General features: G+C 60.0%; 101 protein-coding genes and 3 pseudogenes (2 of these 104 only partly in view). 52 read left to right on the top strand and 52 right to left on the bottom strand.

The features are described 5' to 3' along the window. The 5 genes from BLP23_RS25650 to BLP23_RS25630 form a co-directional block, all read right to left on the bottom strand. On the bottom strand, positions 1-950 hold the 5' portion of the coding sequence (locus BLP23_RS25650; protein WP_092587544.1) for an ABC transporter ATP-binding protein. Its footprint begins 43 nt before the window's first position; 950 of the gene's 993 nt are visible here — the first part of the coding sequence; it begins with the start codon at positions 948-950; the stop codon falls past the left edge of the window. Beyond that, entirely contained in the window at positions 950-1,954 is a 1,005-nt protein-coding gene (locus BLP23_RS25645; RefSeq protein ID WP_092587543.1) for an ABC transporter ATP-binding protein, read from the bottom strand. The genes BLP23_RS25650 and BLP23_RS25645 overlap by 1 nt, the downstream gene beginning before the upstream one ends. Further along, positions 1,954-2,913 carry an ABC transporter permease gene (locus BLP23_RS25640; RefSeq protein WP_092587542.1) on the bottom strand — a complete coding sequence of 320 codons (960 nt, stop codon included), beginning with the start codon at positions 2,911-2,913 and terminating at the stop codon, positions 1,954-1,956. The genes BLP23_RS25645 and BLP23_RS25640 overlap by 1 nt, the downstream gene beginning before the upstream one ends. Before the next feature lie 2 nt (positions 2,914-2,915). Beyond that, positions 2,916-3,872: an ABC transporter permease gene (locus BLP23_RS25635; protein WP_092587541.1), complete on the bottom strand. Its 957-nt coding sequence runs from the start codon at positions 3,870-3,872 to the stop codon at positions 2,916-2,918. Positions 3,873-4,006: 134 nt separating this feature from the next. After that, positions 4,007-5,653, bottom strand: coding sequence for an ABC transporter substrate-binding protein (locus tag BLP23_RS25630; RefSeq protein ID WP_092587540.1), 1,647 nt, complete (start codon positions 5,651-5,653; stop codon positions 4,007-4,009). A gap of 276 nt (positions 5,654-5,929) precedes the next feature. Between BLP23_RS25630 and BLP23_RS25625 the strand changes: the two genes are divergently transcribed. From BLP23_RS25625 to pdxA, 4 genes and pseudogenes are all read left to right on the top strand, one after another. Continuing rightward, the gene (locus BLP23_RS25625; protein WP_092587539.1) at positions 5,930-6,835 is read left to right on the top strand and encodes a dihydrodipicolinate synthase family protein; all 906 of its coding nucleotides are present in this window, start codon (positions 5,930-5,932) and stop codon (positions 6,833-6,835) included. A gap of 10 nt (positions 6,836-6,845) precedes the next feature. Continuing rightward, positions 6,846-8,032, top strand: a pseudogene (locus BLP23_RS25620) (sialidase family protein). A 276-nt stretch (positions 8,033-8,308) separates the two neighbouring features. Beyond that, on the top strand, positions 8,309-9,442 hold the full coding sequence (locus tag BLP23_RS25615) for an iron-containing alcohol dehydrogenase (RefSeq protein ID WP_092587538.1): 1,134 nt from the start codon (positions 8,309-8,311) through the stop codon (positions 9,440-9,442). A gap of 28 nt (positions 9,443-9,470) precedes the next feature. Next, positions 9,471-10,457 (top strand): 4-hydroxythreonine-4-phosphate dehydrogenase PdxA, encoded by a 987-nt coding sequence (gene pdxA, locus BLP23_RS25610; protein WP_092587537.1) that lies wholly within the window; start codon positions 9,471-9,473, stop codon positions 10,455-10,457. A gap of 6 nt (positions 10,458-10,463) precedes the next feature. Here the strand turns inward: pdxA and BLP23_RS25605 are convergent, their stop codons facing one another. From BLP23_RS25605 to BLP23_RS25595, 3 genes are read right to left on the bottom strand one after another with little or no spacing between them, the layout of a single operon-like run. Then, positions 10,464-11,627, bottom strand: coding sequence for a Gfo/Idh/MocA family protein (locus BLP23_RS25605; protein ID WP_092587536.1), 1,164 nt, complete (start codon positions 11,625-11,627; stop codon positions 10,464-10,466). 16 nt (positions 11,628-11,643) lie between these two features. Continuing rightward, complete coding sequence (locus tag BLP23_RS25600) at positions 11,644-12,567, bottom strand: sugar phosphate isomerase/epimerase family protein (RefSeq protein ID WP_092587535.1); 924 nt, start codon at positions 12,565-12,567, stop codon at positions 11,644-11,646. A 43-nt stretch (positions 12,568-12,610) separates the two neighbouring features. Further along, positions 12,611-13,525, bottom strand: a complete 915-nt coding sequence (locus BLP23_RS25595; RefSeq protein WP_092587534.1) for a sugar phosphate isomerase/epimerase family protein — start codon at positions 13,523-13,525, stop codon at positions 12,611-12,613. A 203-nt stretch (positions 13,526-13,728) separates the two neighbouring features. Between BLP23_RS25595 and BLP23_RS25590 the strand changes: the two genes are divergently transcribed. Beyond that, positions 13,729-14,733: a LacI family DNA-binding transcriptional regulator gene (locus BLP23_RS25590; RefSeq protein ID WP_092587533.1), complete on the top strand. Its 1,005-nt coding sequence runs from the start codon at positions 13,729-13,731 to the stop codon at positions 14,731-14,733. A 75-nt stretch (positions 14,734-14,808) separates the two neighbouring features. Here BLP23_RS25590 and BLP23_RS25585 read toward each other — a convergent pair whose 3' ends face one another. Then, positions 14,809-15,690 (bottom strand): GNAT family N-acetyltransferase, encoded by an 882-nt coding sequence (locus BLP23_RS25585; protein ID WP_092587532.1) that lies wholly within the window; start codon positions 15,688-15,690, stop codon positions 14,809-14,811. 285 nt (positions 15,691-15,975) lie between these two features. Here BLP23_RS25585 and argE point away from each other — a divergent pair, with 285 nt between their 5' ends. The 6 genes and pseudogenes from argE (at position 15,976) to BLP23_RS25555 (ending at position 22,480) form a co-directional block, all read left to right on the top strand. Continuing rightward, positions 15,976-17,100: an acetylornithine deacetylase gene (argE, locus tag BLP23_RS25580; RefSeq protein ID WP_092587578.1), complete on the top strand. Its 1,125-nt coding sequence runs from the start codon at positions 15,976-15,978 to the stop codon at positions 17,098-17,100. Further along, a pseudogene (locus BLP23_RS25575) lies at positions 17,078-17,959 on the top strand (2-hydroxyacid dehydrogenase); the annotation flags it as partial. The gene argE and the pseudogene BLP23_RS25575, both read left to right, overlap by 23 nt. A gap of 22 nt (positions 17,960-17,981) precedes the next feature. Further along, on the top strand, positions 17,982-18,335 hold the full coding sequence (locus BLP23_RS25570) for a cupin domain-containing protein (protein WP_092587530.1): 354 nt from the start codon (positions 17,982-17,984) through the stop codon (positions 18,333-18,335). 159 nt (positions 18,336-18,494) lie between these two features. Then, positions 18,495-19,958 (top strand): aldehyde dehydrogenase family protein, encoded by a 1,464-nt coding sequence (locus BLP23_RS25565; protein WP_092587529.1) that lies wholly within the window; start codon positions 18,495-18,497, stop codon positions 19,956-19,958. Between the two features lie 9 nt (positions 19,959-19,967). Further along, the gene (locus BLP23_RS25560; RefSeq protein ID WP_092587528.1) at positions 19,968-21,011 is read left to right on the top strand and encodes a tartrate dehydrogenase; all 1,044 of its coding nucleotides are present in this window, start codon (positions 19,968-19,970) and stop codon (positions 21,009-21,011) included. A gap of 11 nt (positions 21,012-21,022) precedes the next feature. Then, positions 21,023-22,480, top strand: coding sequence for an NAD-dependent succinate-semialdehyde dehydrogenase (locus BLP23_RS25555; RefSeq protein ID WP_092587527.1), 1,458 nt, complete (start codon positions 21,023-21,025; stop codon positions 22,478-22,480). A gap of 259 nt (positions 22,481-22,739) precedes the next feature. Here the strand turns inward: BLP23_RS25555 and BLP23_RS25550 are convergent, their stop codons facing one another. After that, positions 22,740-24,014, bottom strand: a complete 1,275-nt coding sequence (locus tag BLP23_RS25550) for an NAD(P)/FAD-dependent oxidoreductase (RefSeq protein WP_092587577.1) — start codon at positions 24,012-24,014, stop codon at positions 22,740-22,742. A 13-nt stretch (positions 24,015-24,027) separates the two neighbouring features. Continuing rightward, positions 24,028-24,696 carry a haloacid dehalogenase type II gene (locus tag BLP23_RS25545; protein WP_092587526.1) on the bottom strand — a complete coding sequence of 223 codons (669 nt, stop codon included), beginning with the start codon at positions 24,694-24,696 and terminating at the stop codon, positions 24,028-24,030. A gap of 308 nt (positions 24,697-25,004) precedes the next feature. On the opposite strand from BLP23_RS25545, the gene BLP23_RS25540 reads away from it, so the two are divergent. From BLP23_RS25540 to BLP23_RS25510, 7 genes are all read left to right on the top strand, one after another. Beyond that, on the top strand, positions 25,005-25,844 hold the full coding sequence (locus BLP23_RS25540) for a GNAT family N-acetyltransferase (protein WP_092587525.1): 840 nt from the start codon (positions 25,005-25,007) through the stop codon (positions 25,842-25,844). A 13-nt stretch (positions 25,845-25,857) separates the two neighbouring features. Continuing rightward, positions 25,858-27,234, top strand: coding sequence for an aspartate aminotransferase family protein (locus BLP23_RS25535; protein WP_092587524.1), 1,377 nt, complete (start codon positions 25,858-25,860; stop codon positions 27,232-27,234). A 268-nt stretch (positions 27,235-27,502) separates the two neighbouring features. Continuing rightward, positions 27,503-28,216: an HAD-IA family hydrolase gene (locus BLP23_RS25530; protein WP_092587523.1), complete on the top strand. Its 714-nt coding sequence runs from the start codon at positions 27,503-27,505 to the stop codon at positions 28,214-28,216. Between the two features lie 75 nt (positions 28,217-28,291). Then, a complete protein-coding gene (locus tag BLP23_RS25525) occupies positions 28,292-29,902 on the top strand; it encodes an ABC transporter substrate-binding protein (RefSeq protein ID WP_092587522.1) in 1,611 nt (536 codons plus the stop codon). An 84-nt stretch (positions 29,903-29,986) separates the two neighbouring features. After that, on the top strand, positions 29,987-30,937 hold the full coding sequence (locus tag BLP23_RS25520; RefSeq protein WP_092587521.1) for an ABC transporter permease: 951 nt from the start codon (positions 29,987-29,989) through the stop codon (positions 30,935-30,937). Beyond that, complete coding sequence (locus BLP23_RS25515; RefSeq protein WP_092587520.1) at positions 30,934-31,797, top strand: ABC transporter permease; 864 nt, start codon at positions 30,934-30,936, stop codon at positions 31,795-31,797. Before BLP23_RS25520 ends, BLP23_RS25515 begins: the two co-directional genes overlap by 4 nt. Next, positions 31,797-33,455, top strand: coding sequence for an ABC transporter ATP-binding protein (locus BLP23_RS25510; RefSeq protein ID WP_092587519.1), 1,659 nt, complete (start codon positions 31,797-31,799; stop codon positions 33,453-33,455). Before BLP23_RS25515 ends, BLP23_RS25510 begins: the two co-directional genes overlap by 1 nt. A 12-nt stretch (positions 33,456-33,467) precedes the next feature. Here BLP23_RS25510 and BLP23_RS25505 read toward each other — a convergent pair whose 3' ends face one another. After that, positions 33,468-33,944 (bottom strand): Lrp/AsnC family transcriptional regulator, encoded by a 477-nt coding sequence (locus BLP23_RS25505; protein WP_092587518.1) that lies wholly within the window; start codon positions 33,942-33,944, stop codon positions 33,468-33,470. A 235-nt stretch (positions 33,945-34,179) separates the two neighbouring features. Here BLP23_RS25505 and BLP23_RS25500 point away from each other — a divergent pair, with 235 nt between their 5' ends. The 13 genes from BLP23_RS25500 to cysG all read left to right on the top strand — a co-directional run bounded on the left by BLP23_RS25500 (position 34,180) and on the right by cysG (position 51,440). Beyond that, positions 34,180-35,505, top strand: coding sequence for an NAD(P)/FAD-dependent oxidoreductase (locus BLP23_RS25500; RefSeq protein WP_092587517.1), 1,326 nt, complete (start codon positions 34,180-34,182; stop codon positions 35,503-35,505). Between the two features lie 89 nt (positions 35,506-35,594). Then, on the top strand, positions 35,595-36,182 hold the full coding sequence (locus BLP23_RS25495; RefSeq protein ID WP_092587516.1) for an ANTAR domain-containing response regulator: 588 nt from the start codon (positions 35,595-35,597) through the stop codon (positions 36,180-36,182). A gap of 49 nt (positions 36,183-36,231) precedes the next feature. Continuing rightward, positions 36,232-37,506 carry a CmpA/NrtA family ABC transporter substrate-binding protein gene (locus BLP23_RS25490; RefSeq protein ID WP_092587576.1) on the top strand — a complete coding sequence of 425 codons (1,275 nt, stop codon included), beginning with the start codon at positions 36,232-36,234 and terminating at the stop codon, positions 37,504-37,506. 359 nt (positions 37,507-37,865) lie between these two features. Further along, positions 37,866-39,164, top strand: coding sequence for a CmpA/NrtA family ABC transporter substrate-binding protein (locus BLP23_RS25485; protein ID WP_092587515.1), 1,299 nt, complete (start codon positions 37,866-37,868; stop codon positions 39,162-39,164). Positions 39,165-39,223: 59 nt separating this feature from the next. Continuing rightward, positions 39,224-40,114 (top strand): nitrate ABC transporter permease, encoded by an 891-nt coding sequence (gene ntrB, locus BLP23_RS25480; RefSeq protein WP_092587514.1) that lies wholly within the window; start codon positions 39,224-39,226, stop codon positions 40,112-40,114. 11 nt (positions 40,115-40,125) lie between these two features. Next, entirely contained in the window at positions 40,126-40,923 is a 798-nt protein-coding gene (locus BLP23_RS25475; RefSeq protein ID WP_092587513.1) for an ABC transporter ATP-binding protein, read from the top strand. Between the two features lie 180 nt (positions 40,924-41,103). After that, the gene (locus tag BLP23_RS25470) at positions 41,104-41,736 is read left to right on the top strand and encodes an ANTAR domain-containing response regulator (protein ID WP_208603201.1); all 633 of its coding nucleotides are present in this window, start codon (positions 41,104-41,106) and stop codon (positions 41,734-41,736) included. Next, positions 41,733-42,947 (top strand): CmpA/NrtA family ABC transporter substrate-binding protein, encoded by a 1,215-nt coding sequence (locus BLP23_RS25465; protein ID WP_092587512.1) that lies wholly within the window; start codon positions 41,733-41,735, stop codon positions 42,945-42,947. Before BLP23_RS25470 ends, BLP23_RS25465 begins: the two co-directional genes overlap by 4 nt. A gap of 317 nt (positions 42,948-43,264) precedes the next feature. Beyond that, positions 43,265-44,536 (top strand): MFS transporter, encoded by a 1,272-nt coding sequence (locus tag BLP23_RS25460; protein WP_092587511.1) that lies wholly within the window; start codon positions 43,265-43,267, stop codon positions 44,534-44,536. Between the two features lie 17 nt (positions 44,537-44,553). Then, the gene (gene nirB / locus BLP23_RS25455) at positions 44,554-47,004 is read left to right on the top strand and encodes a nitrite reductase large subunit NirB (RefSeq protein WP_092587510.1); all 2,451 of its coding nucleotides are present in this window, start codon (positions 44,554-44,556) and stop codon (positions 47,002-47,004) included. A gap of 10 nt (positions 47,005-47,014) precedes the next feature. Next, positions 47,015-47,344, top strand: coding sequence for a nitrite reductase small subunit NirD (gene nirD / locus BLP23_RS25450; protein WP_022716194.1), 330 nt, complete (start codon positions 47,015-47,017; stop codon positions 47,342-47,344). Then, on the top strand, positions 47,345-50,002 hold the full coding sequence (locus BLP23_RS25445) for a nitrate reductase (RefSeq protein ID WP_092587509.1): 2,658 nt from the start codon (positions 47,345-47,347) through the stop codon (positions 50,000-50,002). It abuts the gene before it with no gap. Continuing rightward, positions 49,974-51,440, top strand: a complete 1,467-nt coding sequence (gene cysG, locus BLP23_RS25440) for a siroheme synthase CysG (RefSeq protein WP_092587508.1) — start codon at positions 49,974-49,976, stop codon at positions 51,438-51,440. Before BLP23_RS25445 ends, cysG begins: the two co-directional genes overlap by 29 nt. Positions 51,441-51,654: 214 nt before the next feature. Here the strand turns inward: cysG and BLP23_RS25435 are convergent, their stop codons facing one another. Further along, entirely contained in the window at positions 51,655-52,698 is a 1,044-nt protein-coding gene (locus tag BLP23_RS25435; RefSeq protein WP_092587507.1) for a LacI family DNA-binding transcriptional regulator, read from the bottom strand. 140 nt (positions 52,699-52,838) lie between these two features. Between BLP23_RS25435 and BLP23_RS25430 the strand changes: the two genes are divergently transcribed. The 5 genes from BLP23_RS25430 (at position 52,839) to BLP23_RS25410 (ending at position 59,241) form a co-directional block, all read left to right on the top strand. After that, a complete protein-coding gene (locus BLP23_RS25430; protein WP_092587506.1) occupies positions 52,839-55,160 on the top strand; it encodes an alpha-L-rhamnosidase in 2,322 nt (773 codons plus the stop codon). A 43-nt stretch (positions 55,161-55,203) separates the two neighbouring features. Beyond that, positions 55,204-56,484, top strand: a complete 1,281-nt coding sequence (locus tag BLP23_RS25425) for an ABC transporter substrate-binding protein (protein ID WP_092587505.1) — start codon at positions 55,204-55,206, stop codon at positions 56,482-56,484. 64 nt (positions 56,485-56,548) lie between these two features. Continuing rightward, positions 56,549-57,427, top strand: coding sequence for a carbohydrate ABC transporter permease (locus BLP23_RS25420; protein WP_092587504.1), 879 nt, complete (start codon positions 56,549-56,551; stop codon positions 57,425-57,427). Then, positions 57,424-58,251, top strand: a complete 828-nt coding sequence (locus BLP23_RS25415) for a carbohydrate ABC transporter permease (protein WP_092587503.1) — start codon at positions 57,424-57,426, stop codon at positions 58,249-58,251. The genes BLP23_RS25420 and BLP23_RS25415 overlap by 4 nt, the downstream gene beginning before the upstream one ends. A gap of 6 nt (positions 58,252-58,257) precedes the next feature. After that, positions 58,258-59,241: an ABC transporter ATP-binding protein gene (locus BLP23_RS25410; protein WP_092587502.1), complete on the top strand. Its 984-nt coding sequence runs from the start codon at positions 58,258-58,260 to the stop codon at positions 59,239-59,241. 19 nt (positions 59,242-59,260) lie between these two features. Here the strand turns inward: BLP23_RS25410 and BLP23_RS25405 are convergent, their stop codons facing one another. From BLP23_RS25405 to BLP23_RS25385, 5 genes are read right to left on the bottom strand one after another with little or no spacing between them, the layout of a single operon-like run. Beyond that, on the bottom strand, positions 59,261-59,998 hold the full coding sequence (locus BLP23_RS25405; RefSeq protein ID WP_092587501.1) for an ABC transporter ATP-binding protein: 738 nt from the start codon (positions 59,996-59,998) through the stop codon (positions 59,261-59,263). Further along, entirely contained in the window at positions 59,995-60,840 is an 846-nt protein-coding gene (locus BLP23_RS25400; RefSeq protein WP_092587500.1) for an ABC transporter ATP-binding protein, read from the bottom strand. Before BLP23_RS25400 ends, BLP23_RS25405 begins: the two co-directional genes overlap by 4 nt. Next, positions 60,827-61,729 carry an ABC transporter permease gene (locus BLP23_RS25395; protein ID WP_092587499.1) on the bottom strand — a complete coding sequence of 301 codons (903 nt, stop codon included), beginning with the start codon at positions 61,727-61,729 and terminating at the stop codon, positions 60,827-60,829. The genes BLP23_RS25400 and BLP23_RS25395 overlap by 14 nt, the downstream gene beginning before the upstream one ends. Next, positions 61,726-62,754, bottom strand: a complete 1,029-nt coding sequence (locus tag BLP23_RS25390; protein ID WP_092587498.1) for an ABC transporter permease — start codon at positions 62,752-62,754, stop codon at positions 61,726-61,728. Before BLP23_RS25390 ends, BLP23_RS25395 begins: the two co-directional genes overlap by 4 nt. Before the next feature lie 19 nt (positions 62,755-62,773). Beyond that, positions 62,774-64,369, bottom strand: coding sequence for an ABC transporter substrate-binding protein (locus BLP23_RS25385; RefSeq protein ID WP_092587497.1), 1,596 nt, complete (start codon positions 64,367-64,369; stop codon positions 62,774-62,776). 139 nt (positions 64,370-64,508) lie between these two features. Here BLP23_RS25385 and BLP23_RS25380 point away from each other — a divergent pair, with 139 nt between their 5' ends. The 3 genes from BLP23_RS25380 to kdgD all read left to right on the top strand — a co-directional run bounded on the left by BLP23_RS25380 (position 64,509) and on the right by kdgD (position 67,231). Continuing rightward, positions 64,509-65,210: a FadR/GntR family transcriptional regulator gene (locus tag BLP23_RS25380; protein ID WP_040116614.1), complete on the top strand. Its 702-nt coding sequence runs from the start codon at positions 64,509-64,511 to the stop codon at positions 65,208-65,210. A 69-nt stretch (positions 65,211-65,279) separates the two neighbouring features. Next, positions 65,280-66,260, top strand: a complete 981-nt coding sequence (locus BLP23_RS25375) for a mannonate dehydratase (protein WP_092587496.1) — start codon at positions 65,280-65,282, stop codon at positions 66,258-66,260. Positions 66,261-66,307: 47 nt separating this feature from the next. Continuing rightward, positions 66,308-67,231 (top strand): 5-dehydro-4-deoxyglucarate dehydratase, encoded by a 924-nt coding sequence (gene kdgD, locus BLP23_RS25370; protein WP_092587495.1) that lies wholly within the window; start codon positions 66,308-66,310, stop codon positions 67,229-67,231. A gap of 357 nt (positions 67,232-67,588) precedes the next feature. Here the strand turns inward: kdgD and BLP23_RS25365 are convergent, their stop codons facing one another. After that, positions 67,589-68,923, bottom strand: a complete 1,335-nt coding sequence (locus BLP23_RS25365) for a dicarboxylate/amino acid:cation symporter (RefSeq protein ID WP_208603200.1) — start codon at positions 68,921-68,923, stop codon at positions 67,589-67,591. A 248-nt stretch (positions 68,924-69,171) separates the two neighbouring features. Between BLP23_RS25365 and BLP23_RS25360 the strand changes: the two genes are divergently transcribed. The 6 genes from BLP23_RS25360 (at position 69,172) to BLP23_RS25335 (ending at position 77,512) form a co-directional block, all read left to right on the top strand. Next, positions 69,172-71,034: a sensor histidine kinase gene (locus BLP23_RS25360; protein ID WP_092587493.1), complete on the top strand. Its 1,863-nt coding sequence runs from the start codon at positions 69,172-69,174 to the stop codon at positions 71,032-71,034. Further along, positions 71,031-72,398, top strand: a complete 1,368-nt coding sequence (locus BLP23_RS25355; protein ID WP_092587492.1) for a sigma-54-dependent transcriptional regulator — start codon at positions 71,031-71,033, stop codon at positions 72,396-72,398. Before BLP23_RS25360 ends, BLP23_RS25355 begins: the two co-directional genes overlap by 4 nt. 396 nt (positions 72,399-72,794) lie before the next feature. Further along, on the top strand, positions 72,795-73,919 hold the full coding sequence (locus tag BLP23_RS25350) for a sugar ABC transporter substrate-binding protein (RefSeq protein ID WP_092587491.1): 1,125 nt from the start codon (positions 72,795-72,797) through the stop codon (positions 73,917-73,919). 79 nt (positions 73,920-73,998) lie between these two features. After that, complete coding sequence (locus BLP23_RS25345; RefSeq protein WP_092587490.1) at positions 73,999-75,552, top strand: sugar ABC transporter ATP-binding protein; 1,554 nt, start codon at positions 73,999-74,001, stop codon at positions 75,550-75,552. Then, a complete protein-coding gene (locus BLP23_RS25340; RefSeq protein WP_092587489.1) occupies positions 75,549-76,529 on the top strand; it encodes an ABC transporter permease in 981 nt (326 codons plus the stop codon). The genes BLP23_RS25345 and BLP23_RS25340 overlap by 4 nt, the downstream gene beginning before the upstream one ends. Then, entirely contained in the window at positions 76,526-77,512 is a 987-nt protein-coding gene (locus BLP23_RS25335; protein ID WP_092587488.1) for an ABC transporter permease, read from the top strand. The genes BLP23_RS25340 and BLP23_RS25335 overlap by 4 nt, the downstream gene beginning before the upstream one ends. Positions 77,513-77,526: 14 nt before the next feature. Here BLP23_RS25335 and BLP23_RS25330 read toward each other — a convergent pair whose 3' ends face one another. From BLP23_RS25330 to BLP23_RS25300, 7 genes are all read right to left on the bottom strand, one after another. Then, positions 77,527-78,516 (bottom strand): beta-ketoacyl-ACP synthase III, encoded by a 990-nt coding sequence (locus BLP23_RS25330; RefSeq protein ID WP_092587487.1) that lies wholly within the window; start codon positions 78,514-78,516, stop codon positions 77,527-77,529. Beyond that, positions 78,513-79,778 carry an adenosylmethionine--8-amino-7-oxononanoate transaminase gene (locus BLP23_RS25325; RefSeq protein ID WP_092587486.1) on the bottom strand — a complete coding sequence of 422 codons (1,266 nt, stop codon included), beginning with the start codon at positions 79,776-79,778 and terminating at the stop codon, positions 78,513-78,515. The genes BLP23_RS25330 and BLP23_RS25325 overlap by 4 nt, the downstream gene beginning before the upstream one ends. Then, positions 79,775-80,413, bottom strand: coding sequence for a dethiobiotin synthase (gene bioD / locus BLP23_RS25320; protein ID WP_092587485.1), 639 nt, complete (start codon positions 80,411-80,413; stop codon positions 79,775-79,777). Before bioD ends, BLP23_RS25325 begins: the two co-directional genes overlap by 4 nt. Further along, complete coding sequence (locus BLP23_RS25315; RefSeq protein ID WP_092587484.1) at positions 80,410-81,558, bottom strand: 8-amino-7-oxononanoate synthase; 1,149 nt, start codon at positions 81,556-81,558, stop codon at positions 80,410-80,412. Before BLP23_RS25315 ends, bioD begins: the two co-directional genes overlap by 4 nt. Next, complete coding sequence (gene bioB, locus BLP23_RS25310) at positions 81,555-82,547, bottom strand: biotin synthase BioB (protein WP_233426814.1); 993 nt, start codon at positions 82,545-82,547, stop codon at positions 81,555-81,557. Before bioB ends, BLP23_RS25315 begins: the two co-directional genes overlap by 4 nt. Before the next feature lie 160 nt (positions 82,548-82,707). After that, the gene (locus BLP23_RS25305; protein ID WP_092587482.1) at positions 82,708-83,376 is read right to left on the bottom strand and encodes a GntR family transcriptional regulator; all 669 of its coding nucleotides are present in this window, start codon (positions 83,374-83,376) and stop codon (positions 82,708-82,710) included. Positions 83,377-83,436: 60 nt separating this feature from the next. Continuing rightward, positions 83,437-85,158, bottom strand: coding sequence for an ABC transporter ATP-binding protein (locus BLP23_RS25300; RefSeq protein WP_092587574.1), 1,722 nt, complete (start codon positions 85,156-85,158; stop codon positions 83,437-83,439). A gap of 184 nt (positions 85,159-85,342) precedes the next feature. On the opposite strand from BLP23_RS25300, the gene BLP23_RS25295 reads away from it, so the two are divergent. Then, the gene (locus tag BLP23_RS25295) at positions 85,343-85,672 is read left to right on the top strand and encodes a hypothetical protein (protein ID WP_092587481.1); all 330 of its coding nucleotides are present in this window, start codon (positions 85,343-85,345) and stop codon (positions 85,670-85,672) included. Between the two features lie 55 nt (positions 85,673-85,727). On the opposite strand, the gene BLP23_RS25290 is transcribed toward BLP23_RS25295, so the two are convergent. From BLP23_RS25290 to BLP23_RS25250, 8 genes are all read right to left on the bottom strand, one after another. Further along, positions 85,728-87,362, bottom strand: a complete 1,635-nt coding sequence (locus BLP23_RS25290; protein ID WP_092587480.1) for an FGGY-family carbohydrate kinase — start codon at positions 87,360-87,362, stop codon at positions 85,728-85,730. Positions 87,363-87,364: 2 nt separating this feature from the next. Beyond that, entirely contained in the window at positions 87,365-88,093 is a 729-nt protein-coding gene (locus BLP23_RS25285) for an SDR family oxidoreductase (RefSeq protein WP_092587479.1), read from the bottom strand. Between the two features lie 25 nt (positions 88,094-88,118). Next, positions 88,119-89,369 (bottom strand): sugar ABC transporter permease, encoded by a 1,251-nt coding sequence (locus BLP23_RS25280; protein WP_092587478.1) that lies wholly within the window; start codon positions 89,367-89,369, stop codon positions 88,119-88,121. Further along, the gene (locus tag BLP23_RS25275) at positions 89,366-90,187 is read right to left on the bottom strand and encodes an ATP-binding cassette domain-containing protein (RefSeq protein WP_092587573.1); all 822 of its coding nucleotides are present in this window, start codon (positions 90,185-90,187) and stop codon (positions 89,366-89,368) included. The genes BLP23_RS25280 and BLP23_RS25275 overlap by 4 nt, the downstream gene beginning before the upstream one ends. Positions 90,188-90,267: 80 nt before the next feature. Then, positions 90,268-91,353 (bottom strand): ABC transporter substrate-binding protein, encoded by a 1,086-nt coding sequence (locus tag BLP23_RS25270; RefSeq protein ID WP_092587477.1) that lies wholly within the window; start codon positions 91,351-91,353, stop codon positions 90,268-90,270. A gap of 209 nt (positions 91,354-91,562) precedes the next feature. Then, entirely contained in the window at positions 91,563-92,447 is an 885-nt protein-coding gene (locus BLP23_RS25265; protein ID WP_092587572.1) for an AraC family transcriptional regulator, read from the bottom strand. 334 nt (positions 92,448-92,781) lie between these two features. Then, a complete protein-coding gene (locus BLP23_RS33345; RefSeq protein ID WP_139187111.1) occupies positions 92,782-93,234 on the bottom strand; it encodes a DUF6088 family protein in 453 nt (150 codons plus the stop codon). A 389-nt stretch (positions 93,235-93,623) separates the two neighbouring features. Beyond that, complete coding sequence (locus tag BLP23_RS25250) at positions 93,624-94,328, bottom strand: DUF899 family protein (RefSeq protein WP_092587571.1); 705 nt, start codon at positions 94,326-94,328, stop codon at positions 93,624-93,626. Between the two features lie 36 nt (positions 94,329-94,364). Between BLP23_RS25250 and BLP23_RS33340 the strand changes: the two genes are divergently transcribed. Continuing rightward, positions 94,365-94,550 (top strand): hypothetical protein, encoded by a 186-nt coding sequence (locus BLP23_RS33340; RefSeq protein WP_139187110.1) that lies wholly within the window; start codon positions 94,365-94,367, stop codon positions 94,548-94,550. A 25-nt stretch (positions 94,551-94,575) separates the two neighbouring features. Here BLP23_RS33340 and panB read toward each other — a convergent pair whose 3' ends face one another. The 5 genes and pseudogenes from panB to otnK all read right to left on the bottom strand — a co-directional run bounded on the left by panB (position 94,576) and on the right by otnK (position 99,272). Beyond that, the gene (panB, locus tag BLP23_RS25245; protein ID WP_092587474.1) at positions 94,576-95,406 is read right to left on the bottom strand and encodes a 3-methyl-2-oxobutanoate hydroxymethyltransferase; all 831 of its coding nucleotides are present in this window, start codon (positions 95,404-95,406) and stop codon (positions 94,576-94,578) included. Then, complete coding sequence (gene panC / locus BLP23_RS25240; RefSeq protein WP_092587473.1) at positions 95,406-96,281, bottom strand: pantoate--beta-alanine ligase; 876 nt, start codon at positions 96,279-96,281, stop codon at positions 95,406-95,408. Before panC ends, panB begins: the two co-directional genes overlap by 1 nt. Before the next feature lie 131 nt (positions 96,282-96,412). Beyond that, positions 96,413-97,330, bottom strand: a pseudogene (locus BLP23_RS25235) (NAD(P)-dependent oxidoreductase); the annotation flags it as partial. 24 nt (positions 97,331-97,354) lie between these two features. Then, positions 97,355-97,996, bottom strand: a complete 642-nt coding sequence (otnC, locus tag BLP23_RS25230; protein ID WP_092587471.1) for a 3-oxo-tetronate 4-phosphate decarboxylase — start codon at positions 97,994-97,996, stop codon at positions 97,355-97,357. Next, on the bottom strand, positions 97,983-99,272 hold the full coding sequence (otnK, locus tag BLP23_RS25225) for a 3-oxo-tetronate kinase (protein WP_208603199.1): 1,290 nt from the start codon (positions 99,270-99,272) through the stop codon (positions 97,983-97,985). The genes otnC and otnK overlap by 14 nt, the downstream gene beginning before the upstream one ends. Before the next feature lie 189 nt (positions 99,273-99,461). Here otnK and ltnD point away from each other — a divergent pair, with 189 nt between their 5' ends. The 3 genes from ltnD (at position 99,462) to BLP23_RS25210 (ending at position 102,295) form a co-directional block, all read left to right on the top strand. After that, positions 99,462-100,382, top strand: a complete 921-nt coding sequence (gene ltnD, locus BLP23_RS25220; protein WP_092587469.1) for an L-threonate dehydrogenase — start codon at positions 99,462-99,464, stop codon at positions 100,380-100,382. Continuing rightward, complete coding sequence (gene otnI / locus BLP23_RS25215; protein ID WP_092587468.1) at positions 100,382-101,158, top strand: 2-oxo-tetronate isomerase; 777 nt, start codon at positions 100,382-100,384, stop codon at positions 101,156-101,158. Before ltnD ends, otnI begins: the two co-directional genes overlap by 1 nt. 111 nt (positions 101,159-101,269) lie before the next feature. Further along, positions 101,270-102,295, top strand: a complete 1,026-nt coding sequence (locus BLP23_RS25210; RefSeq protein WP_092587467.1) for a LacI family DNA-binding transcriptional regulator — start codon at positions 101,270-101,272, stop codon at positions 102,293-102,295. Positions 102,296-102,317: 22 nt separating this feature from the next. Here the strand turns inward: BLP23_RS25210 and BLP23_RS25205 are convergent, their stop codons facing one another. The 9 genes from BLP23_RS25205 to BLP23_RS25165 all read right to left on the bottom strand — a co-directional run bounded on the left by BLP23_RS25205 (position 102,318) and on the right by BLP23_RS25165 (position 110,811). Next, a complete protein-coding gene (locus tag BLP23_RS25205; RefSeq protein WP_092587466.1) occupies positions 102,318-103,064 on the bottom strand; it encodes an SDR family NAD(P)-dependent oxidoreductase in 747 nt (248 codons plus the stop codon). A gap of 37 nt (positions 103,065-103,101) precedes the next feature. Next, positions 103,102-103,995 carry a carbohydrate ABC transporter permease gene (locus BLP23_RS25200; RefSeq protein WP_092587465.1) on the bottom strand — a complete coding sequence of 298 codons (894 nt, stop codon included), beginning with the start codon at positions 103,993-103,995 and terminating at the stop codon, positions 103,102-103,104. Between the two features lie 16 nt (positions 103,996-104,011). Continuing rightward, positions 104,012-104,947 (bottom strand): carbohydrate ABC transporter permease, encoded by a 936-nt coding sequence (locus BLP23_RS25195; protein ID WP_092587464.1) that lies wholly within the window; start codon positions 104,945-104,947, stop codon positions 104,012-104,014. 66 nt (positions 104,948-105,013) lie between these two features. Beyond that, positions 105,014-106,327, bottom strand: a complete 1,314-nt coding sequence (locus BLP23_RS25190) for an ABC transporter substrate-binding protein (RefSeq protein ID WP_092587463.1) — start codon at positions 106,325-106,327, stop codon at positions 105,014-105,016. A 128-nt stretch (positions 106,328-106,455) separates the two neighbouring features. Beyond that, complete coding sequence (locus tag BLP23_RS25185) at positions 106,456-107,523, bottom strand: ABC transporter ATP-binding protein (protein WP_092587462.1); 1,068 nt, start codon at positions 107,521-107,523, stop codon at positions 106,456-106,458. 104 nt (positions 107,524-107,627) lie between these two features. Then, entirely contained in the window at positions 107,628-108,404 is a 777-nt protein-coding gene (locus tag BLP23_RS25180) for an SDR family oxidoreductase (RefSeq protein ID WP_092587461.1), read from the bottom strand. 1 nt (position 108,405) lies between these two features. Continuing rightward, complete coding sequence (gene denD / locus BLP23_RS25175; RefSeq protein ID WP_092587460.1) at positions 108,406-109,389, bottom strand: D-erythronate dehydrogenase; 984 nt, start codon at positions 109,387-109,389, stop codon at positions 108,406-108,408. A gap of 29 nt (positions 109,390-109,418) precedes the next feature. Continuing rightward, positions 109,419-110,162 carry a FadR/GntR family transcriptional regulator gene (locus BLP23_RS25170; RefSeq protein WP_092587459.1) on the bottom strand — a complete coding sequence of 248 codons (744 nt, stop codon included), beginning with the start codon at positions 110,160-110,162 and terminating at the stop codon, positions 109,419-109,421. A gap of 205 nt (positions 110,163-110,367) precedes the next feature. Next, on the bottom strand, positions 110,368-110,811 hold the full coding sequence (locus BLP23_RS25165) for a CBS domain-containing protein (protein WP_092587458.1): 444 nt from the start codon (positions 110,809-110,811) through the stop codon (positions 110,368-110,370). Between the two features lie 245 nt (positions 110,812-111,056). Between BLP23_RS25165 and BLP23_RS25160 the strand changes: the two genes are divergently transcribed. Beyond that, positions 111,057-111,497, top strand: a complete 441-nt coding sequence (locus BLP23_RS25160) for a DUF2267 domain-containing protein (protein ID WP_092587457.1) — start codon at positions 111,057-111,059, stop codon at positions 111,495-111,497. A 112-nt stretch (positions 111,498-111,609) separates the two neighbouring features. Here BLP23_RS25160 and BLP23_RS25155 read toward each other — a convergent pair whose 3' ends face one another. From BLP23_RS25155 to BLP23_RS25145, 3 genes are all read right to left on the bottom strand, one after another. Then, positions 111,610-112,071 (bottom strand): YbhB/YbcL family Raf kinase inhibitor-like protein, encoded by a 462-nt coding sequence (locus BLP23_RS25155; RefSeq protein WP_092587456.1) that lies wholly within the window; start codon positions 112,069-112,071, stop codon positions 111,610-111,612. 558 nt (positions 112,072-112,629) lie between these two features. Next, on the bottom strand, positions 112,630-113,274 hold the full coding sequence (locus tag BLP23_RS25150) for a TenA family protein (RefSeq protein ID WP_092587455.1): 645 nt from the start codon (positions 113,272-113,274) through the stop codon (positions 112,630-112,632). 5 nt (positions 113,275-113,279) lie between these two features. Next, on the bottom strand, positions 113,280-114,122 hold the full coding sequence (locus tag BLP23_RS25145; protein ID WP_092587454.1) for a BtpA family protein: 843 nt from the start codon (positions 114,120-114,122) through the stop codon (positions 113,280-113,282). A 24-nt stretch (positions 114,123-114,146) separates the two neighbouring features. On the opposite strand from BLP23_RS25145, the gene BLP23_RS25140 reads away from it, so the two are divergent. Further along, positions 114,147-115,043, top strand: coding sequence for a PfkB family carbohydrate kinase (locus BLP23_RS25140; protein ID WP_092587453.1), 897 nt, complete (start codon positions 114,147-114,149; stop codon positions 115,041-115,043). A gap of 3 nt (positions 115,044-115,046) precedes the next feature. Here the strand turns inward: BLP23_RS25140 and BLP23_RS25135 are convergent, their stop codons facing one another. Further along, positions 115,047-115,343, bottom strand: the end of a protein-coding gene (locus BLP23_RS25135; protein WP_022716133.1) for a glutamine amidotransferase. The gene runs 474 nt beyond the window's last position; the window shows 297 of its 771 coding nt (coding positions 475-771); its start codon lies off the right edge, out of view — the gene reads right to left on this strand; its stop codon occupies positions 115,047-115,049.

Here is a 115,343-nt window from a genome sequence, read left to right as displayed (position 1 = left end):
TGACCGGGTTTTGCTTCCTTCCATTCAGGAACGAGCCTGCTGCAGACATCGATTGCGATCGGGCAGCGGGTGTGGAAGCGGCAGCCGGACGGCGGGTTGAGAGGACTTGGAACGTCACCCTGCAGGATCTGGCGCTTGCGGCTTCGCTCGTGAGAAGGATCGGTTTCCGGCACGGCCGAAAGCAGCGCCTTCGTATAGGGATGCAACGGATTGCCGAACAGCTCTTCGCGGCTGGCAAGCTCGGCAAGCCGGCCAAGATACATGACGCCGACGCGCGTGCTGATATGGCGGACGACCGCCAGGTCATGCGCGATGAACAGATAGGTTAGGCTGTATTTTTCCTGTAGGTCGAGCAGCAGATTGATGATCTGTGCCTGGATCGAGACGTCGAGCGCTGAGATTGCCTCGTCGCAGACGATGAATTTCGGCTGGCAGGCAAGCGCACGCGCGATGACGACGCGCTGGCGCTGGCCGCCTGAAAGCTCATGCGGATAGCGCTGCGCAAAGCGCGCCGGCAGCCCAACATCACTCAGGAGGGTTGCGACCTTGTCCTTGATCTCGGCCTTAGCGCACAATTTGTGAAAGAGGATCGGCTCGCCGATCGCCTCGCCGATCGTCATACGCGGATTGAGCGTCGAATAGGGATCTTGAAAGACGATCTGCAGGTCGCGGCGGAATGGCCGCATTTCCTTTTCGCCAAGCCTCGACAGATCCTGCCCCTTATAGACAACCTTGCCGCTCGTCGCCTTGTAGAGATTGAGGATCGTGAAACCGGTCGTCGATTTGCCGCAACCGGATTCCCCGACAAGGCTTAAGGTCTCGCCTTCCATGATATCCAGATTGACGTTGTCGAGCGCATAGACGGTTGCCGAGCGCTCGCCGAAAGCGCCGAGCTTGACGTAGAAGTGCTTGACCAGGTTTTCGACCTTAAGAAGCGGTTCAGCGCCCATCACGCAGCCTCCTGCATTTTCTGCACGACAAAACATGCGGCGCGGTGGTTGGCGGCTCCAGCCAAAGGTTCAAGCTTCGGAACGCGCTCGTGGCAGATCGTCTCGACAAGCGGACAGCGCGGGGCAAACGGACACCCTTTCGCACGGCGGCCGGGCTCAGGCGGTGTTCCTCCGATCGAACTTAGACGGCTCGCAGGCGGGTCCGAGAGCTTAGGGATCGACGCAAGCAGCCCGCGCGTATAAGGATGGCTCGGCCGGGCATAGAGCTCATCGACCGGCGCAACTTCGACGACGGTGCCTGCATAAAGCACGGCCACGCGATCGACGAGACCTGCAATCAGCGCCAGATCGTGCGTGATCCACACGACCGACATGCCAAGCTTGGCCCGCAGTTCCTTCACGAGATCGACGATCTGGGCCTGGATCGTGACGTCGAGCGCCGTGGTCGGCTCGTCGGCAATCAGTAGCTTCGGATTGCAGGCAAGGCCGATTGCGATCATCACGCGCTGGCGCATGCCGCCGGAAAGCTCATGCGGGTAGGCCATCAGGCGTTCCTCAGGGCCGGGAATACCGACCAGTCGCAGGAGTTCGACCGCCCGCAGGCGGGCATCTGCCTTACTCATCTTGCGATGATAGATCAGCGGTTCGCAGATCTGGTCGCCGACGCGCATCACCGGATTGAGCGAGGTCATCGGATCCTGGAAGACGAAGCCGATGTCACCACCGCGCACCTTCCGCAAATCGGCGTTCGACATCGTCTGCAGATCGCGCCCGTCGAAATGTGCCGTGCCCCTGGCGACCTTGATCTTGTTGGGCAGGAGCCGCATCAGGCTCAGCATCGTCAAGCTCTTGCCGCAACCGGACTCGCCGACGACGCCGAGCGTTTCGCCCTTGTTGACGTAAAGATCGATGCCATCGACCACGACGGCGGTACCCCGGCGTGTCTCGATCTCGACGGTGAGGTCGCGTACGTCCAGAAGGCGTTCAATGGTGGTCGTATTCATTACTTGCTGCCCCGCGGATTGAGCGCGTCATTGAGACCGTCGCCCAGGAAGCTGAAAGCAACCGAGGCAAGGCCAAGCACCGCCGCCGGCGCGGCAAGTAGGTGCGGATAATGCTGCCAAACGCGCAGGCCATCCGAGATCATGTTGCCCCAGCTGGGAGTGGGCGGATTGACGCCGACACCGAGGAAACTGAAGGCGCTTTCAAGCACCATCGCCGTACCGAGGCCGGCGCTGACGGAAACGATCAGCGGACCGAGCGCATTCGGAATGACGTAGCGCTTGATGACGATCCAGTTCGAAAGGCCGAGCGCCTGCGCCGCCGTGATATAGGGCCGGCTGCGGATCGACAGGACCTGGGCGCGGACGAGACGGGCGTAAGGCGGCCAGGCGATTAGGGCCATTGACCCGAAAACCAGGATGAAATCCACCCAAACCGTCTGACGATAAAAAGGATTGAGCGTCTCCAGGTAGCGGGCCTCCATCCAGTTGGTGATCGGCGATTTCAGCGAAGCGTTGATGACGACGACCAGCAGCAGGTTCGGCACGGACATGGTGACATCGGTCAGCCACATGATGAGGCGATCGAACGGATCGCCGAAGAAGCCAGCAACAGCGCCGAGGGTCAGTCCGATCAGAACGGCGACGAGCGTGACGATCACGGCGACGAGAAAGGCAGTGCGCGTGCCGTAGACGACGCGGCTGAAGACATCCCGGCCAAGATCATCGGTGCCGAATAGATGTGTCAGCGAGGGCACGGCATTGCGTGCCTCAAGGTCCTGGCCCAGGTAGTCATAGGGCGTAAGGTATGGTCCGAAGACCGCTGCGAAGGCCAGCACAAGGACAACCGCGAGGCCGAAAAGGGCAAGCCTGTTGCGCTTCAGGCGGAACCAGGCATCGCGCCACAGGCTGACTGGCGCTTCTTCGTCGGTCTCGAAGGTCGAGAGGGGGACGGCGGACATTGTCAGCGGCTCCTTCTTGCATCGTTGGCGCGTGGATCAAGCAGCGGATAGAGAACATCGACCAGAAGGTTCGAGACCATGACCAGGAAGGATCCGATGAGCGTGATCGCCAGGATGACGGGATAATCGGAATTCGTGAGCGCCTGCACGGTCAGGCGGCCGAGACCGGGTAGGCCGAAGACCAGTTCGACGAAGATCGCGCCGTTGACGATGGTGATCATGATGAGTCCGAGCTGGGTGACGACCGGGGTCAGCACCGGGCGCAGGATATGCCTGAGAGCGACGACGATTTCCGGCACGCCCTTGGCGCGTGCCGTGCGTACAAAGTCTTCCGACAGCACTTCAATGACTGCCGCACGCGTCTGGCGTACGATAAGCGCAATCGGCTGAAAGGACAAAACTATCAGGGGCAGCAGGATGCGGACATCAAAGATACCGCCCCAGCCGTAGGGAACCTTGATCATCGGCAAGAAGGCGATCAATCCGACCATGAGCAGCGGTCCGGCGACATAGGCAGGAATCGCCCATAAAAACAGGGCCGAGCCGAGGATCGTATAGTCGAGCTTGGAATTCTGATTGAGCGCTGCGATCATGCCGAGCGGGATGGCGACGACCGCTGTCAAGATGATCGAACACAGCGCCAGTTTGAAGGAGACGGGAGCGGCTGCGGAAACCATCGCCCAGACCGAGCGGCCCGAGGTCAGCGAATTGCCGAACTGGCCATGCAGCAGGTTCCAGATGTAAAAGCCGAACTGCTCGATGAATGGTTTGTTGAGGCCGGCGCTCTCTCGAATGGCTTCGATACGCTGCGGATTATAGGCGACGTCGCCCGGTGCACGAAGAAAGATCAGCTTGATCGGATCGCCGGCACCGTAAAATGCCATCGCATAAACGGCCATCATCACGACAAGGACGGACGGAATCCAGATGGCAAACCGCGTTAACACGTAGCGAAACAAAGCCACCTCCACCTGTTGTTCGGCACGGTTTTCACGGGAGCGCCGCGGACAACCGCGCCTTCTGCTTGAACATGCGCGAAGGCCTTACGGTCTTCGCGCCGTTGCTGTTCTGCTACCAAGAACGGCGAAAGCCGTCATGCCTGGCCGATCGAAATGTCCCATGGCGCAACGACTTGCCAGTCCAGGTTCTTCTCCATGCCCTTGACGTCCTTCGTCGCCCAGCGGGACATCGCCTGAGAATACCATGGAATGAATGCCCAATCGTCGCGGAACGCCTTTTGAGCCTCCTGCGCCAGTTTCACGCGCTGCGGGTCGTCGGCGGCCTTGGTCGCGGCTTCGGCAAGCAGGCTGTCCACCTTGTCGTTCTTGTAGCCCCCGAGCTTGTTCTGGGCGTTCGAGGAGGTGGAGGCGATGGAACCGGCAAGATAGGAAACGGCATCCGGGACGCGCGTGCCGACATCGTCGCGGAAAATCTGAACCGAGTTCTGGTCGGGGCCGGCATAGGCGTCCTGTTGCGGCTTCATGTCGACTGCGGTAATGCCGAGGTTCTGGCGCCACTGTTCTGCGATGAACTGGGCAGCCGCCTGGATTGCGGGCGCCGAGACGCCGACGAACATAATCTTCGGTAGCCGCTCGGGACCACCATAGCTCGATTCAGCAAGCAGCTTCTTTGCGCCTTCCGGATCAAAAGGATAGGGTTCGAAGCCGGAGCCGTCCGCACCAGGCACGGAATTCAGGATCTGGTCTGCCTTCTTGTGCGGCCCATCCGGATAAGACGCCTTAAAAAGACCGTCGCGGTCAACCGCCATGATCAGTGCCTGGCGCACTTTTGGATCGTTCATCGGTGCACGCGAGGTGTTGAACCAGAAGTGCTGGCTCGTAGGAATGATCGGGCCTGCCGAAAACTCCGGGCCGAGATCCTGGATAATCGTCGAGGTGACGAGTTCCGTGTGGACGTTGTATTCACCGGAATTGATGAGCGAAGTCGCCGTCACGTTGTCTTCGATCGAGCTGATCTCGATGCGAGCAAGCTTCGGCTTCGGACCGAAGAAATTCTCGTTCGGCTCAAATGTCAGGGTCCCAGCGTCGATGTCGATGCCCGTCAGCTTGAAAGGACCCGAATAGACGGCATTATTGTCCGGCTTATACCAGTCGGCAATCTCCTCGCCGTCGCCGCCTCTCGACTGGGACGCCTTGGTCACCGGAATGATATGGTTTGCCAGGCGCATGAAGAAAATCGGGTCAGCTTGCGTGAGCGTAACGGTGACGGTTCCTTCATCCGGCGTTGCAACCCCGGTAAGCTCAGTACCGGAACCGGCTCCGATCTCTTTGTAGCCTTGCACCTTGCTCAGCACCTGGTCGGCGCGCTGGCTCTTGGTGTTCGGCATCGAGGCCACTTCCCATGAACCCTTCACATCCGCCGAGGTGATCTTGCTGCCGTCGGAAAAAACAGCCTTGGGATCGATCTTGAAGGTCCAGACCTTGTTGTCGGACGATTCCCAGCTCGTAAATACATAAGGCTGCAACTTGCCTTCTGTGTCGAAATACATCGGCGATGCCCACCAGAAAGAATTCCAGCGGAAGGTTCTGCCGCCGCCGCGCAGTGGCGACCAATCCTGGTCGAAAGCCGGATTGATGGCTTTCAGAACCTGACCTTCCTCGGCCATGACAACACGTGCGCTCATGCCGAACATCGTCAGGCCGACGCCTGCCGCGAGGCCGAGCTTCAGCGCATCACGCCGCGAAATTTGTGAGGCAGTCTGGTTCTCGCGAATTGTCATCTGCTCCTCCCATGAGCATTCAATGCGCCCTCGACCTCCCCGAGCCAGCGCGATGGAATGAGCCGCAGAGTTGCGCGACAATGTAAATCTGTCAATATAAAATTCAGATTCTGGGCTTCAAAATTCTTGATGTGATTTTTTATGACGTTATAACAGTAGCTTACTATTGAGGAAGCAGCAAGGCGCAGCTTGTAAGATTGACAACAACTTATCCTATGGACGAAAACAATGGGGAAAAAAGCATGAAGGCGCCGTCGCTTCTGCGAGGAGGAAGAAATGAGCAATCACAAAATCACAGGCGTCTTCAGCGCCGCAACCACTCCTCTCAACGCTGACGGCAGCCCGGATCTTGGCCTTTTCACCGAGCATTGCCAACGTCTGCTTTCGGAGGGATGTCACGGCGTGGCGCTTCTCGGCACGACGGGCGAAGCGAACTCATTCTCGATCGCCGAACGGCGCACGATTCTTGAAGCGGCCCTGAACGCCGGCATTCCGGCCGAAAACCTTCTGCCGGGGACGGGCGTTGCCGCCATTCCCGAAACCATCGAGCTCACCAATCATGCGCTTTCGCTCGGAGTGACCAAGGTCGTCATGTTGCCTCCCTTTTACTACAAGGGCGTATCTGACGATGGCCTCTTCAATGCTTATCTGCAGATTCTGAGCCGAGTCAACGACAGTCGCCTGCGCGTCATTCTCTATCATATCCCGCAGGTCTCAGGCATTCCGATCTCGATCCCATTGATCGGCAGACTAGTCGACGCCTTCCCCGAAACCGTGATTGGAATCAAAGAATCGGCAGGCGATTTCAATAACATGCAGGCAATCATCGCCGCTCATCCTGGCTTTTCGGTGCTTTGCGGCGCAGACCCATTGCTGCTGCCTTTGTTGAAGGCAGGTGGTGCCGGCTGTATTACCGCCACGTCCAATTTGGTCGCCTCTTCGCTCCGCGCCGTCTATGACCATGTTCACGACGCGACACGCGCGGCAGAGGTCGATGCGGCGCAACATCGCATCAATGCCTATCGCACGCTTTCGAATTCCTATGTGCAGATCCCGGCGATCAAGGCGATGGTCGGCCTCAAGACGGGCGACAGCGCGTGGAAACGCACGCGTCCGCCACTGGTAGCGCTCAATGACGCCGAGTATGCGGCTTTGTCCGAAAGCTACGCGCAGTTGCCATAAGGAGAACCTCATGAACTTGACAGCTTTGCCGCCGGAAAAGGTCCCCGCATTGATGACCGGCCTCATCGAGCCGAATTCCGCTCACGCTGGCCGCGCCGACGCCTACCTCCCCTCGCCATGCATCCAAAATCATGCCGCTAACCTCGCTTTTCTCCCCGACGGGACCTTGAGCTGCGTCTGGTTCGGCGGCACGATGGAGGGCATGGGTGACATATCGGTTTACATGTCGAAGCTCGCCGCAGGCTCCACGCAATGGTCAGAGCCGCAGAAACTTTCAGACGATCCTTCAAGATCAGAGCAGAACCCTTTGATTTTCAATGCTTCTGACCGGGCCGTCTGGCTGCTTTACACATCGCAGACTTCCGGCGATCAGGATGGCGCGGTTGTCAAATGCCGAGTATCCGACGACGACGGAAAAACCTTCGGGCCGGTCCGGCTTCTTTGCGATCTGCCGGAACCTTCGTGCGGCAACCGATCGTGGCCAACTCCAAAGGAGACTGGCTCTTGCCGGCATTCCGTTGCGTCAGTCTGCCGGGCCAACGCTGGAGTGGCGATGCTGACACCGCAGGCGTGCTGATTTCCCGTGATCAGGGAATGTCCTGGACGATGACCGACGTTCCCGACAGCCTCGGCGCAGTCCATATGAACATTCTGGCACTTGGCAAGGGCCGGATGATAGCCTTCTTCCGCAACCGTTTTTCAAAGAACGTCCTGTCGGCTGCGTCCGAAGACGACGGCGAAAGCTGGTCTCGTCCACGCCCCATCAACCTGCCGAACAACAACTCGTCCATCCAGGCCGTTTTGCTGAAGGACGGCAGGATTGCAATGGCTTACAACCACAGCAATATCGAGACTTCCAATGCGCGACGCCGATCGCTTTACGACGAGATCGAAAGCGATCAGATAAAAATGGGCGCCCCTGCGGCGGTGACACCGGGCCGCAAGGCAGTATGGGGCGTGCCGCGCGCGCCTCTCAGCCTTGCCGTATCGAACGATGGCGGCGCAAACTTCGATCGCGTCGTCGATCTCGATACCGGCGATGGCTATTGCCTGAGCAACAATTCCAAGGATTCGCTCAATCGCGAATTCTCCTATCCCTCAATCGTTGAAGGCCCGGACGGAACACTGCACATCGCCTATACCTATTATCGTCGGGCAATCAAATATGTCCGGCTTCCGACCGAGGCACTCGGCTAGCCATCGTCGATTATTGACAAATATACGTTCGAACCGGCAGGGAGTGCTTTTCAATGGCGCCAGCACGGCTGCCTGGGCCGATGGCGTTCATCATTATATAATAAAATCAATATGATATATGCTTTTCTGCGCTCGTTTTTCGATTCTTCCCATCCAGATTTTTCATGATTTTTCGAGTGTGTCCGAGCATTTTTCTTGCCAGAAACCCACAGCTCATATAACAACTTTACATCACCGACGGCGATCGGCCGTTTCTGTCAGGGAGGAGCCGCTTTCATGGCCAGTCTGGGTTCGCCTATCACGACCATCAGGCCGAACATCATCGAGTTCGGCATCGGCACGGCTGGCAAACTCGGTAAATGGGCCGGGAAGAACGGCTACCGCCGCACGCTCGTGATTTCGGATGCCTTCAACGCTTCACGCGTCGATGCCCTCGCGATCCAAGGCGAGGTTGCAGTGTTTGGCGATGTCACACCGGAACCCGACATCAGTAATCTCGACAGGGTGCTCAGTGCTGCCGTCGCCGCCCGTGCGGAACTCATCGTCGGCTTCGGCGGCGGCAGCGCCATGGATCTTGCCAAGCTCGCCTCCGTGCTCGCCGGTTCGCCGCAAAGCCTGCGAGAGGTCGTTGGACCGAACAAGGTTCAGGGGCCGCGCAAAGTGGCTCTCGCACAAGTGCCTACGACATCTGGAACCGGCAGCGAGGCGGGCATCCGCGCGCTGGTGACCGATCCTGAAACGATGTCGAAACTTGCCGTCGAAAGCGTCCATATGCTTGCCGATATCGCCGTCATCGACCCGGCGCTGACCTTTACCGTTCCGCCCCGCACGACGGCTGCGACCGGTGTGGATGCAATGGCCCATTGCGTTGAGGCCTTTACCAACCGCAAGGCGCATCCGATGATCGATATCTACGCGATAGAAGGCACGCGGCTCGTTGGCAAATATCTGGCGCGCGCCGTCAGGGACGGCGCCGATGCAGAAGCGCGCGCTGGCTTATCACTTGCCTCCCTTTATGGCGGATTTTGCCTCGGACCGGTCAATACGGCGGGCGGTCACGCCCTCGCCTATCCGCTCGGCACTCGCTGGCATGTCGCGCATGGCGCTGCAAACGCATTGATCTTCCCGCATGTGCTGGCCTTCAACACACCCTCCGTTCCCGCGAAGACCAAGGCCGTCATGGAAGCTCTCGGCCACCCCGCTTCAGATGAGGTCAAATCCGTCTTCGCAGCCGCCTATGAGTTCTGCGCCGAACTCGGCATCGAGATGAAGCTGTCGGGTTTGGGTGTGCCGGAAAGCGGCCTCGACCAGATGGCCAACGATGCCTTTGCCATCCGCCGCCTGCTCGATAATAATCCGCGCGATCTGACACGCGACGACATCCGCTCGATCTATGGAGCCGCCTTTTAGGCCGGCCCTTTCAAAGGGAACTTGACTGATGGTCAAAAATGCAAAAGTCGCAGTCACGCTCGGCGATCCGGCAGGCGTTGGCCCGGAAGTCATTGTCAAGGCGCTTGCGGCAATGCCACGACAAGAGCGCCGCGATTTCGTGATCGTCGGCAACAGCAAAGCACTGGAGCGCGCCTGCCGCACGACCGGCATCGACCTGCGCTTCGGGTCATCTGCATCGGAAGACGGATCAACCATTGCCGTCGACGAGGTGGCGCTTGACGGCAGCCTTCCCGAAATCGGCAAAGTCAGTCCCATCGCAGGCGACGCTTGCGTTCGCTACATCAGCCGCGCCGTCGAGCTTGCGATGTCGGGCGATGCGGACGTCATCGTCACCGCGCCGATCAACAAGGAGGCAATGAACCTTGCCGGACATCACTTCGACGGACACACGGGCCTGCTTGCGCATCTGACGGGCTCGAAGAGTTCGTTCATGCTGCTTGCCTCTGACCGCCTCAACACGATCCATGTTTCGACACATGTCTCGCTGCGGGGCGCCATAGAGCGCGCCAAGACGGACCGCGTCGTTGCAACGATCGAAGCTGGCCATAACCACTTTGTCCGCCTTGGCAAGAAACCGCGGATCGCCGTTGCCGGCATCAACCCGCATTGCGGCGAAAACGGCCTCTTCGGCACGGAGGACATGGAGTTCCTCACGCCTGCGGTCGAACTGGCTCGGGCCAAGGGCATTGACGTGGTTGGCCCGATTTCGGCCGATACCGTCTTTGCGCGTGCCTATAACGGCGCCTTCGATCTGGTGATTGCCCAGTATCACGACCAGGGACACATTCCGATCAAGCTCGTCGCCTTCGAAACTGCAGTCAATGTGTCGCTCGGCCTTCCGATCGACCGGGTCTCCGTCGATCACGGCACGGCATTCGATATTGCTGGCACCGGAAAGGCAAACCACGCCAACATGCTTTCGGCGATTGCCTATGCGCAGCTGATGGCGCGTTCACCCCGCCAGCGCGCATAGTCAACGCTACAGATAGTCTACCCACACGCCGCCGGCGTCGGCAGAGCGCACGCAATTTTCCACCCAGCGCACGCCCTCGAGCCCCGCATCGATCCCCGGAAACGCCAGGCCTTCGATGCCGTCGGGCGCAAGACCGTGCTCCTTGCTAATGGCGAATCCGAAGCGTCGGTAGAGGTTTGCCCAGGCCTCAAAGAGGCCTTCTGGATGGCCGCCGCCGATGCGGTCGTCGATCCTTGCTTCGGGGTAGAGATAGCCCATGCCACGTTCCAAAATGCGCGCCGGCTCTCCCTGAACCTCGTAGGAAAGCTGGTTCGGCCGCTCGTCCCACCATTCGATGCTCGCCTTTTCGCCGACAATGCGCACCTTCTGTCCGTGCATGGAGCCCGCATTGACGGCGCTCGACCAGACGGTGGCGATAGCACCGTTGTCGTATTCCATCAGCGTAACGGCGTTGTCTTCAAGGGGCGCACGGCTTTTGACAAAGCTCTGCCGGGCGCACATCAACCGCTTGATCGTCAAATGCGGCAGGATCACCTCCGAGATATAGAGCGGGTGGGTTCCAACATCGCCGAGCACATAGCTCGGGCCTGCGGTTGTCGGATCGACGCGCCAACGCGTGGAAGGGTTCTGATCCTCGACCGGCGCGCTGTGAAAACCATGAGCAAATTGCAGATTGACGATGCGGATCTCGCCGAGATCGCCGTTTTTCACCATAGCTCGCGCCTGCTCGATCATCTGATGACCGGCATAACCATAGGTGACGCCGACGATCTTATGACGCGCCTGCGACAGCGCCTTCAGCTCTTGCGCTTCCGAAACGGTGAAACAGAGCGGCTTTTCGCAAATGACATGCAGTCCGTGTTCGAGGGCCGCCTTGCAAATCGCAAAATGGGTGTTGTTCGGCGTGGCGACCGACACCGCCTCGATGCCATCGGGACGTTCAGCCTCTGCGGCGAACATCGCCGCGTACTGCCGATAGCTGCGAGCCTCATCAAGGCCGAGCTCAACCCCGAAAGCGCGGCCACGCTCCGGATCGATATCAAATGCACCGGCCACGAGTTCGAACGTGCTGTCCCTTAGCGCTGCCGAGCGGTGGATATAGCCGATCTGGCTGCCACGTCCGCCGCCCACCATGCCCCAGCGGATCGGCTTTGTCTTGCTTGCTGACATGTTCAGTTTCCTTGTCTTAGAAGCCAACTGACCGCAGGTAGTCGCGGCTCTCCTTCACGTCCTGAAGGCTTCCTGCCACGCTTTGAGGATCGCGTTCCTGTTCGACGGTGATGAAACCGTGATAGCCGATCTCCTGGAGCACTCTCTTGACGGCCGGATAATCGATGACGCCGCGCCCGATCGGGCACATAACCCCCTCAGCGCAGGCCTCGAAGAAGCGGATCTTCTGGCCGAGCACGCGCTCGAATACGGCCTGATCGATATCCTTGAAGTGCGCATAATCTAGCCGCTGCGCATAACGGCGCAGTGTCTTGACCGGATCCATGCCGGCATAATAGGTATGGCCGGTATCGAGGCAAAAGCCGGCGGTTTCGGCCGGGACATCGCTTGCGATCCGCTCGATCTCATCGGCAAATTCGATGTAGCCTCCGGCATGGGGATGGATGACGGCGCGAACGCCGTATTTGCTGCTAGCGAGTTCGGCGATTGCCTTGATGTTGGCGACCATGCCCGCCCAGGCCCCATCGGAAAGCCGGGGCGCCCGGTCAGAGTGGCCGGCGGCATAGTCCCGCTCGTCATGACCCCAGTCCATGACGGTCAGGTAGGGCGTCCGGAATCGCTGCCCCGTCACCTGCTCCGGCTGGGGCAACGTGATGATCATGGCGCAAATTTCGTCCGTCTGTCGCAGAAGGTCTTCCCGCTTGGCCGGAGAGACCAGATCATCGAAAATTGTGCCGGCGACGATGAAGAGGCCGCGGTCGGTGAGCGCCTTTGCCACCTGTTGATGATTGAGTGGTACGTAGCCATAGGGGCCGAGTTCGAGGCCACCATAGCCGGCAGCTGCCGCCTCATCGAAGACGCGCTCCCAGGCCGGCAGGTTCGGGTTGTTGACGTCGTCGACGCCCCAGCAGCATGGAGCAGTCGTAATGGTGATGGTCATGGAGTAATTCCCTGCACAAGGTCGGTGGTGTGGCAGTCTTTGCTCAAGCGCTCCTTGCCGGCCAATACCTGTCGACATACTTCTGGATTTCGGAGCGCATGAAGCGGCCGGATGCATCGGCCCGGTCCTCCCAGCCGAAGACGCAAGCCGTGACGATGCCGTCAAAGCCGATCTTGGCGAGCGAACCGAAGAAGACATCCCAGTCGATCTCGCCCTGATGCATGTCCATGTGCTGGTGGATCGTCACCTTCGCACCGGGAGGATTGATGATGTAGCGAAGGCCGGACGAAGCCTTGTGGTTGTAGGTGTCGGCGACATGCACATGGGCAATCATCGCACCGGCCACTTCGATCATCCTGGCCATGTCGTCGCCGAAGTAGAAAGTGTGCGGCGCGCAATAGAGGAACTTGACGTTCTTCGAACCAATGGTCTTGAGCATGTCGAGCGCCGGATGAAGCGTCTCGCACCAGTCTTCCGGATGCGGTTCCATGTTGAGTGTTACGCCATGCTTTTCGAGGACCGGGACCAGCTCCTCGATGGACCGCCACCAGGCTGCCTCGCTGGTTTCATGCGTATAGTGCCCGCCGCAGCAATTCGACTTGTGGCCGCGTTCGGGCGACGGGCCGCGGCCGAACTCCGAGTTCATCGTATCGCAACCCATCTCGACGGCAATCTCGATGGCCTGCTTCCAGTAACTGACCGCGGCTATCCGCTCGTCTTCATGCGGGCTTGCCCAGCGATACATGGGAAGCAGCGAGGCCAGTTTGACCCCATGGTCCGTGAGCGCCTTCTTGAACTCGGCGATCCGCTCCTTATGAGCGCGCGGACGCACCCACCAGGGAAGAAAATCATCCCGTGGCGACAGCTCGATATAGTCGTAGCCGAGCTCTGCCGTCTTACGGCAAAGCGCGTTCAGTCCCAGATGACGGTGCATGTGCGGGTCGAGTGCGATTTTCATGATGTCTCCTCCTTCGTCCGGGCTGAGCCGCCATCCAAGCCGCCGGACCTGTCGATCGGCTTCGAACTTCGGCGTCTCCTCCCGAGTCGACGGCGAGATTACGCGTGCCTGCAGACCACGAGCCAATCCTTCCTTGATCAAATTTGATCATTGACCCGGTGATGCGCAGATGCTGTATTCGTTCCTCAGAGGCGGAATAAACCATGACCAAGATCACCCTGAAGGATGTGGCGAGGAAGGCCGGTGTCGGCACCGCGACGGTCGAGAGGGTCGTCAACGGCCGTGGCGGCGTAAGGCCGGAGACGGTGGAGAAGGTCTTTCTGGCGGTCAGGAAACTCAACTATCGGCATGTGATGCCGGAGGCCCATCGCGGACTTGTCCGGATCGAAGTCGTCCTCGTGCGCCCGGAAACGAACTTCTATTCGCGTATGAACCAGGCGTTCGAGAGGATCACCGCCCTGCTTGATCACAGCATCGTCGTTCACCGGACCTTTGCCCGCGAAAACGATCCTGCCGATTTCGCGCATTATATCGCAAAGCCGAAGAACCGGCGATCCGCGCTGATCGTCGTCGCGCCGGATCATCCGGATGTCGTCACGAGTGTCAGGCAAGCAGCGGCCCTCGGCATACCTGTCATCCAGATCATGACGCGACCGGCGCCGGAATTGCCCTATGTCGGGATCGACAACTACGCTGCAGGCCGCACGGCCGCCTATTACATGTCACGCATGCAGGCGGGCAAGGCAGGTCCCTTCGTTGCTCTTTGCCACAGCGGCGCCTATGAAAACCATAGGGAGCGTATCCGCGGCTTTTCTGATTATCTCGACGAGCATGCCGATGGGGAACACGCGTTTGTGGAAGTGATGTTCGACTTCGACGACGAGCACAACACCATAGAACTGCTGCGCAACGCGCTTCGCAGGCACCCGAACGTCATCGGCGTCTATAGCGCCGGCGGCGACAACGTCGCCGTCGCATCAGTCCTCAGAAATCAGCGGACCCGGATGGCATTTTGGGTCGGACACGAACTGAGCGATCAGACACGGAGCTATCTGCGTGAAGGCATCATGTCGGTCGTGCTCGATCAGGTGCCGGAGATTCAGGCTCGCAGATCAATCGATCTGACATTAAAGGCGCTTGGCCTGATCGATGTCGACGTCAGTACAGAGCCTGTCCGCTTTCTGACCGTAACCCCCCAAAACGTGTGACTGCGCCCCGCTGTCGGGAACCTTCAAACTGCGTGGAATCGAACCGTCGTCCCAGCAACCAGAAGATCACCTGGCCTAGCCCAGAGCCTGGCTTGCCAATGCGTAAGTCGTCGAGCGCCTTTCCGAAATCGCACTTTCCTCCCGAATCCAGCCGTTTCCGAGCGACATCGTCGTTACAGTATCGAATACGGGCATGCCGCATCGCGACAGAAATGCGGCAAAGGCCCCATCTTTCTGGCGAGTATCAAGACGGAGGAAACGGCCGGCGTGCTGTGAAACGTGTGGCCGGATCACCGCAATGGCGTCCTGGTCATCATGGGCAACCACCGGGCCTACCACATGGCCCCGCCCGAAGGGCCTACAGAACGAAAATGCGTCAAGCCTGCCATTGCGAAACAGGCCAAACGCTCTGGAGTGCTTCAACAAGGCGGCGAGAACCGGCGTACGGTCAGCGCCATATGCCCGGCGGTCGAGATCCCCCAGCAACGCAAGATCGGCAAGGTCAACGGCGCGCATAAGTGCGCCGCCTGGCATTTCATCCATGGCATCAGGCTCGTGAGCTTCGCCTTGACACTGGTAGACGATCTTTTCCGCCGTAAAGCCCAGGGAAAGATACAGGCGCCGCGCCGCGCGCGTCGAATTGAGCCCGATATTGTGGCCCTCGAGCCCGGCAAAGGCGTGCTGCATCAGCCACCGTCCGGTGCCATTGGCCTGCAGGCGGGGCGACGTGATCACCATTCCGATGGTGGCAAAATTGTCGCCATATGGAAACCACATGGCCGATCCGAGAACTCGGCCAATGTCGTCCAAGGCGACAACGCCCCTGCCAGCGCACCGCAGAAAATGCCAATCCTCCGCGCGATGCGGCCAACCGACGGCAATCGACAACGCGTGCAGTTGGTCGAGTTCCGCCTCCGCGATGTCGCCAATTTTCATCTGGACAGAATCGACTACCATGGATTCTGACGCTGCTGCTCGTTTCACTCCAAGCCCCCCCGACTGCGTCTGAAAACGCAAACCACCTTGCACGTCCCACGCAAAAGACCGGACCCGCTGAAAACAGATATTAGGGGGCAAACCCCGACATAATCCGCTCCAGAGGCCCTACCGCGCCCAACAATTAGCTGAAACAAAGCCGATTTCGGCACGCAATCCGGTAGAGCGCCCCTAAGCTTTGCAACAAGGCCGTCCATATATCCTGACGGTCGGGGAGCAGCCGGCCATGTTTGTGAGAATTGGATGATGCACGCCATTGAGATCCTTGAGCGCCTTGTCGCCTTTCCCTCCGTCGCAGGACAGGCCAACGGGCCAATCGTCGAGTGGATCCGCGCCTATATTGAAGGCTGCAACGTCAAGGTCACAATCCTTGCGGGGCCGGAAGGCGACCGAGCGAACCTCTTTGCAACCATCGGCCCGGCAGACGTTGCCGGCTACATCCTCTCGGGCCATATGGACGTGGTACCGGCCAACGAACCTGCCTGGTCCTCCGACCCTTTCACTCTGCGCATAGAGAAAAATCGCCTTTACGGGCGCGGAACGTCCGACATGAAGGGCTTTCTGGCGGCCGCGCTCGCCGCCCTGCCGGCACTTGCGGCCAAACCACTTATCCGCCCTATCCATCTTGCATTTTCCTATGACGAGGAGGCTGGCTGCCGGGGCGTACCCCACATGATCGCGCGTCTCCCCGAACTCTGCGCCAGCCCACAGGCTGCAATCATCGGCGAGCCGAGTAAGATGCGCGCCATTCGCGCGCACAAGGGCAAGGCGGCAGCTCGCGTCAAAATCCACGGCCGTTCGGGCCATTCCTCGCGTCCAGATCAGGGATTGAATGCCATCCACGCGATGGCGGATGTACTGGCAGAAGCGGTGGCGAGCGCCGAACGCCTCAGCCGCGGCCCCTTCGACATGGCTTTCGAGCCCCCCTATTCCTCCCTGCAGACAGGCACGATCAAGGGTGGGCAGGCGGTCAACATCATTCCGGATCTGTGCATCGCCGAATTCGAAGCCCGGGGGATTTCCGGCGTTTCCCCGACCGAATTGCTGGCGGCCCTGAAAACAACGGCCGAGGGCCTGCGCGCCAAAGGTTTTGAGGTGAACTGGGAGCTCATGAGCGCCTATCCGGCCCTGTCGCTTTCTGCCGATGCTCCGCTCGCGCGGCTGCTTGGCGAACTGACGGGCAAGGAGCCGCTCGCCGCTGTGAGCTACGGGACGGAGGCTGGCCTTTATCAGGAGGCCGGAATCGACGCCATCATCTGCGGCCCGGGCGATATTGCACGCGCGCACCGGCCGGACGAATTCATTCTCACCGACGAATTGGTGGCCTGCCAAGCCATGATCGAGGCGCTGGGCGACAGACTTTGCGCCTGACCTTCCAGACCTTGCCTTTTCCATGGATCCGGCCGCAGTCGATCCCCTGGCGGTACGCTATCTGGTAACCTGGACGGCGCCCGCCGACCTTCTTCGATATCGCAATCTTGAAATCGTCTTTTCGATCGGCGCTGGCGTCGACCAATTCAAGCTCGACAGCCTGCCGCAAAAGGTCAAGCTGGTGCGGATGGTCGAGGACGGCATCATCCGCATGATGCAGGAATACGCCACGCTTGCGGTGCTCATGCTTCACCGCAATCTGCCTACCTATCTTGATCAGCAAAAGAAGCAGATCTGGCGCAGTATTCTGCAGAAGCAGACACCTGACTTGAATGTCGGCGTTCTGGGTCTCGGCACGCTCGGCAAAGCCGTACTGGAGCGGCTCAAGCCCTTTGGATTTATGCTATCCGGCTGGAGCCGCAGTCCGCACGAGATCGATGGAGTGAACTGTTATCATGGCCAGCAGAAACTGAGACCCTTCCTGGAAAAAGTCCATATCCTGATCTGCCTCCTGCCGCTGACGGAGGAAACGCGCGGCTTCTTGAACTCGAAGCTGTTCGCCGCGCTCCCGCCTGGTGCCGGTCTCGTCCACACAGGCCGCGGCCCGCAGCTCGATCACGAAGCCTTGATAGAAGCGCTGGACAGCGGCCACCTCTCCGGCGCGGTCATCGATGTGACCGATCCCGAGCCGCTGCCGCCCGCCCATGCCTTCTGGTCACATCCGAAGATCATCCTGACCCCGCATGTCGCAAGCGTCACCCAAGCCGAAACGGCGGCGCAAGCAGTGATCGACAACATCAAACGCAACCGCGCCGGTCTCGATCCAATCGGTTTGGTCGACCGGACACGCGGCTACTGACATTCAACGACGAAAGGCCGCCATGTCCCTGCTCAAGACCATCGATGCCAATCCCTCGACCGCCCCACGGGAATCGAAGCCGCTGCCCGAACGCCTCATTGGCGGGGATCCCTCCTTCAAGACCTGGGCGCAGGATGAGACGCGCGGGCAGATGATTCATACCGGCGTCTGGGAAGCGACACCGGGCGAGACCCGTTCGATCAAGGGCGAAACCTTCGAATTCTGCCACATCCTTTCCGGCGTCGTTCAAATTACACCGGATGGCGGGGAACCCGTGGTCTACCGAGCAGGTGACAGCTTCGTCATGAAGCCTGGTTTCACCGGCGTATGGAAGACCATTGAGACGGTTCGCAAGATCTACGTGACCGTAAGGTGATGTGGAGGCCGCAGGCGCCGTCGAGCGGCCTTATCGACCGAAGAATCAACGGGCAACGGCCGCCAAAACAGGTTTTTCCTCCGTCCGGTCCGCCACAGTCGATGCATGCTGCCGAAGCCTGAACGCTAACCTTGCGCAAACGCCTGGCAAGGACATTCCATGACCCTCAGCTTCGATCCAGATTCGCTTTCTCTGCCGAAGGGACACTTCATCGGCGGCAGCCTGTTAGAGGCAAAAGGGCAACTGCCCACACACCGCCCCTCGGATGCGAAGGCATATTGGGATTGTCCGGTGGCGACCGCAGATATTGTCGACCAAGCCGTCGACACGGCGCAAAAGGCCCTGACGGAGAGTGGCTGGGCGGCGTTACGCCCGCGCCAACGGACCAAAGCGATGCAGCGCTGGGCCGATCTCATCGAGCAAGAGGCCATGCCGCTCGCAAAGATCGAAGCTGTCGGCTCCACTCGTCCTGTCGGGCACCTGATTGCCGGCGATATCGCGGTGACTGCCGAACAGATCCGCTTCTTTGCCGAATTCGCAGACAAGGAAGGCAGTGACCTCGTCCCCACCGATGATAACAGCCTCGGCCTGATTATGACCGAGCCTTATGGCGTCGTCGGCGCGATTACGCCGTGGAATTTCCCGCTGTCGATGGCCGGCTGGAAGCTCGCGCCTGCGCTTGCTGCCGGCAATGCGGTTGTCTTGAAGCCCTCGGAAATAACGCCCTTCTCGACGCTTTATCTTGCCGAGCTTGCGGTGCGGGCCGGCCTGCCGGCGGGCCTCATCAACATCGTGCTGGGCGATGGCCCGACCACAGGCAATGCAATAACCGGCCATCCGGGCATTACCAAGGTGAGCTTTACCGGCTCGACGGCTGCCGGCTCTGCCATCATGACCAATATTGCGCGAACCGGCATAAAGCCGATGACGCTCGAACTTGGCGGCAAGAGTCCCCAGATCGTTTTTTCCGATGCCGATCTCAACCTGGCAGCCGACGCGATCGCGATCAGCCTGCTTGCCAATGCTGGGCAGGCCTGTGTTGCCGGATCGCGGCTGATTGTGGAGGCCAAAGTGGCAAACGCGCTGGCGGAAGCCATTATCGCCAGGCTGGCAGCCGTTCGCCCCGGCCCCACCTGGGATGAGGCCACCGATTATCCTCCCATGATCTCCGAGCGGCAGATCAGCCGCATGGACAGCATCGTCCGGTCCACCGTCGACGATGGCGCGGAATGCCTGGCCGGCGGCAGGCGTCTCGATCGCGAAGGTTACTTTTACGCCCCGACGGTGATCTCCGGCGTGACGGCAACGTCACCGGCCGTCCTGGAGGAGATCTTCGGGCCGGTGCTGACCATTCAGACCTTCGAAGACGAGGAGGAAGCGCTGACCCTCGCAGACCATCCGACCTATGGTTTGGCCGCTGGCCTTTTCACCCGTGACCTCTCGCGCGCCATCCGTCTGACACGGCGCCTGCAGGCCGGCACGGTCTGGGTCAATCGCTACGGCCGCTCGCGCGACCACATCCTGCCCACGGGCGGCTACAAGCAATCCGGCATCGGCAAGGATCTCGGGCGCGCGGCCTATCTCGCCAACCGCAAGAGCAAGAGCGTGCTCATCAGCCTCTGAGGACCGATCATGAAGACCTACGAGATTGCCCTTCTGCCTGGAGACGGCATTGGCCGCGATGTCACCGATGCAGCCTGGGCGGTGCTGAAAAAGGCATCCAACGCGTCTGGGTTCGCCTTGTCGGGCACCAGTTACCCCTGGTCCTGCGACTACTTTCTCCAGCATGGCAGCATGATGCCGGCCGATGGCATCGAGACACTGAGGAACTTCGACGCCATCCTGCTCGGCGCTGTCGGCTGGCCGGCGAAGGTACCGGATTCGGTCTCGCTGCATGGGCTTCTCCTGCCCATCCGCAAAACTTTCGTGCAGTACGCGAATATCCGTCCGCACCGGCTGCTGCCCGGGATTCAGGGACCACTGAGGGCGGAAGGTTTCGATATTCTCTGCATCCGTGAAAACACGGAGGGCGAATATTCCGGCGCCGGCGGCCGCGTCCACCAGGGCGCCGACAATGAAGTGGCCGTCGAAACCGCGATTTTCACCCGCAAGGGCGTGGAACGCATTCTGCGCTTCGGTTTCGAACAGGCGCGCGCCCGGCGCGGCAAGCTCGCTTCTGTGACGAAGTCCAACGCACAGAAATATTCCATGGTCTTCTGGGACGAGATCACCTGGAAGCTTGCCGGCGAGTTTCCCGACATCGAGGTGACGAGTTATCACATCGACGCCATGGCCGCCCGAATGGTCATGGCGCCGGAGAGCCTGGACGTCGTGGTCGCTTCCAATTTGTTCGGCGATATCCTGACCGATCTTGGCGCTGCCATCCAGGGCGGGCTCGGCTTTGCAGCGTCCGCCAACATCAATCCCGACCGCACCGCGCCGTCGATGTTCGAACCCGTCCATGGCTCGGCCCCGGATATCGCCCATCTCGGCATTGCCAATCCGATCGCTGCCATATGGTCCGGTGCGATGATGCTTGAACATCTGGGAGAAACGACAGCAGCCAGGAACGTGATGACGGCAATCGAGGCGACGACGGCGCGCGGTATTGGCGAAATCCCCGGCAAGGACGAGACAGACACCATCACCAAAGCCGTGCTTTCGGCGCTGAACTAAAAGAGGATAGGATGAACGAGTTGAAGGACAACAGCCTGTTTCGCGAACATGGGCTCATCAATGGCCAATGGTGCGAGGCCGCGGCAGGGCGCAAGATTGAGGTCTTCGATCCTGCAACGCAGGAAGCACTCGGCACGGTGCCTGACATGGACGGCACCGATACCCGTGCGGCGATTAAGGCGGCAGAGATTGCCTTCCCATCGTGGCGCAAGAAGACCCATGCCGAGCGCGCCGCGCTTTTGGAGGCCTGGCACGACCTGATGATCGACAATCTCGAAGACCTTGCGCTGATCCTTACCCGGGAGCAGGGAAAACCGCTTGCCGAAGCACGCGGCGAAATCCGCTACGGGGCCTCGTTCGTGAAATGGTTTTCCGAGGAAGCCCGTCGCATCGGCGGCACCACTATTCCTTCGCCGACGGCAGACCGGCGGATTGTCATCCTGAAGGAGCCGGTTGGTGTTTCGGCGATCATCACGCCCTGGAATTTTCCCAATGCGATGATTACCCGCAAGGTCGGGCCGGCGCTTGCGGCAGGGTGCACCGTCGTCATCAAGCCATCGGAGCTGACGCCCTACTCGGCCCTTGCGCTCGCTGTATTGGCCGAGCGCGCCGGCATTCCGAAGGGCGTCATCAACATCGTCACCGGCATGCCCGCCAAGATCGGTGACGAGTTGATGGCAAACCAGACCGTTCGAAAGATCTCCTTCACCGGCTCCACCCGCGTCGGCTCGCTTTTGATGCGTGGCGCATCAGACAGCGTCAAGCGGCTGAGCCTGGAACTTGGCGGCAACGCGCCGTTCATCGTCTTCGATGACGCAGATCTCGACCTTGCGGTCGAGGGTGCAATCGCCTCGAAGTTCCGCAATGGCGGCCAGACCTGCGTCTGCGCCAACCGCATTCTGGTCCAATCTCGTGTGTATGACGCCTTCGCCGAAAAACTCTCAGCCCGCGTTTCCGCTATGAAAGTGGGACGCGGAACGGATGCAGGCGTCGATATCGGCCCGATGATCAACAAAGCGGCGATCGAGAAGATCAAACGTCACATCGACGATGCGCTTGCCAAGGGCGCACGCATGATTTCGACCCCGGTGGCTTTGCCGACTGGCGATCAATATACGGCGCCGATTGTCCTTTGCGATGCGACGACCGACATGCAGCTCGCCGGCGAGGAAACCTTCGGGCCGGTCGCCCCCCTCTTCCGCTTTAAGACAGAAGAAGAGGCGATCGAGATCGCCAATGCCACGCCCTTCGGGCTGGCCGCCTACTTCTACACCGAAAGCCTGAAGCGTTCCTGGCGCGTCGGCGAGGCACTTGAATTCGGCATGGTCGGCCTGAACACCGGCGCCATTTCAACAGAAGTTGCTCCCTTCGGCGGCGTCAAGCAATCTGGCCTTGGTCGCGAAGGCGCCCAATGCGGCATCGAGGAATATTTGGAAACGAAGAGCTTCCACATCGGCGGGCTTGGCTGACCCGGCCAAGCCAAAATAGCGTGGGAATGAGTTGCCGCTACATGTCGTGAGCTGAAACGGCGCGATGGAAGATGACCTGCGCGCCGTCATAATCTGCGTGAGACAATCGAAATCCTTGATGCATTTCAGCGATCGCCAACCCGGGAGCGATCATGGCTTCCTGTTGATCCTTAGCACCTCAGGCATAGGCTGATCACACCTTCGGCGAGTGCGCAGTCCCGATCCGTCACAGTCTGAGGACGCCGTGGGCAGTTTCTCCCTACTGAAACCGGTCGAGCGTCTTGTAGTACAAGCCGACGAGCGGCAGGAACCACGGCTTGCCGAAATGTCCGGGAACAGCCGGCCAGTCGAGCCCCTTGAGAGGGTTGCGATCGGCCTTGCCGAGGATGGCGTCGGCCATGATCATGCCGAGGTGGGTCGACAATTGCGCGCCGTGGCCGGAATAGCCCATGGCGTACCAGACTCCATCGACATAGCCCGCACGCGGATAGCGGTCCTTGGTCATATCGACGAGCCCGCCCCAGCAATAGTCGATCTCGACGCCGGAAAGTTGCGGGAATATCTGAAGCAGATTCGCCCGCAGGATGTCTCCGCTCTTTGCATCCGAACGCTGGTCGGATGTCGCGGAAAACCGCGCCCGGCCGCCGAAAATCAGACGGTTATCAGGCGCCAGCCGGAAATAGTTGCCGATGTTCATCGAGGTCACGCAGGTCCGGTTTCCCGGCATCGTCACTGCAATTTCGGCATCGGTCAGCGGGCGCGTGGCGATAATGAAGCTGCCGACTGAAACGATCCGGCGGCGGAAATAGCCGAATACCGAAGGCGTATAGGCGCCCGTCGCGACGAGCACATGATCGGCAGAAATCGCCCCGCGCGCCGTCGTCAGGTTGTGCTTACCGCTGGCCTGCCGATGACCCGTCACCGCTGCGTTTTCGAAGATGACCGCGCCATGGCGAGCAGCGGCGGTGGCGAGCCCCGCAACATAGCGCCCCATATGCATCATGGCGCTCTTTTTCGACAGCATGGCGCCGTAGAAAGGCGAGCCGACTTCACCCTCGAGATCGGCTGCAGTCAGAAGCGCCGTGTCCGGATCGACTTCGGCGTGAACGGCCTCGAAATTGCGGGCGATCGCTTCGAAATGCTGCGGCTTGGACGCAAGCTTGAGCTTCCCGGCGCGACGGAAATTGCAATCGATCCCCTCCTCCGCGATGATCGCCTCGATGGTGTCGATCGAGTGATCGAGCATCCGATAGAGCGCGATGGACCGCTCCTTGCCGAGTTCGGCCTTGGCGGCAATGAAGCTGTGGGCGAGGCCATTATTGAGATGACCGCCATTACGGCCAGACGCCCCAGAGCCAATCCGTTCCGCCTCCAGCACCACGACCCGAACGCCGGCCTTGGCGAGATGACGCGCCGCCGCAAGTCCCGTGAAGCCGCCGCCGACAACGGCAACGTCGTAATGTCCCTCGACGGGGCCTTGCACGGCGCCTCCAAAACCGGGGGCCGTGTCGTGCCAATAGGATTTGAACTTCATCGCCATGCCTTTCTCAAAGCCCGACGACGCCCGGCAAACCCGAGATATCGGCAATTTCGACATAGCCGTAGTAGGGGTTCGCCGGCTCGTGACCGCGATTGACCCAGACCTTGTTCTTGATGCCGAGGTCATGCGCCGACATCAAGTCATAGCGGAAGGAGGACGAGCAGTGCAGAACGTCCTCGGGCCCGCAGCCCAGCATATCAAGCATATATTCGAAGCCTTTGAAGCGCGGCTTGTAGGACTGCGCCTGTTCCGCAGTATAGACCGCATGGAAGGGCGCCCCGAGCTTTTCGACATTCGACATGATCTGTGAATTCATGGCGTTGGAAAGGATGACCAGCGGGATTTCCTTGGCAACCCTGGCAAGGCCGGCCGGCACATCCGGATGCGGCCCCCAAGTCGGCACACGTTCATAGACCATCCGCGCGGCTTCCTCATGGAATTTTATGCCGTTGCGCTTGCAGGCCCGTTCGAGCGAGTTGTGAACCACATCGTTGTAAGGCTTCCAGGCGCCCATGATTTCGTCGAGACGATAAGCGGCAAAGTTCTTGATGAACTCAGCCATCTGCGCCTCATCGAGTTGATTGCCATAAAGATCGCGCGCAGCCTCGGCCATCTGGAAATTGGTGAGCGTCCCGTAGCAGTCGAAGGTGATGTATTTCGGGCGGAAGTGAGCCATGAGAGGGTCCTGTATTTTTCCTGGGGCGATTTTGTCTCTTCACATCATAGGCCGAGGTTTGGCCGCTGGCTCGACTGAAAAGCGAACCGGCAAAGCAGATTGTTTCGTATCCTGCTTATTCTTTGGCAGAGAGTTGTGCTGCAACGATAACCAAGAAGGCTCGCGATCCCGGATATGATCGACCCCGCGGCATAAGATGCGGCAATCGCGCAAAGCTACGGCGGAAGATACCGCCGAAGAGCAGTCCTTGGGACGATGTTCTGACGCCAGGGGTCTAAGAATGGAAGAAACCGACCAGGGATCCCTTCATGAAGACAACCGAGATCGATCTTGCGCCTTTTGGCACCGAACATCTTAAGGGCGCGGTCGCTCTCTCGCGCCAGGCCGGATGGCCCCATCGTCCGGAAGACTGGGCCATGGTGCTTTCATTGAGCAGCGGCGTCGTAGCCCTCGAGGATAAGGACCGCGTCGTCGGGACCGTGCTTGTGACCCCTTATGGCGATAATTGCGCAACGATCAACATGGTCATAGTCGATGAAGCCATGCGCGGCCGCGGTCTTGGCCGAAAGCTGATGGATTGCGCCTTGACGATCGCCGGCAACAGGCCACTTCGTCTGGTCGCGACCAGCGATGGCCTGCCGCTTTATGAGAAGCTCGGCTTCCGGCAAACCGGTTCGGTCCTGCAATACCAGGGCAGTGTGCCTGCAATCGACCATCCAGATGGCGTGTTGCCTGCCAATCAAGATGATCTCGCCGCCATCGTGGCGCTCGATCGCGCAGCCTTCGGCGCCGAACGCCGCAGCCTCCTCGAATATATCGCAAAGATCGGGCGCTTCGCGGTGATACGCCAAGCTGGTGAAGTTCGAGGCTTTGCCGCCCTTCGCACCTTCGGCCGCGGCGAAGTGATCGGGCCTGTCGCCGCCGCACATGCCGGCGATGCCTGTGCCCTGATTTCCTTTTTCATTGCCAGCCGTCCAGGCGCTTTTCTACGCATCGACACGACGGCTGATGCCGGTCTTGCGCCCTGGCTTGCCGAACGCGGCTTTGCCCATGCCGGCGGCGGCATCGTGATGGGCAAGGGCAGTATCGAACCGACAACAAGTCCCGCCCTGAAAACCTTCGCACTCGCCAACCAAGCCCTCGGCTGACCTGGAGACGTTCATGCTTAGCAATTCCCTGATCGAACTCGACCGTGCCCACCTCGTTCATCCGGTCGCTTCCTATCGCAGCCACGAAAATCTCGGCGTGCGGGTTCTCGCGTCCGCCTCCGGCGCGACACTCACCGATGCGAGCGGCAAGCAATTGATAGACGGTTTTGCCGGCCTATGGTGCGTCAATGCGGGCTATGGCCATGACACCATCGTCGAAGCGGCGGCAAGGCAGATGCGGGAGCTTCCTTATGCGACCGCCTATTTCGGCCTCGGCAGTGAGCCGGCAATCCGGCTCGCTGCCGAACTCGCCGATCGCGCGCCGGGCGACCTCAACCATGTCTATTTCACGCTCGGTGGTTCGGATGCCATCGACAGCACGATCCGTTTCATCCGCTACTATTGGAATGCGCGCGGACGGCCCGGGAAAGACCAGTTCATCTCGGTCGAACAGGGCTATCACGGCTCCTCGACGGTTGGAGCGGGACTGACGGCCCTGCCATCCTTTCATGCCGGTTTCGGCCTGCCTTTCGACTGGCAGCACAAGATTCCCTCCCATTACGCCTATCGAAACCCTGCCGGCCCTGACCCTGAGGCCATCATCGCTGCCTCTGTTGGCGCATTGAAGCAGAAGATCGAAGAGTTGGGTGGCGCCGATCGCGTTGCGGCATTCTATGCTGAGCCAATCCAGGGATCGGGCGGCGTGCTTGTGCCGCCCAAAGGCTGGATGAAGGCGATGCGCGGCGTCTGCCGCGATCTCGATATCCTCTTTGTCGCCGATGAGGTGATCACCGGCTTCGGTCGGACCGGTCCGCTGTTTGCCTGTTTGGAGGACGAGATCGTGCCGGACTTCCTGACGGTCGCCAAAGGCCTCACCTCCGGCTACGTGCCGATGGGTGCCCTCTTCATGTCCGAGCATGTCTACCAGACGATTTCCGAAGGTGCGGGCGCTTCCGCCGTCGGGCATGGCTACACCTATTCGGCCCATCCCGTCAGCGCTGCCGTCGGCCTAGAGGTTTTGCGTCTCTACGAGGGCGGCCTGCTCCTCAATGGCCGGAAGGCAGGAGCGCGCCTGATGGCCGGCCTTGAGAGCCTGAAGGACCATCCGCTGGTCGGCGACGTCCGCGGCCGCGGCATGCTGGCGGCCGTCGAGCTCGTCGTCGACAAGGAGCGCAAGACACCCCTGCCGGCCGACGCCGAGCCGGCACGCCGCATCTTTGACCGTGCCTGGAACCACGGCCTCGTCATCCGCGCCTTTGCCCATGGCGTGCTCGGCTATGCCCCGCCGCTGTGCTGCAGCGATGCGGAGATCGACGCAATCGTCGAACGCACCCGCCAGACGCTGGACGAGACGCTCGACGATCCGGCCGTGCGCGCCGTGGTCGCATGAGCGGGAGAATGCCTTCACGGCAGGGTTTTGCTCAGGCACCGAAATACCGTGAAGCCTGTCATATTCGCAATTTTGTGCCGCAGAGCGGGTTCTTTTCGGAGACTCCAGTGGGTCATAGCTGCGAAACTGAAGGTCAGAAAACACGGGAACCCCGAAAAATCGGGCATTTGCAGGAAAAGTTGAAAAATACCTGCAGCATCGACAGCAGCATTTAATTCTGTAGGCGACCCAGCTGCGGCACAAGGCGCTCACAAGAAAGGAACTGCACTTGGTGAAGACCTTCGCGGATTTCAAATACCTCAGCTTTGATGTCGTCGGCACGCTGATTGATTTTGAAGGCGGCATCAAGGATTGCCTTGCCGGGATCGCAGCGGAAGCGGGTGTGAAACTCGACGGCGAGGAAGCGCTGACGCTCTACCGCCAAGCGCGCTATTTTGAAAATGCTGATCTCTTCCCCGATGATCTCGTGCGCGTCTATCTGGCCATCGCTCCTCGACTTGGTCTTCCAGCGCAGCCCGCTTATGGCGAGCGGCTTCGAGACTCCGCCAAAAACTGGAAGGGCTTTGCCGACAGCAAGGATGCCTTGGCCAGACTTTCCAAAAAATATCGGCTGATCGCCATGACGAATTCCCGCCGCTGGGCTTTTGCGCATTTCGCCAAGGAACTGGGCAATCCGTTCTATGCGGCCTTCACGGCCGACGATACCGGCACGGAAAAGCCCGATCCTGCCTTTTTCGAGACGGTATTCGATTTCGTTGCCAAGGAAGGCAGCACCAAAGAGGATATCCTCCACGTGGCGCAAAGCCAGTACCACGACATCGGCATTTCGCGCCGTCTCGGCATGACCAATTGCTGGATCGAACGGCGGCATGCCCAAAAGGGCTATGGCGGCACGATCGAGCCGGAGCAATTCACCGAACCCGATTTTCACTTCACGTCCATGGCAGGTCTTTCCAATGCCGTGGAGGAAGCGGAGGCATAAAATCCGAGAACATGCCGGACAAGGCCCGCCGGGAAAAGGCGGCGCCAAAGAGAACTCAACAAAAAGGGGAATGCCATGAACGACAAAATCACGAACTGGACCAGAGCAGACGATATGATGGTGGAAAACGCCATCCGCCGCGGCGCAACCCGGCGCGAGCTGCTTCAATTGATGCTGGCCGGCGGCGTTGCCACGGCGGCAGGCGGCCTCATTCTCGGACGGGCCTCGAAGGCAGTAGCCGCCGCGCCGGTTTCCGGCGGTGCACTCAAGGCGGCCGGCTGGTCGTCCTCGACCGCCGATACGCTCGACCCAGCCAAGGCATCGCTCTCGACCGACTATGTGCGCTGCTGCTCCTTCTACAACCGTCTCACCTTCCTCGATAAGAGCGGCACCCCGCAGATGGAGCTCGCCGAGGCGATCGAGTCCAAGGATGCGAAGACCTGGACGGTCAAACTGAGGAGCGGCGTCACCTTCCACGACGGCAAGCCGTTGACCGCCGACGATGTGGTCTTCTCGTTGAAACGCCATCTCGATCCCTCCGTCGGTTCGAAGGTCGCGAAGATCGCCGCGCAGATGACAGGCTTCAAGGCCGTGGACAAGCAGACGGTCGAGATCACGCTCGCAAATCCGAACGCCGACCTGCCGACCATCTTGTCGATGCACCACTTCATGATCGTCGCCGATGGCACGACGGATTTTTCCAAGGGCAACGGCACCGGCGCTTTCGTGAGAGAAGTCTTCGAGCCCGGCGTGCGCTCGGTTGGCATCAAGAACAAGAACTATTGGAAGTCCGGCCCGAACGTCGATTCCTTCGAATACTTCGCGATCAGCGACGATAGTTCCCGCGTCAATGCGCTGCTGTCCGGCGATATCCACTTGGCCGCTACGATCAATCCGCGCTCGATGCGCCTGGTCGAGGCCCAAGGCGACGGCTTCGTGCTCTCGAAAACCACCTCCGGCAACTACACCAATCTCAATATGCGCATGGACATGGCTCCCGGCGACAAGAAGGACTTCGTGCAGGGCATGAAGTATCTCGTCAATCGCGAGCAGATCCAGAAATCGGCGCTGCGCGGTCTGGCAGAAATCGGCAACGACCAGCCGGTTTCCCCGGCAAACTTCTACCATAATGCCGACCTGAAGCCGCGGGCGTTCGATCCGGAGAAGGCGAAGTTCCATTTCGAGAAGGCCGGTGTCCTTGGCCAGTCGATCCCTGTGATCGCTTCCGAGGCGGCAAACTCCTCGATCGACATGGCGATGATCATCCAGGCGTCCGCGGCCGAAATCGGTCTGAAGCTCGACGTTCAACGCGTTCCGGCCGACGGCTATTGGGACAATTATTGGCTCAAGGCGCCGGTCCATTTCGGCAACATCAACCCGCGCCCGACACCGGACATCCTGTTCTCGCTGCTCTACACTTCGGAAGCGCCGTGGAACGAGAGCCAGTACAAATCGGAGAAATTCGATAAGATGCTGATCGAGGCGCGCGGCTCGCTCGACCAGGAGAAGCGCAAGGCGATCTACAACGAGATGCAGGTGATGGTCGCCAGCGAAGCCGGCACCATCATTCCGGCCTATATCTCCAACGTCGACGCGATCACCGCCAAGCTCAAGGGCTTGGAAGCCAACCCGCTTGGCGGCCAGATGGGTTATGCTTTCGCGGAATATGTCTGGCTCGAAGCCTGATGAGGCGAACGGTCGGGGCTGCAGCCGCGCGGTTGCAGCTCCGACCCTTTTGGTTGAAATCTCGAATGCCGAAAGGGAACGCGCGTGAACAACCGTGTCCTATCGCTTGTCCTGAGCAGAATGCTCATCGCCGTGATCACGCTGGTGATCGTTTCCTTCGCCGTGTTCTTCGCCACGACGCTCTTGCCGGGAGACACGGCGACGATCCTGCTCGGCCAGGCCGCCACGCCGGAGGCCATCGAAGGTCTGCGCAAGGCCATGCACCTCGACGAACCGGCGATCTTCCGTTTCCTGCGCTGGATCGTCGGTTTGTTGCAGGGCGACCTCGGCACGTCCTATGCCAACGAAATGCCGGTCGCGGATCTGATCGGCGGGCGTTTCGTCAACACGCTGCAGCTCGCGGGCGTCACCGCGCTCTTTTCCGTGCCGATCGCGCTGACGCTCGGCATCACCGCGGCGATGCTACGTGGCTCGCTGTACGACCGCATCGTGACCGTGCTGACAATCGGCGTCATCTCCGTGCCGGAATTCATGATAGCGACCTCCGCGGTGTTGATCTTTGCGGTCTATCTGAAATGGCTGCCGGCGCTCGCCTTCGCGAACGAAGTCACGTCGCTGACAGACCTCCTGCGTATCTATGCCATGCCGGTGATCACGCTTACCTTCGTCATCTCGGCGCAAATGATCCGCATGACCCGGGCAGCGGTGATCGAGACGCTCAACACGCCCTATGTGGAGATGGCGTTGCTCAAGGGCGCCTCGCGGCGGCGCATCGTGTTTCGGCACGCGCTGCCGAACGCTCTGGGCCCGATTGTCAACGCGGTCGCGCTTTCGCTCTCATACCTGCTCGGCGGCGTCATCATTGTCGAGACGATCTTCAACTATCCAGGTATTGCCAAGCTGATGGTCGACGCCGTCGCCACCCGCGACCTGCCGCTGATCCAGAGCTGCGCGATGATCTTCTGCCTCGGCTACCTGCTCCTGATCACGGCCGCCGATATCATAGCCATCCTTTCCAATCCGAGGCTCCGATGACAATGACCAGTTCTGAGACCAAGTCTGACCGGATTTCCGGAACCCGGCTCGGCTATCGCTTCAACATCATCGGCATGGTCGGTCTCTCGGTCATCCTTGTCTGGGCGTTGATCGCGATCTTCGCGCCGCTGATCATCCCCTACCCTGTCGGCGAGATCGTCGACCTTGATTACTTCGGCCCAATGAGCGCCGACTTCTGGCTGGGGTCTGACTATCTTGGGCGCGACATGTTTTCGCGCATCCTGATCGGCGCGCGCTATACGGTCGGCATCTCGCTCGCCGCGGTGACCATCGCCTGCTTCAGCGGCGTCGTGCTCGGCATGATTGCGGCGGTCGCCGGCGGCTGGCTCGACACAGTCCTGAGTCGGTTCCTCGACGCGCTCAACTCGATACCCGGCAAGCTCTTCGGCCTTGTGGTCGTCGCTGCCGTCGGCTCCTCCATTCCTGTGCTGATCCTGACGCTGTCGGTGATCTATATCCCCGGCGCCTATCGCTTCGCCCGGGCACTTGCGGTGAACATCAACGCGATGGATTTCATCACCGTCGCCCGCATCCGCGGCGAAAGCACCTGGTATCTCATTCGCTCCGAGATCCTTCCGAACATCATTGGCCCGGTCCTGGCGGATCTCGGCATCCGCTTCGTGTTCATCGTGCTCCTGCTCTCCGGGCTCTCCTTCCTCGGCCTTGGCGTCCAGCCGCCCTATGCCGACTGGGGGGCTCTCGTGCGCGAGAACATCGGCGGCCTGCCCTTCGGCGCACCGGCGGTGATGGCACCCTCCTTTGCAATCGCCAGCCTCACGATCAGCGTGAACCTGTTGATCGACAACCTGCCGCAGAAAATCCGGGATCGGAGCGAATGATGGCCAAGCTCGTAGAAATCCTTGACCTGAAAGTCGAAGCCACCACCGATTCCGGCCGGCGCGTCGAGATCATCAACGGCGTCAGCTTCGACATCGCCGAGGGCGAGATCGTGGCGCTGATCGGCGAAAGCGGCTCCGGCAAGACGACGATCGCGCTGACGCTGATGGGCCATGCCCGCCCCGGCTGTCGCATCTCCGGCGGCAGCGTCTCCGTCGCCGGAAAGGACATGGTGAGGCTGAGCGAAAAGCAGCGCGCCAGGGTGCGCGGCACCGAGGTCACCTATGTTCCGCAATCAGCCGCCGCCGCATTCAACCCGGCCGCCACGATCATGGACCAGGTAATCGAGGTCACCCGAATTCATGGGCTTATGTCGGCCGACGAGGCGCGCCTCCGCGCCGTCGAGCTTTTCAGGGCGTTGTCGCTGCCTGAGCCGGAAACGATCGGCAGCCGCTATCCGCACCAGGTTTCCGGCGGCCAGTTGCAGCGTCTTTCGGCCGCCATGGCGCTGATCGGCGACCCGAAGCTCGTCATCTTCGACGAGCCGACCACGGCGCTTGACGTGACGACGCAGATCGAGGTGCTGCGCGCCTTCAAGTCGGTCATGAAGAAAGGCGGAATCGCCGGCATTTACGTTTCGCACGACCTCGCCGTGGTCGCCCAGATCGCCGACCGCATCGTCGTCTTGAAGGGCGGCGAGACCAAGGAGATCGGCACCACCACAGAGATCCTCACGAACGCCAAACATCCCTACACGCGCGAACTGCTCGCTGCCTTCGAACCCAAGGCGCGCACCACGCAGCCGGCAACAGCAGCGGACAATCCCCACATCCTAGAAGTCGAGAACGTGTTTGCCGGCTACGGCGCGATCCAGATGGACGGTCTGCCACTGGTACGCGCCGTCCGCTCGGTCAGCCTTAAAGTCGAGCGGGGACGCAATCTCGGCATCATCGGCGAATCGGGCTGCGGAAAATCGACATTGGCGCGGACGATCGCGGGCATTCTGCCCGCCTCTGCGGGGCAGATCGTCTTCAACGGACGAGAATTGGCGCAAAATGCCCGCCAGCGCACCCGCGAGCAGTTACGGGAGATGCAGATCGTCTTCCAATATGCCGACACCGCGCTCAACCCCGCCAAATCGATCGAGGATATTCTGGCAAGGCCCCTCGTCTTCTATCACGGCATGGCCCGCAAGGCCCGCGACAAGCGGATCAACGAGCTTTTGAACATGGTGCAACTGCCTACTTCCGTGCGCGAGAGGCGGCCGGCAGAGCTTTCCGGTGGGCAGAAGCAGCGCGTGAATTTCGCCCGGGCCCTTGCGGCAGATCCGAAGCTCATCCTCTGCGATGAGATCACCTCGGCGCTCGACACGGTCGTCGCAGCAGCGGTCATCGATCTGCTCAAGGAGTTGCAGCTTGAACTTGGCCTCTCCTACATCTTCATCAGCCACGACCTATCGGTGGTGGAAGCGATCTGCGACGAGATCGTCGTGATGTATGCGGGCGAAAAAGTCGAGGAGATCCTGCCGTCCAACCGGAAAAGGGCGCCAAAGCATCCCTACTCGCAGCTGCTTTTTTCCTCCGTGCCGAAGCTCGATCCGACCTGGCTCGACGGACTTGAGCAGGATCCGGAACTGGTGCGTGCCTATTGCCGGCGCTGAGGCGCCGGCATCCTACAACGGAAAGAGACTGGTCAGCGGCATGTGGGCCTTGACGATCGGCGATTTCAGCACCACGAAGCTGAAATACTTGTCAATGCCGATGTCCATGTCCGTTAGCCGCTCCATGATGGTCTGGTACTCGCCGATGCCCGCAGTTACGAATTTCAGCATATAGTCGTAGCCGCCGGAAACCAGGTGGCATTCGATCACCTGGTCGACTTTCTCGACTGCCGCAAGGAAGCGGGCGAAATCGATCTGCCTGTGGTTCTTGAGGGTAATCTCGGTGAAGACCGTGAGCGTCTGTCCGAGCTTGCCGACATTCACCTGGGCGGAATAGCCGACAATATAGCCTTCTGCCTGCAGCTTCTTCACCCGCATGAGGCAAGGGCTCGGCGAAAGATTGACCAGTTCGGCAAGCTCGACATTGGTGATCCGGCCATTTTTCTGCAGCTCATAGAGAATCTTGATGTCGATCCGATCGAGTTTCATGTGAGCCCTGCCAAATTGGTGTCATCGAACGACATGCCGAAGCAGAAAATGCTGCGTCCATGCCCATCCGACCTTAGCATATAAGCGCCTCCTGTCATTATCTGTGCGTTTGTCCTGACGAGCATAAACGGTTGCACAGTCGCGCAAGGACAGTAGAAAATGCTGACCTCTCATGAACTCCAGCTACGTCTTTCTGGGCCAGGCTGTAGATTGACGGCTCAAGCTGGAGACGTCGATGCCTGCCCCCCTTCAAAAAATCGAAACGAAGCAAGCCCTGCCCGAAAGCGCTGATGCAGTGATCATCGGCGGAGGGATCGTCGGCGTCTTTACAGCCTACTACCTTGCAAGCAGAGGGTTGAAGGTCGCACTTGTCGAAAAGGGCCTGATTGGTGCCGAGCAGTCGAGCCGGAATTGGGGGTGGTGCCGCCAGCAAAACCGCGACGCGCGCGAACTTCCGATCGCCACGAAGAGCCTCGATCTGTGGGAGCGATTTGCAGCCGAAACAGGCGAAGACACCGGTTTCCGGCGCTGCGGCCTCCTCTACCTCAGCAACAATGAAAGGGAGCTCGAAGGCTGGGCACGCTGGCGCGACTTTGCGAAAACAGCCGGCGTGACGACCAACATGCTCGACAGTGTGCAGGCAACCGAACGGGGCAAGGCGAGCGGCCGGCTCTGGAAAGGTGGGGTCTTTTCACCGTCGGACGGGACTGCCGATCCCTCACGCGCCGCACCTGCCGTTGCCCGGGCGATCATGAAACTCGGAAGCAGCGTGCATCAGAATTGCGCTGCGCGTGGCATCGAGACGACGGCTGGCCGATTGAGCGCCGTGGTGACCGAGAAAGGAACCATCCGGACGCCTACGGCCATCATGGCCGGCGGCGCCTGGGCTTCATCCTTCTGCCGCCAACTCGGCATCCGCTTTCCGCAAGCTTCCATCCGATCGTCAATCCTTTCGGTGTCGGCCGGTGCGCATGATCTGCCGGATGCGCTCCATACCGCAGAAATATCGGTCACCCGGCGTGGCGATGGCGGCTTCACTTTGGCCATCAGCGGACGCGGACGGGTCGACGTGACACCGCAGCAGTTTCGTTTCTCAAGACAATTCCTGCCAATGTTCGCCCGTCGCTGGCGCAGCCTTGCGCCAGGCGGCATCGAGGGCTGGCGCTCGGGCCATGAGAACCTGGCCCGCTGGCGTCTTGATGCTCCGACCCCGATGGAGCGCATGCGCATCCTCGATCCGGATCCGGATCGCAGCACCATTGCGTTGACCCATCGTCGAGCCTGCGCGCTTTTGCCTTCTCTTGCTGCGACAGACATAACGGCAGTCTGGGCGGGATATATCGACAGCACACCGGACGGCGTCCCAGCCATCGGCGAAATAGCTTCAGTTCCAGGGTTCATCCTTGCCGCCGGCTTCAGCGGACACGGGTTCGGCATCGGTCCCGGTGCCGGACATCTGATCGCAGATATCGCCACGGGCTCGCAACCGCTGGTGGATCCTGGCCCCTATCATCCAAGGCGCTTCGAAAAGTCCGCCTGGGGGAAGGTTGCGGATTTCTAGAAAAGCGCATTTTTTGTGCATTTATTTTTTATGCTTAAATTTATGGCTTTTTGCTTGCCTGATTTATTGCAGTGCGTCATAAACGGCGCATGAGCCGTTTCGACCTGACAATTCTGGTCATAGATGAAAATGCGATCCGCGCCTCGATCATCGAGGAGGGATTGCAGGAGGCCGGCCACACGCGCGTCACCGTCATTCACGAGGTCCAGGGTGTCGCCCGCATCATCGAAACACTGAAACCGGACGTTATCATCATCGACATCGAGAACCCGAACCGCGACATGATGGAGCATCTGTTCCAGCTGACACGAACGGTCAGTCGGCCGATCGCGATGTTTGTCGATCGGTCCGATACGGCTTCCATCGAAGCAGCCGTTGAGGCCGGCGTCTCTGCCTATATCGTCGACGGGCTGAAGAAGGAACGGGTCAAACCGATTCTCGATATGGCCGTCAGCCGGTTCAACGCCTTCAGCCGCCTGCAGCGGGAGCTCGCCGATGCAAAGTCGGCGCTCGAAGAGCGCAAGGTCGTCGAGCGGGCCAAAGGCATCCTGATGAAGATGCGCGGCCTTTCGGAGGAGCAGGCATTCGCCCTGCTGCGCCAGACAGCGATGAACGAGAAGAAGAAGATGTCCGAAATCGCACAAAGCGTCGTGACGGCCGCAGGGTTGCTGATGTGACCCGCCGCCACGGCCAATCGATTGTCGGGAGGACTGCGGAGTGAATGCGGTGACGAGAATTGACACACAGCAAGGGCGCGTCTGTGCGCCTTCAAGGCTCAGCAGCGAGGGCCCGCGCGTTCTTCGCGCCGGCTTCATTCCCTTGGTCGACGCCTCGGTGCTGATTGCGGCCGCAGAATTCGGATTTGCCGAGAAGGAGGGCCTGACCCTTGATCTCGTCAGGGACGTTTCATGGGCGAATGTTCGCGACCGCCTGGCCTTTCGCCAATTCGATATAGCCCATATGCTCTCACCGATGCCTGTTGCGGCAGCGCTTGGACTGGGCTCGAACCCCTCGCCGACCATCACACCCTTTTCGCTCGGGCGCGGCGGCAATGCGATCACCCTTTCGACGCGCCTCTTCGAAAGGATGTGCGAAACCGCAGGTCTTTGCGAAAAAGCCGGCGCCCTCGAAAGCGCGCGCGCCTTTGCATTGGTGCTGAACCAGATGAGGCAGGCCGGCGAGCCGGTGCCGACGCTGGGGATGACCTATCCCTTTTCCTCGCACAATTACGAATTCCGCTACTGGCTGGCCGCAGGCGGCATTGATCCCGACAAGGACGTAAAGCTCGTCGTCGTCCCGCCGCCGCTCACCTCTGACGCTCTGGCCGCCGGCGCGATCGACGGCTTCTGTGTCGGCGCGCCGTGGAACATGGTGGCGTCTGAGCGCGGCGTCGGGCGGATCGTTGCGACAAAACAGGATATCTGGCCGTCAGCCCCGGAAAAGGTCGTCGGCATGCGGCCGGATTGGGCACAGAGCCATCCCGAAACGGTCTCCCGGCTGATCGTGGCGCTCGATGCCGCAGCGCGCTGGTGCGACCATGCCGCAAACCACGATGCATTGGCCGCGGTACTCGCCGATCAGCGCTACATCGCAGCACCCGTCGACATAATCCGATATGTGCTTGCCGGCGAGTTCAGCCTGGACGCCAAGGGCCACCGCCGCGTCATCGACAACTACTTCATGTTCCATGGCGGCTTTGCAAACTACCCGCGGCCGAGCCAGGCATTGTGGATCTATAGCCAGATGGTCCGCTGGGGACAGGCGTCCATCAGCCTTAATAGCGCGCGCGCGGCAGCTTCCGCCTATCGCCCCGACCTCTACAGGACGGCACTCGGCGAGACGTGCACGCCTCAGGACGCCGATATCCGCATCGAAGGCAGCAGCGACTGCGACCGCTTCATGGACGGCCGCATTTTCGATCCGGCGCGGCTCGTGGAGTATGTCCGCGATTTTGCGGTTAGGAGCACCCTGCCCTTTGCACCGGATACCGACGAGATCTGATTTCTTTTGCTTTGCACAAAAGGCTGGCAGCCGCCTGCGCACGAGAAACAGCATTCGCACAATATATATGCAGCGCCATCACAAGCTTAAAAATTATGCATGTGGCCTTAAAGCGAAGATCTTGATTTAATTTCAATGATCTAAAGTTCAGACCAAAAACTGGCACGCGTCTTGCAGGATTGATCTTGCCCGGATCAATGGCGATCTTGGCGGATAAGCGCGCGATAAGCGCTTGCAAAAGACATCGACGTCGCACGGTTTTTGTTGTCCGGGAACTCTCCCTTCCCGCAGACGCAATCTCCGGGCGGCGTTTTTTTATTCCGAGAATTCCTGCGACGACCAACAAGGGGAACCAGCGCATGAACAAGATCCTTACGAGCGGAATGAGCCGCCGCAGCCTCCTGAAAACGACCGCCGCGGCTGCCTTGATCGGCGCAGTCCGCACCGCTTTTCCGTCCGGCGCCTTTGCAGCAGCCGCAGCACCAGAAGTCACGGGCGCCAAACTCGGCTTCATCGCGCTGACCGACGCTGCCGCGTTGATCGTCGCCAAGGAGAAGGGCCTTTTCGAAAAACATGGCCTTCCCGATGTCGAGGTCGCCAAGCAAGCTTCCTGGGGAGCAACACGCGACAACCTGGTTCTCGGCGGGGCTTCGAATGGCATCGACGGCGCCCATATCCTTTCGCCGCTGCCCTATCTCATGCATACGGGCAAGGTGACGCAGAACAATCAGCCGGTACCGATGGCCCTGCTCGCCCGCCTGAACTACGACAGCCAGGGCATTTCCGTCGCCAAGGAATATGCCGATACCGGCGTCCAGCTCGACGCATCCAAGCTGAAGGCGGCCTTCGAAAAAAAGAAGGCCGAAGGCAAGGAAGTGAAGGCCGCAATGACCTTCCCGGGCGGCACTCATGACCTTTGGATCCGCTACTGGCTTGCCGCCGGCGGCATCGACCCGGACAAGGACGTCTCGACCATCGTCGTGCCGCCGCCGCAGATGGTGGCAAACATGAAGGTCGGCAACATGGACGTCTTCTGTGTCGGCGAGCCGTGGAATGAGCAGCTCGTCAATCAGGGCGTCGGCTTTACCGCAGCAACGACCGGCGAACTCTGGAAGGGACATCCGGAAAAGGCGCTCGGCATGCGCGCCGACTGGGTCGAGAAGAACCCGAATGCCACCCGCGCCCTGCTGATGGCCGTGATGGAAGCCCAGCAATGGTGCGACAGCATGGACAACAAGGAGGAAATGGCGACAATCCTCGGCAAGCGCCAATGGTTCAACGTGCCGCCGAAGGACATCCTCGGCCGCCTCAAGGGTGACATCAACTACGGCAACGGCCGTGTCGCCCATGGCACCGACCTTTACATGAAATTCTGGGCAGGCGGCGCCTCCTACCCCTTCAAGAGCCACGATACCTGGTTCATGGCCGAGAACGTCCGCTGGGGCAAGTTCGCCCCTGACACCGACATCAAGGCTCTCGTCGACCAGGTCAACCGGGAGGATCTCTGGCGCGATGCGGCCAAGGCGCTGGGTGTCGCTGCCGCCGACATCCCCGCTTCTGCGTCCCGGGGCAAGGAAACCTTCTTCGACGGCAAGGTCTTCGATCCGGAAAATCCGTCCGCCTATCTCGATAGCCTTGCCATCAAGGCCGCATCCTGATCCCCACCTCCGGCGCGTGACAGGCGCGCCGGCCTTTTATTTACGACGAGGAGCGCCTCATGTCCGCCCTGGCAAAGAAAGAACCCATACCGGCAAAGACTGCGCCGAAGGCCGCAAATGTCGTCCGCCTTGCAAGACAGCCGGCGCCCCGGATCAATGTCCGCGGCGTTGCGATGGCGGCCGCGCGCACCATCGTGCCGCCGCTTGTCGTGCTTACGATCATACTGACCGTCTGGCAGGTGCTCTGTTCCTCGCCCGACGCCTCGCTGCCCTCTCCGCACCGGGTCTGGCAGGAAAGCTTTGATCTGATCGCCTATCCGTTCTTCAACTACGGCTCCCAGGACATCGGGCTTGGCTGGCGTGTCATCATCTCGCTGCAGCGCGTCGCCTACGGCTTCGGCCTTGCCGCGATCTCGGGTGTCGTCATCGGCGCCGTCATTGGCCAATCGGTCTGGGCCATGCGCGGGCTCGACCCGATCTTTCAGGTCCTGCGCACCGTCCCGCCACTTGCCTGGCTGCCGCTGTCGCTCGCTGCCTTCCAGGATTCCAATCCTTCAGCAATCTTCGTGATCTTCATCACCTCCATCTGGCCGGTGATCATCAACACCGCCGTTGGCGTGCGCAATATCCCGCAGGACTACCGCAACGTGGCGCAGGTGCTGCGGCTCAACCACTTCGAGTTCTTCTTCAAGATCATGCTGCCGTCGGCTGCGCCCTACATCTTTACCGGCCTTCGTATCGGCGTCGGTCTGTCGTGGCTTGCCATCGTCGCAGCCGAGATGCTGACCGGCGGCGTCGGTATCGGCTTCTTCATCTGGGATGCGTGGAACTCGTCGCGCCTGCCAGACATCATCGTCGCCCTGGCCTATATCGGCGTCGTCGGTTTTGCGCTCGACAAGCTGGTGGCCGCCGCAGGCCGACTGGTCACCCGCGGCGCTTCGGCCAACTGAGAGGAACGATCATGACTGCCTATCTCAAGCTCGACCATATCGACAAGCATTTTGACCGGGCCGGAACGCGCGCCGAAGTGCTGAAGGGCATCAACCTGACGATTGCCAAGGGTGAGTTCGTATCGATCATCGGCCACTCCGGCTGCGGCAAATCCACGCTCTTGAACCTGATCGCCGGTTTGACGCCGGTTTCGGCCGGTGCTGTGCTTCTCGAAAACCGGGAAGTCAATGCGCCCGGTCCTGAACGCGCCGTCGTGTTCCAGAACCACAGCCTGCTTCCCTGGCTCACCGTCTATGAAAACGTCAACCTGGCCGTTTCCAAGGTCTTCAGCAGCTTAAAGAGCAGGGCGGAGCGTCACGAATGGGTCATGGCCAATCTTGATCTTGTCCAGATGGCCCACGCCAAGGACAAGCGGCCTTCTGAGATTTCCGGCGGCATGAAGCAACGCGTCGGCATCGCCCGTGCGTTGTCGATGGAGCCGAAGATCCTGCTGCTCGACGAACCCTTCGGTGCGCTCGACGCGCTGACGCGTGCCCATCTGCAGGATGCGGTGATGGACATCCACGCACGTCTCGGCAACACGATGGTGATGATCACCCACGATGTCGACGAGGCCGTGCTGCTCTCCGACCGCATAGTGATGATGACCAACGGGCCAGCGGCCAAGATCGGTGAAATCCTCGATGTGCCGATCGAGAAGCCGCGCAACCGCATCGAACTCGCTTCGGACCGCACTTATCTCAAATGCCGCGAGGCCGTTTTGAAGTTCCTTTACGAACGTCACCGCTTCGTTGAAGCCGCGGAGTAACCTATAACGATTACCGCTGGGCAGATGCCGTGTTCGACCACTCGGTTAGAGACGGACCCCGATCGCGCGCGCAGAGCATGGAGATCAGGCAGCCAAGATACTGCTTGATTTTGTGGCTGTCTTCGCGCATCTGCGGCGTCGTGTCCGGTGGCTCCTGCACCATCGGCGCGCCGGTAGCGAATGAATGCCAGTAACCCGTGGCGCGGTCTCGTGAAACCTAACAGTCTGAATGTTCTGGTCATTGATGAGAATCGCATTCGTGCGTCCATCATCGAGGACGGTTTGCGCGAGGCCGGTTATGACAGGGTCACGATCATCGATGATATGAACGGTCTTGCCAGGCGTATCACCGAGATCAATCCCGATGTCATCGTCATCGATCTCGAAAACCCCAACCGCGACATGCTTGAGAGCATCTTCCAGATATCGCGTGCGGTGAAGAGGCCCATCGCCATGTTCGTGGACAAGTCCGATGAAGCCTCGATCGAAGCTGCGGTCGAGGCGGGAGTTTCCGCATATATCGTTGATGGCCTGAAGCAGGAACGGGTCCGACCCATCCTCAAGATGGCGATCAGTCGTTTCAATGCGTTTGCGCGATTGAGCCGAGAGCTGGAAGAAACACGCGGCGAGTTGGAAAAACGCAAACTGATCGATCGCGCCAAGGGGTTGCTGATGCGCACCCGCGGGCTGTCGGAAGAGGAAGCCTACGCGCTATTGCGGCGCACGGCTATGAACCAGAACAGGAAAGTCGTCGAGATCGCTCAAAGCCTCGTCACCGCGGCAAACCTGCTTGATCCTGGAGCGGACGTATGAGCAACAGGCATGACATCACCGCGGGCTTCGTTCCGCTTCTCGACAGCGCGCTGCTCGTCGTCGCCAAGGAGAAGGGCTTTGCTGAAGCGCAGGAAGTAGCCCTCACGCTGGTGCGGGAGCGATCCTGGGCAACGATCAGGGACAGGCTGGCGGTCGGCCATTTCGAAGTCGCTCATATTCTTGCCCCTATGCCGATCGCCTGCAATTTCGGTCTCATGGCTCCCGCGCCGCGCATGATCGTGCCCATGGCGCTTGGGCTCGGCGGAAATGCCGTCACCGTTTCGGGCCCCTTGTGGCGGGAAATGGCCGATGATGGCGCAACCGATCCGCTTGATGCGCGCGCAATCGGTGCGGCGCTGAAAAAAGTGATTTCGCGGCGGGCAGGCGACAGGCTTCGTTTCGGTATCGTACACCCCTATTCCGGACATAACTACGAATTGCGCTACTGGCTTTCTGGAAGCGGCATCGATCCGGACCGCGAGATCGAGATCATGACCCTTCCGCCGCAGGATATGGGTGACGCGCTGAGGTCCGGTCTGATCGACGGCTATTGTGCTGGAGAACCTTGGAATACCTTCGGCGTCCTCAAACGCGGCGCGCACCTTGCAACCGTCAAGGCGGCGATCTGGAAATCCAGTCCCGAAAAGGTGCTGGGCGTCAACAGTCGCTGGGGCGATAGCCATCCCGAGGCTCTCGTGGCCCTGCTGCGAGCGCTTTACAATGCCTCACTCTGGTGCGCCGACCCCGCCAATCATGAAGAGCTTGTCCTATTGCTTTCGGGTCCGGCCTATATCAACTGCCCGGCAGAGTGGCTGCGTCCATCCGTCACCGGCGTGCTTAAAGTTGGCCGCAACGCGACGCAGACGGTCAGCGACTTCTTCGTCCCACACGCCAAGGCAGCGACGTTTCCATGGAAGAGCCACGCGCTTTGGTTCTACACGCAGATGGTCCGCTGGGGTCACGTCGATCACACCGCGGCCCACCAGAACGTCGCCGGAAACACCTACCGGCCGGATATCTATCGCAATGCCCTAAAGGCGCTCGGCGTTGCCATGCCGGCTGCAAGTTCCAAGGTTGAGGGCGCCTTGCGCATGGAAACGCCCGTTGGCTCCAGCGGCACGATGACACTCGGTCCGGATGGCTTTTTCGACGGCAATCTCTTTGATCCCGATAGCGTCGATGCGTATATCGCTGCTCAAAAGCAGGCATAGCATAACGCCCATTTTCTATGCATTGCATAATTTTTGGCCGAAGAAGCTGGCGGTCTCGCCCGTGCCATCCTGACCAATAAGGCTGACTTGCGACGAGAAAAGGCGAAATCGGCCTGGATTTCGAATTGGCACGCCTCTTGCATAGATAATTTACGAGGCCGAAAGGTCGCATATTTCGGCGTCCAAAGACGGGCGCCTCAAGCAAAGCCGCTGATCAGGACATCCCGCGCATTCGTGTGTGCGCGACCTGGCCAGCGGCTTTTTGTTTAAACTCTCAACGATGGATTGGCACGACATTGTCGGGCCCTGGAGAAGCCATGCCTTTTTCTGAGAAACCCCAGTCTATGTCTGCTGGCGAGCCAGCCAGAGCATTGTGGATTTCGACGGTCGCCTTCACCGTTTGCTTCGCCGTCTGGACGATCTTTGCGATTATAGGCGTTCGTATCAAACAGGAGCTCGGTCTCAACGAGGCAGAATTCGGATTGCTGGTCGGCACCCCTGTGCTGACCGGCTCGCTCGTCCGGATCGTGCTTGGCATATGGACGAGCCGTTACGGCGGCCGTCTGGTCTACACGCTCACCATGGTGGCAGCGGCCATAGCGACTTTCCTGCTCTCCTACGCAACAAGCTACACAGAAATGCTGATCGCGGGACTCGGGATCGGCCTCGCCGGTGGTTCCTTCGCAGTTGGTGTCGCATATGTCTCGCCGTTCTTTCCGCCAGAAAAGCAGGGAACCGCGCTTGGGATTTTCGGCGCTGGCAACGTCGGTGCCGCGGTTACCAAGTTCGCGGCGCCCTTCGTGCTTATCGCCTGGGGATGGCAGGCGGTTGCCGAGATCTGGGCGCTCGTTCTTTTGGCGATGGCAATCGTCTTCTGGTTTTCGACCACCGACGACCCGGCCTATCGCGACCGCCGCTGTCGCGGCGTCGCATCCAAGAGCTTCCTTGAAGAATTCGCTCCTCTCAAGAACATCCAGGTCTGGCGTTTCTCGCTTTACTATTTTTTCGCCTTCGGCGGCTTTGTCGCCCTGTCTTTGTGGTTGCCGCGCTATCTTGTCGGCGTCTACGGTTTCAATCTGGAAATCGCCGGCATGATTGCTGCGGCCTATTCCGTGCCAGGCAGCATCTTTAGAGCATTCGGCGGCGTTCTATCCGACAAGAAGGGCGCAAGAAGCGTCATGTACGCGATGCTGGCCGTTTCTGCCGCCGCCACCCTCATCCTGTCGCTCCCGGCTGCATCTCCATCGGGACCCGGGCCTGCGCTTGGTATCACGCCGGCAATCTTCATCATCGTCATCTTCGTGCTCGGCTTCTTCATGAGCCTCGGCAAAGCGGCCGTCTACAAACACATTCCGGCCTACTATCCCGAAAGCGTCGGCGCCGTCGGCGGCGTCGTCGGGATGATGGGCGGCCTTGGCGGTTTCATCCTTCCGATCGCTTTCGGCCTGCTCAAGGACGTCACCGGCCTTTGGTCCAGCTGCTTCCTGCTGCTCTTTGCCATCGTCGTGACGTCGCTCATCTGGATGCACCTGTCCGTCAAGCACCTGTCACGCCAAGGGCACGCCGTGCCTGCAGTGGCGGCAACCTAATCTAAGGACTTGTAACTATGACAGAAAAACTCGTTATCATCGGCAACGGCATGGCGCCCGGGCGCATGCTCGAGCACCTCTTCGAAAAGGCCCCCGGCCAATACGAGGTCACAATCTTCAACGCCGAGCCGCGCGTCAATTATGACCGCATCATGCTCTCGCCTGTTCTTTCCGGAGAAAAGGACTATGAGCAGATCATCATTCACGGCGACGGCTGGTACATCAAGCACGGCATCACGCTCTACAAGGGCCACAAGATCGTTGCGATCGATCGGCACGCGAAGACCGTGACCTCCGACCACGGCGTCACCGAAAGCTACGACAAGCTGGTGATCGCCACCGGCTCCGTGCCCTTCATCATTCCGGTTCCCGGCAAGGAACTCCCCGGCGTCATCACCTACCGCGACCTCGACGACGTCCAGGCAATGCTGCTCGCTGCCCAGTCACGCGAAAAGGCGATCGTTATCGGCGGCGGCCTGCTTGGTCTTGAGGCGGCAGCCGGTCTTGCCCAGCGTGGCATGGACGTGACCGTGCTGCATGTCATGCCGACGCTGATGGAGCGTCAGCTCGATCCTGCGGCCGGCTATCTGCTGCAAAGGGCAGTCGAGGAGCGCGGCATCAAGGTCATCACCAAGGCCAATACCAAGGCAATCATCGGCGATGGCAAGGTCGAGGGCATCGAGCTCGACGACGGACGGATCATTCCGGCAACGCTCGTCGTCATGGCCGTCGGCATCCGTCCGAATGTCGGCCTGGCCAAAGAGGCTGGTATCGCGGTCAATCGCGGCATCGTCGTCGATAACGGCATGCAGACCTCGGACGGCAGCATCATGGCGCTCGGCGAATGCGCCGAAGTCGGTGGACAGGTCTACGGTCTCGTCGCTCCGCTCTACGAAATGGCCCGCGTTGCCGCCGCCCATCTGTCCGGCGACACTTCTGCGGCCTTCGTTCACTCCGACACTCCGACCAAGCTCAAGGTCACCGGCATCGAGCTCTACTCGCTTGGTGATTTCGCCGATGGCGACGACCGCGAGGAGATCGTCCTTCGCGACGCTTCCGCTGGCGTCTACAAGCGCCTGGTGCTGAAGGATAACAAGATCATCGGAACTGTGCTCTACGGCGAAACCGCTGACGGCGCCTGGTTCAACGATCTCAAGAAGAAGCAGACCGACATTTCCGAGATGCGCGAGACGCTGATCTTCGGACAGGCCTACCAGGGAGGGTCCCCACTGGACCCTATGGCGGCCGTTGCAGCCTTGCCGGATGACGCGGAAATCTGTGGCTGCAACGGCGTATGTAAGGGCAAAATCACCTCGACGATCACCTCCAAGGGGCTGACCTCGCTGGACGACGTACGCGCTCACACGAAGGCGTCGGCCTCATGCGGCTCGTGTACCGGCCTCGTTGAGCAATTGATGGCGCTGACGCTCGGCGACAGCTATAACCCTGCCGCCGTGCAGCCGATGTGCACCTGCACCGAACTTGGCCATGACGACGTCCGGCGCCTGATCAAGGCCAAGGGGCTGAAAACCATCCCTGCCGTCATGCAGGAGCTGGAGTGGAAGACTTCCTGCGGCTGCGCCAAGTGCCGTCCAGCGCTCAATTACTACCTCGTCTGCGACTGGCCGGATGAATATGCCGACGATTATCAGTCGCGCTTCATCAACGAGCGCGTCCACGCCAACATCCAGAAGGACGGCACCTATTCGGTGGTGCCGCGCATGTGGGGTGGCGTTACCAGCTCCAAGGAGCTGCGCGCCATCGCCGACGTGGTCGACAAGTTCGAAATCCCGATGGTTAAGGTCACCGGCGGCCAGCGCATCGACCTGCTCGGCGTCGAAAAAGAGGACCTTCCGGCCGTCTGGGCCGATCTCGGCAAGGCAGGCTTCGTCTCCGGTCAGGCCTATGCCAAGGGCCTGCGCACGGTAAAGACCTGCGTCGGCTCCGACTGGTGCCGCTTCGGCACGCAGGATTCGACCGGGCTCGGCATCCGTATCGAAAAGTTCATGTGGGGCTCCTGGACGCCGGCAAAGCTGAAGATGGCTGTCTCCGGATGTCCGCGCAACTGCGCGGAGGCGACCTGCAAGGATGTCGGCGTCATCTGCGTGGATTCCGGCTACGAAATTCATTTCGCCGGTGCGGCCGGTCTCGACATCAAGGGCACCGAGATCCTCGGTCTCGTCAAGACCGAAGACGAAGCACTGGAGCATATCGTTGCGCTGACGCAGATGTACCGCGAGCAGGCACGTTACCTCGAGCGCATCTACAAGTGGGCCAAGCGCATCGGCATCGACGAGATCCGTCGCCAGATCATGGGCGATGCCGAAAAGCGCAAGGCCTATTTCGACCGCTTCGTGTTCAGCCAGAAATTCGCCCAGGTCGATCCCTGGTCGGAGCGCGTCTCCGGCAAGGATAAGCACGAGTTCAAGCCGATGGCGACAATCGGCTATCCGCAGGCTGCAGAGTAAGGAGATCAGCATGAACTGGATTGCAATCGGTGATATCTCCGAGATCCCGCTGCGCGGAGCGCGCTGCGTGAAGACGCCGCAGGGCAAGATCGCCGTCTTCCGGACGGCTGAAAACGAGGTCTTCGCCATAGAAGATCACTGCCCCCACAAGGGCGGCCCTCTCAGCCAGGGTATCGTGCATGCCAAGGCGGTCACCTGCCCGCTGCACAACTGGGTCATCTCGCTCGAAACCGGCAAGGCGCTTGGCGCCGATGAGGGCGCGGTGCGCACCATTCCGGTCCGCAACCAGGACGGCGCCCTCTTCATTGCCCTCGAAAGCTTGATGATGGCGGCGGAATAGATGGCAGAAGAGATCAAGACGACCTGTCCCTACTGCGGCGTCGGCTGCGGGGTGATCGCCAAGATCGCAGATGACGGCAATGTGTCCGTCAAGGGCGATCCGGACCATCCGGCCAATTTCGGGCGGCTGTGCTCGAAGGGCTCGGCGCTCGCCGAAACGATCGATCTCGACGGACGCCTGTTGCATCCGCAGATCGCGGGACGGCGGGCCGGATGGAATGAGGCTCTTGATCTCGTGGCGCAGCGCTTTTCGGATGCCATTGCCGAGCACGGGCCCGACTCCGTCGCCTTTTATGTCTCCGGCCAGCTGCTGACCGAGGACTATTACGTCGCCAACAAGCTGATGAAGGGTTTCATCGGCTCGGCCAACATCGACACCAACTCGCGCCTATGCATGTCATCGTCCGTCGCCGGCCACCGCCGCGCCTTCGGCGCCGATACCGTGCCCGGCACCTATGAGGATCTGGAGCTGGCCGATCTGGTGATCCTTGCCGGGTCGAACCTGGCCTGGTGCCATCCGGTCATCTATCAGCGGCTGGCGGCTGCCAAGGCGTCGCGTCCCGGCATGAAGGTCGTCGTCATCGATCCGCGCCGGACGATGACTGCCGACATCGCAGATCTGCACCTAGCGATCCGGCCAGACAGCGATGTCGCTCTTTTCCTCGGCCTCTTCGAGCACCTGATCGCAAACAATGCCATTGACCAGAATTATGTAGCCGAACACACGAACGGCTTTGCCGAGGCTTTTGTATCCGCCTCTGGTGTCTCCTTCAACGAGGTACTGGAGCTGACCGGCTTGCCGGCAATGCAGATTCGTGAATTCTATCGCCTCTTCGAGGCGACCGAAAAGACCGTCACCTGCTACAGTCAGGGCGTCAACCAATCCTCGTCAGGGACCGACAAGGTCAACGTCATCATCAACTGTCACCTCGCCACCGGACGCATCGGCAAGCCGGGCATGGGTCCCTTCTCGCTCACGGGCCAACCGAACGCGATGGGCGGCCGTGAGGTTGGCGGACTGGCGAACATGCTTGCCGCCCACATGGCGATTGAGAGCACACAAGACCGCGATCGCGTGCAGCGCTTCTGGCAGTCGCCGACGATTGCCGAAAAGCCGGGCCTGAAGGCGGTCGACATGTTCAAGGCAGTCGGCGATGGCCGCATCAAGGCGCTCTGGATCATGGCGACGAACCCCGTGGTCTCGCTGCCGGATGCCTCTGCCGTCGAGGCCGCGATCAGGGCCTGCCCTTTCGTCGTCGTCTCGGATATTCTCACGACGACAGACACCGCCCGCCATGCGCACGTATTGCTACCCTCTCTTGGCTGGGGAGAAAAGAGCGGCACCGTCACCAATTCCGAACGCCGCATTTCGCGCCAGCGTTCCTTCATCGACGCCCCCGGCGATGCACGCGCGGATTGGTGGCAATTGACCGAGGTTGCACGCCGCATCGGTTTTGCCGATGCGTTCGCCTTTGCCTCTCCAGCGGACATTTTCGATGAGCATGCTGCGCTTTCCGCCTTCGAAAACGGTGGCAGCCGCGATTTCGACATCGGCGCCTATGCCGGCATCGAGAAAGCTGCCTACGACGCGATGGCACCCTTTCAGTGGCCGCAGCCCACCGGCGACGAGAGGACTGTGACCCGGTTCTTTGCGAAGGGCAGCTTTTTTCATCCCGATCGCAAGGCACGCTTCGTGCCGGTTGAGCCGCCCGTATCTGACCGCACCAGCGCCGACTACCCCTTCACGCTTAACACGGGACGTATCCGCGACCAGTGGCACACGATGACGCGCACTGGCAAAAGTGCGCGTCTTTCCGCCCATATCGCCGAACCCTTTGCTGAACTGCACCCCCGAGATGCGATGGAAATCGGTATCGGCAATGCCGGTCTGGTCGAAATTGAAAGCCCGCAGGGAACGGCCGTCGTGCGCGCGCTGATTACCGAACGCCAGGCCCGCGGCAGCATTTTCGTACCCATGCACTGGAACGATCAATTTGCCGCCAAGGCTCGCATCGACGCAGTGGTTGCCCCGCTCACCGATCCGTTCTCCGGCCAGCCTGCCTCCAAGAACGTCGCCGTCGCCGCCCGGCCATTAAAGGCAGTCCGCTACGGCTTTGCAGTCTCGGCGAGCAAACCGCAAAGCCTCGGTGCCGCCTATTGGGCCTTGGCGAAAGCAGATGGCGGCTGGCGACTGGAACTCGCCTTCGACCACGCGCTTGAAGACTGGTGCGGCTGGTGCCGCAGTACCTTTGGCATTCCTGCCGAGATCGAGCCGCTCGGCTACGCGGATCAGCAATCCGGCGATCTGCGGCTCGCCTTCTTCGACGGCACGCGCCTGCTTGCTGCGCTGTTTTTGGCCCGCGAACCGGTCGCCGTCGCTCGCAACTGGGCGATCTCACAGCTTGCCGCCGAACATGGCGACTTGCGCAAGCGCTTTGGGCTTGTCGCCGGCCGGCCGGGCGCCGACAAGCCGGACCCAGGTGCCACGGTCTGTTCCTGCTTCGCCGTCGGCGTCAATCAGATCGTCGCGGCGGTCCGCAGCGGCTGCCACAGCGTCGAGGCAGTCGGCAAAGAGCTCAACGCCGGCACCAACTGCGGCTCCTGCCGCGCCGAAATCAAGGGGATCATCGATGGATGTCTTGCAGCCGCCGCGGAATGACAATCCTGCCCGCATGGAACCGCTTGCAAAACTGCCCGTCTTCTGGGGGCTTGAAGGCAAGAAGTGCGTGGTGGCCGGCGGCTCCGACGCCTGCGCCTGGAAGGCGGAACTTCTTGCTGCCTGCGGCGCTCACGTCGAAATCTACGCCGAAACGCTGAGCGACAGCTTCAAGGCGCTTCTTGCCCGCAATCTCGAGCACGCCGCAGCCAGACTGATCCATCATCCGAGGCATTGGCAGGTGGAAGATCTGACGGGCGCTGCCATTGCAATTGCCGACTGCGACGACGAGATTGAAGCCGGGCGCTTCTTCGACGCGGCATGCGCGGCGGGCGTTCCGGTCAATGTCATCGACAAGCCGGATTTCTGCCAGTTCCAGTTCGGATCGATCGTCAACCGCTCGCCTGTCGTTGTTGCAATCTCGACGGATGGCGCAGCACCCATTCTTGCCCAGACCATCCGCCGCAAGATCGAGACCTTGCTCCCGCGCACGCTGAAATCCTGGGCTGGACTTGCCCAGTCGATACGCGGCAAGGTCAACGGGCTCCTTGAAACCGCTTCCGCTCGGCGGCTTTTTTGGGAAGAATTCGCCGACATGGCTTTCGACGGTTCTGCTGTCAACCATGCCGAGGAGCAGCTTTTGCTTGCCGCTCGGGGCTTGAAATCCGCAACAAGCACAACCGGACGCGTCACTCTCGTCGGCGCGGGGCCTGGCGATGCCGAGCTTCTGACGCTGAAGGCGGTTCGCGCGTTGCAGGCCGCCGACGTCATCCTTTTCGATGATCTCGTTTCCACCGAGGTGCTGGAACTCGCGCGCCGCGAGGCCAAGCGCATGCTGGTGGGTAAGCGCGGCGGCCGCACCAGCTGCCGCCAGGAAGACATCAACGCGATGATGGTAAAACTCGCAAAGGCGGGCAAGCGCGTCGTGCGGCTGAAGGCCGGCGATCCCATGATCTTCGGCCGCGCCGGCGAGGAAATTGCTCATCTTGATCGCGAAAATATTCCGGTCGACGTCATTCCCGGCATCACGGCCGCAAGCGCGATGGCCTCGCGCCTTGGCATTTCGCTGACCCATCGCGAGCATGCCCAATCTGTACGCTTCATCACCGGCCATTCCCGCCATGGCGGATTGCCTATGGATGTCGATTGGGCCACCGCTGCCGATCCGCATACGACAACCGTCTTTTATATGGGCGGGAGAACAGCGCCGCTCATTGCCGAACGGCTGATGGCCGAAGGCCTGTCGCCCGAAACGCCAGCCGTCATCATGAGCGACGTGAGCCGCACGACGCAGCGTCAGTGGCACGGCAACCTTGCAGGACTTGGCGAAGGCATCAGCGAGATCGGCTACGAAAACCCCGTCCTGATCGCAGTCGGTGATGTTTTTGCCGGCCGGCAACGCGCCGTGCACGCAGCACCTTTGTCGGCCGCTGCGTCTTGATAGGCTTTTCAACTGCTGCGCCCGCAAACGATCTGTTCTTGCGTTGGACCTCGCTTCAAGTGAATCTCGAAAAGTATCTACAAACAAGTGGATCGGTAGATTTATGAAACCAATGGTTCAGGCTTTAGCTCATAGTGGCAAGAACTGCAGAACCGTCTTTGACCCACTTCCTGACACTCCCCGTTTGCGGACAAACTCTCTGCTGCGGCCTTGTTCATAACGGCAAGATTAAGCTCTTCCTGTTGACCAACGAGGGCATCAGCAGCAGATGCTCCGGATCGCTACGCCCCTCGATCCTGGACAGAAGCGTTCGCGTCGCTGCTTCACCGAGCTCCTTGCCCGACTGGTCGATGCTTGCCAGATTGACCAGGCTAAGAGCTGCGGTCGTCGAATTGTCATAGCCCACGACCGCCAGGTCTTCGGGTACCCGCACGCCCATTTCCGCGGCTGCGCTCAAAAGCGTAATCGCATCAAGATCGCTCCAGCAGAAGACGGCACGGGGCCGATCGCTTCGCGCCAGGAACACCCGCATTGCCTCTTCGCGCTTAGGGGAATGGACAGGAATGTGGCTGATCGGTGCTGATGAGCTCAATCCGGCGCGCAGCATGGCGCGCCGGTATCCGATCTCACGCTGGCGCACGACGGAGACCTTGTGACCTTCGCGGGCTCCCAGGCTGAGCATTTCGATGTCGCGATAACCACATTTCAACAATGCCTCGACCGCAATCTCTGCCCCTCGTTGGTCATCGGTGTTGACCGTGTCGAAGGTCTTTGCTTTCGGATCATGATATCCGACAGCCACGATCGGAACTTGTGCTGCGAATTCTGCAATGATTTCAGTAGGAAGGCGAGGAGCGACGAGGATGAGCCCATCCATCTTGTAATCGATCATAGATTCGATAAGCGAGGTCTCCAGTTGCATGCGGCCTTCGCCGACGCCGATCATTGCCTGGTAGTGCGACGGCGCCAGAACGCCGTTCACGCCGTCGATGACTTCGGGCAGGAAGGGATTGCGTATGTCGACAAGGAGCAACCCGATCGTGAACGTGCGACCGCGCAGGCCGCGTGCCGTCCTTGACGGCCGATAGCCCAGTTCTTCAATCGACCCGGTCACCTTGGCGCGAAGGTTCTCGCTCACACCATATGCATTTCGCATGACCTTCGAAACCGCCGCGACAGACACGCCTGCATGCGCAGCAACCGTCCGTATCGTCACACGATCGCGCTTTGCGGGCTTCGACTTCTCTTTGATTGGCATGAAATCCTCAGATTCGATCTGCAGGCCCTAGAGCCTCACCAAATCACCATGGCAGACCGGTCGCAAAATATCTATTGCGCTTCTGAAAAAAATGTAGAACGTTATACGAAGAACGTTCTACAAAAGATCTGGAGGATCTGATGAATTTTCAGCCGATGACGGCCAGCGTCAATCTGGTTTCACGAGACTGGACCAGCGATATGATCGCGCCGCTGTCGGATCGCGGTCAGGGAACGGCCGCAAGTTTTGTCGCCAAGTGGTTCAACTGCGATGGCGTAGAGACGCCTGCCGAACTTTTCATCTCAGCGCTCGGTCTTTATCGCTGCTTCATCAATGGCAAACGGGTCGGCAATGACCTCCTGACACCCGGCTGGACCAACTACGATCATCGCCTGGCCTATCAGCGCTACGACGTCTCAGACCTCATCAAGCCTGGCCAGAATCGCATCGAGATCTGGCTTGCCGACGGATGGTACCGGTCTCCGCTCATGTGGGGTCAAAAGGCCATTCCCAATTGCTGGGGTGACCAAACGGCAGCCATTGCAGACCTCATCGGGCCGAATGGCGTCATTGTCTCAACCGATACCACGTGGCAGAGCGGGCTGCTGCCGATCCGCAAATCCGGCATCTATTTCGGTGAGATCTATGATGCACGCGAAGAAAGGCTTGCCGACACTCACGGCACGGTGAGGCTGCCATTCGACAAGGCGTTGCTCGTCGCGCACGAAACGGCGCCAGTGCGTGAATTGCCGCCGATCGCTCCGGTTGATAGTTGGACCGACGCGGAAGGACGGACCATCTACGACTTCGGCCAGAACATCGGCGGCTATGTGCGCTATACGGTCCGCGGGGCAGCAGGCGCCGAAATCCGCGTGGAACATTCGGAAGTCTTGGGGCCTGGCCGTCACTTCGACAATCGCAACTATCGCACCGCAAAAGCCCATACGATCTATACGCTCTGCGGAGACGGCGAACAGACCTATGCGCCACACTTCAGCTTTCAAGGCTTCCGCTATGCCAGAGTGACGGCTAGGGGCGATGCCCGTATCCTGGCGATCTCGTCGGTTCCGATCTCCTCCGTGCCCAATCTGACTGGCGGCTTCCAGTCGGGCAACGCGCTCGTCAACCGGCTTGTCCAGAACACGATCTGGTCACAGCGCGCCAATTTCATCGAGGTCCCGACCGATTGCCCCCAGCGCGACGAACGCCTCGGCTGGACAGGCGACGCTCAGGTGTTTGCTGCGACCGCCTGCTGGCTGACGGACAGCCAGACCTTCTTCCGGAAATATCTGCGCGATGTGATGGCCGATCAACGTGAGGATGGTGCCATTTCCCACTTTTCGCCCGACCCGACACGCCTGCATCCGAAGAACTTTCCGGGATTTGTCGGTTCGACCGGCTGGGGCGACGCCATCGTCGTGATCCCCTGGGTTCTTTACACGCATTACGAGGATCGGGCAGTTCTTTGCGAATGCCTGAATGCCATGGTGCGCTGGGTCGACTTCGTCTGGTCGATATCAAATGGTCCGATCGTGCGCCCGCCATCCCGCTGGGGTGACCGCGGCTTCACATTCGGGGACTGGCTGCAGCCGATCGGCGACAACCGGAAGCCGCGCCCGACTGTTGCCGACGATTGCGCTGCAACGCTCTACCACTTCATCTCCACCGATTTGCTGGCGAAGATCGCAGCGATCCTCGGCAACCAGGCTCTGGAGGCGCGCATGAGGGGCCGTGCTGAAGAAATTCGACGTGCGTTTGCGCACGAATTCATCGCGCCATCCGGACGCATTGCACATAACGACCAGACGTCTTACGCGCTGGCGTTCCTATACGACCTGATCCCGGCTGAGCACCAGGAGGCTGCCAAGCAGCACTTCAGACAGGTGATCATCGATGCGGACTACAAGATCGGCACGGGTTTCATAGGCACGCCCGCCCTGCTGCCGGCTTTGACGAAGCTCGGATTGGACGACCTTGCCGAAAAGGTGTTCCTGCAGCAGGAGGTTCCGGGCTGGCTCTATCAGGTATCCAAGGGCGCAACCACGATCTGGGAGCGCTGGGATTCAATGGCGCCGGACGGCACCATCTACGAGCCTGACATGAACAGCTACAACCATTATGCCTATGGCGCCGTGTGCCAATGGCTGTTTGAGAGCGTCGCGGGCATCTCGCCAAGCCGAAACGCACCTGGTTTTTCCGAGGTCATCGTCGATCCAGCGCCGATTGCCGCGCTCTCGCCCGTCACCGCCTATCATGACGTGCGTCAAGGTCGAATTGAAGCTCAATGGGAGTGCAGCGGCAACAGGGTCACCTATAAAGTGACGCTTCCAGAAGGCTGCGTCGGTCGATTCCGGCCCGCACGACGGCATCACAACCCGCTGCTTAACGGCAAGCCTGTCATGGGGGAAGCCGTCCTTCGAGCGGGAACACATGAGCTGATCTTTTCTCTTCCCCATCTTTGAGGAGCATACCTGCCACCGTCAAACCGTTCAGAGGAGGAACGTCATGACAAACCGCATCAAAGTCATTCTTGCCGGTGCGTCGGCATTCACAGCGCTGATTGCCGCAGGGCCGTCGAACGCAGAAACAACGCTCTCGTTCCTGATCGATAACAGCCCCGATACGGTCGCAGCCGCCGAGGCACTGGTTGCAGCTTACGAGAAGATCGCACCGGATGTAACGATCGAAATCGAGCAGCGGCCGGGTGGTGGCGAGGGCGACAACATCGTCAAGACGCGACTGGCGACAGGCGAGATGTCGGATGTCTTCCTGTACAATTCCGGCTCGCTGATGCAGGCGCTGAAACCTGCACAGACGCTTGCCAACCTCAGTGATCTTTCGTCCCAGGCAAACGTAGACGAGGGTTTCAAGGCCGTGGTCCGCGCTGACGGCAAGCTATACGGCGTCCCCTTCGGAACGGCGATGGCTGGCGGGATCCTCTACAACAGAAAAATCTATCAGGAACTCGGCCTGCCAGTCCCGAAAAGATGGGCGGAGTTCATGGCCAACAACGAAAAGGTGAAGGCGGCCGGCAAAGTCGCTGTTGCCCAGACCTATCGCGACACATGGACCTCGCAGCTCTTCGTTCTGGCGGATTATTACAACCTGCACCAAGCCGCGCCGAACTTCGCAAACGACTATACGGCCAACAAAGCGAAATACGCGACGACGCCTGCGGCCATGAAAGGTTTCGAGCGCTTGAAGGAGGTTCATGACGCCGGGCTCATGAACGAGGATTTCGGTGCAGCAAGCTATGACGACGGCCTCAGGATGGTGGCGACAGGCGAAGCCGCCCATTATCCTATGCTCACCTTTGCCGTCGGCGCTTTGAAGCAGAACTATCCGGAAAATCTTGAGGGCGTCGGCTTCTTCGCGCAGCCGGGGGACGATGCGGCCAAGAACGGTCTGACGGTCTGGATGCCGCCTGCCCTTTATGTCCCGCTCGCTGGCCAGAACGCGGAGGAAGCCCGGAAATTTGTGGATTTCGCCGGAAGCGTCGAAGGCTGCAAGATCATGGTTGAAACCAACACGGCCCAAGGTCCGTCCCTGGTTAACGGATGTGCGCTGCCAGCCGACGTCCCGCCCGCGGTGAGGGACATGCTCCCCTATTTCGAAGCGAAGGCGACTACGCCGGCGCTGGAATTCGTATCGCCGATCAAGGGACCGGCCCTTGAACAGATCACCGTCGAGGTCGGGTCCGGCATCCGCCAGCCAGCCGAGGCGGCCGCCCTTTATGACGATGACGTGCGCAAGCAGGCAAAGCAGCTCGGTCTACCCAACTGGTAGTGGCCCTTCGGGAAAGCTGACCTCGCCCTTCGCGGGCGAGGCCCACCCGATCGAAGAGGTAAACATGACCGAAACCCGCCTCCGCTCACGCAAATCGCCCTATCCCTTGTGGTTTTTTCTGCCTGCCGCAGCCGTCTACGGAGTGCTGTTTGTCGTCCCTACGGTGTCCTCTGTCTGGTTCAGCCTCACACGTTGGGATCTTTCGACCGCCGAGTTCATTGGATTGGAGAACTTCCGACAGTTCTTTTCCGAGCCGTTTCTGGTCAAGGGCCTCGTCAACACGCTGATCTACGCCTTAACGACCTCCGGCCTGAAGACGATTTGCGGGCTCGGGCTCGCCGTGCTGCTGACCGGCAATATTTTCGCTCGAGGTTTCCTGCGCACGCTCGTTTTCTTTCCAGTTCTGGTATCGACGATCGGCATCGGCATTACCTTTACCGTGATGATGCACCCGACAAAGGGCATCATCAATGCCATGCTTGAAGCGCTCGCCATTCCCGGACCAGGCTGGCTGACCAATCCGGCGCTTGCACTTTTTTCCGTGGCGCTCGTCGATCTCTGGAAAGGCGTGGGTCTTGCCACCTTGATTTTCATCGCTGGCCTGGCAGCAATCAGCCCCGATTACTACGAGGCGGCCAGAATTGACGGTGCCACACGTTTCCAGCAGTTCTGGCGCATCACTCTGCCTCTTGTGCGTCCGGCGACGATCACCGTCATCACGCTGTCGTTGATCGGCGGCCTCCGGTCGTTCGATCTCATTTGGGCGATGACGCGCGGTGGACCGGGCTTTTCCTCGGATGTGATCGCGTCGGTCATCTACAAACAGTATCAGGCGGGATTCTACGGCTTGTCGACTGCGGGCAATGTCATCCTGTTTGCGCTGATCGCCATCATCATTCTACCGCTTACCGTGTGGCTCAACCGGCGCGAGGTCGAACAATGAGACAGATGCGGCCCTTTGTGAGCGGCGTGATCGCACTTGCCGTCGCCACCGTCATCTTCGTGCTGCCGTTCGTGTTCATCGCACTCCAGGCGGTCAAGTCGAAATCCGAGGCATCCCGGCTCGACTTCGCGCTCCCGGAACAGTGGCTGTTCTGGGACAATCTCGCAGCAGTGTTCCAGGCGCGCGACTATCAGCTCGTGCTGGCATATTTCAATTCGACGCTGATCACCGTCGTCTCGGTCACCATACTGATACTGTTTTCGGCAATGGTCGGCTATGTCATGCAGCGCCGCAGAACCCGCTGGAATGGCGTTGCCTCGGGTGCGCTCTTCATGGGACTGATGATGCCACCGGCTGTCGTTCCAACGATCGGACTGCTTCAGGAAATCGGCCTCTTCAAGACCATGATCGGAATGATCCTGATCCAGGTCGCCTATAATCTCTCGTTCTCGACCCTGCTCTACCGATCGTTCATTTCGACCATTCCCCGCGATCTCGATGAAGCGGCACTGATCGATGGGGCAAAGCCTTGGCAGATATTCTTCCGGGTGATCCTACCTCTGCTCAAGCCGGTGACGGTGACCAATATCGTCGTGCAGTCGATCGCGATCTTCAACGACTTCACGAACCCGCTCTATTACCTGCCAGGCAAAGAGAACGTCACTGTGCAGCTGACACTCTATAATTTCCAGAGCATGTACACGAGCCAGTACAACCTGCTCTTCATGAACATCCTGCTCGTTACCGTCCCTCCCCTCATCGTTTTCATCTTCTTCAACAGGCAGATCGTGGCGGGCATGACTGCTGGCGCAGTGAAAGGTTAGTGTCAAATGGCTGAGCTCACCCTCACCCGGATTTGCAAGAGCTTTGGCGCCCTTGATGTCATCAAGGGCATCGATCTGGAGGTGCGTTCCGGTGAATTTGTCGTGTTTGTCGGGCCGTCTGGATGCGGAAAATCCACCTTGCTGCGGATCATTGCCGGGCTGGAGGAGTCGACGTCCGGCAAGCTGACCATAGGCGGCAAGGATGTCACGGACGCAGAACCATCGAAGCGCGGTATCGCCATGGTATTTCAGAGCTATGCGCTTTATCCGCATATGACGGTTGCGGAAAATATCGGCTTCGGGCTTTCGCTTGCCCGCCGCCCGAAATCCGAGATCGAGGCCAAGGTCCGCGCAGCAGCCGAGACCTTGCAGCTCATCCATTTGCTCGACCGCAAGCCGAAGGCGCTCTCCGGCGGGCAAAGGCAGCGCGTTGCCATCGGCCGCGCGATCGTTCGTGATCCGAAAGTCTTCCTGTTCGACGAGCCGCTCTCGAACCTCGACGCATCTTTGCGAGCCCAAATGCGGCTTGAGATTGCAGAACTCCATACACGCCTGAAGACAACCATGATCTACGTTACCCACGACCAGGTCGAGGCGATGACGATGGCCGACAAGATCGTCGTCCTGAACGGTGGCAGGGTCGAGCAGGTGGGCAGCCCGATGGAACTCTACCGCAAGCCGGCGACGCCCTTCGTCGCGGGCTTTATCGGCAGCCCGAAGATGAACCTTTACACGGGCGAGGTTGCGCAGCGCTTCGGCTGCCAGACCTACGGGATCCGACCCGAGCATATTCGCCTTTCCCAAACCAAAGGCGACTGGCAAGGCAGGGTCAGACATATCGAACGCCTCGGCGCCGATGCCATCCTCTATCTGGATGTTCCGGAAATCGGCGAAATGGTGGTGCGCGCCGAAGGAGAGACCGCCTTTGCAACGGGTGCCACCGTTTGGGCAAGTCCGGTGGAAGGCGCAGCGCACAGATTCGGAGCATAGCCGGCTCGTCGAGCCGGAATCAGAGAAAACTCGCCTCGAAAAGTTCGCGTGAGTAATCGGCATGGGTGACGCCTGATTGAAGATCGGCTTTCGTCAGTTCATCGACGAAAGCACCATCTTTCATGACAAGCACCCTGTCGCACATGTGCGCGATCACTGCGAGATCGTGGCTCACGAGCACATAGGTCAGCCCATGTTCGTCGCGCTTGTCTGCAAGAAGATTGAGGATCTCGGCCTGAACGGAGACGTCGAGTGCCGAGGTTGGCTCATCGAGCAGCAGGATCGGCGGCGACAGGATAAGAGCTCGCGCAATAGCAACGCGCTGACGCTGGCCTCCCGACAATTCGTGAGGAAACCGGTTTGCAAAGCTGTCGGGCAGTCCCACCTGCCGCAGCGCCTTTTGAACGGCAGACCAGCCATCACCGTGTCCCATCGAGCGCAGAGGCTCGGCCAGGGCCGTCCCGATGCGATGACGCGGATGAAGCGAACCATAGGGATCCTGGAACACCATTTGAGCGCACTTCAGCTCATTTCGCGACCGGATCTTTCCGATTGCCTTGCCGTCGAGTTCTATGGAACCCGTCCAGCCCTGCTCGATACCGGCCAGAGACCGCAGGACCGTTGATTTGCCGCAGCCGGATTCCCCGACGATGCCAAGCGTTTCGCCCTTGCCGACGTCAAAGCCTACCCCTTTTACGACGTGGTTGCGCGTCTTGCCCGCACCATAGACAACATCGAGATTGCTGATCCTGATCATTGCGCCGCCTCTGCTTCCAGTGCCTTCCTGTCCAATATTTTCAGTCTGCGGACCGGATGACGGGGGTCGGGAAGCGCCGCAATCAGGCCACGGGTATAGGGATGGCGGGCGTCATCGAGGCTCGTGAGCGTTTCAACGACACGACCCGCATACATGACCAGGATCCGTTCGCAGAAAGCCGCGACCATGCGGATATCGTGACTGATGAGGATGAGGCCGGAATCATTTTCCCGCACCAGTTCGTCGAGCAGGACGAGGACGTCCTTCCTGACACTGACATCGAGCGCCGACGTAGGCTCGTCGGCAATGACCAGCTTCGGTTTGGCAAGCAGCATCATCGCAATCATCACACGCTGACCCATGCCGCCGGATATCTGATGCGGGTAAAGTGCCATGACGCGGTCTGCATCACTGATCCTGACGCGTTGGAGCATGCTTCTTGCGCTGTCCATCGCTTGAGCGCGGCCGAGGCCAAGATGAAGCCTTGCCGCTTCCGCCACCTGCCTGCCGATGGTCAGCACCGGATTAAGCGAATAGCGTGGATCTTGCATGATAAGCGCCATCTCCTTGCCACGCAGTGCACCCATCTGCCGCTCGGTCTTTTCAAGCAGCGGGCTGCCGGCAAGATCGAAACGCTCCGCCGAGATCTCGGCACTCGGCGAAAGAAGGCGCATGATCGCCCGTCCGGTCGTCGATTTTCCGGAACCGGATTCGCCCACAATTCCCAGCCTTTCCCGCCCCAGGTCGAAGCTGACTTCGCTTACGGCTGGTATTGAACTGCGCCCAAAGCGCACGTTCAAATTGCGGACGGAAAGGATGGCTGCAGTTTCACGATCTTGCATGGCGCGGATCCAGGATATCGCGCAGCGTATCGCCGGCGATGTTGAAGGCGAGGCTCGTGAGCAAGATGGCAATGCCGGGCATGACGGCAACCCACCAGTAATCGAGCATGAACTTGCGTCCGCTTGATATCATCGCGCCCCATTCGGGCGCCGGCGGCTGCGCGCCAAGCCCGAGGAAGCCGAGCGATGCCGCCGTCAGGATGATGCCGGCCATATTGAGCGTCAGGCGTACGATCACCGACGGGACGCACATGGGTGCGATGTAGAGAAGCAATATTCTCAAGGAAGACGCTCCATAAAGGCGGGCTGCGGCGACGTAATCGGCGTTGCGGACGACCAATGCCTCGGCTCGGGCAAGCCGGGCAATCGGTGGCCAGGCCGTTAAGGAGATCGCGATGATCGCCGTGTTCAATCCCGCTCCAAGCGCGGCGGCAAATGCAAGGGCAAGGATCAGCGAGGGAAAGGACAGGACGATATCGGTCGCACGCATCAAGATTGCGTCTGTCCGGCCGCCGAAAAAGCCGGATACGATGCCGATGAGCAATCCCACAGGGCCGACAATTACGGATATCGAGAGAACCGTCTGAATGGTGATCCTTGTCCCATAGACGAGGCGGCTGAAGATATCGCGTCCAAACTCATCGGTCCCTGCAAGATGTGCAAGGCTGGGCGGCTGCAGTGCATCACTCAGCATTTGGACATTTGGATCATAAGGCGCAAGCGCCGGCGCAATGATCGCGACGATGCAAAGCACGGCGAGGATGAGGAAGCCGGAAAGACCGAGTGGCTCGTCGGCAAGCTTGCGTCCGGCCCGAGCGAGCGAGGCGGCGATGCGGGCCGGGATTGGTGGCCGCCTGATCTCACTTTGGGTGTGAAGCGCGTCGGTCATTGCGTGGCCTCCCGGGTGCGCGGATCAAGCAGCGCATAGGCAATGTCTGCTACAAAGTTGAGGAACATGAAGATGAAGCCAACGATGATTGCTGCGGCCAGGATGGCGTTCATATCGCCGATCATCAACGCATTCGTCATGTATTGACCGATTCCCGGCCATGAAAAGACGATCTCGGTCACGACGGCGCCTTCCAGAAGATTTCCATAGGAAATCGCAAGAACGGTGATCAACTGCACGGCAATGTTCGGCAGAACATGGCCGATCACCGTATTCGCCGGCCCGACCCCTTTGGCTCGCGCTGCGATGACGTAGTCCTGATTGAGCTGCTCGAGTGTAAAGCTGCGGGTCATGCGGGTGATATATGCCATTGCGGCATAAGCAAGGATGATGGCTGGCAGAATGATGTGCGAGAGCGCATTCCAGAAAATTTCGGGCTCGCCTTCAAGCAGGCTGTCCACCAGCATCAGACCGGTCCTTGGGGTTACGATACCCTCGTAATAGACATCGACCCTGCCCGGACCGCCGACCCAGTTAAGCCCGGCATAGAAAATGACCAGCCCGACAATACCGAACCAGAAGACCGGTATCGAATGACCGACAAGGGCCACGACCCGCGCAGTCTTGTCGATCCAGCTGTCGCGGAAAAGTGCTGCCGCAAGTCCGAGCGGCACGCCTATGAACGTCGATATGATGACCGCCAGCGTGGCAAGCTCAAACGTTGCCGGAAATGCCTGGGCCAGATCCTTCGAAACGGGATTGCCCGTCAGGATTGCCGTTCCGAAATCACCGTGCAGCAAGCCCGCCAGGTAAATGAAGAACTGTTGATAAAGTGGCAGGTCAAGCCCAAGGCGCGCGCGCATCGCCGCGTAGGCGGCAGGGTCGGCAAGCTCGCCGACCACTGCGCCGACGGGATCGGCGGGCATGACGCGGCCGATCACGAAGGTGACGCAAAGCAGTATGAATAGACTGACGATGAGTTGGAGGACGCGCCTTCCAAGCTCACGCGTGGACAATTCCTTCATGATCGGCCGCCTGTGTCGGTTATTCGGCTTCCGCCTTGGTTACGGCTTCAAGTCGCGTCGTCATGTTCGGGTGGCCGACATAGTCTTTAACGCGCGCATTAAGAACGATCGGCTCATAACGCTCGAAGAGCGGCAGCACAGCCGGCTTGAGGTCGACGAACATCTTTTGCATTTCGACATAGAGCTCGCCGCGTTTCTTGGCATCCGGCTCCAGCGAAGCCTTTGCGGTCAGCTTCGTCAGTTCGGGGATATCCCAGGCCGAGCGCCACACGAAGTTTCCGGCGTTGTTTGCCTCTTTCGAATTGTCCGGATTGCTGGAGAACTGCTCCATCGAGCCAAGGACGTTCGGCATGTAGGCGCCTGTCTGCGGGATCAACAGGTCGAAATCGCGGGCACGGTGGGCCGCGATGATCTCCGATCCATTGCCCTGCTGGATATTGACCTTGATGCCGATCTGCGCAAGCGAGGCCTGGATAGCTGTCGCAAGATCGATACGCGGCGTCTGCGCGATCGTCTTCAAAGATAGCGAAAAGCCATCCTTGAACCCGGCCTCCGCCAGCAGCGACTTGGCCTTTTCGACATCGAGATGCCAGTCGGGGCTCGAAATGGCATATTCGTAATTCTCCGGCACCGGCACCGTCCGCACCCTGCCGTAAGGCCCCATGATCGTCTTTTCGATGCCGGCATAATCGATGCCGTAGGCAATCGCCTCGCGGACCTTTGGATTAGACAGATATTGGTTTCCGGCATTCATGGACAGCACATAGAACCCGCCGGTCGGCACGCGCTGAATTTGGAATCCCTGCTTATTTTGAAACGTCGCAAGATCAGATGCGCTCAATGCGCTTGCAATGTCGATGTCGCCGCGCTCCAGCATCAGGCGCTCGACCTGGCTTTCGGGAACATGCCGGATAACGACGCGCCGCATCTTCGGTTCGCCCCCGACATAATCCTTGTTGACGTCCAGGATGACGATTTCGTTGGGTGTCCAGCGATTGAGCGTGAAGGGCCCCGAACCGGCAGAGTTCGTGCGCAGCCATGCGTTTCCAAAGTCGTTATCCTTGACATGCTTCTCAACCTCGACGCTGTCGACAACGCTGGTGGTCACCATGGCGAGACGATAAAGAAGCAATTCCGGGGTAACCTCGCCCGAAAGATCAATGCGCACTGTACGCTCGTCGGGTGCCGTCACCAGCTTTTCAACATTGTCAGCATTATAGCCGACCCGCTTCAGGTTGGCCGCAGCCGCCTGGTTCATCTTGAGGAGACGCGTCAGCGAAAAAACAACATCCTTGGATGTCACCGGATTGCCGGAGGCAAACGCCGCCTCCCTGAGCTTGAACGTGATCCCTTTGTCATCGATCGCCCAGCTCTCTGCCAGTTGCGGAGCGATCTTTCCCCCCGGCGTCGCCAGGACCAGACGGTCATAGAGATTGCACATGATTTCATTGGCCTTGCCTTCCGTCGCCTGCTGCGGATCAAGCGACAACACCTGGGCAAGCGACGTGCCGATGACGAGTTGGTCCTTCGGCGTTTCGGCGACAGCGACAGAAGCAGTCAGCGCCAGCAAGCTGATGGCGGCCCCAACGAATAGCCCCTTACGAAAATGCTTCATTTCAATTCCTCCCTGGTCTACTATAGAAGACATATTATGTCATCGGTATGTCGTATTATGATTTACAGAACTTCCCGCGGGTTGGCAAGAGCCGCCCATGGGCATTTGCGACAGGCGCTGTGAGGGTTGGGATTTAAGAATGCGACGGAGCCGGGAAAGACTTGCACAGCAGTTGATCGATCAGATGCGTGCCCAGATCGAATCAGGAAAGCTCAAAGAGGGTGACCAGTTGCCCACCGAGCCGCAACTGGAGGCGACTTTCGGCGTGAGCCGCACGGTTGTTCGCGAAGCCATCGCGGATCTTCGCTCAGCCGGCTATGTCCGGCCGATCCAGGGAAAGGGAGTGTTCGTCAGCAATCCGTCCGCACAAAAGGCATTTTCCTTAACGCCGGTTGAAATCAAGAGCATCCCGGAAACCCTTGAATTGCTTGAATTTCGCATGGCGGCAGAGGGAGAAGCGGCAGCCATTGCGGCCTATCGAAGAACTGCTGAACAAGAGGCCGCGATCCGTGCAGCCAACCGCAAGATGGCGCAGATGATCGAAGATGGCGCCCCCACTGTTGAAGCAGATTACGAGTTTCACATGGCGATTGCGGCAGCGACGAATAACCGTTTTTATGTCGACGTCTTGCGGCATTTCGGGCCTCGCGCCATTCCCAGGGGGCAGTTCCCGACGCTGCCCGAGGCTCATGATCGCGCCTACCTCGACAAGGTTCACGCAGAACACATCGAGATCCTTGAGGCCATTGCGGATCAGGAACCCGAGCGGGCGCGGCAGGCCATGCGTGCGCATTTGCTTGCCAGCCAGCGGCGCTACCGGATGCTGGCCGAACAGCAATAAGATACTCGACACCTCTCGAAATTCATATTATGTCATATGACATTGCTGAATTGGAGAGGATTTCAAACCATGTATGTTGGAACCCAGGTCGCGGTTCGGGACGACGACGATTTCCGTGTTTTCGCACAGCTCGGGCTGAAGCATATCTGCGCCGACCCGCCTGGACCGCCTGCGAGCTGGACCCTCGATGACCTGGAACGCCACCGCGACAAGGTCGAGAGCTTCGGATTGGTTCTCGATATGGTCCAGTTGCCCCTTCCCTCGCGGCCGATCGAGAACGCCTCTTATCCAGATATTCTGCTTGCCGGTCCCCAGCGTGATCGTCAGATCGATGCCGTCTGCAGACTGATCGAGGATATTGCCACTGCTGGCATTCCAGCGGCGAAGTACAACCTCAACCTCATCGGCATCCCCCGCACGCCGATGGAACCGGGCCGCGGCGGCTCGATGAACGAGGCCTTTCGCTGGGAAAAAGCCGATCAGGCGGCGGCGGCGGGCCTTGCCGGCGAGCTTTCGGAGGACGAAAACTGGGAAAGAATCGATTATTTCCTCAAGCGTGTCGTGCCGGTTGCCGAAACCAATCGCGTGCGGCTCGCCTGCCATCCGCATGATCCCTACACACCCCCCGGCTATCGCGGCGTCACCCGCGTCCTTGGGACGGTCGACGGCCTGAAGAAATTCGTGACCATGCACGAAAGCCCCTATCACGGACTGAATTTCTGCCAGGGGTCGATCGGCGAGATGCTTGAGAACCCGCGTGAAGAAATCGATGACATCATCCGCTGGTTCGGAACGCGCGGAAAAATCTTCAATGTCCACTTCCGCAACATCAGAGGCGGAAAGCTGTCCTTCATGGAAACCTTCCCCGACGAGGGCGACATGGACATGGTCCGCTCTGCACGGATCTACAAAGAGGTCGGCTACAAATACATGCTGATGCCCGACCACGTCCCGACGATCAGCGGCAGGGATCCTTCCGGCGTCGCCTTTGCCTTTTGCTATGGCTACATCGCAGCGCTCGTCGAAGCGCTTGAGACAGCGTCTATCTAAGCCGATCCCGCATCCCTTCATCAATGAACATCAAACAGGAATGAACAATGGATCCAATTGAACTCAAGCGAGCGGTGGGCAGCGGACTCCTCTCCTTCCCGGTCACACATTTCCATCAAGATCTCAAATTCGACGAGGATGCTTACCGCACGCACATCGAATGGCTGGCCGGCTATGGCGCAGCCGCTTTGTTCGCCGCAGGCGGTACCGGCGAATTCTTTTCGCTCAATCCGCAGGAAATTCCTTCCGTCGTGGCGGCGGCAAAAGGATCGGCCGGGAAAACACCGATCATCTCCGGCGCCGGATACGGCACCTCGCTTGCAATCGACATCGCGAAATCCGCCGAAAAATCCGGCGCAGACGGTTTGTTGCTTTTGCCGCCCTACCTGATGTTCAGCGAACAAGCCGGCCTCATCAACCATGTGAGGGCCGTCTGCAAGTCGGTCGGCATCGGTGTCATCGTCTATAACCGTGATAATGCGGTCTTGACGGCGGACAGTATTGCAAGGCTTTGCGATGAGTGCCCGAACCTTGTCGGCTTTAAAGACGGCGTAGGTGATGTCGACAAGGTGATCGAGATCACAACCAAGCTTCAGGACCGTCTGGTCTATGTCGGCGGCATGCCGACGCATGAGGTGTATGCGCAGGCCTATTTTGCAGCCGGCGTCACCACTTACTCCTCGGCCGTGTTTAATTTTGTACCGGCGCTCGCCCAGCGTTTCTATCAGGCGCTTCGCTCAGGCAATCAGCCTGTTGTCGACGAGATCCTCAAGAATTTCTTCTTTCCTTTTGTGGCGTTGCGCAACCGCAAGAAGGGTTACGCGGTCTCGATCATCAAGGCCGGGCTGCGGGTGCTTGACCGGGACCCCGGCCCTGTCCGTCCGCCACTTATTGATCTCAGCCCGGAAGAAACGGCGCTGCTTGAGCGTATCGTTCAGGCAAACGACATCGAGAAAATCGCCGCGGAATAAAGAGGCAGCAGGGCTATACTGTTCCCTCCCAGCCGTCCTGAACAACCTCTTCAAGAACGGCCGCGCGGCATAATTGGACCTGCGCGGCCGTCTGCTGACGAAGCTTTTCGCCCAACAACAGGCTCAGCACGCGCGCGGCGAGATTTCGATCTGGCCGCCATCATGGCTCCAGCCGATGGCCATGACGCTCTTTCGCCGGTAAACGTTGCCATTCCCTTGGCAAGCTCGACCCCGCTCGCCTGCGCGTTGCGCGTCGCATTGACGAACAAGAGAAAGTGTCTTTTCGCCTTTGTGGAGGCGAAAAGGCCGCGCTCGCTTGAGAGCGCGGCGACTTCTTGATCGGTGACAGTTCAGACTTTATTCGGCAGCCTGCAGTGCCGGCACGGTCACGTCACCATTCTCCGGCAGCTCACCGGCCATTGCCGCAGCAAACTTCGTCTGGTCCAGTTCGTTCTCCCAGCGCGCGACGACAACGGTGGCGACTGCGTTTCCGACGAAATTCGTCAACGCACGGCATTCCGACATGAAGCGGTCGATGCCGAGGATGAGCGCCATGCCGGCGACGGGAACCGACGGAACGACGGAGAGCGTGGCAGCGAGCGTGATGAAGCCCGCGCCGGTGATGCCTGCAGCCCCCTTCGAACTCAGCATGGCGACCAGCAAGAGCAGGATCTGGTCGGCGAAGGACAGCGGCGTATCCGTCGCCTGGGCGATGAACAGGGCTGCCAGTGTCATGTAGATGTTGGTTCCGTCGAGATTGAAGGAATAGCCGGTGGGGATCACCAGCCCGACGACGGAGCGCTTGCAGCCGGCTTGTTCCATCTTCGCCATGAGGCCGGGAAGAGCTGCTTCCGACGACGACGTACCCAAAACAAGCAGCAGTTCTTCCTTGATATAGCGGATCAGCGCCAGGATCGAGAAGCCGTTGTAGCGGGCAACCCCGCCAAGCACGACGAGCACGAAAAGCAGCGATGTCAGATAGAAGGTGCCGATGAGCATCGCGAGGTTGGCGATCGAACCGATGCCATATTTGCCGATCGTAAAGGCCATGGCGCCGAAGGCTCCGATGGGGGCCGCCTTCATCAGGATCGCCACGAGGCGGAAGATCGGCGTCGTCAAAGCCTGCAGGAAATCCACGACCGGCCGGCCGCGATCGCCGACCATGGCCAGCGCAATACCGAACAGCACCGAGAAGAACAGAACCTGCAGGATGTCGCCGTCGGCGAAAGCACCGACGATGGTCGTCGGGATGATGTTCATCAAGAAGCCGGTAATCGTCGAGTCATGGGCTTTTTCGGCATAGGTCGCCACCGCCTTGGCGTCGAGCGTGGCGGGATCGATATGCATGCCTGCACCCGGCTGGATGACGTTGGAAACGACAAGACCAACGGCAAGTGCGAGCGTCGAAAAGACGAGGAAGTAGATCATCGCCTTGCCGGCGACGCGCCCGACCTTGTGCAGATCGGACATGCCGGCGATACCGGTTGCTACCGTCAGGAAAATGACCGGCGCAATGATCATCTTGACGAGCTTGATAAAGGCATCGCCAAGCGGTTTCAGCGCCGTGCCGACCTCGGGATAGAAGTGCCCGAGCAGCATGCCTGCACAGATGGCGAAAACGACCTGCACATAGAGATGCCGGTAGAATGGAACTTTGCCGCGCGCCGGCGCGGCTGGAATTGCTACACCCATAGTGTCCTCCATAAAGCCCCAAACCGACAATGGCCTCCCGGGGCGGATGATGCGGATATCTGGTAATTCAACAGCCACCCGGCTGTTTGCAGACACTTTGCAACAGGCGTGCCAGTTTGCTTTTATGCCTCTAAAGTGCTGTTTTTTCGTACCTTCTTAAAAAGCTGCTCGCGAAAGCGAGCCCGCTTGGGCGTCTTTTCGCACAAAGTGATTTGACCCCTTGTGCGAGATTGCGCACATTCTCCGCCATGCTTCAGCGATCAACCACAGACAACGTTCGAACTCCGCCGGACGTCATTCGGCAGGCGCGCCGTGCCTGGATCCTTTTTTTGGCTGCATCTGCGATCCTGATTGCGGCAGCGCTCGTAGGCGCCGAACTTTACGGGCGCCGGTCGGCGATCGAAGCGCTGGAAAGCCAGGCCCGCACCGACGCCAATCTCAAGGTCGCCTTGCTGACGGCCGTTTTGGAGCGCCCTCGCGCCCTGCCGCTTCTTCTTTCGGAGGATCAACAGGTTCTCGACGCCCTTTCGTCTGCAAAGAGCGGCACGACCGATCTCTTGAACCGCAAGCTGGAGCGGCTCGTCACCGGTACGCAAGCCGCCGTGCTTTATGTCATCGGTCCGGACGGGATAGCCGTCTCCTCAAGCAACTGGCGCGAGCCGATCAGTTTCGTTGGAAACGACTACGCGTTCCGTGACTATTTCCGTCGCGCGATGGAGCAAGGCACGGCTGAACATTTCGCGCTTGGCAGCGTCAGCAAACGTCCCGGCCTTTACATCTCCCGCAGGGTCGGCAGCGCGGCTGCTCCGCTCGGCGTCGTGGTCGTCAAAATGGAATTCGACCGCCTGGAAAACGACTGGCGTGACGCAAGCCGGCCCGTTTACGTGACGGACAACCATGGGGTCGTTCTGATCACGAGCATTCCTTCCTGGCGTTTCATGACCACCGGGCCTGTACCGCAGCAGGATCTTGCATCCATTCGAAGCAGCCTGCAGTTCGGAGATGCACCGCTGGCAGAGCTTCCCATCATGCATCCGTCAACCATCGGCCCGGACGCATCCATTGTTTCTGCCGTCCTGCCCGGCGGCGGAGAGGCCTGGTATCTGCGCCTCTTTGCGGCCGTTCCGACAACGCCATGGCGGCTGGAATATTTAGTTCCAACCGAAATGCCGCTCGCGTCGGCCGTACGGGAGATGCGGCTTCTCGCACTGGCGTTTTTGCTGCCGATTCTCGCAATCGCGGCCTTTTTGCTGAGACGGCGGCAGGTCTCCGTGATGAGGATCGCCAGCGAACAGGCCATGCGCGAGGAACTGGAGCGCCGGGTCGTTGCCAGGACAGATGAATTGAGCCGTGCTCGCGATCGCTTGCAGGCGGAAATTTCCGATCATCGCGATACGGAGGCGAAGCTGCAGATCGTTCAACAGGAGCTCGTGCAGGCGAACCGGCTCGCCATTCTCGGGCAGGTTGCAGCCGGCGTCGCCCATGAGATCAATCAGCCGGTTGCCACGATCCGCGCTTACGCAGATAACGCCCGCGTCTTCCTACAGCGGCAAGAGCCAAGTCCGGCCGAGGAGAATTTAGGCGCCATTGCTCAGCTCACCGAAAGAATCGGCACGATTACCGAGGAATTGAAAGCCTTTGCGCGCAAGGGGAGGACGGCTGCCGAACCCGTTGAGCTCAGCAGCATCATCGAAGGCGCCGTCGTCTTGCTGAAGAGCCGGTTTGCCGGGCAGTTGAACGCACTCGACATCCGAATGCCGCCACCAGGACTCTTCGTCATGGGCAATCGAATCCGGCTGGAGCAGATCCTGATCAATCTCTTCCAGAACGCCCTTGAGGCGCTCGAAGGCCGCGACGACGCGAAGGTGGAGATATCCGTTGCAGAAACGCCCGAGCAGGTCGCCATCGCCGTTTCGGATAATGGACCCGGCATTCCACCGGCAATTCTCGACACTCTTTTTACGCCGTTTCAAACATCCAAGGAAAAGGGCTTGGGCCTCGGGCTTGTCATTTCTAAGGACATTGTTGCCGATTACGGCGGCCGGATCGATGTCACAAGCAGCGGCAACGGCACATGTTTTACAGTCCACCTTATGAGGGCAAAGGCATGAAGGATGCGTTATCGATCTTTCTCATCGACGATGACAAGGACCTTCTTCGGGCCACCAAGCAAACCTTGGAGCTTGCGGGCTTTAAAGTTTCAGACTTTTCGGTGGCAAGTGAAGCGCTCGGTGCCCTTAACGCCGATTTTGCAGGCGCGATCGTTTCCGATATCCGCATGCCGCAGATTGACGGCCTGCAGCTTTTCGATCGCGTGCGGAAGGAAGATGAGGACCTGCCGGTCATCCTGATCACCGGCCACGGCGATATTCCAATGGCGGTGAAGGCCATTCAGGACGGCGCATACGACTTCATCACCAAACCGTTTGCAACCGACAGGCTGGTGCAAGCAGTCAAAAGGGCGGTCGAAAAACGCGGCCTCGTTCTGGAGAATAGGGCGCTCCGCCGGGCCGCCGACCAAGCTCGGGACGACCTGCCGCTGATCGGCCAGACACCGACCATGGAGCGGCTGCGCCGGACCTTGCGCCAGATCGCCGATACCGAGGTCGACGTGCTCGTCACGGGCGAGACCGGCAGCGGCAAGGAGGTGGTCGCCAGCCTGCTGCATCGATGGAGCCGCAGAGCATCGGGCAATTTCGTTGCGCTCAACTGCGGGGCGCTGCCCGAGACGGTCATAGAGAGCGAGCTCTTCGGCCATGAGCCCGGCGCCTTTACCGGAGCGCAAAAGAAACGCGTCGGGCGCATCGAGCATGCAAGCGGCGGCACGCTTTTTCTCGACGAGATCGAGAGCATGCCTCCATCGACCCAGGTGCATATGCTGCGCGTTCTCGAGATGCGGGAAGTGACGCCGCTCGGCACTAATGAGGTCAGGCCCGTCGACCTGCGCGTCGTGGCCGCTGCAAAGGTGGATCTTGGAGACGCAGAACAGCGTGGGGATTTTCGTGAGGATCTCTATTACCGGCTCAATGTAGTGACGATCTCGATCCCGCCGCTTAGAGAGCGCCGGGACGATATCCCCCTCCTCTTTGGCCATTTTGCCGAACGCGCCGCGTCGCGGTTCAAACGCGAAGTTCCCGCGATCTCGTCGGCCGTTCAACGTCATTTGCAGGGTCACGACTGGCCAGGCAACGTGCGCGAGCTGTCGCACTTTGCCGAACGCTTCGTCCTCGGCGTTGAGCAGTTACCGGCAAGTACACCGCCGTCGGCACCTGAGACGGGCGAAGCCCTTCCCCTGCCCGAGAGACTGGACCGCTATGAGGCCAGCATCATCCGTGAGGCGCTCGATGCCAATGGCGGCGACGTCCGCCGCACGATTGCCGAGCTCGGCATACCGCGCAAGACTTTTTACGACAAGCTCCAGCGCCACGGCATCGTCCGCAGTCAATTCGCAGCATCCAAATCCGGGCAGATCTAAACGGAGCTAGCAAATTCTACAGGCGGCCTTCATCCGCACCGCTCGGTTGTGGCGTATCCAGGTTCGGTTTAAACGGCCGCGCCATAGAAAGGCGGCAGCAAAAGACCCGCCATCGCTCTCGGTTTAGACATCGATTGCGCAAAAATGCAATGCTTCTTAATCGCAAGAATCCCTGACAGAGCAGGTCGTTCCAGGTCGCTTTACAATCATGGTTGGCAGCGCTAGCATCGCCCGCATGACGCAGGGGAGAGGAGCCCGTCTGACGTCATCTGGACAGCGTATCGACATGCCTTGCCGGACCGGCACCCGACTGCAGAAAACAATCCGCAGCGGCCGTCGATGATGCCGACACCCATTCGATGCCAGTCCAAGCACGGCAACAAATGGGAGGATTCGATGTACAAGACATTGGTCGGCGGCATCCTGGCCGCGGCTGCATTCACGCTTTGCCACTCCACGGCCCTTGCCGAGCCGGAAATCGTCAGCGGGCCTGCGGCCGAAGCTGACTGCTTCGTGCCGTGGACGGCAGAAACCAAGTTCTTCAAGTTTCCAAAGAAGGACGGCCCCTACCGCATAGCGCTCGCCAACGGCTATATCGCCAATACCTGGCGCATCCAGATGATCCAGACGGCGAAAGCCTATGCCGCCCAGCCGGATGTCGCCTCCAAACTGAAGGAGTTCAAGGTCGTTTCGACTGGCGAGGACGTGCCTGCCCAGATTTCGGCAATCAACAACTTCATCGATTCAGGCTATGACGCCATCGTCGTCAATGCGCAGAACCCGACGGCATTCGGACCGGTCATCAAGCGCGCCAAGCAGGCCGGCGTCGTCCTGGTCGCCTTCGACAACATCCTCGACACCGAAGACGCAATCAACGTCAACGTCGACCAGAAGGGCCTCGGCGTATTGTGGGCAAACTGGCTGGCAAAGCACCTGCCTGACGGCGGCAAGGTTCTCGAAGTGCGCGGCGTTGCCGGCACCTCGGTCGATACCGACCGTCACAACGGCATTCACGAAACCTTCGCTGCGACCGGCAAGAAATGGGATGTCGTCGAAGTGCTCGGAAAATGGGACGATCCGACAGCACAAAAGGCGACCGCTGACGCAATTGCCGTACACAAGAAATTTGACGGCATCACCGCGCAGGGCGGCGATACCGGCGTCGTACAGGCGATGATCGATGCCGGACATCCGTTTGTGCCTTTCGGGGGAGAGACGGAAAACGGCTTTCGCAAGTTCTGCGCCAAGCACGCCGCCGAGGGCCTGAAATGCTCGTCGGCCGGTACGGGACCGGCACAGGTCGCGGTTGCCATCAAGACGGCGATCGCTGCGCTGGAAGGACAGGTCGTGCCGCAATCCATCAAGCTGCCGCTGGCAATCGTTGAAGATCCAAACTTCAAGGAAGGCCAGGACTTTTACCCCGATCAATCCGACAACTTCTTCGTCGGCAATGCCTTCCCGACCTGCGGCATCAACTTCACCGCGCAGGAGATCATGGGGCAGTCGAAGGAAAACCAGTAGACCGGGTCCAAGCCGCTCGCTTGAACGGCGCGTCGCGGGTATCCGCGGCGCGCCAGAAAAACCGGTTTCGAGGAGCCTTATGATCACATCAGAAATACCGGCGGCAACGCCCCTCTTCCAGATGAGCGGTGTCTCGAAGCGTTATGGCGGCGTTCACGCACTGGAAAATGCCGAACTTGCCGTAAGACCCGGGCGGATTCACGCCATTCTCGGCGAGAATGGCGCCGGAAAATCGACCCTTATCAAGATCATGGCAGGTGTCGTCGCGCCCGATGAAGGCCAAATGTTGCTGAACGGACGCCCGGTCAGCTTCAGGTCCCCCGCCGAAGCCTCCGCTGCCGGGGTCACCTGCGTGTTCCAGGAGCTTTCGCTCATTCCCGACCTGAGCGTTGCCGACAACATCTGCATCGCCGCGCCGCCGCGCCATTTCGGCCTGATCAATCGCAAGGCCCAGCGTGCGATCGCAGAGGAGATGCTGGCCCGGGCCGGCGCCGAAGACATCCATCCGCGGGCGCTGATCAAGGATTTGTCTTTGTCGCGTCGGCAACTGGTCGAGATCGCCAAGGCGCTCGCATGGAAGCCGCGCATTCTTATTCTCGACGAAGGAACGTCAGCGCTGACGGCGGCTGATGTCGCCAAGGTTTTTTCCGTCCTGAGGCGACTGCGATCCGAGGGCCTGGCGCTGCTTTACATTTCACACCGCATGCAGGAGATCGCCGAACTGGCCGATGAATGCACGGTTTTGCGCAATGGCCGCAATGTCATGAGCTTTGCTGCCGGAACGCGCAGCGGCAGCGAGATCGTCGAAATGATGATCGGCCGTGAATATTCCAGCGCCTTCCCGCCGAAGCCGGCGCGAGCGGCAGCCGATACGGCTCCTCCCCCTCTTGAGTGCCGCAACCTCAGCTGGGGGGGCAGCCTGCGCGACATTTCTCTTACCGTCGGCAGAGGCGAGGTGGTCGGCCTTGGCGGTCTGGACGGGCAAGGACAGCGCGAAATGCTGCTTGCCCTTTTCGGCGTGCTTCGCGGCACCACCGGCTCCGTCCTTGTCGATGGCAAGCCCGTCGCAATCACCAGTCCGGCAGTGGCACGCTCAAAGCATATAGGCATGGCTCTGATCCCCGAGGACCGCAAGACCGAAGGATTGATGCTGCCGATGACGGTGCGGGAAAATCTCTCCTTCGCGGTGCTGGACCGGGTATCCAAGGGTGGGGTCATAGACCGGCAAAAGGAAGAACAGCTGATCGACGAGATGGTGCAGTTGCTGGCGATCAAGACGGCAGGCCTCGACATTCCGGTCGGCGCGCTTTCTGGCGGCAATCAGCAAAAAGTCGTCATCGCCAAGTGGCTGATGCGGCGGCCCCGGATCGTGCTGCTCAACGACCCCACACGCGGCATCGATGTCGGCACCAAGCAGGAAATTTACCAGTTGCTGCGGCGGCTTGCCGAGGCAGGCGCGGCCATCCTTTTTTATTCGACGGATTACGATGAACTGATCGGCTGCTGCGATCGCGTTCTCGTCGTTTATAACGGCAGCATCGTGCGCGAACTGAGGGACGACGGCATTACACAGCATGCTTTGGTCGCAAGCGCGCTCAATGTCGAGGGCAAGAAGGCGGAGAGCGCGGCATGAAGGAATGGCGTTACCGGTTGAACGAACGGCGCAGCACGCTGATGGCCGCCGGTATTTTCCTCGTCATGTTTGCCATCTATGTCTCCAATCATCCGGCCGGCTTAACGGCCAATGTCGTGCAGACCGCCGCCAACAAGGGTGTTCTGCTTGCCTTCGTCGCGATGGCGCAGACGCTGGTCGTGATCACGGCGGGCATCGACCTATCCGTCGGCATGATCTTCATCCTTACCAATGCGCTGGCTTCCTGGATCGTTCTGGGAACGGCGATCGAAACGGCCTTCGGCGTGATCGCCGTTCTGGCCACCGGTCTTTTCTGCGGGGCATTGAACGGCCTGATCGTCATTTATGGGAGATTGCAGCCGATTGTCGCCACCATCGCGACGGGCGCGGTCTTCTTCGGGATCGCCTTGCTGCTGCGGCCCTTTCCCGGCGGCTCGGTCAATGAGGAACTGGCAGATATCATGACCGGAAAGATATTCGGCACCGTCCCCGCCAGCCTGGTTGCCCTAGCTGCCATCGTCGTCATCATTTGGGTGCCGTTCAGCCGCTCGATCATCGGACGGACAGCTTATGCATCCGGCTCCTCGGAAACCGCAGCCTATATGTCCGGACTACCGATCCGCCGCGCCAAGTTTACTGCCTATGCCCTGGCCGGTCTTCTTGCCTCGATCGGCGGTCTGTTTCTCACATTCTTCACTTTCACGGGCGAGGCAGCCCTTGCGAGCGGCAATGCCTACACGCTTTTTTCCATCGCCTCGGTCGTCCTCGGCGGCGTATCCCTTTTTGGCGGCAAGGGCAGCGCGATCGGTGCGATATTCGGAGCGCTCGCTTTCCGCACCATCGGCGACCTGCTTTTCGTCTTCGATTTCGATCCGCTATGGCAGCCTCTGTTCCAGGGTGTGGTGCTGCTCGTCGCCGTCAGCCTCGGAGCCTTCGGATTGTTCCGCGTCCGCAATCGCCTGGAGTGGTTCGGATGAGCAACGCAACGCGAGAAGAGCCGGTGCGCTCTCTGCCTAAAATCGTGCGGCGGCTCGATCCGGCGATCGCGACGGCCTTCGGCTGCATCATCCTTTTGCTGATCATCGGCAGTTTTTATTCGACGAGTTTCCTGTCGCCCGAATATCTCCTGCAGCAGTTGAAAGTGGCATCCTTCCTTGGCGTCATTGCCACCGGCATGATGATCGTCATCCTGCTCGGCCAGATCGATCTTTCCGTTCCCTGGTCGGTCGCCGTTGGCGGAATGATGGCTTGTGCTGCGGCCGCATATGGTCCTGCAGGCGAGATGCTTGCTATTCCGTTCGGAATTGTCTGCGGCATGGCGATCGGCCTCGCCAACGGGATCGGCGTCGCTTATCTGCGCATTCCCTCGATGATCATCACGCTTGCGACCAACGCCGTCGCGCAGGGGTTGATGGTTCTTTATACCGGTGGTTTCTCGCCACAGGATTCGGCTACATTTGCCATGCGTTACCTGGCAACCGGCTTTCTTCTCCCCGGCATACCCAATGCCGTGCTCATCTGGGCCGTGATCGGTGCGAGCACCGTCTTTGCCCTCACACGCACCACTTTCGGCCGCTCCGTCTACGGCATTGGCAACCGCGAGAGCGCGGCCTATCTTTCCGGCATCAACACCCGCCGGATCGTCCTGATCGCCTTCATCGCCTCCGGTGCCCTCAGTGCCTTTGGCGGCGTCCTGCTTGCCGGCTATGCGTCGAAGGCAGCCCAATCGATGGGCGACGCCTATCTTTTGCCCTCGATCGCCGCCGTCGTCCTCGGCGGAACATCCATTCTCGGCGGCAGGGGTTCTTACCTCGGCACGGTCGCCGGCGTGATCTTAATCACCCTCCTGCAGTCGATCCTCTCGGTCATGCAGATGCCGGAGGCAGGACGGCAGATCATCTACGGCGTAGTCATCATCGCCATGCTGCTGCTTTACGGCCGCAGCCCTGCCAACCGGTGACCCGAGCAAACCTGTCAAAATCCCAAAACCAAGGCACCACCGGTCAATCCGGCACCCGCAGCCGTTAAAAGCACCGCCTCGCCCGATGCAAACGGCCGTTTGTCCCTGGCAATCGACAAGGACAGGGCAATGGTCGCGGCAGATGAATTGCCGTAGTCGGCAATTGTGCTGACGGTTTTGACGTCCGAGATACCCAGCTTCTCGCCCACGGCGCTGAAGATCCGCGTATTGGCCTGGTGCGGCACGAACCGGCTGATATTCGCCGTGATCATGCCGGCGCGCTCGAGCGCCCGCAGCGAAGAAGCCGTCATCATCTCGACGGCACGCGAAAACACCTCACGTCCGTCGCGCATCGTCATAAGAAAGTCCTCGGCCCTCATCCCCGGCGCAAACGGGCGGTTGCTGCCCCCGGCAGCGATCGAGATCAGGTCGTAACCGCTTCCATCGGAGGTGAGATCGACGCCGAGGAGACCGGTGCGGGGCTCGACCGATGGCGAAAGCACGACCGCACCGGCTGCGTCGGCAAACAGAACCGAGCTGGCGCGTTCGGCCGGGTTGATCCGCCGGCTTAAGATGTTTGCGGCAATGACGAGTACCGGTCTTGCTTGGCTTCGAACAAAGCCGTCGGCAAGTGTCAGCGCGTAAAGAAAGCCCGAACAGGCGCCCGCAAGATCGATTGCTCCGGAATTTGCAAGACCGAGGCGATGGGCAAGCAAGGGCGCTGACGGCGGCAGCAAATGGTCGGGGGTCGAGGTTGCAAGCAGCGTCAAGGCGATTTCGGCCCGGTCGATGGCGGCATCGCTAAGGGCCATGGCCCCGGCGCGGGCCGCAAGCCCGCTCAAAGTGTCGCCCTCTTCCGCCCAGTGCCTGGCACGAATGCCTGTACGGCGTTCGATCCAGCCGGGTTCGAGCCCAAGCGCCCGCTCAATCTCGCCGTTTTCGACCCGTCGCGCCGGCACGCTGTGCCCGAAGCCCGCCAGCCGTGAAGCCCTCGCCGCGGTCATGCCGATACCCTGAAGTGAAAGGCGGCTTCTTCAATCGCTTCATAGGCGCGATCGAGCTCCTTCACCGTTATGCAATAGGGCGGCATCAGGTAGATGACATTGCCGAGCGGCCGGATGAGCAGGTGGCGCTCCCGGAAGAATGCGCGCAGCCTCGGCCCGACCTGTGCCAGGTATCCACCCGCCACGACATCGAGATCGAGAGCCGCGATCGTTCCGATTTGCCGAACATTGCGGAAACGGACGTCGTTCGAAAAGCGGGTCAGATGCGCTCGATGCGCTTCCGCGAGGGCCTTGAGCCGTGCCTGCACCGGCTCATCCCGCCAGACGGAAAGATTGGCAACCGCTGCTGCGCAGGCAATCGGATTGGCCGTGTAGGAACTCGAATGAAAGAAGGTTCTGCGGCGGTCAGTGGAGAGGTGCGCGTCGAAGATTTCCGCCGTGCACAGCGTTGCAGCCAGCGGTAGAGCACCTCCCGTCAGGCCTTTCGACGTACAGAGGATGTCCGGGGTGATCGCTGCCTGCTCACAGCCAAAGAGCGTTCCGGTGCGCCCCCAACCAGTCATCACTTCATCGGCAATGAGAAGCGTCCCGCAACGCTCGGCAACCTCCTTGAGGCTCGCAAGGAGCGACGGCGCATAGATCTTCATGCCGCCCGCCCCGAGGACGAGCGGCTCGATGAGAAGAGCTGCGACTTCGCCCGACCGGCAGTAGCTTTCGAGGGCATCGAGAGTTTCCTGCTCGCGGCCGGCCTCTGGGAAAGGCAGTCGGTCGACGGCAAAGAGCAGCGGTTCGTAGGCGGCATTGAACACGCCGCGCTCACCGGCCGACATCGTGCCGATCGTATCGCCGTGATAGGCATGTTCCATGACGACGATGCGATTGCGCCGCTCGCCTTTGTTATGGAAAAAACCGAGCGCCATCTTCAGTGCGACCTCGACTGCGGTCGATCCGCTGTCGGAATAAAAGACATGGGCAAGCCCTGGCGGTGCAACGGCGATCAGCCCTTCAGCCAGCTCTTCGGCCGGCGCATGCGTATATTCGGCGAAGATGAGCTGGTCATAACGTCCGGCGGCAGCACCAATTGCGCTCATGATGGCAGGGTGCCGATGGCCATGGGTGATCACCCACCACGATGAGATCGCGTCAAGAACATGATTGCCGTCCTCATCGATAAGGTAGGCGCCTGCCGTCTCAACGATCGGCTTCATGCGCGGTTCGAGCGCGTGCTGGGTGAAGGGATGCCATACACGAGAATGCGTCATGCCAGAGCTGCCTTGATGCGTCCAATATCGATGTTTTCGGCGAAAGCCTCCCGCAGTGTCTTGGGCGTTGGACCAGTCAACCACGGCAGGCGGCCAAGCGACCGAATACCTCCGATCTCGGCGATGACCCGCTGCGTTTCGGCGTTCTCGTCACCGATGAAAGCAACACCGAGGATCGGCATGGCACGGTGCTTCAGCGCCTCTAGCGACAGCAGCGTATGATTGATCGTTCCAAGTGTGGTCCTCGCGCACAAAATGACAGGGACCTGCCAACGGGCAAAGACATCCGCGAACAACAGCCGCTCGGTAAGCGGCACCAAAAGGCCGCCGGCCCCTTCAACGACCAGAGGGTGGTCGGTTTCAGGAAGGATCAGTTTCTCGGGCTCAACCGACACGCAATCGAGCCTGGCCGAGAGATGGGGAGATGCTGGTGTCTTCAGCCTGTAAGCCTCCGGAATGATCCGTGACGGAGAAATGCCGCCCAGCCGTGCGACAGCTTGGCTGTCTGTCTCTTCCTCAAGACCCGCCTGCACCGGCTTCCAGTAATAGCCATCCAATGCCTGCGTCAGGGCAGCGGCGAACCACGTCTTGCCGATACCGGTATCCGTCCCGGTGACCACGCAAGCCTCCGTCATGACCGCTCCTTCCCCGCCAGGACGGCGGCAAGTTGCTCGAACATGCTGGAAATCATGCTGGAATCCACGTTAAGCGTGATTGCGATTCTCAGCCGCGCTGTCCCCTCCGGCACGGTCGGCGGACGGATTGCCCTGATGTCGAAGCCTTGGTCGCGCATCTGCGCGGCAATCGCAACGGCGCGCGCATTGTCGCCGATCATGACCGGCAGGATCTGGGATCCGCTGCCTTTGGCACCGGTGGCAGCGGCAAGTGCGGAGTTTGCAAAGGCCCGCAGCTTGTCGAGCTCCGCGCGCCGCTGCGGCTCGTCCTCGAGGATACGCAACGCTTCGCCAACAGCAGCCGCCATCAACGGCGAGGGTGCCGTCGAATAGATGAAACCGCGGGCGCGGTTGACGAGGTAGTCGCAAATGACAGCGCTTGCAGAAAGCAGCGCTCCGGCAACACCGAGCGCCTTGCCGCAGGTGTGAAGGACGATGAGGTTGTCGTGCGCTTCCAGACCTGCCGAAAAACCGCGCCCTCCGGGTCCGAAGACACCGGTTGCATGCGCTTCGTCCACGACCAGGAAGGCATCATGCGCATTCGCAATGATTGCAAGTTGAGCAAGCGGTGCGCGATCGCCGTCCATGGAATAGAGGCTCTCGACGGCAATCCACGCCCGGCCAGTGCCGCCTGACCGGCGCCATCTCCTGATCGCCTCATCGAAGGCGGCAACATCGTTGTGGGCGACCGACATCGCCCGTGCCTTGCTCGCCGCGATCCCCTCATGCGCGCTTGCGTGGATCAGGGCATCGTGGACGATGATGTCCTCGCGCTGCGGAAGGGTCGAAAAGACAGCGACGTTGGCTGCGTAGCCGCTGCCGAAATAGACGGCCCTTTCGGTTCCGAAATATGCGGCTGCCTGCTCCTCGAGCGCTTCGTGCTCGGCATGATTGCCCCGCAGCAGCCTCGACCCCCCTGCCCCGATCGCAACGCCGCGGCCGATCGCTTCGGCAATCGCGTTCTTCAGGCGCTCCGATTGAGCAAGCCCCAGATAGTCGTTCGACGTGAAATCGATACCCCTCTGGCCGATCAGCGCCCGGGCGCGGCCCTTCCGCTTAAGGCCGGCCAGTGTCCGCTCGTAGCGGACAAGGCCCGCAAACCTCATGGGGCCGTCTCCCCGCCGTCCAGCTCCATCGGCTTTAGACCGAGGCGGCGAAACAATGCGCTGTCATCGTCCTCCCCTGGATTGTCGGCTGTCAAAAGAGTATCGCCGACGAAGATGGAATTGGCACCGGCGAAGAAACAGAGGGCCTGCATCTCATCGCTCATGTCGGAGCGTCCCGCCGAAAGCCGCAGGTGCGAGGCTGGCATCAAAATGCGAGCCAGAGCGATCGTTCGCACGAACTCGATCGGATCGACGGGTTCAACATTGGCAAGCTTCGAACCCGGGATCGGGATCAGCATGTTGATCGGCACGCTCTCTGGAGGCACGGCCAGATTGGCAAGCGTCACCAGCATCGCGATGCGGTCGGCGGCCGTCTCTCCCATCCCGAGGATGCCGCCGGCACAGACCTTGATGCCGGCGTCACGAACATTCGACAATGTCTCCAAACGGTCGGCAAATGTCCGCGTGGTTATGATCTCGCCGTAGAAGCGTTCGGAGGTGTCGATATTGTGGTTGTAATAGTCAAGCCCCGCTTGCGCGAGCGCAGCGCTCTGCGCCGGCGTCAGCATGCCGAGCGTCATGCAGGTTTCCATGCCCAGCGCCTTGACGCCCTTAACCATGGCAGCGATCGCATCCATGTCGCGATCCTTCGGGCTGCGCCATGCCGCGCCCATGCAATAGCGGGTCGCGCCGCCCTCCTTTGCCTTGCGCGCTTCGGCAAGGACACGCTCGACCTCCATCAGCTTCGAGGCCTTGAGCCCGGTCGGATAATGGGCTGACTGGCTGCAATAGCCGCAGTCCTCGGCACAGCCGCCGGTCTTGATGGACAGCAGACGGCTCATCTGCACGGCGTTCGGATCAAAGTTTTCGCGATGAACGCTGTGAGCGCGAAAAAGGAGATCGTTGAACGGCAAATTATAGATAATTTCTGCTTCGTCAGCCCGATGCCGAGTGGAAAGCGGCTCTGCAATCTCGTGCGCACCATTCAAATCAGCCGTTTCAGCCTGCATCGAACCAGGTCCTCCCTTATGGATGCGTTGCTATATAGATATGTTCCAGTTTTATCTATAATAATGCAGCGCAACATAAGGCAAGTGCAGAGGCGAATTTTCCGCCAGCGACAGATTGCAGCGGTGGGAAAACGGCCGCTCAGCCGACGATCGCGAAACGCTCGGCGTCAGCTGCACCGCCGCTTCTTGCCGGCCGTCTGCCGATCCATTGGACGTGCCGTTCCAGGACAGTGGCCGCGTGTTCGGTTTCTCCCTCGCGAAGAAAACCGAGGATCGCTCGATGATCGCGGTCCTTGGGTGTCATCCAGCCCGAGTTCCACGTCGCGAAAAGAAACCGCGCGCTCGCAGCGTGCAGATCATCGATTGCCGCCAAGAGGCGCGGCATCCCGCAAGGCGAAAGTACCAGCCGGTGAAAGCGCCTGTTTGCAGCTTCCCAACCGCGAACATCAACGGCATGGTCGCCCTCAACGGTGGCGCGCTCGGCCTGATCGAGGATGGACGGCGTCAGGTGGGGAGCAGCATGGCGAAGCGCCAGAACTTCAAGCGCAGCGCGCATGCGCGCTACTTCCTGCACTTCTGCAAGATCGAATGACGCAACGCGGACGCCTCGCCTTGGCTCGCTGATTGCAAGCCCCTGCGCCTCCAGCCGCCGGAGCGCCTCGCGCACCGGTACATGACTGGAGCCAAATTCTTCGGCGATATGATCCTGCTTGAGTTTGGAGCCGGGTGCGAGCTGTCCTGTCACGATCCGGTCAGCAAGTACGCGGCTTATCCGCGCGGCAATTGTCTCGTCACTGTGATCGGTCATTTTTTATAGATAATTTGCTTCGCCACGACTGTCGAGACGGCAACCGCCTCATGGCTGTGGTCAAGAACTGGTGGCAAGCTGGGCATCGTATAGGCGCCTGTAATGGCCGCGCCGCTGCAGCAACTCGACATGCGAACCCTCTTCCACGACACGTGAGCCGTCGACGACAACGATCCGGTCCGCGTCGCGTATTGTTGCCAGCCGGTGCGCGATAATCAGCGTCGTCCTGCCTTCGGCAAGCTTGGCCAGCGATTGCTGTATCTGACGTTCGGTCTCTGTGTCGAGCGCCGACGTCGCCTCGTCAAGGATGAGGATCGGCGGGTTCTTCAAGAACATGCGGGCAATGGCCAGGCGCTGTTTCTGGCCACCCGACAATTTGACGCCGCGTTCGCCGATCATCGTATCCAGCCCGTTTGGTAGCGAGGCGATCATGTCGTCAAGCTTGGCGCGCATGGCCGCCTCGACGATATCGGTTTCGCCAGCGTCCAGCCTTCCATAGGCGATGTTTTCGCGAATCGTTCCTGCGAACAGGAAGACATCCTGCTGCACGACGCCGATCTGACGTCTGAGCGAGGCGAGTTTCATATGGCGGATGTCGATGCCGTCCACCGAGATTGCGCCGTCGCCGACTTCATAAAAACGTGGCAGCAGCGAGCATATCGTCGTCTTTCCCGCACCAGAGGGGCCGACGAATGCAACCGTCTCACCTGCCCTGATCGTCAGATTGACATGCTTAAGCGCCGGCTTTCCGCTGCTATAGGCGAAAGACACGTCGCGATAGGCGATTTCGCCCTTCAAATGATCGACTTCGATCGCGTTGGCCGCATCCTCGATATCGGGTTCTGTGTCGATCAGTTCGGTAAACCGCCGGAAACCGGCAATGCCTTTCGGGTAGGTCTCGATAACCGAGTTGATCTTCTCGACGGGCCGGAAGAAAACGCCGACGAGAAGCAGGAAACCAATGAAACCACCGGCCGTCAGCTCGCCTGCCAGAACGAAATAGCTGCCGGCGATCATCACGATCATCTGCGTCAGCCGCATGCTCATGTAACTCAACGACGTGCTGGCAGCCATAATGCGGTAGGCTTCGAGTTTCGTCTTTCGGTAGCTTTGATTGTCATTTTCGAAGAGAGCCCGTTCATGGTCCTCGTTGCCGAAGGCCTGCACGACCCTGACACCGCCGACACTCTCTTCGATCCGGGCGTTGAAATCGCCGACGCGCCCGAAGAGCGCCCGCGAATTCCTCGTCATCCGGGTTCCGTAACGACTGGTCACCCATGCCGTCAGCGGCACGATGATGGCGGTGATGAGCGCGAGTTGCCAATTGACAGTCAGCATCAAGATGAGCGCGCCGGCAAAAGTCATCACCGCAATGAAGAGATCCTCCGGACCGTGATGGGCAACCTCGCCGATCTCTTCGAGATCCTTCGTTAGACGGCCGACCAGATGGCCGGTCTTCTGATTGTCGTAATAGCTGAAGGAGAGCTTCTGAAGATGATCGAAGGCCGCGCGGCGCATGTCGGTCTCGATGTTGATGCCGAGCATGTGACCCCAATAGGTGACGATCGCCATCAGGCCGGTGTTGATTGCATAAACCACCAGAAGACCGGCACATGCCAATAAAATGAGCAGCCAGTCCTGGCCGATCAGAAGCCGATCGACGAACAGCTTCACAGCCATCGGAAAGCCGAGCTCGAGCAGGCCGGAGATGATCGCGCAGCTGAAATCCAGTGCGAAGAGGCCGCGATAGGGCCTGTAATAGGAAAAGAAACGGCGGAGCATTTCGACCTTTAATGGAGTGGACTTAAGCGGCGGCGTTGACGATACGCGCGCATTGATACGAAACATGAACCGCATTCTCATATTTTTTTACGAGAGCCAATAGGCGCTCGCATGACATTGCATGTTGATAAGAAAGCGGCAACTGCCGCTAAAGCGAAAGGCTCCGAGGCGGGCACCAAAGTCCATGCTCTCTCTTCAAGGCGTCAGCTTCGCCATCGAAGGCCGTACGCTGGCAGCAGGCGCTGTCGCGATCCTTCCTCTATCCTTCGCGCCTTTGACGACCCACTGGCTCGCCGTCTTGCCGCTTGGCGAAACCTTGTCGCGCTCGCTGGGACTCGGTGTCGTTGCCCTTCGCGCCATTTTCCTTTGTCTCATCGAGATCCACGGCCGACGAAATTTTCGCATCCGCCCTCTACGGTGCACTCATATTGATCGCGGCCGATTGGGTGGGAAGAACCATCCTTTTTCCGTGGCAGGTCTGCTGACAGCTCTCGCCGGTGGCCGTTTTTCCTGATCGCAATGAGCCGCTCCCGATAGACATCGCCTCTTCCCTTCAGCAGAGGAAGCGATCAATCGCCGGTCGGTGAAAGCGAACGGACATTCCGGTCCGCAGACTGCAGCAATTCGAAAGCCCGGTACCTTTTTTTGTGAAGAGCCGCAATCGCGCCACCGGTCGGATGGAAAGTTTTGGAAAGACGCGACATCGCCTTCATCGCTTCCGGTAGGGAATGACGATGTCGGCCAGCGACGGCCCCGAGCATTGCTGCACCGAGCAACACAGGCTCCTCGGTATCGGCAATCGCCACGGGCAGATTCGTCGTATCGGCCAGAAGCTGGCGCACGAGATTGCTTTGCGCCGCACCACCGCTGGCAACGATCAGGTCAAGCGTAATGCCGTCCTGCGCCAGTTTTTCCAGGAGCTGCCTGAGGCCGTAGCCGATGCCACAGAGGCCGGCGACGTAGAGGGAAATCAGGTCGGCAATGTCCGTATCAAGTCCGAGGCCGGCGACGACTGCCCGCGCGTCGGGGTCGGCATGCGGTGATCGGTTTCCGAGAAACTCCGGCACGACGTGAAGAGACCTGGCAAGCTCGACGGCGCGCCCAAGGTCCGGGCACATCTCGGTGGCTTGCCGATCAAGCCATGTAACAAGAGACACACCCGCAGCGTCCGCTTTCGCCTGCGCTTCACCGGACGCGGGATGCATCGTTACAAGATGGTCTATGGCAGCACCTGCCGCTGACTGCCCGCCTTCCGTCAGCCAGAGTCCTGGCACCATGGCCGAGAAGTACGGTCCCCAGACGCCATCGACGAATACCGGATTGTCGCTTGAGGCCATCGAGCACGCGGATGTACCGAAGATGTAGGCAAGCCTGTTTCTGACATCCGAATGGCCGCTTGCCTCGGCCCCACCGAGCGTGCCGACACCGCCCGCATGCGCATCGATCAGCGCGGCTCCGACCGGCGTCGCGACCGTCAATCCGAGATCGGCGGCGGCTTGTTCGGTGAGCCCGCTTGCCAGCGCCGTGCCGGGATCGACGATGTCCGTGCCTATCCTGGAAAAGCCTTCGGCTGCCAATTCTTCGAGCCCGATCGCCTCGAAGTACCGTGCGTCCCAACGGTTCTCATGGGCAAGAAAGGTCCATTTGCAGGTGACCGTGCAGACCGACCGGCTGAGCGAGCCGGTTGCGCGCCAGGTCAGATAGTCCGCAAGGTCGAAGAAGTGACCGGCAGCGGCAAAGGAAGCCGGCAGATTGCGCTTCAGCCAGAGAAGCTTCGGCGTTTCCATTTCCGGAGAGATCCGCCCGCCGACATAACGCAGGACCTTGTGGTCTCCGGCATTGATTTCCGCAGCTTCACCGGAGGCACGGTGATCCATCCAGACGATGATATTGCGGTTGGGGTCGCCGGAGGAACCAACGGCGACCGGCGCGCCGTCGGCCGTCACTGCAACGAGAGAACAGGTGGCATCAAAACCGAGACCGGCAACAGCTGCAGGCGGAATTCCCGCCGCTGTGACAGCTTCCCTGACGCTGTCGCAGACCGCTTTCCATATCTGCTCGCTCGATTGCTCGACGATGCTGCCTGCCTCATACCAGATCGTGATGGGGCGTTTTGCAGCCGCCAGCAGAATGCCGTACTCGTCGAAGACGCCTGCGCGCGCGCTGCCTGTACCCACATCGACGCCGATAAAGAACTGCGCCATGGTCAAAGATCCGTGCTGTGCGGCAAGATGACGAGGTCGCGGATCGTCACGTTGCGTGGTCGCGTCAGCATGAAGAGCACCGCGTCTGCAACCTCCTTGGCTTCCATCAATCCTCCTGCGGCAATCGTCTCATCAAGTTTTTCCTTCGGCCAGTCGCTGATCAGCGCCGTCACCACCGGGCCGGGTGCGACCGCGCCGACGCGAATGCCATGCTTTATGACCTGGCGCCTGACCGTATGGACGAAGGCCTGCACGGCATGTTTCGACGCAGTATAGATCGGCTCCCAGACCACGGGAACCAGACCGGCGATCGAACTGGTCATGATGATGTCGCCGGTCTTTCTCTCCACCATATGAGGCAAGACCGCCTGAACCGATCGGAAGGCTGCATTGATATTCAAGTTCAGCATTCGGTCCCAGGCATCCGGATCGCCGTCTACGACCTCCCCGCCGATGTAGGAGCCCGCATTGGCGTGAAAGATATCGAGCTTTCCGAACTGCTGCAAAATCTGGGGCATCATCGTTGAGACGCTGGCGGGATTGGTCAGATCGGCGGCCAGAGGGAAAGCATTCGCACCCAGCTCGGAGCATATGCTCCTCAATGAATCTTCGGCCTTGTCGATGAGTGCAACGCTCGCACCCTCCCGCAATAAAGATTTGGCGCATTCAAGACCGATCCCCGAGGCAGCCCCGGTGATCGCTGCGACCTTTCCAGAAAGTTCCTGTCCCATATCAATCCTTGCTTTCGTAGTTGTATCAGGCGCGGCCGTGCGAGACTCTCGACCGGCGTGCCAGCGAGTCGACGATGACTGCAATGGCAAGAACTGCGCCGGTGATCATGTAGCGAAGGGCCGAAGACAGATCGAGCATCGTCAGACCGCTTGCGATCGACTGGATAACGATGATGCCGAGAAGTGCCGAGTAGGCGCTGCCGCGGCCACCGAAGAGGCTTGTTCCGCCGATGACGGCTGCGGCGATCGCATTCAGGTTGACGTCGCCCGTCCCGGCCTGCTGGCTTGCCGATGCCAGACGAGCCGCCGCAAGCACGCCGCCGAATGCGGCAAACATGGCACAAAGAACGAAGGCGCTTGTGTAGATGAGCCGGACATTGATGCCTGCACGGCGTGCCGCCTCGCGATTGCCGCCGACGGCCGCCATCGAGCGGCCCCATTGAGTCCGCGTGAGCGCGTAGTTCATCACGATCGCAAGCGCGACGAAGAGCGCGAACATCCACGGGATGCCGCGATCCTGGTTGAGATAAAAGACGACGAATTCGAGAAGGATCGTGATTGCAGCGACACGCACGACGAGAGCACCGATCGAGCGCGACGAAAGATTGGCTTGTCTGCGGCGTTGCGCGGCCCGATAGCCTGAAATCAGCATCACGACGCCCGGTAGCAGCGCAAACAAGTATGCGAGTGGACGCGGAATGACGAGCAGCTGCCCGAAATTCACCAAAGACGAGCCGTAAGGCAGGTTGATCGAGCCTGTTGCGCCAAGCAGATAGAGCTGCATTCCGAGCACCGCCAGCAGGCCGGCAAGCGTCGAAACGAAACTTGGCATTCCAAGGCGATTGAAAAGCAGAGCATAGAGCGCGCCGATCAATCCGCCGACAAGGACCGCGGCAATGATCGCAACCGCCACGGGCCAGCCCTGGTTGACCCACAGCATGCCGACCATGGCGGAAGCAAAGCCACTGATTGAACCAACGGACAGGTCGATTTCGCCGACCATCAGCACGCAAACGATTCCAAGGGAAATCACCCCGACCGTTGATGCGTCGAAAAGCAGGTTTGCAAGGTTGTTGCTTGAAAGAAATGTCGGGTTGAGGGTACCGAAAACCGTCCAGATGATCACCAGGCCGACGACCACAGGAAGCGAGCCGAGATCGCCCGAGCGCACCTTATCGATCGAAGAGCGAATCGTCGCGCCAATGCCCGCATCGTGGCTGACGCGAACGTCGCCGCGATCCAGAAGCGTTGCTGTTTGTTTCACATCGCTGGTCATATCTGACCCTCCTGCCTCATATCCCGCTGCGCCTGACGACGGCCGGCGCGGCGCGAGACTGCATTTTCGGTCGCCCCGGTAATGGCGGTGACGAGTTCCTGGTTGGACGCATCGGGATAGAAAACTCCGTTGTTCCGCCCGAGCCTCAAGACGACGATGCGATCGGCGACTGCACGCACGTCCTCCATATTATGGCTGATCATTACGACCCCGAGGCCGCGGTCGCGCACCCGCTCGATCAGGTTCAGGACCTCTGCCGTCTGGGCAACGCCAAGGGCGGCCGTCGGCTCGTCGAGCAGGATGAGCTTCGGCTCCAGAAGCAGGGACCGGGCGATCGCCACCGTCTGTCGCTGTCCACCCGACAGCGATGCGATCGGAATGCGGACACTTGGAATGCGGGCTGAAAGCTCGTTCAACAGCGTCCAGGCACGAACCTCCATCGCGGTCTCGTCAAGCCTTAACGGACTGAGCTCCCGGCCGAGGAAGATGTTGGCAACGACATCAAGGTTCTCGCACAGTGCAAGATCCTGAAACACGGTCGCAATCCCCAAGGACAGGGCCGCACTCGGGTCGGCCAACGTCACCTTGCTGCCGCGGAAAGTGATCTCGCCCGAACTTGGCTGGTGGACGCCGGCAAGGATCTTCACGAGCGTCGATTTGCCGGCGCCGTTGTCGCCGACGAGCGCCACGACCTCGCCTGCGTGAACGTCAAGATCGATATCGGTGAGCGCCGAGACGGCACCGAAATGTTTCGAGATACCTTTTAGGCTGAGGACCACTTCGCCGGCCGGGGCTGCTTGGTTGGAAGCGTCAGTCATCTGTCGCGAGCCTTTCATCATGAATTTCAGGTCCTCCGGCCGCTCGCAAGAGCGGTCGAAGGACCTTCTGGGAGGACAGATCAGCTGCCGATGCCGAGCTTTTTGCAGCCCTCGGCGTAGCGATCCGTGCACAGTTGCTCCGGGGTCTGGATCGGTTTGCCGTTGACGGTTTTGTCGATGATCTCGGCCTTCAGGTTTTCAGCGGTAACGAGCGCCGGCGTGAAGAGTTGCGTCGGCGTGTCGAAGAGTGTGGTATCGGCCTTCGGGGTTTCGCCCGATAGCAGCTGGATGGCGACATTCGCCGCAGCGGCGGCCACGATCTCGCTTGGCTTGGAGATGGTGTTGTACTGATCGCCTGCGATGATGAGCTGCAGGCCAGCGATCGTCGCATCGTTGCCGGTGACCGGCGGCACAGGATCGATGCCGGCAGCCTTGAAGGCTGCAACGGCAGCACCACCCGTGCCGTCATTGGCGGCCACAACACCGATGATCTTCTTGCCGAAACGGGTGATCTGTCCGCTCGCCCACTGTTGCGCCTTCGGCGGAGCCCATTCCGGCGTATCGAATTCGGCAAGGATCGGATAGCCGCCTTCGGCGAGACCGGCATGGATACCCTTCTTGATGAGGCCTGCGGCAGCATCCGTCGGCGAGCCGTTGATCTCAAGAAGACCGCCGTCGCCAGCCTGGACGTTCTTTTCCTTCAGATGATCGACCAGCGATTTGGCGATCATCTTGCCGATTTCCTCATTGTTGAAGGAGACGTAATAGTCTGCCGCGGCAGAGGGAATCGGCCGGTCATAGGCGATCACCTTGACGCCTTGGCTCTGCGCCATTTTGACCAGCGACGCGGCAGCGGTGGAATCGACCGGGTCGAGCACGATCGCCTTGGCGCCTTGCGAGATTGCCGAGTTGAACTGCTGCTGCTGGCGCGAAGCGTCGCCGTTTGCGTTCTGGTAAATCACCTTGCAACCGGCGCAGAGCTTTTTCATTTCCGCCTCAAAGCCCGGATAGTCGTGCTCCTCATAGCGTGTGGAGCTCTGGTCGGGCATCAGAAAGGCGACCGTTGCATCGGTTACCTTTGCAGACTGTGCAAGGGCCGACGTGCCGCTGAGAAGAGCGACGGCGAGCGCTGCTGCGCCTGCCAATTTCCATGCGAATTGGGTCATTGGAATTTCTCCGTACCAAATGGTAACTGTTTCAACGAAGTCTCAAGCTCGCTCGAACTCGATACTCTTTGTAAGATCCGGCCGTCCGAGGCGCCTTCTTGAGCAGCGCCTCTCAGGCTGGTTTGCGGACAAGCAATCCCGATCGGGCCACTTGCGTGCCCGTTCGCCTTGCCCTGGTTGTTCGTTTTCTCCTCCCCGGTCCTCCTTTTTTAGGCGGCCTCCACCGCTCTTGCATTTTGTGCCAGCAATGTTCTGAAACGCGAGGGCGCCATGCCCTTTTGATCCAGAAAACGGCGATTGAAATTCGAGATATTGTTAAAGCCGGCTGCAAAGCAGATGTCGGTTATCGACATGGCGGTTTCGCTCATCAGCAGATGGCAGGCGAAGTTGATCCGCAGCCGGTTCACATATTGGACGAGCGCCATGCCGGTGTGCCGACGGAAGCTGCGGGAGAACGCACTTGGGCTTTGCCCGGTCAACTCGGCAAGGTCACCTTCACTGAAAGGTTCTGTGAGATGCGTGTTGATAAAGGCCAGCGCCTGGTTCACTCCGGCTGACATGAAGCCCGAGGGATCCGGATGATAAAGCGCGCTTGCAAGGGTGCGCGTGCCCTGCGCAGAACTCAGCGTATCGAGCACGTTCATGAAAAGTTCAATGCGGCGAATTCCCTTGGCTTCGACCAGTTCCCCAAGGAGAGGGCCGACGAGCGACGCCGTTTCCGGTGTAAACAGCGCACCCCGACGGCTCATTTCCAAGATCCCGGCACAAGCCGAGAGTTCCGGAAAAATCCGACTTGCATCTGCAAGGAAGGACTCGGTGAATTGAAGCACCCGGCAGCGCAGTGGCAGGCATGTGCCCGGCGGCACGTCGCTCACCCAATTGTGCGGCAGGTTCGGTCCGGTGAGCACAAGGTTGTCGGGCTCGAATTCGCCGATGAAATCGCCGACGAAATATTGTCCCGTCGTCGCGACGACATGGTGGATCTCATATTCGGGATGGAAGTGCCAGCGGACCGTACGGTAGGGATAACCATGCTCCCAGGCCTTGAAGGACTCGCCGCTGCCGATCGCGACCACTTCCAAATCCGGATTCATGGAACCTTCCTCCCTGCGCTTCAACCGGAAATTCTCCGGCAATGGCGCCTCCTCCCAGAGGTCATCATCTTTTGATGAAGGGACTTTACGCGCAGGCATCAGCGATCGCTACTACGCCATCGACCTCTCGCTGATACTTTTTTGACAATTCTGTCGGGATTTGCAGGCCGATCGCGCAAGTTCCTATCTGTCATGTCACTGATTTAGCGCAAATTGCCGTGTTCAATCCTCGAATGAAGTCCCCAAACACCAGCCTTGTCTAAGCCTGCGGGCCTGACGTCGTGAGGCGAAACTGATTGCCCGTTCCTGGGCATCTCAGTCCAGTTCAAGAAAATTAGTTGGCAAGTTCCGTCTCGTTGATTGCATTTACCATCCATGCAGGAACGCTTGGCTTCATCTTGGAAACCTGTTCCCACTCCCTGGTGGTCAGCTTGCTGCGTACTGCTTTTGCGAGAGACGCTGCGCGCTGCGGGCCCATATGTGAAATTGCCCTGATAGCTTCACCTGCCTTGGAGTTCGGCATTGCCGTCTGCCAGGAAGGGGCGTGTTTCAGAAAGACCTTCTTGCGTCCGAGCATCAGGGTCCTTGCCTTTCCGTTCGTGAGGAAAAGCTCTTCCACAGGAACCTGTGTGGTCAGCCCCAGATTATTAGCAGCTCTCGCGCCGCTGGGGACGATCCGCTCGCCAGTGATTTTGCCGTACGAGCTGACGACTTTTTCTGCAGACGGCGGATAAGTGCCGAACTCGCTTTCCTGATAAGGGGATTGGCTTCGAGGAGGCGTGCCCAACTTATCGACTTAATGATTCTCTCTATCGCGTTCTGATCGAATGCCCATGATCCTCGGTTCCCGATATGCCCGTGTCCCGCGATCCTCTTCGTTACGCAGCGCCAGGGATCGAAGCTTCATGGACGCCACGTGCCAATTTGCTTGCCAAGGCCACCGATTTTAATTTCGGCGGTTTCTTCACACGCAATCTCGCCAGCCGCGGCCCGACGGGGGCGCTCCATACCGTCTGGCCCGGCGGTCAATGGCGGTAGCAGCCAAGAGCCAGGATCCTTGGTAGCGCCAAAGCTTCGATAAACTCGGCGCAAATCGCACAGACCCCCTAATGGTAATCGCGAGGCGGCATCGTCCTTCCGGACGCGCGGGCGTATCTGCGCTTCAGATCTCCAAACCTAGTAGGAGAGCTTGGGATACCAGTCCGGCGCGCGTCCTTCCGGCGTGGAATCGAGCACCGTCCAGATGGGCATAAGGTCGGGCGCACCGCGCGGATCCTGCCCCGGGTCGGCTGTCGCCGGCCCCATTTCCTCGCTCCAGAAATGCCGGATCGTGCCGTCGCGTCGCGTAAAGACGTTAAACGCCGCATCGTCGCTGCCGCCCTCACCGAGCGCGCGATAGTCCCGGCTATAGTCACCATCAACGTCCGAATAAAGCGGCAGATAGCGCCAACCGCGCTCCTTCTTAAACGACAGCAGCCTTTCGAGGGGCGAACGCGCAACGACTGCGAGCGCAATGCGCTGCTGCATGTCGGGCACCTCCCCGTCCCAGGCGGACAATAAGGATGTGCACATGGGACAAGGACGTTCGCGCTCGGGACCGAACATGTAGCTGTAGACAACCAGCGTGTCCTTGTCGGCGAACAGGTCTTTCAATGACACGAAACCGGCACTTCCCTCAAACCTGTATTCCTTCGTCACTTCGCCCCCGGGCGGAAGAGCGCGCCTTTGCTCGGCGACGCGTTCTATGTGGCGGCGCAGCTCGATCTCTTCAGCAAGCAGCGCATCGCGCGCATGCCGATAGTCTTCACTCTCATTCGGAAACCGGGCACCGTTTCTGCGGGCGAGTTCGATTGCGGGTGTCAGGTGCTGATGATCAGCCATAATATCCTCCATCGATCTGATCGTGAGAGAGGAGCCGTGTGCCGTCTCTCCCAGGCTTTTGCACGCGACGTGCGGGTCGTCATTCCGCAGCTGGAGCGCTCGCCTGTTCAAGGACGATTGACGGTAGCCGAAATCGACAGCGCTGCCGATAAATGTCTTGCCGAGCATGCAAGAGACATCGGCCGACCCGGCGTCGACGACTTGGCCGCGGCGAGCCCTTAGGAACAGGGCTTACCAAACCTTCGGATCAAGGCGGTGGAGGTCGAACGTCGAAGGTGTGTTCCTTGGCCGGGAACCGTCGATTCCGGACATCGTCGGCATAGGCGCTTGCCGCCTCCTCGATTGTCTGTGCAAGACCGGCATAGCGTTTGACAAATTTGGGCTTGAAATCGGTGAAGACGCCCAGCATGTCCTCGGCAACCAGGATTTGGCCGTCGCAGGCCAGCGAAGCGCCGATGCCGATCGTCGCGGCGTGGATCGAGGCGGTCACCTCGCGCGCGAGGGGCTCCACCATTCCCTCGATGACGACTGCAAAAGCGCCCGATCCGCCGACTGCTCGGGCATCGCGTCTCATCCGGGCTATCTCGCTTTCGTTGTGGCCGAGCGAGCGGTAGCCGCCGGCGGTGTGCACCTGTTGCGGCATCAGTCCGATATGTCCGCATACCGGTACGCCGCGCGCGGTCAAAAAGGCGATGGTCTCGACCATCTCCTCGCCGCCCTCCAGCTTGACGCCGTCGCACCCGGTTTCCTGCATGATCCGCACGGCACTGCGAAAAGCCTGTTCCTTCGATTCCTGGTAGCTGCCGAAGGGCAGATCGACGATGACGCAGGCCCGCGAGACGCCCCGCATGACCGCCTGGCCGTGGGCGATCATCATGTCGAGCGTAACCGAAGTCGTGCTCGGCAGGCCATAGAGCACCATGCCGACGGAATCGCCGACCAAAAGCAGATCGCAATGGGCATCAAGGGCGCGCGCCATCGGTGTCGTATAAGCGGTCAGGCAAACGATCGGCGTTGAGCCCTTCATCGACTGGATGCGAAATGGTGTCAGCCGCTTTTGACTGGAAGGCTTGCTCATCACGCAGCCCTCGACTGGGTTTGGCGCCGGTGGCCAATGATCCTGTTGTCAAGAAGCCTGGTCGAACCGACCCGTACGAAGAGAGCGACAAGGGCTTGCCGATCGTGCAAGGTTTCAAGCCGTGTCAGGGTCTGCGGATCGCGAACGGCGACGACTTCAGCCACGGCGAGCGGCTCGCGTGCAATGAACGAGGCCAATGCCGCCTCCAGAGCCTGTGGCTCGTCGAGCCCGTCGCGGTAAAGTCGTTCGGCTTCGTCAAGTGCCTTTGGAACGATCACCGCAGCGGCACGTTCGTCCGCCGTCAGGTAACTGTTTCGCGATGAAAACGCCAGCCCGTCGGCCTCCCGGACAGTCTCGACGGCGATAATGCGGACCGGCAGGGCAAGATCCTCGACCATCCGCTTGATGATTACGACCTGCTGATAGTCCTTTTTGCCGAAATAGGCCGCATCCGGCTGAACGATATTGAAAAGCTTGGTCACGACGGTCGCAACGCCGGCAAAATGTCCGGGCCGCACGGCACCCTCCAACTCGCTCCCAAGGGCCGGCACGTCCACGATCGTCTGCATCGGCTGCGGATACATCTCCTCAACGCTCGGGGAAAAAAGGATATCGACGCCGGCGGCAGAGAGCATGGCGCTGTCCCTTTCTAAGTCTCTCGGATAACGCGTAAGGTCTTCGTTCTTTCCGAACTGCAGCGGATTGACGAAAATGGAGACGACGACGGCATCGTTGTCACTGCGTGCACGGGCCACCAGTTCCATATGCCCGGCGTGAAGGTACCCCATCGTCGGGACGAACCCAAGGAACCGGCCTTCATTCTTGATCGCCGCGATGTGCTCCCGCAGTTCGGCAATCCTTGTTACGACACGCATCCTTCAACCTCCCCAGAAAGCGGTGGCGGATAGAAGTTGATTTCGCGCGAAGCGTCAACTTACCTGCTAAGATAATATCGATTAGAAGCTGCTGAAACTGCTTTCACACCGCCGCTTGCTTTGATCTGCGGTCAACCGACATTGTTTTTCTGCGCAACGAAGTCTGCAAGATGCGGCACGTAATCCTCAGGACCGTTGCCGCCGCCTGCCACTGCCGCGGCATAGGAATTCTTCACCGCACTTGCAAGCGGCGTGGCAACCGTTGCGTCATTTGCCATGGATTCCAGATATTTCAGATCCTTATACGCATTCGAAAGCGTGAAGCGATGCGCATTTCGGTTCCCTTCCAGAGCATAACCCATGAAGGTCTGGTAGAATCCGCTGTCCATGCGCCCGCCCCGGATGACACTGTCGAAGCGTTCCACGGAGATTCCGACCTTCCGGGAAAGTGCCAGAGCTTCGGCAAAGAGAGCTCCCATGCCCAACGATATGAAATTGTTGAGCAGCTTCATGCGATGACCGTCGGCGACCCCGCCGATATGGACGATCTTCGCCGCCCAGGTCGATATCACCGGCTGGATCCGCTGGAATGTCGCATCGTCGGCACCGACCATGCAGTCCAAGGTCCCCTCCCACGCCTCCTTGGGCGTCCGGCTAAGCGGTGCGTCGGCAAAATAGACGTTCTGCGCCGCAAGCGTCTCGGCAAGACGCGTTGTCACCGTTGGATCCCCGGTCGAGCAGTCGACAATGACCGTTTCGGCGGCAAGGGCCGGCCGCATTTCCTCGATAACGGAGGACACTTCCTTCGAGCTTGTGAGGCACAGAAAGATCATGGTCGAATTTTTCGCAAGCTCCGCAAGCGAGTGGGCTTCGCGGGCGCCGCGGCCGAGCAGGTCTTCGACCGGTTTGCGATTGCGGTGCGCGATCACCGTCAGCGGGAAGCCTTTTTCGACGATGTTCTTCGCAATACCGTGCCCCATCAATCCAACACCGACAAATCCGACCCTCTCCTCGATTTCAGTCATTTCTCTCTCTCCCGTCCAATCGTTTTGAAGTTGCGCCGCCGACGCGGCCTAAGGAAGGTTGAAGCGTTTGCGCAAGTCATCGACCTGTTCTGCGGTCAGCATCCTTTTGGCGTGATGCTGCAGCATGAGGAAAAGCTTTGCAGTTTCTTCAAGCTCTTCGGCGGCGAACTGGGCGTTTGCAAGCGTCGTGCCGGCGACGACCGGCCCATGATTGGCAAGCAGCATGGCATGATGACGCCCGGCGAGCGACCGCACCGCGTCTGCAAGCGCCATGTCCCCGGGCGCGAAATAGGGAACAAGCGGCAAGCGTCCGACACGCATGACGTAATAGGCGGTCAGGGGCGGCAGGACATCCTGAGGATCGATGTCGCGCAGAATGCTGACGGCTGTTGCATGGCTCGAATGGAGATGGACGACGGCGCCGGCATCACCGCGCTCCCCATACATCGAAAAATGCAGAAATGCTTCCTTGGTCGGCGCGTCGCCGGACAGGAGTTTGCCCGAGGCGTCGAAGAGGGAAAGGCGGGCCGGGTCAAGAGACCCCATCGAGGCATTGGTCGGCGTCATCAGCCAACCGCCGTCGGAAAGACGAACCGAAATATTGCCGGTCGAGCCGGAGGTCAGCCCGCGCTCGAACAGCGACTGCCCCGTACGACATATCTCTTCACGCAGGCGGTTAATCTCGTGCATCCGACCTCTCCGTTTCAAGCTGTGCCCAGGCTTTCAGGAAGAAATCCGGAGCGCCGAAATTGCCGGATTTCAAAGCCAGCACAATGTCCGGACCGCTTAGGCTGCGGGTCCATGGCACGCCTGGATCGATTTCAGGGCCGATCGAAAGCGTCTTGACTCCGAGCGCAGTGATCACCGCGCCTGAAGTTTCTCCGCCGGCGATGAGAAACCGGGTAAAACCCTTCTGCTTCAGTCGCTCGGCAACCTCAGCCAACGTCTTTTCGACAAGCGCTCCGGACTCGTGCCGTCCCATGGCCGCCTGGATGCTCTGAAGTTCCTCCGGACTGGCGCTGGAATAAACGAGCGGCAGACGGTCCTTGTCTTGCGAAATCACCCAGTCGGCGATTTCCGTCGCGCTCTGGCTTCCATCGGCAATCGCCGAAATATCAAGCCTTAGAACCGCCGCAGCGTCATTGCGGGCAACCTCGATCTGGACACGGGTTGCAAGCGAGCAGGATCCGGCAAGCACGACCCGGCGTCCTGCCGGCGCCATCATGCGGGTCATGGCTTTGCGGACCGGCAATTTTTTGCGCTTTCTGAAATTTTCGGGCAACCCCATGGCTATGCCGGAGCCGCCCGTGACAAGCTTCATGCCGTCGCAGGCCGCCCCGATAGTGCGCAGATCGGCATCCGACAATGTATCGACAACGAGGATGCGCTTTCCTGCCGCCTGCTGCTGCGCAAAAGCCGCCCGGATGGCGTCTTCGCCTCTGGCGATCACCGGCCAATCGATAAGACCGACCGGCCGTCTTGTCTGCCGTTGCAGGACGCGGACGAGATCGGGATCGTGCATCGGCGTTAAGGGATGGTCCTTTAAAGAGCTTTCCGACAGCAGCCGGTCGCCGACAAAAAGATGCCCCTTATAGACGGTGCGGCCGGTTGCAGGAAAGGAAGGACAGGCAATCGTCAGTTCGCCTCCCGTCAGATCCTGAAGCGCGTCGGCGACCGGCCCGATATTGCCGTCATCGGTGGAATCGAACGTCGAGCAATATTTGAACAGCAGCTGCTCTGCGCCGGCGGCAAGCAGCTTTTTGGCCGCCGCCGTCGATGCCCTGACGGCTTCTTCTGCAGGGATCGTTCTCGATTTGAGCGCAACGACCACCGCATCCGCATCGCCAAAATCAGCCCCCTTTTCCGGCACGCCGATCACTTGCAGGGTCTTCATGCCTTCACGCGACAGCATGAGGCAAAGATCTGTGGCTCCGGTGATGTCGTCGGCTACTGCACCGATTAGCACATCGTTTCTCCTGCCTGTTTGTGTTGAATGCCCTGGCTTACGAAGGGTCAAATTCCCCGGTGAGAAATAGAACTTGCAATCCATTCCGCCGATAAGCTAACCATAGAGTGGCAGCGCTGTCATTAGTTTTTCGCGGATCACAATTCAAGCCAATTCCGCGTGGAATGAAAGCAACAATGGATTTCGAACATGAGCGAAGCGGTTAATCTGAAGGTCTGTGTCATCGGTCTCGGATCGATGGGTTTTGGCGTCGCGACATCACTGCTTAAAAAGGGATTTAAGACCGGCGGCTACGATATCAGCGCCGAAACGACAGCACGCTTCGTCGCGGCAGGCGGCAAAGCGGCTGCAAGTCCAGCCGAAGCAGCAGCCGGCGCCGATGTTGTCGTGACCGTGGTCGTCAATGGCGCCCAGACCGAACAGGTTCTATTTGGCAAGGGCGGTGCGGCGCAGAGCATGTCGAAGGGCGGCACGATCCTTTCCTTTGCAACGATGCCGCCGCAGACGGCAAAAGATCTGGCGCAGCGCGCTGGCGCGCTTGGTCTGAACTATATCGACGGGCCCATCAGCGGCGGCGCAAAGCGCGCCGCTGCCGGGGAACTCACGATAATGGCATCGGGACGACCCGAAGCTTTCAACCATGTGCGCCCCGTGCTCGATGCGATCGCCACGACGGTCTACGAACTCGGAGACCGGGCCGGCATCGGATCATCCTTCAAGATCGTCAACCAGCTCCTTGCCGGCGTTCATATCGCTGCCGCCTGTGAAGCGATAACCTTTGCCAAGGCGCTCGGCCTTGATATCGACAAGGTCTATGAAGTCATCACAGCGTCGGCGGGCAATTCCTGGATGTTCGAAAACCGGGTTCCGCACATTCTTCAAGGTGATTATTCCCCCCAGAGCGCCGTCGATATTTTCACGAAGGACCTTGGCATCGTGTCGGATCTGGGACGCGGGTTGAAGTTTCCGCTGCCGATCACGTCCACGGCACTTCAGATGTTCATCATGACAGCTGCAGCCGGCATGGGCCGGGACGATGATGCCTCCGTCGCAAGACTGATCGCAAAGGTGACGGGCATTGAGCTTCCCGGCGGGCCGGAGGCTGCGTGATGCCGCAATTTGCCGCAAATCTTACGATGATGTTCAACGAGGTGGCGTTTTTGGAACGGTTTGCGGCAGCCGCAATGGTCGGCTTTTCCGCCGTCGAGTTCCTGTTTCCCTATGACCACCCCCCCGAGGTCATAGGCGAGCGCCTGCGCGAAAACGGACTGACGCCTGCACTTTTCAATTTGCCGCCAGGAAACTGGCAGGCCGGCGAACGCGGCCTTGCTGCGCTGGACGGACGGCAGAGCGAATTTCGAACCTCGGTGGATACAGCCTTGCGATACGCCCGAAGCGCAGGCGCCCGCACGCTGCATGTCATGAGCGGTCTGGCCTCGCGCAGGGATCCGGCCACGATTGCGATTTACCGCGACTCTCTGGCTTTCGCCTGCGATCGGGCAGGCGAAAGCGGCATCGACATCGTCATCGAGCCGATCAACCCACGGGACATGCCGGGATATTTTCTCAACAACTTCGACTTTGCTGCCGACATCATCACTGCATTGAAGAAGCCAAACCTGAAGCTGCAATTCGACATCTATCATCGTCAGATCATTCACGGCGACGTGCTCACGGGGCTCCGGCGGCTGATGCCGCTCATCGGCCACGTACAGATTGCTTCGGTGCCGATGCGCAACGAGCCCGCAACCGGCGAGCTAGACGATTTTCGTCTGCTCAAAGAGCTGGATGTTCTCGGTTACAGAGGTTTCGTCGGCTGCGAGTATCGTCCTGCAGGCAAGACGGTGGCAGGTCTTAGCTGGCTTGACGCGTTTGCAAGCCGCTGAGAACAAGCGCTGCGGCAATCGAACGAAGGTCTCGTTGAGCTCGCCCTTGATATATGGGCCGGTGAACGTCTTGAGCTGATGCCCGCCTGCGGGCTGAAGCAGGAGGATTTGATGCAGCAAAGACAGCGTCTGCCGGCAAGGAAAAGCAAGGTGACCGTGAGGGATATCGCCCTTCGCGCCGGCGTGGGCGAATCGACCGTCTCGCGGATCATGCGCAACAAGGGGCCGGTCGCAGAAGAAACGCGCCGGCGGGTGATGGAGGCCGTTCGGGCGACGGGTTATGTGCCCAACCGGATTGCCGGCTCGCTTGCCTCGCTCGATTCCCATCTGGTTGGCGTCGTCGTTCCCTCACTGTCCAACATCGTCTTTCCCGAAGTTCTGCAAGGCGTCGATGCCGCTTTGCGCGGCAGCGACTACCAGCCCGTCATCAGCATTACGGGCTACGACACTGATCTGGAGGAAACGATCGTTCGCGGACTGCTGTCGTGGAAGCCCGCAGCCATCCTGATTGCCGGCTTCGATCATACCCCGGCAACCCACCGCATGCTTTCTGAAAGCGGCATCCGCATTGTCGAGATGATGGACATCGATTCGACGCCGATCGACATCGCCGTCGGCATGTCGCATCGCCGTGCCGGCTACGCCACCGGCCAATACCTCATCGAGCGCGGATACCGCCAGTTCGGATATGTCGGTCACGACTGGAACGCCGACAGGCGGGCCCGGCTGCGCTACGAGGGGATATGTGACGCATTGGGCGAGGCGGGATTACGAATTGCCGCCCACGCGATCGCCGATGCGCCGAGTTCCGTCGGTGTCGGACGGGAGATGACGGCACGTCTTTTCGCCGAACCGGTGAAGCTCGATGCGATCATCTATTCCAACGACGACATGGCGGTCGGAGGTGTCTTCCATTGCCTTGGTGCCGGCGTGCGCATGCCCGACGATCTTGCCATTTTTGGCTTCAATGGCCTGGATATTGGCCGCGAACTGCCGCAGCCTCTTGCAACGGTGCGCTCCAACCGCTTCTTGATTGGACGCACATCAGTGGAAAAGGCCTTCGAAACGCCGGAACGGCCGCAAACGAAATCAATCGTCGATACAGGCTTCGAGATTTTTCCAGGCGCCACCGCTTAAGGCGCGAAGCGCGCCATGTTCTTCAATAGGTGGCACGCCCGCCCGACAGGTCGAAGGTCGAGGCTGTGGTAAAGCTGTTTTCCTTGGACACCAGCCAGGCGACCATGGACGCGGCCTCCTCGACCTTCAAAAAGCGGCCGCGCGGGATGCGCGAGCGCATGTATTCGATGAACTCCGGCGTCAGCTGTTCCAGAATCCGCGTCTGAGCGGTTGCCGGCGTAATGCAATTGACGGCGATGTCGTAGCCGGCAAGCTCCTTGCCCAGCGATTTGGTAAGCCCGATGACGCCTGCCTTCGAGGCGGAATAGGCTGCAGCGTTCGGATTGCCCTCCTTGCCTGCGATCGAGGCGATATTGACGATGCGGCCGTAGTTGCGCGCCTTCATATCCGGGACCACTGCGCGGTTGACATAGAAGGTGCCGGTGAGATTGATGTCGATGATTTTGGTCCACATGGCGATGTCATAGGTGTCAACCGGCGCTGCATCTCCGGCGATGCCGGCGGAATTAACGACGATCGAAACCGGTGGGCCATCGGCGGTAGTGGCGGCATAGGCAGCCTCGACCTGGTCCCAGCGTGAGATATCGGCGACGGCGCTGCGAGTTCCTGCGCCAAGCGCAGCCTCCGCCTTTTTGAGCAACGGCCCATCCATGTCCCAAAGCGTGACCGCCGCACCGGAGGCAATCAGACGGCTGGCGATGGCAAAACCAATGCCCTGTGCACCCCCTGTGACGATCGCATGCTGTCCTTCCAGATCAATTTTGTTCATCCGCCCCTCTCTCACGAACCCTGACAGTCAAATTTCGTCATTCCTTCACCGCGCCGGTCATCGACGAGACATAGTAGTCGACGAAGAACGAATAGAGGATCACGACGGGCAGCGAGCCGAACAAGGCCCCGGCCATCAGCGATCCCCATTCGAACACGTCGCCGCGCACCAGCTCGGTCAAAACACCGACGGGAATGGTCTTGTTTTCCGAGGACTGAATGAATGTGAGCGCATAGATGAACTCGTTCCACGAGAGCGTGAAGGCGAAAATGCCGGCCGATATCAACCCGGGCACGGCAAGCGGCAGGATGATCTTCACGAGGATCTGCCAGCGGTTGGCGCCGTCGACCAAGGCACTTTCCTCGAGCTCGAAAGGGATCGACCGGAAATAGCCCATCAGCAACCAGGTGCAGAACGGGATCAGGAAGGTCGGATAGGTAAAGATCAGCGCCAGCCTGGAATCATAGATGCCGAGCTTGAAGACGATGAAGGCCAGCGGGATGAAGAGGATCGATGGCGGCACGAGATAGGCGAGAAAAATAAGGAGCCCGACCGGGCGCGATCCGGTAAAGCGCACGCGCTCGATTGCGTAAGCGCCGAAAACGGATGCTGCAAGCGACAGCACCGTCGATCCGACCGCAACCAGCATGGTGTTCCAGAGCCAGCCCGGATATGAGGTTTCAAGGAACAGATATTTGATGTGGTCTAGCGTCGGCTCGACCACCCAGAACGGGCTGTAGTTGTTGTAATCGGTCAGCTGCGAGTTCGGTTTGACGGCGGTGATCGCCATCCAATAGAACGGAAAGAGCAGCACGAAGACGAAGACCGCCATCGGCAGATAGAGCATGACGATGCGCCGTGGCAGGCGGTTGAGATAACTCATCCCCTGGACGTTGTCGGTCAGAACCTGTTCGGTCGTGTTGGCGTTCATGATTGTCTCCCGACCGTTAATCCTGGCCGCCCTGCTGCCATTTGCGGCGCTGCAGACCGAAGAAGCTGAACATGATGGCGGCAAGCAGGAAGGGGATCATCGCGACCGCAATGGCAGCGCCCTCGCCCAATTGGCCGCCCGGAATGCCGCGCTGGAAGGACAGCGTCGCCATCAGGTGCGTTGCATTGACCGGCCCGCCTTTGGTCAGCACGTAGATCAGTTGGAAATCGGTGAAGGTAAAAAGCACCGAAAACGTCATCACGACGGCGATGATCGGCGTCAGCATCGGCAGCGTCACATAGCGGAACCGCTGCCAGCTGGTTGCGCCGTCGAGCGAGGCGGCTTCCTGCAGCGAGGCGGGAATGGTCTGCAGGCCGGCGAGCAGCGAGATGGCAACGAACGGTATGCCGCGCCAGACATTGGCGATAATCACCGAGATCCGCGCATTGGTGGGATCGCCGAGAAAATTGATCGGTCCATCAATCAGCCCCATCTCAATCAGCGACCAGGAAAGGATCGAGAACTGGGAATCGTAGATCCACCAGAAAGCCAGCCCCGACAGCACCGTCGGAACGACCCATGGAAGCAAGACGATAGCGCGGAAGAAAGACTTGAACGGCAGGTGCTGATTGAGAAGCAGCGCCAGCCAGAGGCCAAGCACGAATTTTAAGACGGAGGCAACGAACGTATAAAGCAGGGTGTTGAAGACCGAGAGCCAGAAAACGGAATCGCTGGCAAGGAACTGATAGTTCTCAAGGCCGATAAAGATACCATCGCGACCAATCCGGGTGTCGGTGAAGCCGAGCCAGACACCCAGTCCGAGCGGGTAGGTGAGGAAACATACGAGAAAGATGGCCGCCGGCAGCATGAACAAGAAGCCGAGCATATTGTTGTTCTGCATGAGCGATGCGACCCGGCCGCGCGTCGTATCCCCGGATGTCACGGTCGACATGGTTCTATCTCCTGATGGACAATCGCAGCATGCCGTCGCCGGCATGCTGCAGACCTTTAAGCGGGCTTAAACCCGGTAGTAGCGGTTTGCCCGGCGCTCTGCTTCTTTCATTGCGTCTTCCGGCGTCATCTGGCCGGTGACAGCAACGGCGAACATGTCGACGAGCACGTAGTCGGCCATAGTGCCTGCCGAAGCATAGCCCAGGGGTCCTGCATAACCGTTCGGCCGCAGCGTCTCCGAAGCACGCGCGTAGGGCGCATGGACCGGATCGGACGTCCAGACGGGATTGTCGGCAAAGGCCTTCAGCGGCTGGCAGCAATAGGCGCTGGAACCTGTGATCCAAGCATTCATCTGGTCGGCTTCCATCATGAACTTGATGTAGGCTTTTGCGGCTTCCGGGTACTCGGTATGGCTGAAGAGAAGCAGCGAGCTCGTCTGGTGCAGCTCGACGCTCTTGCCGACCGGACCAATCGGGAAGTTCGTGGTTCTCATGTCTGCGGCGATTTCGGCAAGCTTTGGATCTTTTTTCGCCGCATAGTAGACCGACACGCCGTTTGCGATCAGCGAGACCTGCCCGGCGAGGAATGCCCGGTTGTTGTTGATGTCCTGCCAGCTTTCCGTGCCCGGGATGAAGGTTGCATAGAGTTCCTTCGCATAGTTGATGGCAGCCAGCGTTTCGGGGCTGTTGATGGTCACCTTGCCGCTTTCGTCCACCATCTTGCCGCCATGACTCCAAAGCAGCCAATGGGCATAATTGTTGCCGTCGCCGACCGCCTTGCCATGCGGGAAGCCGGCGGGCGTGCCCTTGGCCTTCATTGCCTTGCAAAGTTCAAGAAAGCCGGCCGTATCCTTCGGGAACTCGCTGAAGCCGGCCGCCTTCACATGACTGTCGCGGTAGACGACGGCATTGCCGATCGCCGTGAGCGGCATAGCGATGAACTTGTCGTCGCGGGTTGCATAGCCGCGGACACCGTCATACCAGCCGCCGTACTTGTTGCCGAGATAGTTCGCAAGTTCGGTCAGGTCGACGAGCTTGTCGGGATACTGATGGGCGTCGTCGAACCAGCACATCACCATGTCCGGACCGGAGCCGACATTGGCGGCAACGGCAGCCTTCGGACGGATATCTTCCCAGCTTTCCTTGTCGACGCGAACCTCGACGCCGGTCGCCTCGGTGAACTTCTTGGTGTTGGCAAGCCAGGCATCTTCGTCTCCCTTGACGAAGGGCGTCCAGCGAAGAAGCCTGAGGCTTGCGCCTTCTTCCGGCTTGTAGCTCGGCTCGGCCTGGGCGAAAGACGGTCGGATCCCGAACGGCGAAAGGCCCGCGATACCGGCCGCGGCCGCCGACGCGGCAAGAAAATGACGTCTTTTGATTGTCATAATACTCCTCCTTGAAAAGCGGGAGCGAATTCTCCGGCGTTCACCTTCCCGCGTGGCGAACGACGGTCATCGCATCGGCGGATGAGCAGGGAAGGCTCCTCTTCTTCCCGGCCTCCACTGAAGCGTTATCAGGCACTCAACCTCTGTCCGCTACCGGCATCGAAGAGATGCACATGCGACGCGTCGATCGAGACGCGCAGCGTCTCGCCGGGACGCGCGTTGACGCGTTCGCGGAAGACACAACTGACATCAGCGCCCCCGAACCTCACGATCAGCTGCGTTTCGTAGCCGGTCGGCTCGATGACGACGATCTCAGCCGGCAGACCATTGGCATCGAGCGCGATATATTCCGGGCGCAACCCATAGATCAGATCGCGTCCCTTTGCCCCGGCAGGCGGATTTGCAACCGGCAGGGCCGTTCCGTCCGACGCAATGAACTGGTTGGCGTTGTCCGGATTGAGCCGGCCCTTGAACATGTTCATCGCCGGCGAGCCGATGAAGCCTGCGACAAAGAGGTTCGCCGGATTGTCGTAGAGATCGAGCGGCGCGCCAACCTGTTCCACGACGCCGTCATGCATGACGACGATCTTGTCGGCCATCGTCATCGCCTCGATCTGATCGTGGGTGACATAGACGGTCGTGGTGCTAAGGCGCTGGTGGAGCTCCTTGATCTCGGCGCGCATGGCCACGCGGAGTTTGGCGTCGAGGTTGGAGAGCGGTTCGTCAAAGATGAACACCTGCGGATCGCGCACGATCGCCCGGCCCATGGCGACACGCTGCCGCTGGCCGCCGGAAAGCTGGCGTGGATAGCGGTCGAGAAGTTTGGTGAGGCCCAGGATCCCGGCGGCCTTGTTCACGCGCTGATCCATGTCCGCCTTCGGCGCACGTTTGAGCATCAGCGAAAACGCCATGTTCTGGGCAACCGTCATGTGCGGATAAAGCGCATAGTTCTGAAAGACCATGGCGATGTCGCGCTCTCCAGGCGCCAGCCCGTTGACGATGCGGCTGCCGATGCGGATTTCGCCGGCCGATATGTTTTCGAGTCCGGCGAGCATTCTCAAAAGCGTGGATTTTCCGCATCCGGACGGCCCGACCAGGATCACGAACTCTCCGTCGGCAATCTCGATGTTCACACCCTTGATGACGGGGAACGCCCCGAATGATTTCTTGACATCGACAAACTCGACAGCTGCCATAAAAGTCCCTCCCAGACCTAGTCTTCGCCTTCGGCCCATCTGCCCGGCCATCCCTGCTCCAGGATTTCACCGCCAGGGCGCGGGCCCATTCAACTTCGTTATGCCTATCCCCTGCCCACGAGGGGCATCTTTGTCGCCATCACAGTCATGGTCAGCACGTTTGCCTCCAACGGCAGGCTTGCCATATAGACGACGGCGCGGGCGATATGCTCGGACGGGATCGTCGGCTCGCTCGCGATCTCTCCATTGGCCTGCAGCACTCCCGAGCTCATCTTCGACGTCATATCCGTTGCGGCATTGCCGATGTCGATCTGGCCGCAGGCGATATCGTATGGCCGTCCGTCAAGTGCGGCCGATTTCGTCAGGCCGGTGATTGCATGTTTTGTCGCCGTATAAGGAGCGGAATTCGGCCTCGGCGTCGTGGCGGAAATCGATCCGTTGTTGATGATGCGGCCGCCGCGCGGCTCCTGCGACTTCATCAACCTGAAAGCCTGCTGCGTGCATAGAAAGGCGCCGGTGAGGTTGGCCGCAACCACCCCGCTCCACTGGTCGAAGCTGACGTCCTCCAGCGGGATCGCCGGAATATTGCTGCCGGCATTGTTGACGAGAAGGTCGAGCCTGCCGAACTCGGCTTTGATCCGACCAAAAAGATCTGCCACCTGCTCGGCAAGGCTGATATCGCAAGTCATCGCCCGGACCGTCCCGCCGGTTTCGGCACCAAGCTCGGCGGCGGCTTTTTCCAGAACGTCGCTCCGGCGGCCGGTAATGACGACGACATAGCCTTCAGCGCTCAAGGCGCCGGCGATGCTGCGGCCGATGCCGGTGCCTCCGCCGGTGACGAGCGCGATCTTGCCTTTCTGCAGGGTTGCGGACTGCGGCATCTTAGATTTTACCCCCGAGTTCGTCGTCTATGTGGATCTTGATGATCTCGTCGAAATTGGCTTCGGCCTTGAAACCGAGCGCGGTGGCGCGCTGCGCATCGAAATCCGTCGCCCAGCCGGAAACAATCGCACGAATGGCGGGGTCGGCCTCGCGGCGGATGAGCTTGACCGCCTTGTCGCCGGCAACGCGGCGCAGCGCCTCGATCTCTTCGCCGACGAGCGCGGAAAGGCCGGGCATGGTCAGATTCCGGCGCGGCCCGATCTTGCTGGTGTCGATCCGCGCGGCATGGACGAAGAAGCCCACCGCCGAACGGGGGCTTGCAAACCAGTGGCGGACGTTCTCGTCGACGGGGAGCACGGCCTCCTGGCCGACAAGCGGCTCGCGCAGGATATTGGAAAAAAAGCCCGAGGCCGCCTTGTTGGGCTTGCCGGGGCGAATGCAGATCGTCGGAAGGCGGATGCCGATGCCGTCGAAGATGCCACGGCGTGAATAATCGGCCAACAGGAGCTCGCAGATTGCCTTCTGCGTCCCGTAGCTCGTCAGCGGCGTGGTGAAGAAATCATCGCTGATCTTCTCCGGGAAGGGCTGGCCGAAGACGGCGATGGATGACGCAAAGATCAGGCGCGGGGTGTAAGGTTCTTTCTGGGCTTCGTACCTGATCGCCTCAAAGAGCGAGCGCGTGCCGTCGAGATTGACGCGGTAGCCTTTGTCGAAATCCGCCTCGGCCTCGCCGGACACGATGGCCGCGAGATGGAAGATCAGATCCGGTCGCAAGGCGGCAAGCGTGGCTGCGGCGCCGGCATCCGAGAGATCAAGCGCCAGCGCGTTGGAAACGGAGGCAAGCGCGGCAGGCACCGGCGGAGCAACGACATCGACGAGCGTGAGCCTGTCGATGCGGTGGCCGAGCGCTTCGGCGTTGGAGCCGAGCTTTTCCACCAGTTTGCGTCCGATCATGCCGGCTGCGCCGATAACCATCACATGCATATCAGGCAAATCTCCTCATGCTGTTCGGCTCACGCCGGAGAGCCGGCGCTCAAAAGAGCCCTGGTCGTTTCGTAAATACGCGTCAGATGATGGCGAAACGCGGCGATGACGGCGTCCCGGTCATGCCGTTCGAGAGCCTCGACGATCGCAACGTGATCGGCGTAGCTGGCCTTGATGGCGCCTGGCTGGGACATGGCGTTGCGCCGGTAGTCCATCATGTAAGTGTATAGATCGGTGACGAAGTCGGCGAGCAGCGGGTTTCCGCAGGCGCGATAGATTGCGACGTGGAATTCACGGTCACAGATGAGAAAGCGCATTGCATCGTCTCCACCCAGACGCTGCGCTTCGATAAGGTCCTGCAGCTTTTTCAGCGTTTCGGCGTCTATCCTTTCGGCGGCATCGCCGACGACCTTGAGTTCGATATGCAGGCGAGCCGCATGAACCGATTCCAAATCGTAGCTGTCGATGGCGTTTGGGGACGCGATGGTGACCGTGATGTGGCTGAGGTCGACCTTGCCGACGCGGCTGCGGCTGCCGTGCGAGACTTCGATGATGCCTTGGGCGGCAAGCATCTGGATTGCGCCGCGCACCGTTTCCCGGCTCACATGAAGAACATTGGCAAGCTCGCGCTCACCCGGCAACTCGTCGCCCGGCCGCAGCATGTTCGTGGCAATCAGGACCATCAGCTTTTCAGCGATGACGTCGCGCGCCGTCTGGCGCGCGAGGCTACGCCCGACATTCGGTACCTGCGTCAAGATCGGGCTCTCGTCCATGGTCCCCGTCGCTCACTGATCCACTGGTTGGTCCACCAGATCAGTTGAGTAAAGGTTACCGCAGGTCAGCCGTCAAGAGACATTCGTCGCCGCAGTGCAGCATTGGGGTGCGCGCAGCGAAACGGCGCGCACCGGTTACGGACGGGACGCCGGGTGGCGCAAAAGGGCGCCGCGCTCCCAGCTTTTCACCTCATCGCGCGGCCGCTTAGTGAAGGCCGCTCGACTGCGAATGGTGGCCTCCGTGCCGCGATATGCCCGCAAGAGCTGCGCCGGTCGACGCTTTTTCGGCGACTGCAGCTAGATCGCCCAGCGACAATATGCCGACCAGCCGCTTGTCCCGATTAACCACCGGAATGCGCCTGATCTGTTGGTCGCCAAGGTTCTTGCAGACCTCGTCGGTCTCCTGGTCATCAAAGCAGTATCTGACTTCGGACGTCATGATATCGCCGACCTTCGCCTCAGGTCCCTGCCCCTGGGCAATGGCGCGTACCGCGATGTCGCGATCCGTCAGCATGCCAACGAGCCGATCATTATCCTCGACCGGCACGACGCCGGCATCGAGTTCGGCCATGATCCTTGCCGCTTCCTGTATCGTGTCACCCGGCCTGATGAGCCGGACGTCGCGCGTCATCACTTCGCTCACTTTCATGACTTTTATCCTCCGCCTTATATGGATTTCTACAGAAGTCCAACGTATCTGGCTCGGCAATGTTCCAAGCGTCATCGATTAACGTCCCTGTCAGCAATTGGACCTCACGCCAGGCAAATACCCGCACATAGACCCTCGCGGTTTGCGGCCGTTTTCTTTGCAAATGACGAAACAATTGCAGCCAATTGCAGTTGTGCTCTTTGAGAAGGATGTCCGGGCTTCGACCGGCAAAAGGAGGTGTCAATATGAGCACAACCGGTCTCGATGTCTTCGACAAGACACTGCAAACCACCAATATCTGGCTGAACGAAATCATGGCCGACCATGGCCCTGACCGGCACGTCGCATGGCATATTCTGGGCGCCGTCCTGAAGGCCTTGCGTGACAGGCTCTCGCCGGACCTTGCGGCCCATCTCGGCGCAGAACTGCCGCTCATCGTTCGCGGCATCTACTACGATCAGTATCGTCCCTCCCAGATGCCGGACAAGATGCGTTCGCGCGATGAATTCCTCGAGCGTGTCGCCGAAGGGCTAAAATCCATTCGTCCGGTCGATCCCGCCGATGCGGCGAAATCGGTTTTCCACGTTCTTGCCCGTCATGTCGATCTCGGGCAATCGGCAAAGGTGCGCGACGCACTGCCCAAGGAGATTCAGGCTTTGTGGCCCGATAGCGTCGGCGTAAGATAGCCGCCAACAGCACGCGGAACACGGGCTGCCGGCCCTTTTCACCGCAACCTCGGACGGAATTGCGCTGTGCGATCCGCACTTGCCGGGTCGGATCAAATGAAATCAGCTCGTCCTAGCTCCGATAGGTCCCGGTAATGCTTGCCTCGGCGAGCATATGTTTTCTTGCTTCGTTCCACATCGACGCGATGCCGGCGTCACCGGGAACCGAAAGGCTTGGGACGTCGAGCGCGGCAAGGCGAAAGATATAGTGATGCGCCTTGTCGCCCCGTGGCGGCTGCGGCCCATCATAGCGCGCATTGCCGAAATCATTCCTGTAAAAGCGTGGCGCGTTTTCCGGTGCGGTATCGGCGCTTTCGGCCAGAGCATCCCAATCGGACGGGATATTGGCGATGCCGCAATGGCGGAAGGTGCCGCGCGGCGCGTCCGGGTCTTCGACGATCAAGGCAAAGCTTCTCGTTCCTTGCGGAGCCCCGCCCCACTTGAGGGGCGGAAACAGATTTTCGCCGGAGCGCGCATATTTCTCGGGAATGGGATTATCCTGTGTGAATGCCGGGCTCATCAGGGTCAGTGCCATGGCGCTTCTCCTTTCATCCTGCTGGCTCACGCGCGGCCTCTGGGGCTTTTGTGTTGAAGCAAGATCAACCTGAAGATAGCGGTATTGTTCCCCAGCTGATGGCTTTTCTGCAGCCTTATCTTGAGGATCATCGGTAGCCATTGGCAGTCCGCTGCGAGATACGCCCCGATTGCGGTGAAGACACCGCCACGCTCGCCTGTCTGGCAATTTCGCCTGCCGCCACCTGTGGCTGGCGAAGCGCTTCCTGGAGGCCTTCGACCGCCACCGACAGACCGATCCTTGTTGTGAATCGGAAGCCCAGTATGGCGCGACGAAGCCCGCCAGCTGCTTCGCGAAGGCTTTAAGCAGCTTTTACCTCCTCTTCGAAGAACGCCCCATGGGTGGGTCGGCTGCCCTGCCCCTTCGCGGGATTGCGCCCAGCAAAGACGCCATCGAGCCCATGCAGCCCTGCGCAACCCGGCAGCCCCTTCTTTTGTCTGGCGACCGCCTCGCCGCTACGAGCCGTCTCACCGGGCCCTCGGCAGCGATGCCAACCGCCTGTGTCGCGGACATTCTCCGTTATCGATAGGGCGCGTCGTGAAAACCGATCTCCAGCTTCTGGACCCGGCCGAAGATGCTGCTGAGCCGCGACCGCTCGGCGGGATTAAGCGGATCAGCAGCAAGGTCGAGCTCCGCCTTAAGCCAGCGCGCCTGGGCGGCAAAATCGTCGTGGGCGTGGAGGTCCACCCATTCCTTGAGCAATGGATCGTCGATCCGGCATTCGGCCGCCTGACGCGACCAGGTCCAATACATCCATTCAGCAGCAAACATGGCGGCGATCGTGTCGAGGAAGCCTCCGGATCTTGCGATCTCCAGCATGCCGTTGCGGAAGTCCGCCACCTCTGGCCGATCGACATCAAAGGCTGTGGGATCGATCCCGCGTGCGGCGAAGGTCTTCTCGAAATAGGCAATCTGCTGATTGGCGAGCGCGTCCAGCACACCGATCAGCCATCGCTTCTGCGCAATGGTCTCTGACTTGGCCGTTGCATAGGCGAAGATGCAGATGGCCGTTTCGACAAAGGCACCCTCGTAAACGAGGTACCTGTCGAAGACTTCCTTCGACAGGCGGCCCGCCTTGATGTCCTCGACAAAGCGATGACTGACCATAGCCTCGAAGACGGACCGGTTTTCCCGGATGATCTGATCCGACATGCTCTCCCGCATGCCGTTCAACCCTTCAAAGCCGGTGCGGCGGCTGCAACGAAGGCCTTGACGCGCTCTATGTCGACCGGGTTCCACCACACGCCTCCGTGCTTCAGCGAGGAGGCGACGATGACGCCGTTGGTGCGCTTCAAGATTTTGACGATATTATCCTTGCTGACGCCGGAACCGACCAGCAAGGGCAGGTGGGTCGCTGCGCCGATTTCCTCAATCTCCTTAATGCTCGCCGTGTTGCCTGTGCGCTGTCCCGTGGCAATCACGGCATCAGCGTCGAAGAAAGCAAGGTCGCGGGTCAGTTCCTCGATCGTGCGGTCGGCGGTGATGGCGTGTGCGCCATGCTTGACGTGGCTGTCAGCGAAAACCCTAATGTGCTCGGCTCTCAGCATCGACCGGTAGCGCATCGCCTGCGCCGCGCGGCCTTCCATGAAGCCCTCATTCGCGACATAGGCGTTGGCCCACTGGTTGACCCGGATGAACTTTGCGCCGCCGGCCATGGCGATGGCGAATGATGGGATCGGCGCATTCGCAAGGACGTTGATCCCGAGGGGGACATCAACGGCCCGTGCGATGCGATCGGTGACGACCGACATGAAAGCCGCGGTCTCCGGGCCGATATCCTCCGGCTTCGAGAACGGGATGTCGCCATGATTTTCGATAATCAGCCCGTGCATACCGCCCTCTATCAGCGCCTCGGCGTCGCGCAGGCAGGTGTCATAGATGGCGTTCATCTCTTTGCCGCGGTAACGCGGTGCGCCGGGAAAGGCGGGGCAATGGATCATACCGATCAGCGCCTTGTCAGTCCCGAATATTTCCCGTATGGCGCTTGAGGTCTTGTCGGATATTTCCTGCATCTGTTTCCCTTTCGAAAGCCAGTCATGCGTGCTTATGTCATCGGCAACGTCACAGTGGACGAAACCATTTCCGTATCGGCCATGCCCGAGGCAGGTGCCTCGATTCTCGGTCACGAGGAAACCCGTGGCCTTGGCGGCAAAGGCGCGAACCAGGCCGTGGTGATGGGCCGTGCCGGCCTTGCCTCCATCCTTGTTGCAGCCGTCGGCGATGATTTTCGCGCTGAAATCATTCGCAGCCAGTTGGCCGAAGAACCGGTTGACGCGCGACTGGTCCCGCTCTCCGGAAAGGCGAGCGATTTCTCTATCATCTTCACCACACCCGATGGCGAAAATGCCATCGTCACGACCACCGATTCTGCCGGTTCGCTGACCCTTTCGGAAGCAATTCGGCCGCTTGGCGAAAGTACCGCGGGCGATCTCGTTGTCCTGCAGGGCAATCTTTCCGATGACGTTACCCGCGGCATCCTTGAAGAAGCCAGGCGACGACAGCTGGTCACCGCCTTCAATCCCTCACCCCTTCGTCGCTTTTTCGCCGATCTCTGGCCGCTCATCGACATTGCCTTTCTGAACAAAGGTGAAGCCGAAAGCTTGACTGGAACCGGCGGCCAAGCCGCCGCGTCGACCCTGATCTCTGCGGGGGTCAAGTATGCTGTCCTGACACTCGGCGGTGAAGGCGCATTGCTCGCAAGCCGGGCAGACACCCTTAAGATCCCGGCAGCCCCCGTCACCGCCATCGATACGACAGGCGCCGGCGACACCTTCATGGGCACGGCACTCGCCTCTTGTGCCTTGCGCGGCGTGCCGCTTGACGCCCGCGCCATACGCCACGCGACCGCTGCTGCTGCCTTATCTGTCAGCAGGCGGGGCACCCGATCTGCGTTTCCCACCCATGCCGAACTCCATGCCATCCTCGCCGCCTGAGCTTCAGCGCGCCTCGGTCATCCAGGCAAGGAGATTGGTCCACAAGCGTCCATACCCTTCCCACTCGCAAAAAGCCGGCGACAGCCAGTGAGGACCGATATCGGAGGTCCAGGCGGCCGTGCGGCCCTTGCCATGCGAACCCAGCACCAGCAACGGATGGCTCCCCTGATCCTCCGGCAGGCGGGCAAGCACCTCGATATCGGCGCGGTCGCGCAGTTCCACTTCGTTGACGCCGAGAAGCAGCGGCCATTCACCGTCAAGCCCGGCCATGACCGGATGTTCCGGCTTCACGACCACGGC

Source organism: Rhizobium mongolense subsp. loessense (genome assembly GCF_900099775.1).
In the GTDB taxonomy this organism is placed as follows: Bacteria; Pseudomonadota; Alphaproteobacteria; order Rhizobiales; family Rhizobiaceae; genus Rhizobium; species Rhizobium loessense.
Note: the sequence above shows the minus strand (reverse complement) of the source record. Positions and strands in the feature narration are given on the sequence as shown.

Coding starts and splice junctions, on each gene's coding strand:
- BLP23_RS25645 (WP_092587543.1), bottom strand. CDS start 1,954: ATGAATACGACCACCATTGAACGCCTTCTGGACGTACGCGACCTCACC.
- BLP23_RS25640 (WP_092587542.1), bottom strand. CDS start 2,913: ATGTCCGCCGTCCCCCTCTCGACCTTCGAGACCGACGAAGAAGCGCCA.
- BLP23_RS25630 (WP_092587540.1), bottom strand. CDS start 5,653: ATGACAATTCGCGAGAACCAGACTGCCTCACAAATTTCGCGGCGTGAT.
- BLP23_RS25625 (WP_092587539.1), top strand. CDS start 5,930: ATGAGCAATCACAAAATCACAGGCGTCTTCAGCGCCGCAACCACTCCT.
- BLP23_RS25615 (WP_092587538.1), top strand. CDS start 8,309: ATGGCCAGTCTGGGTTCGCCTATCACGACCATCAGGCCGAACATCATC.
- pdxA (WP_092587537.1), top strand. CDS start 9,471: ATGGTCAAAAATGCAAAAGTCGCAGTCACGCTCGGCGATCCGGCAGGC.
- BLP23_RS25605 (WP_092587536.1), bottom strand. CDS start 11,627: ATGTCAGCAAGCAAGACAAAGCCGATCCGCTGGGGCATGGTGGGCGGC.
- BLP23_RS25600 (WP_092587535.1), bottom strand. CDS start 12,567: ATGACCATCACCATTACGACTGCTCCATGCTGCTGGGGCGTCGACGAC.
- BLP23_RS25595 (WP_092587534.1), bottom strand. CDS start 13,525: ATGAAAATCGCACTCGACCCGCACATGCACCGTCATCTGGGACTGAAC.
- BLP23_RS25590 (WP_092587533.1), top strand. CDS start 13,729: ATGACCAAGATCACCCTGAAGGATGTGGCGAGGAAGGCCGGTGTCGGC.
- BLP23_RS25585 (WP_092587532.1), bottom strand. CDS start 15,690: ATGGTAGTCGATTCTGTCCAGATGAAAATTGGCGACATCGCGGAGGCG.
- argE (WP_092587578.1), top strand. CDS start 15,976: ATGCACGCCATTGAGATCCTTGAGCGCCTTGTCGCCTTTCCCTCCGTC.
- BLP23_RS25570 (WP_092587530.1), top strand. CDS start 17,982: ATGTCCCTGCTCAAGACCATCGATGCCAATCCCTCGACCGCCCCACGG.
- BLP23_RS25565 (WP_092587529.1), top strand. CDS start 18,495: ATGACCCTCAGCTTCGATCCAGATTCGCTTTCTCTGCCGAAGGGACAC.
- BLP23_RS25560 (WP_092587528.1), top strand. CDS start 19,968: ATGAAGACCTACGAGATTGCCCTTCTGCCTGGAGACGGCATTGGCCGC.
- BLP23_RS25555 (WP_092587527.1), top strand. CDS start 21,023: ATGAACGAGTTGAAGGACAACAGCCTGTTTCGCGAACATGGGCTCATC.
- BLP23_RS25550 (WP_092587577.1), bottom strand. CDS start 24,014: ATGAAGTTCAAATCCTATTGGCACGACACGGCCCCCGGTTTTGGAGGC.
- BLP23_RS25545 (WP_092587526.1), bottom strand. CDS start 24,696: ATGGCTCACTTCCGCCCGAAATACATCACCTTCGACTGCTACGGGACG.
- BLP23_RS25540 (WP_092587525.1), top strand. CDS start 25,005: ATGAAGACAACCGAGATCGATCTTGCGCCTTTTGGCACCGAACATCTT.
- BLP23_RS25535 (WP_092587524.1), top strand. CDS start 25,858: ATGCTTAGCAATTCCCTGATCGAACTCGACCGTGCCCACCTCGTTCAT.
- BLP23_RS25525 (WP_092587522.1), top strand. CDS start 28,292: ATGAACGACAAAATCACGAACTGGACCAGAGCAGACGATATGATGGTG.
- BLP23_RS25515 (WP_092587520.1), top strand. CDS start 30,934: ATGACAATGACCAGTTCTGAGACCAAGTCTGACCGGATTTCCGGAACC.
- BLP23_RS25510 (WP_092587519.1), top strand. CDS start 31,797: ATGGCCAAGCTCGTAGAAATCCTTGACCTGAAAGTCGAAGCCACCACC.
- BLP23_RS25505 (WP_092587518.1), bottom strand. CDS start 33,944: ATGAAACTCGATCGGATCGACATCAAGATTCTCTATGAGCTGCAGAAA.
- BLP23_RS25500 (WP_092587517.1), top strand. CDS start 34,180: ATGCCTGCCCCCCTTCAAAAAATCGAAACGAAGCAAGCCCTGCCCGAA.
- BLP23_RS25495 (WP_092587516.1), top strand. CDS start 35,595: ATGAGCCGTTTCGACCTGACAATTCTGGTCATAGATGAAAATGCGATC.
- BLP23_RS25485 (WP_092587515.1), top strand. CDS start 37,866: ATGAACAAGATCCTTACGAGCGGAATGAGCCGCCGCAGCCTCCTGAAA.
- ntrB (WP_092587514.1), top strand. CDS start 39,224: ATGTCCGCCCTGGCAAAGAAAGAACCCATACCGGCAAAGACTGCGCCG.
- BLP23_RS25475 (WP_092587513.1), top strand. CDS start 40,126: ATGACTGCCTATCTCAAGCTCGACCATATCGACAAGCATTTTGACCGG.
- BLP23_RS25470 (WP_208603201.1), top strand. CDS start 41,104: ATGAATGCCAGTAACCCGTGGCGCGGTCTCGTGAAACCTAACAGTCTG.
- BLP23_RS25465 (WP_092587512.1), top strand. CDS start 41,733: ATGAGCAACAGGCATGACATCACCGCGGGCTTCGTTCCGCTTCTCGAC.
- BLP23_RS25460 (WP_092587511.1), top strand. CDS start 43,265: ATGCCTTTTTCTGAGAAACCCCAGTCTATGTCTGCTGGCGAGCCAGCC.
- nirB (WP_092587510.1), top strand. CDS start 44,554: ATGACAGAAAAACTCGTTATCATCGGCAACGGCATGGCGCCCGGGCGC.
- nirD (WP_022716194.1), top strand. CDS start 47,015: ATGAACTGGATTGCAATCGGTGATATCTCCGAGATCCCGCTGCGCGGA.
- BLP23_RS25445 (WP_092587509.1), top strand. CDS start 47,345: ATGGCAGAAGAGATCAAGACGACCTGTCCCTACTGCGGCGTCGGCTGC.
- cysG (WP_092587508.1), top strand. CDS start 49,974: ATGGATGTCTTGCAGCCGCCGCGGAATGACAATCCTGCCCGCATGGAA.
- BLP23_RS25435 (WP_092587507.1), bottom strand. CDS start 52,698: ATGCCAATCAAAGAGAAGTCGAAGCCCGCAAAGCGCGATCGTGTGACG.
- BLP23_RS25430 (WP_092587506.1), top strand. CDS start 52,839: ATGAATTTTCAGCCGATGACGGCCAGCGTCAATCTGGTTTCACGAGAC.
- BLP23_RS25425 (WP_092587505.1), top strand. CDS start 55,204: ATGACAAACCGCATCAAAGTCATTCTTGCCGGTGCGTCGGCATTCACA.
- BLP23_RS25420 (WP_092587504.1), top strand. CDS start 56,549: ATGACCGAAACCCGCCTCCGCTCACGCAAATCGCCCTATCCCTTGTGG.
- BLP23_RS25415 (WP_092587503.1), top strand. CDS start 57,424: ATGAGACAGATGCGGCCCTTTGTGAGCGGCGTGATCGCACTTGCCGTC.
- BLP23_RS25410 (WP_092587502.1), top strand. CDS start 58,258: ATGGCTGAGCTCACCCTCACCCGGATTTGCAAGAGCTTTGGCGCCCTT.
- BLP23_RS25405 (WP_092587501.1), bottom strand. CDS start 59,998: ATGATCAGGATCAGCAATCTCGATGTTGTCTATGGTGCGGGCAAGACG.
- BLP23_RS25400 (WP_092587500.1), bottom strand. CDS start 60,840: ATGCAAGATCGTGAAACTGCAGCCATCCTTTCCGTCCGCAATTTGAAC.
- BLP23_RS25395 (WP_092587499.1), bottom strand. CDS start 61,729: ATGACCGACGCGCTTCACACCCAAAGTGAGATCAGGCGGCCACCAATC.
- BLP23_RS25390 (WP_092587498.1), bottom strand. CDS start 62,754: ATGAAGGAATTGTCCACGCGTGAGCTTGGAAGGCGCGTCCTCCAACTC.
- BLP23_RS25385 (WP_092587497.1), bottom strand. CDS start 64,369: ATGAAGCATTTTCGTAAGGGGCTATTCGTTGGGGCCGCCATCAGCTTG.
- BLP23_RS25380 (WP_040116614.1), top strand. CDS start 64,509: ATGCGACGGAGCCGGGAAAGACTTGCACAGCAGTTGATCGATCAGATG.
- BLP23_RS25375 (WP_092587496.1), top strand. CDS start 65,280: ATGTATGTTGGAACCCAGGTCGCGGTTCGGGACGACGACGATTTCCGT.
- kdgD (WP_092587495.1), top strand. CDS start 66,308: ATGGATCCAATTGAACTCAAGCGAGCGGTGGGCAGCGGACTCCTCTCC.
- BLP23_RS25365 (WP_208603200.1), bottom strand. CDS start 68,923: ATGGGTGTAGCAATTCCAGCCGCGCCGGCGCGCGGCAAAGTTCCATTC.
- BLP23_RS25360 (WP_092587493.1), top strand. CDS start 69,172: ATGCTTCAGCGATCAACCACAGACAACGTTCGAACTCCGCCGGACGTC.
- BLP23_RS25355 (WP_092587492.1), top strand. CDS start 71,031: ATGAAGGATGCGTTATCGATCTTTCTCATCGACGATGACAAGGACCTT.
- BLP23_RS25350 (WP_092587491.1), top strand. CDS start 72,795: ATGTACAAGACATTGGTCGGCGGCATCCTGGCCGCGGCTGCATTCACG.
- BLP23_RS25345 (WP_092587490.1), top strand. CDS start 73,999: ATGATCACATCAGAAATACCGGCGGCAACGCCCCTCTTCCAGATGAGC.
- BLP23_RS25340 (WP_092587489.1), top strand. CDS start 75,549: ATGAAGGAATGGCGTTACCGGTTGAACGAACGGCGCAGCACGCTGATG.
- BLP23_RS25335 (WP_092587488.1), top strand. CDS start 76,526: ATGAGCAACGCAACGCGAGAAGAGCCGGTGCGCTCTCTGCCTAAAATC.
- BLP23_RS25330 (WP_092587487.1), bottom strand. CDS start 78,516: ATGACCGCGGCGAGGGCTTCACGGCTGGCGGGCTTCGGGCACAGCGTG.
- BLP23_RS25325 (WP_092587486.1), bottom strand. CDS start 79,778: ATGACGCATTCTCGTGTATGGCATCCCTTCACCCAGCACGCGCTCGAA.
- bioD (WP_092587485.1), bottom strand. CDS start 80,413: ATGACGGAGGCTTGCGTGGTCACCGGGACGGATACCGGTATCGGCAAG.
- BLP23_RS25315 (WP_092587484.1), bottom strand. CDS start 81,558: ATGAGGTTTGCGGGCCTTGTCCGCTACGAGCGGACACTGGCCGGCCTT.
- BLP23_RS25305 (WP_092587482.1), bottom strand. CDS start 83,376: ATGACCGATCACAGTGACGAGACAATTGCCGCGCGGATAAGCCGCGTA.
- BLP23_RS25300 (WP_092587574.1), bottom strand. CDS start 85,158: ATGCTCCGCCGTTTCTTTTCCTATTACAGGCCCTATCGCGGCCTCTTC.
- BLP23_RS25295 (WP_092587481.1), top strand. CDS start 85,343: ATGCTCTCTCTTCAAGGCGTCAGCTTCGCCATCGAAGGCCGTACGCTG.
- BLP23_RS25290 (WP_092587480.1), bottom strand. CDS start 87,362: ATGGCGCAGTTCTTTATCGGCGTCGATGTGGGTACAGGCAGCGCGCGC.
- BLP23_RS25285 (WP_092587479.1), bottom strand. CDS start 88,093: ATGGGACAGGAACTTTCTGGAAAGGTCGCAGCGATCACCGGGGCTGCC.
- BLP23_RS25280 (WP_092587478.1), bottom strand. CDS start 89,369: ATGACCAGCGATGTGAAACAAACAGCAACGCTTCTGGATCGCGGCGAC.
- BLP23_RS25275 (WP_092587573.1), bottom strand. CDS start 90,187: ATGACTGACGCTTCCAACCAAGCAGCCCCGGCCGGCGAAGTGGTCCTC.
- BLP23_RS25270 (WP_092587477.1), bottom strand. CDS start 91,353: ATGACCCAATTCGCATGGAAATTGGCAGGCGCAGCAGCGCTCGCCGTC.
- BLP23_RS25265 (WP_092587572.1), bottom strand. CDS start 92,447: ATGAATCCGGATTTGGAAGTGGTCGCGATCGGCAGCGGCGAGTCCTTC.
- BLP23_RS25250 (WP_092587571.1), bottom strand. CDS start 94,328: ATGGCTGATCATCAGCACCTGACACCCGCAATCGAACTCGCCCGCAGA.
- panB (WP_092587474.1), bottom strand. CDS start 95,406: ATGAGCAAGCCTTCCAGTCAAAAGCGGCTGACACCATTTCGCATCCAG.
- panC (WP_092587473.1), bottom strand. CDS start 96,281: ATGCGTGTCGTAACAAGGATTGCCGAACTGCGGGAGCACATCGCGGCG.
- otnC (WP_092587471.1), bottom strand. CDS start 97,996: ATGCACGAGATTAACCGCCTGCGTGAAGAGATATGTCGTACGGGGCAG.
- ltnD (WP_092587469.1), top strand. CDS start 99,462: ATGAGCGAAGCGGTTAATCTGAAGGTCTGTGTCATCGGTCTCGGATCG.
- otnI (WP_092587468.1), top strand. CDS start 100,382: ATGCCGCAATTTGCCGCAAATCTTACGATGATGTTCAACGAGGTGGCG.
- BLP23_RS25210 (WP_092587467.1), top strand. CDS start 101,270: ATGCAGCAAAGACAGCGTCTGCCGGCAAGGAAAAGCAAGGTGACCGTG.
- BLP23_RS25205 (WP_092587466.1), bottom strand. CDS start 103,064: ATGAACAAAATTGATCTGGAAGGACAGCATGCGATCGTCACAGGGGGT.
- BLP23_RS25200 (WP_092587465.1), bottom strand. CDS start 103,995: ATGAACGCCAACACGACCGAACAGGTTCTGACCGACAACGTCCAGGGG.
- BLP23_RS25195 (WP_092587464.1), bottom strand. CDS start 104,947: ATGTCGACCGTGACATCCGGGGATACGACGCGCGGCCGGGTCGCATCG.
- BLP23_RS25190 (WP_092587463.1), bottom strand. CDS start 106,327: ATGACAATCAAAAGACGTCATTTTCTTGCCGCGTCGGCGGCCGCGGCC.
- BLP23_RS25185 (WP_092587462.1), bottom strand. CDS start 107,523: ATGGCAGCTGTCGAGTTTGTCGATGTCAAGAAATCATTCGGGGCGTTC.
- BLP23_RS25180 (WP_092587461.1), bottom strand. CDS start 108,404: ATGCCGCAGTCCGCAACCCTGCAGAAAGGCAAGATCGCGCTCGTCACC.
- denD (WP_092587460.1), bottom strand. CDS start 109,389: ATGCATGTGATGGTTATCGGCGCAGCCGGCATGATCGGACGCAAACTG.
- BLP23_RS25170 (WP_092587459.1), bottom strand. CDS start 110,162: ATGGACGAGAGCCCGATCTTGACGCAGGTACCGAATGTCGGGCGTAGC.
- BLP23_RS25165 (WP_092587458.1), bottom strand. CDS start 110,811: ATGAAAGTGAGCGAAGTGATGACGCGCGACGTCCGGCTCATCAGGCCG.
- BLP23_RS25160 (WP_092587457.1), top strand. CDS start 111,057: ATGAGCACAACCGGTCTCGATGTCTTCGACAAGACACTGCAAACCACC.
- BLP23_RS25155 (WP_092587456.1), bottom strand. CDS start 112,071: ATGGCACTGACCCTGATGAGCCCGGCATTCACACAGGATAATCCCATT.
- BLP23_RS25150 (WP_092587455.1), bottom strand. CDS start 113,274: ATGCGGGAGAGCATGTCGGATCAGATCATCCGGGAAAACCGGTCCGTC.
- BLP23_RS25145 (WP_092587454.1), bottom strand. CDS start 114,122: ATGCAGGAAATATCCGACAAGACCTCAAGCGCCATACGGGAAATATTC.
- BLP23_RS25140 (WP_092587453.1), top strand. CDS start 114,147: ATGCGTGCTTATGTCATCGGCAACGTCACAGTGGACGAAACCATTTCC.